This is a genomic window from Corynebacterium aquatimens, from assembly GCF_030408395.1.
GTDB lineage: Bacteria > Actinomycetota > Actinomycetes > Mycobacteriales > Mycobacteriaceae > Corynebacterium > Corynebacterium aquatimens.
This window is the reverse complement of record NZ_CP046980.1, coordinates 2,070,487-2,185,541: the sequence shown is the minus strand read 5'-3', so window position 1 is coordinate 2,185,541 and position 115,055 is coordinate 2,070,487. Positions and strand designations below refer to the sequence as shown.

The following is a 115,055-nucleotide window of genomic DNA, read 5'->3' as shown; positions in this document are numbered from 1 at the left end:
AAGTGCAGGAGCGCTTCTTAGGCAAACGCGCGATTGGCACGACCGGCCGCGGCATCGGGCCGACGTACTCAGACAAGGTCGCCCGCGTGGGCATTCGCGTGCAAGATCTTTTCGACGAATCGATCCTCCGCCAAAAGATCGAAAGTGCTCTGGACGTAAAAAACCAGATGCTGGTGAAGATGTACAACCGCAAGGCCATCGAAGTCGACGCGATCATGGACTACTTCATGGGCTACGCCGACCGCGTGAAACCCATGGTCATCGACGCTGAGCGCACGCTTAACGACGCTCTGGATCGCGGCGAACACGTCCTCATGGAAGGCGGCCAGGCGACCATGCTGGACGTGGACCATGGAACGTATCCGTTTGTGACCTCGTCGAACCCGACCGCCGGCGGCGCCTGCGTGGGATCGGGCATCGGGCCGACGCGGATTACTGCGTCGCTGGGCATTATTAAGGCCTACACCACCCGCGTCGGCGCCGGGCCTTTCCCCACGGAACTCTTTGACAAATGGGGCGACTACCTGCAAGAAGTCGGCGGCGAAGTCGGCGTGAACACCGGCCGCAAACGCCGCTGCGGGTGGTACGACTCCGTCATCGCCCGCTACGCATCCCGCGTCAACGGCTTTACGGATTACTTCCTGACCAAGCTGGATGTGCTGACTGGTATCGGGGAAATCCCCATCTGCGTCGCCTACGACGTCGACGGCACGCGTTACGACGAAATGCCACTCACCCAAACCGAATTCCACCACGCCGAGCCGATCTTCGAAACCATGCCGGCCTGGGATGAGGACATCACCGACATCACCTCCTTCGACGACCTTCCGCAGCGCGCCAAGGACTACGTCCTCCGCCTCGAAGAGCTCTCCGGCGCGCCGATCTCCTACATCGGCGTTGGCCCCGGCCGCGACCAGACCATCGTCCGCCACGACGTCATGGAGCGCTAACCCCGCTCCACCCCCGACCCGCCCGCGCGGTGGCTACGAGATGCTGCTCGTCATGAGTGTTAGAGCGGAAGCAGCAGGTGCAAAGGCTGTCCGGGGAACTCGAGAAATTCGGACTTGTTTAAGTAGAACTGCTTGGCGGTTTCGTTGTAGCGGTGGATGACAAGGCCCATGGCGCCGATTGTCGTGGAGGCGGACTCGGCGCGCACGATGGCGTCGCGAAGTAGTGCGGTGCCTAAGCCCTTTCCTTGAGCGCGCTTGTCTACGGCGAAGCGGCCAAGAATTATGACGGGCGTCATTATGGGTCGGTTGCCGCCGGGTAATCCTGTGGGAAGCTCGTCCTTGAGTACACTGCCCGCGGAGAGGCAGTAGTAACCGACGACCTCGTCGTTAACCGTGCTCACGTATGTTACTGAGTTCTTGGCTTTCTGGTTCTTCCATGCGAAGCGGCGGAGCCACAGATCGAGCTCGTCGATTCCAGAGCAGAAATTGCGCGAGTTATCTTTCTTGTCCAGCACACGGGTTGGCTGGACAATCCCCCCGGGCCCCCCTTTAATCAAGCGTGAAATCCTTCCCAAAGACGGTCTCGCCTGTCATGAGCGCTTGGTACTTGGGTCCCCGGACCGGTTTTTCCAGTGCCTCGAGAAACTCGTTATATTGTTCCGAGCTCAGAAAGAAATAACGCTTATCAGCTAGAACCGTGTCAGCCTTGGCCAGAGCGCTGGCGAGGACAAACTCGGTAACGCTTACTTCTTCGGTCTTGGCGGCCTCGCGCAGCCGGGCGTCCTGCGACGCAGTGGCGCGCAACTGGAGCCGCTTGTCCTTTGTTTCAGTGGTCATGTTTCCGTCCCGTATGTGGTCTGTACACACAGTGTACGTCAATCGGTCATGGAAGGGGTCACGTAAGACGGGCATGCGCGGTGCCGCAACCGAGTCCGCGGGCTTGGTGTAGATCCGTACGAATTTTCGGCGGAAAAACCCCAGGTCGCCCTCGGCTGATTTCCGAACGGATCTACGGGAAAAGGGTTTCCCTCCCGCGCGGTTGCGTTGCAGGGGACGCGAGGTGTGGGGAGGGAAGGGGGGTGAGCTGGCCGCTGCCAGGTCAGGGGAGGAGGGGCTAGTTGCGGGACAGCGACTTATCTCGCACATGCGAAATCGGCAATTAATTTCTGGGGACACCTTCGGTCCCTTTACAAACCCCGCGCGATGGTCTAAGGTTGATCGTTGCGCTGGAAGCCGAGACCGAGGGTTCATTTTGAAAAGCCTTGTCAGATCGTTTACGTCAAGCACGATGCTTGAGAAAACACGGTTTGACAAGGTGATTTTGTGGTCCCTGGGGTCGGTTTTCCACAGGTAACTAATCCAAATTTTAGACGACCATCTACTAGCGGGTGTTGTCGCGGTGTGTATATAGCGGCAGCCGTGGATGAACAACCCCGCGTGAGGTGCTGGAAGGACCCCCCTTGGCAGTCCAGAACGCCAATAACGCAGCTACCCCTACTACCGCCATCCCGGGCGCGCCTGAGCGCTACTCGTTTGCAAAGATCGATGAGCCGATCGCGCTTCCGGGTCTTCTTGACGTCCAGCTTGAGTCTTTCGCGTGGCTCGTTGGTGACCCGGACTGGCGTGAGCGTCAGCAAGAGGCCCGTGGCCCCGAGGCGCTGATTACGTCCGGTCTTGAAGACATCCTGGAGGAGTTCTCCCCGATCCAGGACTTCTCCGGCAACATGAGTCTGACTCTGTCTGAGCCGTACTTCGAGGATGTGAAGTACTCGGTTGATGAGTGCAAAGAGAAGGACATTAACTATTCTGCGCCGCTGTACGTCACCGCGGAGTTCACTAACGGTGAGACGGGCGAGATTAAGTCCCAGACCGTGTTCATCGGTGACTTCCCGTTGATGACGGAGAAGGGCACGTTCATCGTTAACGGTACTGAGCGCGTGATTGTTTCCCAGCTCGTACGTTCCCCGGGCGTCTACTTCGATGAGACGATTGATAAGTCCACGGAGCGCCCGCTGCACTCGGTGAAGGTTATTCCGTCCCGTGGTGCGTGGCTGGAGTTTGACGTCGATAAGCGTGACACGGTGGGTGTGCGCATCGACCGCAAGCGTCGTCAGCCGGTGACCGTGCTGTTGAAGGCTCTTGGTTGGACCACGGAGCAGATCAAGGAGCGCTTCGGCTTCTCCGAAATCATGATGGCTACGCTCGAGTCCGACGGCGTTGCTAACACGGACGAGGCCCTGCTGGAGATCTACCGCAAGCAGCGCCCAGGTGAGCAGCCGACGCGTGACCTTGCGCAATCGCTTCTCGACGGTGCGTTTTTCCAGGCGCGTCGTTATGACCTGGCTCGTGTTGGCCGCTACAAGGTGAACCGCAAGCTGGGCCTGGGCGGGGACCACGATGGTGAGAACACGCTGACTGAAGAAGATATCGCCACCACGCTGGAGTACCTGGTGCGCCTGCACGCGGGTGAGCGTGAGATGACGTCGCCGACCGGTGAGGTCATCCCGATTTCCACGGACGATATTGACCACTTTGGTAACCGCCGCCTGCGCACCGTGGGTGAGTTGGTGCAGACGCAGTTCCGCACGGGTCTGTCCCGCATGGAGCGCGTCGTGCGTGAGCGCATGACCACGCAGGATGCGGAATCGATTACGCCGACGTCGTTGATCAACACCAAGCCGGTGTCCGCAGCGATCCGCGAGTTCTTCGGTACCTCCCAGCTGTCCCAGTTCATGGACCACAACAACTCCCTGTCGGGGCTGACGCACAAGCGTCGTCTGTCCGCGCTGGGCCCGGGTGGTCTGTCCCGTGAGCGCGCCGGCATTGAGGTGCGCGACGTGCACCCGTCCCACTACGGCCGCATGTGCCCGATTGAGACTCCGGAAGGCCCGAACATTGGTCTGATCGGTGCGCTGGCGTCCTACGCGCGCGTCAACCCGTTCGGTTTCATTGAGACGCCGTACCAGAAGGTCGTCGACGGCAAGCTGACTGACCAGGTTGAGTACCTCACCGCTGATGAGGAAGACCGCTACGCCATCGCCGAGGCCGCGACTGCCCGTGACGCTGACGGCACGATCACCGCTGACCGCATTGAGGTCCGCCTCAAAGACGGTGACATCGGCGTGACGGACGCAAACGGCGTCGACTACTTAGACATTTCCCCGCGCCAGATGGTGTCCGTGGCTACGGCAATGATTCCGTTCCTCGAGCACGATGACGCGAACCGCGCGCTGATGGGTGCGAACATGCAGAAGCAGGCTGTGCCGCTGCTGCGCTCCGAGGCTGCCTACGTTGCAACCGGTACGGAGCTGCGCGCTGCGTACGACGCGGGTGACACCGTTATCGCGCGCGAAGCCGGTGTGGTCACCGACGTCACCGGTGACGTGATCACCATCATGAGCGACGAGGGCCACTACGAGTCCTACCTGCTGCGCACGTTCGAGCGCACGAACCAGGGAACCTGCTACAACCAAACTCCGATCGTCGATAATGGCCAGCGCGTGGAAGCCGGCCAGGTGATTGCGGACGGCCCGGGCACGAAGAACGGTGAGATGGCGCTGGGCACGAACCTGCTCGTTGCGTTCATGCCGTGGGAAGGCCACAACTACGAGGACGCGATCATTTTGAACCAGCGCGTCGTCGAGCAGGACACGCTGACCTCGATCCACATTGAGGAACACGAGGTTGACGCCCGCGACACGAAGCTGGGTGCGGAAGAAATCACGCGTGAGATCCCGAACGTCAGCGAGGACGTGCTCAAGGACCTCGACGAGCGCGGTATTGTTCGCCCGGGTGCGGACGTGCGCGACGGCGACATCTTGGTGGGTAAGGTCACCCCGAAGGGTGAGACCGAGCTGACGCCGGAAGAGCGCCTGCTGCGCGCGATCTTCGGCGAGAAGGCCCGTGAGGTGCGCGACACCTCCCTGAAGGTTCCGCACGGTGAGACCGGTAAGGTCATCGCGGTCCAGCGCTTCTCCCGCGACGAGGGCGACGACCTGCAGCCAGGCGTGAATGAGATGGTGCGCGTCTACGTTGCGCAGAAGCGCAAGATCCAGGACGGCGACAAGATGGCTGGCCGCCACGGCAACAAGGGTGTCGTGGGCAAGATCCTCCCGCAGGAAGACATGCCGTTCATGGCGGACGGTACCCCGGTGGACATCATCCTGAACACCCACGGTGTTCCGCGTCGTATGAACATCGGCCAGGTGCTGGAGGTTCACCTCGGCTGGCTGGCTCACGCCGGTTGGACCGTTGACCCTGAGGACCCGAACAACGCTGAGCTGCTAAAGACCCTGCCGGAGTCCCTCTACGACGTCCCGGCCGAGTCGCTCACCGCAACGCCGGTGTTCGACGGCGCCACCAACTCGGAAATCGCAGGTCTTCTGGCCAACACCAAGCCCAACCGCGACGGCGACGTCATGGTTGACGGCGACGGCAAGACAATGCTTTTCGACGGCCGGTCGGGTGAGCCATTCAAGTACCCCATCTCCGTGGGCTACATGTACATGCTCAAACTGCACCACCTTGTCGACGAGAAGATCCACGCCCGTTCCACCGGCCCGTACTCCATGATTACGCAGCAGCCGCTGGGTGGTAAGGCCCAGTTCGGTGGCCAGCGCTTCGGTGAGATGGAGGTGTGGGCAATGCAGGCATACGGCGCCGCCTACACCCTGCAGGAACTGTTGACCATCAAGTCCGACGACGTGGTGGGTCGCGTGAAGGTCTACGAGGCCATTGTCAAGGGCGACAACATCCCAGACCCGGGCATCCCGGAGTCCTTCAAGGTGTTGCTCAAGGAGCTCCAGTCCCTGTGCCTGAACGTCGAAGTGCTGTCCACCGACGGCACGCCGATGGAACTCTCCGGCGATGACGACGAGTACGACCAGGCCGGCTCCTCCCTGGGCATCAACCTGTCCCGCGACGAAGGTGCCGCAGCCGACACAGCTTAAACGCATTCGCGTTTTCGCTGTGCCAACTGCGGCACGGGGGAAGCACGGAAGCTTAAACGCATTCGCGTTTTCGCTGTGCCAACTGCGGCACGGGGGAAGCACGGAAGCATTCAACCTAAACAACGAAGAACAAATTCAACTTCAAACCCTCCGTCGATAAGCGGAGGGCGAAAGGAACACGTACGTGTTTGACGTCAACCTCTTCGACGAGCTCCGCATCGGCCTGGCCTCCGCTGATGACATCCGCCGTTGGTCCAAGGGCGAGGTGAAAAAGCCTGAGACCATTAACTACCGCACCCTGAAGCCGGAAAAGGACGGCCTGTTCTGCGAGCGCATCTTCGGCCCGACCCGCGACTGGGAGTGCTCCTGCGGTAAATACAAGCGTGTCCGCTACAAGGGCATCGTCTGTGAGCGCTGTGGTGTGGAAGTGACCAAGTCCAAGGTCCGCCGCGAGCGCATGGGCCACATTGAGCTGGCCGCGCCCGTGACCCACATCTGGTACTTCAAGGGTGTGCCGTCGCGCCTGGGTTACCTGCTGGACCTCGCGCCGAAGGATCTTGAGCGCATCATTTACTTCGCGGCCAACATCATCACTAGCGTTGATGAAGAGGCCCGCCACTCTGACATGTCCACCCTTGAGGCGGAAATGGTGCTGGAGAAGAAGGAAATCGAGCAGGACACCGAGTCCGAGATTGCCAAGCGCGCGCAGAAGCTCGAGGAGGACCTCGCTGAGCTTGAGTCCTCTGGTGCGACCGCCGCTGCCCGAAAGAAGGTGCAGAACGCGGCTGATAAGGAAATGTCGCAGATGCGCGACGCCGCTGAGCGCGAGATCGAGCGCCTCGACGAGATCTGGAACACCTTTGTCAAGCTCGCGCCGAAGCAGATGATTATTGACGAGAACCTCTACGAGGAACTCGAAGACCGCTACGAGGACTACTTCACCGGCGGCATGGGCGCAGAAGCGATCCAGACCCTGATCCGCAACTTCGACCTGGATGCCGAGGCAGAAGAGCTGCGCACGATCATCGCTGAGGGCAAGGGCCAGAAGAAGGTCCGCGCACTCAAGCGCCTCAAGGTTGTTGCTGCGTTCCAGCGCTCCGGCAACGACCCGGCCGGCATGATCTTAGATTGCATCCCGGTGATCCCACCGGAGCTGCGCCCGATGGTGCAGCTGGAAGGTGGCCGCTTTGCTACCTCCGACCTGAACGACCTGTACCGTCGCGTGATCAACCGCAACAACCGTCTCAAGCGCATGATTGAGCTCGGCGCGCCAGAGATCATTGTGAACAATGAGAAGCGCATGCTGCAGGAGTCCGTGGACGCGCTGTTCGACAACGGCCGCCGCGGCCGCCCCGTCACTGGCCCGGGTAACCGCCCGCTGAAGTCACTGTCTGACCTGCTGAAGGGTAAGCAGGGCCGCTTCCGCCAGAACCTGCTGGGTAAGCGCGTGGACTACTCCGGTCGTTCCGTGATTATCGTTGGTCCGCAGCTGAAGATGCACGAGTGCGGTCTGCCGAAGCTGATGGCTCTTGAGCTGTTCAAGCCGTTTGTTATGAAGCGTCTTGTGGACAATGACTACGCGCAGAACATCAAGTCCGCCAAGCGCATGGTGGAGCGCCAGCGTCCTGAGGTGTGGGACGTCCTCGAAGAGGCGATTTCTGAGCACCCCGTGCTGCTCAACCGCGCGCCGACGCTGCACCGCCTGGGTATCCAGGCCTTCGAGCCGGTGCTGGTTGAGGGTAAGGCAATCCAGCTGCACCCGCTGGCATGTGAAGCGTTCAACGCCGACTTTGACGGTGACCAGATGGCTGTTCACCTCCCACTGAGCGCTGAGGCGCAGGCAGAGGCACGTATCCTCATGCTGTCGTCGAACAACATTTTGTCCCCGGCATCCGGTAAGCCACTGGCTATGCCGCGCCTGGACATGGTGACCGGCCTGTACTTCCTCACCATGATCAAGGGTGAGGGCGAGATCGGCGGCGAGGGCGCGTACGCCCCCGCCGACGAGAACGGACCCGCACGCGGCTACTACTCCGACTACCGCGAGGCCATCATGGCCTACGACCGTGGTGTTCTGGGCCTGCAGGCGCCGATCAAGGTGCGCATCTCCCACCTTCGCCCGACGGTGGAGATCGAGGCAGAGCAGTTCCCCGACGGCTGGACCAAGGGCGAGCCGTGGACGATCGACACCACGCTCGGCCGCATCCTGTTCAACGAGCTGCTTCCGTTCAACTTCTCGTACCAGGAAGGCGCCATGGTGCGTAAGGGCGGCGGCTCCGGCAAGGTGCTGCTGGGTGACATCATCGCAGCGATGGTGGAGAAGTACCCGATGATCACCGTCGCGCAGACGATGGACAAGCTCAAGGACGCAGGTTTCTACTGGGCGACCCGCTCCGGCATCACCATCTCCATGTCTGACGTGCTCGTGCTCCCGAACAAGACCGAGATCTTGGAGGAGTACGAGAAGGAAGCAGAAGCCATTGAGCGCAAGTTCTGGGAGAAGGGTGCTCTGACGGCAGAGAACCGCTACGACCGCTTGGTTGAGCTCTGGCAGGACGCCACCAACAAGGTGGGTCAGGCTGTCGAGGACATCTACCCGGATGACAACCCGATCCCGATGATCGTGAAGTCCGGTGCTGCCGGTAACATGCGCCAGATCTGGACCCTGGCCGGCATGAAGGGCATGGTCGTGAACTCCCGCGGTGAGTACATCACCCGTCCGATCAAGACCTCCTTCCGCGAGGGCCTGAGCGTGATGGAGTACTTCAACAACTCCCACGGTTCCCGTAAGGGCCTGGCCGATACCGCTCTGCGTACCGCGGACTCCGGCTACCTCACCCGTCGTCTCGTCGACGTTGCGCAGGACGTCATCGTCCGCGAAGAGGACTGCGGCACCGCTCAGGGCGTCAAGGTTCCTGTTGCCGAGGCGATTGGCAACCAGGACACCGGCAACGCCAGCTTCGCGCGCCACGATCTGGTCGAGACGTCCGTCGCGGGCCGTGTTCTTGCCGCTGACGCAAAGGATGCTGACGGCAACGTCGTTCTTGAGGCTGGTTCGGAGCTCTCCGAGGACCACATCGATTCCCTCGTTGCTGCGGGTGTCCCTGAGGTCAAGGTCCGCTCCGTGCTGACCTGCCAGACCCCGACCGGTGTCTGCGCGAAGTGCTACGGCAAGTCCATGGCGTCCGGCAAGCTCGTCGACATCGGTGAGGCAGTCGGTATCGTCGCCGCCCAGTCCATTGGTGAGCCGGGTACCCAGCTGACAATGCGTACCTTCCACCAGGGTGGTGTCGGTGGTGACATTACCGGTGGTCTGCCGCGTGTCCAGGAGCTCTTCGAGGCTCGTGTTCCGAAGAACCGCGCGCCGATCGCGTCGGTCGCCGGCACGATCTCGCTGGAAGACGAAGGCAACTTCTGGACACTGACCATCCACCCGGAGGACGGCTCCGACGATGTTGTCTACGAGAAGCTCTCCAAGCGCCAGGGCCTCGCGCAAGTCCGCCGCCCGATGGAGACCAACCCGGATGCGATGATCGAGCGTTCGCTTCGCGACGGGGACACCGTTGTCGTCGGCGACCGCCTGCTGCGCGGTGCCGCTGACCCGCACGACGTGCTCGAGGTCCTCGGCCGTCGCGGCGTCGAAAAGCACCTTATCGACGAAGTGCAGGCCGTGTACCGCACCCAGGGTGTGTCGATCCACGACAAGCACATTGAGATCATCATCCGCCAGATGCTGCGCCGCGGTACGGTCATCGACTCCGGTACCACCGAGTTCCTCCCCGGTACCCTGGTCGATCTCTCCGAGGCACGCCAGATCAACTCCGCCACCGTGGCTGAAGGCGGCCAGCCCGCTGAGCTGCGCAGTGAGATCATGGGTATCACCAAGGCCTCCCTGGCCACCGAGTCCTGGCTGTCTGCGGCCTCCTTCCAGGAGACCACGCGCGTGCTTACCGACGCGGCGATCAACAAGCGCTCCGACAAGCTCATCGGCCTGAAGGAGAACGTGATCATCGGTAAGCTCATCCCGGCCGGTACCGGCATCTCCCGCTACCGCAACATCTCCGTCAAGCCGACGGAAGCCGCCCGCTCCGCCGCCTACTCCATCCCGTCCATCGGCGATGGCATCTACGGCGACGAAGTCTACGGCGAGTTCACCGGCGCCTCCGTGCCGCTGGACGAGTACGGCTTCGACAGCTACCAGTAGCGCCTAAAACCCCGACTACCCCGCAGGAATCCTCCCGCGGGGTAGTCGGGGTTTTTGTCCACCTTGCGGATCTGGCGACGATTCTTAAGCACGCAAGTGTGATTTTGTCGAGCGAATCAGTAAACTATAGGGGTCTACAAATTCTGGTCGAACTTTTTCACTGAGGAGACCCCTATGAACGCTGCTCACGGCTCTGCACGCCGCGCGCTGACGAAACCCTTGGCCTGGCTTTTCGGTGGCGCACTCGCCGTATCCACGGCGGTGATCGTGCCCGCCACGGCCCAGACCGATACCTCCGCTTCGACCCCGGCCACAACGACCACGAACACCAGCGACACCACTTCTACCTCGCTGGCAGACTCAGCTGCTCCTGTTGTTCCAAGTAAGAACCTAGGAGAACCTGTTGGGCCTGACGATAACGCTGAAACCCCCGAGGTTGATAGAGGCGCAGAAGTTCCTGCGCCCAAACCGGTAAAGGTCTCTATCGCGAATGCGGTGGGCAACGCCAAAGGTGTTGGAACACTTGGTTTGAAGCGCGTTAAGGACGCGGATTCCGGCGAAGAGTCCTACACCTTCAAACTCACCTACGTCGTCCGAGTTCAGAATGATGGTAACGGCGCCACCGCCCCTGCATCGCTTAAGCTCAACACGACACTGCCCGATGGTTTTGTGATTGAGAACGTCACATTCAGTAACCAGTCCCTCTATTCGGAGTCGCTAGCCACGAACAAACTGCAAGCTTCGAACAAGTTTGAGGGTGACGCTAAAGATCAGTTGGTTTTCACAGCACCTGGCATGACGACGCACTATGAGTACGTCGTCACAGGAAAAGTTAACAGCGCCGACGCAAAGGAGGCTGAGACCAAAGATAAACAGTGCGAACAGGATGGCACTGGCGCTTTGACAAAGATTGAGCTAGGCGACGGCGACACTCCCCAGACCGAACTATCTGCTCCCTCCGCGTGCAGCGTAGTGAAGATTCCGACCCTGCTCGTCGAGAGCAAGGTCAACGGCAAGGCTGCAGCGACCGAGGCTGAACCCGCGACCGGCAAGACTGGTGAGTACATCAACATGCTGTTGACCATCACCAATCAGGGTGAGGACAAGCTGACGGGAATTTCGCTGAAGGAGACGACTGTAAAGTCGCAATACACCGACACAATTAGCCCAGCGGTAAGCGAGCAGCTTGCTGGTCGAGTCATTGAACTCGATGGAGGGAAATCTACGGACGTTCGAATTGGCGTGCCGGTGCGCAGCGGTACCTATTCTGGTCTGATCACCGCTACAGGCACGGACTCGAAGGGCACGTCTGTGGCTTCGGCACCTGTGAGCTACAACTTCTCGGGCACGTACGTTGCCCCTCCGTCAACGCCGAAGACCACGACGTCGAGCTCTTCCTCGCCCTCGACCCCGCCGTCCGCGACGCCGTCGCCGACGACCACGACGACGTCCGAGTTGTTCCCGGGGCAGAACCAGCTGATGAGTCTGCTTGGTGGCGCAGGTGGACTTGGCGCGCTGACGGGTGCTGGAAATGGGTTGCGTGGTACGAATGTAACCAGGTCAACCACCACGTCAACCACCACGTCGTCCACCTCCACGGAACCCACCTCTGAGGAAACTGATACTGAGACCGAGGTAGTGGAATCCACCGATGGCACCGGTGGCGGCACGCAATACTCCGCGGGCGATGACTCGGATGAGACCTACGACGACACTTCGGTGGAGGACTCCGACGAGATCGATGAGGATGACACTGACGACGAGGACGAGGACACCGACGAAGACGACGAGGACCTGGCGGACACCGGTGCGAACACCATCATGGTGCTCATGCTGGGCATGGTGTTGATCGCGTTCGGTGGAATGCTGATCACGCGTCGTCGTGAAGAGCGCGTCTAAAACAATCACCCAATAGAAAAGCTCTCCTTCTGAACTGCTCCCCATTAGTTGGACTGAGAAAATCAGTTACCGACGAGTGGGGAGTAGTTTTCATTGAGAGCACGAAGTTCGCTGAGTGAGCATCAGCGCGAGCAGTTGGTTGAACTATTTGGGCAAGGCATGGGCTATAAAGCCGCTGCCAATACTCTTGGTGTTTCCAAAGACGCCGCCCGTATGCTCTATCGTCGATTTACGCTGCATGGCAGGCTATGTCTTGTGGAGAAACCGACTAAGCAGCAGTATTCGTTCGACTTCAAGAAGGAAGTTGTCCAACGCCACCTTGCCGGTGAGACAGCGATGGATCTTGCGCGTGAGTTTGGCCTGTCATCAGACCAGCTAGTTAAAGGGTGGTCGTGGAAATGGCGTAAAGGTGGCGATGAGGCACTAAAACCGAAGCCGAAGGGTAGGCCCAAAGGCTCGGTCGCACCGAAGCCGCTCTCGGAGGAAGAGAAGCTGCGCCGCCAGATCGCACGGTTGGAAGCGGAAAACGCCTACTTAAAAAAATTGCGGGACTTGAGGAACCAGGGACGCGCCTGAAAGTCCAGGCGATTGTCATCCTCAAGTCACAACATCGTCTGCAATACCTTTTGGATGCGGCGGGCATGGCGAGATCGACGTTCTTCTACCACCAGAAACGCCTGCGCGAGCCGGATAAGCACGCTGCGCTCAAAGACGCGATCCGGGAAAGTTTCGAGCGTAATAAGCATCGCTATGGCTACCGACGAGTGCTCCTTGACCTGCGCAACCAGGGGTGGGTGGTCAACCACAAGCTCGTCTACAAGCTCATGTGCGAGATGGGGCTTCGAGCCAAGGTCCGCCAGCGCAGGCCCTATGTTTCCTACGCTGGGATGATCAGCCACATTGCCGCCAACACACTTGACCGCAAGTTCACCCCAGATAAGCCAAATGCCGTCTTTGTCAGCGACGTCACCGAGTTCAGGGTCGCAGGCCGCAAGGTATATCTGTCACCGGTGATGGACCTGTTCGACCGTTCAATCGTTGCCCACACCGTGGCTACATCGCCGTCGACAGCGTTTACTGCCGATTCTTTAGCTATGACGATTCAAACGTGTGCACCTGAACCCGGGTGGATGATGCACACCGATCAAGGCTTCCAGTACCAACACGCCTCCTAGCGCAACCTGATCCACGACAACGGTGGTGTTCAGTCGATGTCGCGTAAAGCCAATTGCTACGACAACGCGGTCATAGAGAACTTCTTCGGTCACTTGAAAACCGAGATGTACCACGGCGAGATCTACGACACCATCGAGGAATTCAACCACGCGATCGATGAATACATCGAGTGGTACAACACCGAACGCATCCAACAACGACTCAAGGGCCTGACCCCGATGCAATATCGGAATCAGGCCCTTGGACCCCTAACCGCCTAGAATTAAACCAGTCCAACTATCGGGGGCTAGTTCATTCGGCGGGGTCTTTTGCTTTGATACCGGGGCCCTAAGTTCCCGGGATCCTCGCAATGCTGGCCGGAAGGCGGGAGCCTGCGGGGTCGGTATCGGAATGGACCCGATTGCGGTTTCGGGCCGTCTAACTATGCGGACGGGAGGGAGCGTTTTGGCCGCGAGTTATATTCCTCGACCGAGGAAGAGCTTTGTCAACAGTTTGGAAAAAGTGCGCGGGCGCGGGGCGCCTCGTTGGAGGGATCGGAAAGCCGGACGTATTTTTGAGTATGACCCCTTGCATGGGCACATTGAGGGCTATAACCTGCAAGGAAAGCATGTTGGAGTGTTCGACGTGATCTCAGGCGAACTAATTGGCCCGGCAGTGAAAGGGAGGAGGATCGATGTTTAAGACTTATGTGGAGGCATGTCTCGAGGGGGACGCTTACCTGGATGAAGTGGATAACTGGGTTGATGCATGGCACGACGATGCCCCCGGAAGTGAGAACCTTTCGCTCGAAGAATTCCTTGGTTTCACTGCGGAGGAATATGCCCGGTGGGCAAGGAATGGGGCTGCTTTGCAAGAGATCCTCGAAAATCGTCGATCGCAGAGGCAGGCCATATAAAGCGAAAAAGTTCTGGTGGCTTCTCGATGTCTCGTGCAATTGGACGAGACATTTTGGATTAAGTAGCAAGAGTGCATCGGCTCGGCAATTTGCCGGATGGACAAGGCTTGCGCCAGGAAGTAAATGGCTGCCGAGAAGGCTAAGACGGAAGCGCACCGCCAGTGGTAAACAACGAACAGCGCAGGTATGACTGGCTGTCATGCTGAAACGCGTAGTTCTCTCTAAAGCCCAAACCGGCGATCAGCGCTTGGCGGGTGTGCTCGTTGCGTTGGGCGCTGAAGCGGGTAAATCCGCCTACCCGCTTCACAATATTGCGGCTTTTGTCCTGGAGGACGGACAAACTCGTTTCGCCGGGCTCGGGGCTGACGAGCACACTGAGTTTGAGATCGGGTCAGTCACGAAGACATTCAATGCTGATCTCCTGGAGCAAGCGATCGAACTGGGTGAGGCTACACCCGACACGACGGTGGAGGATGTGCTTGGGGAGCGGGTGCGTGGCGCGGCAGTATCGACGGCGACGTTGGAAGAACTGGCCAACCACACTTCCGGTTTGCCGCGAACGGGAAAGCAAAGGCTTAGCAACAGGGCGATGGCGATACTGGGCCTGAACCCCGACGTGGGCATCACCCCTGATGATGTTGTCGATCAAGCGTTAGCAGCACAGTTGGAAGAGCGCGGCACCGAGACTTACTCGAACCTTGGCCACGACTTGCTGGGGTTGCTGCTAGCTGAATGCGCGGGGTCAACTTATCCCGAGTTGATCAAGCAGCGGGTTCTCGACCCGTTGGGCATGAAGGAGACCTATGTGGCACTGCCCGGAACTGTGGGGCCGGACAAACCGCGGGGAGTGTCCGTGCTCGGCTGGCGTATCCAGGCATGGGAGATGGATGGCACGGCTCCTTCCGGTGGGTTGCGGTCCACTGCCATCGACATGGCGCGATACGCCGCACACGCGCTCGAGCGGGGCAACTTCCGATTCACTTGGAACAACATCGCGGGTACCGGGCTGTACTGGCATAACGGCGGGACACTCGGGTTCTCGTCCATGCTGCTGCTCGACACGGACAAGCAGCGAGCGTCGTTTGTCGTGGCCGACTCGTATACGGACATTGAATCGTTAGCGTTCGAACTTCTCGGGCTGGAGGACCCAGCTAAGAAGAAGTGAGACCGCGATTTGGTGCGGAACGGCACCCTGCACTAAGGTTCATCATCGAAGTTTGAACGGTCCGCACAAAGGGCACGTTCGAGCAGTTTTATGTGCTTGGCATTGAGAACACCGGCCAAACAGCAGGTAGTCCCGAATCAGTCAAGTTTGACGTGAAGGACACGGGCGGCGTGCAGCTAACTTCGGCTAAATTCAACCTCAAGGACGCTGCACTCAAAGGCAACGCGTTCACGGTTTCCAAAGCCGAAGCACAGCTTAAAGATGTACCAACTCCTAGCATCACCTGGTACGAAGTGTCCGTTCAAGGAACCGTTGCAGCGGAAAATGCTGCGGGGGTCGCCAAATGCGGGCAACAACCCGGGCTGACCGTCGGAAAGCCGGCTCTTGAACTCTTCGTCAACCCAGGTGCGGCCGGCGATGGGAAAGTACTCTCCGCCACATCTGCGTTCTGTATTCCAGATTTGGTAGTCAGTTCCCGGGTTCACTCGCCTGGGGGAAGCGCCAAAGCCCTTACTATCGCCGAGCCTTCAACGCCCAATGAAGGCGATTCCATCACTGTGTTCTATGAAGTCAAGAACACGAGTGGTGAAGAGATTAAGGGAATCAAGCTGAGTGAACAGCAGGTCCAAGACGTTGCTCATTTGCGCAAGGACCAAGCTGCATATGTCAAAGCGCTGAATGAAGAATTGGCGGTGGTGCCAGCGTTTGATCTCAAACCAAATGGGTCCAAAACTGTCGAGGTCAACGTTAAGGCTCCAGCTGGTAGGTACAAGGGTGAAGCGGTAGCCACTGGCGCGACGGGGAATCTCCGAGAGACAGTTGCTTCAGTGCCAGAGCCAATCGAAATCATCGGCAAAGAGGTGAAACCCACGCAAACACCAGCTTCTACGACTGCCACCACGGTCACGGTGACGGCGACGCCAAGTGCGTCTAAGACAACGCCGACGCCGACGTCCGAGTTGTTCCCGGGGCAGAACCAGCTGATGGGTCTGCTTGGTGGCGCGGGTGGACTTGGCGCGCTGGCGGGTGCTGGAAATGGGCTGCGTGGTACGAATGTAACCAGGTCAACCACCACGTCAACCACCACGTCGTCCACCTCCACGGAACCCACCTCTGAGGAAACTGATACTGAGACCGAGGTAGTGGAATCCACCGATGGCACCGGTGGCGGCACGCAGTACTCCGCGGGCGATGACTCGGATGAGACCTACGACGACACTTCGGTGGAGGACTCCGACGAGATCGATGAGGATGACACTGACGACGAGGACGAGGACACCGAAGAAGACGACGAGGACCTGGCGGACACCGGTGCGAACACCATCATGGTGCTCATGCTGGGCATGGTGTTGATCGCGTTCGGTGGAATGCTGATCACGCGTCGTCGTGAAGAGCGCGTCTAAACCAATCAGCCAATAGAAAAGCTCTCCTTCGGGAGAGCTTCTTGTTTGCCCCAAACGGTGGCTGTTGGCTGTGCGCGGCTAGCCGTAGGCGTCGATAAGCATGAGCGAGCGGGGACTACAGGACGGCGTCGCGGTTGGCGCGGATCACTTCCACACCGCCCATCAGGGCAAAGCCGGTGATGGTGATGGTCGGGGCGTCGGCAGGAAGATCGGCTTGCGCGATGGTGACGCTGCGGTGATCGGTGACGCCGAAACCGCCCATAAACGCGGTGCCGTCGCATTTGACGTGAACATCTTCAGGGACGATGATCTCCACCCCGCCCATGAAAGCCAGCGCGCGAATTGTGGTGTTACGGCTGCTGAGGCGGGCTTTCAGCAGGTTGACTTCCGTGCCGCCCATGAACGCAAACGACGTGTGGCTCGAGTTGACCAGCCAGTCACCGGACCGCTCAACGCCACCCATGACTGCAATGGATGTGGCCACGCCGCCCGGCTCACCCGTGACGTAGTCAGGGAGCCGTTTGCTTCTGGTAGCGGGCTCATGCTTATCGACGGGAACCAAATCCCTCGTCAGACCCTCCAACTCATCGGCGAAGACGGCGTTCCATGCTGCGGAAGTGCGCTCATCAAATTCAGTGGTGTTGAGCTGACCATCAGCGTATGCGGCGGCGAGGAAATCCGTGGCGTCGGTGCGCTGGGCCTGGGACGCGCGCTTGCGGGGGAGGTTGTTTGGTTCAGGAACAGCGGGGACATCAGATTCGGTGCTCATACCTTAATTTTAGGCAGTCAGAACGTGTTTTCGTTGGGATTTAGTCTTCGGCAGCCCCGCGCCGGCGCCCGCGCCGACCCAATGCCGCCCCGCCCCAATCCTGACCCATTCCAGCCCATCCTGAATTTGCTGACACCTGAAGCTCCACGGTTCGACGTTTGCCCAGGTTGCTATCCCCAAGGGAGGGTGCAAGTGTCAGCAGATTCAGGAATGTTGCCTGGGACCCAAAAGGATTAAGACCAATTGGGGCCGCGGCGGATACGGATGGGGCCGCTGAGCTCCTCGGGATCATGGTTCGGGTCAACCGTGGCGTCCCCTTGAGTGATCTTCACGACGCCGTCCCGCGCAAGGCCAAACGCCACCGCCCTGATCGGGGCCATAAGGTCCCTCCAGCCTTCTGCGCCTTTGGATTCCTCTGGTTGCGCGGGGCGGATTCGACGCGCGACCTCCGACGGGCAGATCGAAGACTCAGCTTTTTGGTCACCGAGCAGGTCAACAATGGTGTCACCAAGGGTGTCGTCCATGGTGTCGTCGATGGCGCCGGCCACGGTGGAGGGTCGATCGTTGCTAGTCATTGGACTTGAAAATGCGCCATGCCGCAGTGACTAGCGGCACCTGGAGGGGCAGGCGAGCCAGCGACCCCAGGAAGTAGGGCAGCGGTTTGTTGCGCCACAGGTACGACATGTAGAAATTGCCCGGCCAAACAGCCAGGAGCAACAGTGCGCTGAACAGGCCGCCGGCCCTGCGGGTTCGATCATTGCTGAGCAGCGCGGCGGCCGCGAGCTCCGCGGCACCGGAGACATAGGTGTATGTCCGTCGTGAACCTGGCAGCTCAGGTGGAACGATTTGGTCGAAGGGTTTGGGGGTGAGGAAGTGCAAGGCCCCAGCAGTGCCGAAAAGCGGCAAGAGGAAGCGCTCCATTCCGCGTTGGAACCGGGAAGTGGATGCGGACTTGAGTGTGCGTTTCATTGCAGCGAGTCTACTGGGTTTCTACCGGGTCCCCGCGGGTTCCAACTGGTTTCTCCGGCTCCCGCTGGTTTCACCGGGCCCCGCGCCCGGGTTTAGGAGGGCGATCCTGACGATGTTGACACTCCTGGGGGGTGCAAAACCTCGTTATCCCAGGTCGGCCTCGCTGAAATCTGGCGGAGGTGTCAGCATCGTCAGGCGGGGGTTGTTTGGGGTGGTTATCTGAGGGTATTTGTGGGCAGCGCGGGGGCGGGGCGGGGGCGGTGCTGCGGCAGTGGGAGCGATCCATGGCAGTCGGTTTTCTGGGTTCAGGAAGACAATCCTGACGATGTTGACAGTCCTGGGGGTGCAAAACCTCGTTATGCCAGGTCGGCTTCGCTGAGATGAGGCAGAGGTGTCAGCATCGTCAGGCGGGGTCTATTTGGAGGCAGGGCGGGGGCCGGGGCGGTGCAGTGGTGGGGGTGCTTCAGCGGCGGTGGGAGCGATCCATGGCAGCTGGTTTGTCTGGGTTCAGGAGGGCGATCCTGACGATGTTGACACTTGCGGCGGGTGCAAAACCTCGTTATGCCAGGTCGGCTTCGCTGAGATGGGGCAGAGGTATCAGCATCGTCAGGCGGGGGGTTATTTGGGGTGGTTGTCTGGGGGTATTTGGTGGCAGCGCGGGGGCGGTGCTGCGGCGGTGGCGGCGTTGGCGGTGGGAGCGATCCATGGCAGCTGGTTTGTCGGGGTTCAGCGGGTGATCCTGACGATGTTGACACTCGCGGCGGGTGCAAAACCTCGTTATCCCAGGTCGGCTTCGCTGAGATGGGGCGGAGGTGTCAGCATCGTCAGGTGGGGGGTATTTGGGAGGCAGGGCGGGGGCCGGGTCGGTGCTGCGGCGGTGGGGGCGACGGGGTTGCCGCGGCGGTGGGCGGCGGAGCTGGGGGAGCTGGTGACGGGATTTGCGATCACCAGCCACGGTGCGCTAGATTTATCCACGATTTCGCGCGTGTTTTCACGCTGCGTCGCATCATGCGGCAGGGCCCCGGAAAAGAGCCCCTATTTTTGCATGTATGGGCGCATTTGCTTAGCGGCGTAATCAGGAACGAGCAGGCTCGGCCGGCAGTGGTCGGCAGTGGCTAGGATCGTTCAGGATTGCGGCCCGCGGGCGGGGCGGAAAGAAGTTGAGACTGAACTGGAAAGTCCAGGAAAGTCCAGGACAGCCCAGGAAAATCTGGGACTCTCCAGGAATCCAGAAAAGCAAAGAAAGAACAAGAAAGAGGCTGTATGCCAACTATTCAGCAGCTGGTCCGCAAGGGCCGCCACGATAAGAAGACGAAGGTCGCTACGGCTGCCCTGAAGGGCTCCCCGCAGCGTCGCGGTGTGTGCACCCGTGTGTACACGACCACCCCGAAGAAGCCGAACTCGGCTCTGCGTAAGGTCGCGCGTGTGCGTCTGACCTCCGGCATCGAGGTGTCCGCATACATTCCGGGTGAGGGCCACAACCTGCAGGAGCACTCCATGGTGCTCGTGCGTGGTGGTCGTGTGAAGGACCTCCCGGGTGTCCGTTACAAGATCATCCGCGGCGCGCTGGATACCCAGGGCGTTAAGGACCGTAAGCAGGCTCGTTCCCGCTACGGCGCGAAGAAGGGACAGTAAAGAACAATGCGTAAACAGCAAGCTCCGAAGCGTCCCGTTGTCAAGGACCCGGTGTACAACTCTGAAATCGTGACCCAGCTGGTCAACAAGGTTCTGCAGGACGGCAAGAAGTCCACCGCCGAGCGCATCGTGTACGGCGCGTTGGAGATCTGCCGTGAGAAGACCGGTACGGATCCGGTTCTCACCCTGGAGAAGGCTTTGGGCAACATCCGCCCGGACCTTGAGGTTCGTTCCCGTCGTGTCGGTGGTGCTACCTACCAGGTGCCGGTGGAGGTCCGCCCGGGCCGTTCCAACACGCTGGCTCTGCGCTGGATGGTCACGTTCACCCGCCAGCGTCGTGAGAACACCATGACGGAGCGTCTGGCTAATGAGATCCTGGACGCATCCAACGGTCTCGGCGCATCCGTCAAGCGTCGCGAAGACACGCACAAGATGGCGGAAGCCAACCGTGCGTTCGCACACTACCGCTGGTAAGAGCCTGCTTATCGACGGCTCCCGGTCGTCGATAAGCGACTTAACCTGCCGAATATGCCAGTTGATGGCAGAATCGGCTGAGCAAGACATTATTCGCTAACAACGTAAGTTGGGGTAACAAACGTGGCACAAGAAGTGCTTAAGGACCTAAACAAGGTCCGCAACATCGGCATCATGGCCCACATCGATGCCGGTAAGACCACCACCACCGAGCGCATCCTGTTCTACACGGGTATCAACCGCAGGGTCGGCGAGACCCACGACGGTGGCGCTACCACGGACTGGATGGAGCAGGAGAAAGAGCGCGGCATCACCATTACGTCCGCTGCTGTGACCTGTTTCTGGAACGGTAACCAGATCAACATCATCGACACCCCGGGCCACGTGGACTTCACCGTTGAGGTGGAGCGTTCCCTGCGCGTGCTCGATGGTGCAGTTGCTGTCTTCGACGGTAAAGAGGGTGTGGAGCCCCAGTCGGAGCAGGTGTGGCGTCAGGCCGCGAAGTACGACGTTCCGCGTATCTGCTTTGTCAACAAGATGGACAAGCTGGGCGCAGACTTCTTCTACACGGTTCAGACGATCGTCGACCGCCTGGGTGCTAAGCCGCTGGTTATGCAGATCCCGATCGGTGCTGAGGATGACTTCGACGGTGTCGTCGACCTCATCGAGATGAAGGCACTGACCTGGCGCGGCAAGACCGAGATCGGTACTGAGGCGACCGTGGAGGAGATCCCGGCTGACCTGCAGGACAAGGCTGAGGAATACCGCGAGAAGCTGCTTGAGACCGTCGCTGAGTCCGACGAAGAGCTCATGGAGAAGTACTTCGGCGGCGAAGAGCTGACCAAAGAGGAGATCAAGGCTGCCATCCGCAAGATGACGGTGAACTCCGAGATCTACCCGGTTTACTGTGGTACGGCTTACCGCAACAAGGGTGTCCAGCCGCTGCTCGACGCGATTGTGGACTACCTGCCGAACCCGCTGGACATCGGTGAGGTTCACGGCAGCGCTGTGGGCGACGAGTCCACCGAGATCACCCGCAAGCCGAGCGTCGACGAGCCGTTCTCCGCGCTGGCGTTCAAGATCGCCGTTCACCCGTTCTTCGGCAAGCTGACCTACGTCCGTGTTTACTCGGGCAAGGTTGAGCCGGGCGAGCAGATGCTCAACTCCACGAAGAACAAGAAGGAGCGCGTGGGCAAGCTCTTCCAGATGCACGCGAACAAGGAGAACCCGGTTGAGGAAGCTCTGGCCGGTAACATCTACGCGTTCATCGGCCTGAAGGACACCACCACCGGTGACACTCTCTGTGCTGCGGATTCCCCGGTCATCCTCGAGTCCATGGACTTCCCGGACCCGGTTATCCAGGTTGCTATTGAGCCGAAGACGAAGGCGGACCAGGAGAAGCTGGGTACCGCTATTCAGAAGCTGGCTGAAGAGGACCCGACATTCACCGTCCGTCTGGACGAAGAGTCTGGCCAGACCGTCATCGGCGGTATGGGCGAGCTCCACCTCGACGTTCTGGTTGACCGCATGAAGCGCGAGTTCAAGGTCGAAGCGAACATCGGTTCCCCACAGGTTGCGTACCGCGAGACCATCCGCAAGAAGGTCGAGTCCCTGGACTACACCCACAAGAAGCAGACTGGTGGTTCCGGTCAGTTCGCGAAGGTCATCGTCACCATCGAGCCGTACGAGCCGGACCCGGAGACGCTGGAAGAGGGCCAGAGCGCAACCTACGCGTTCGAGAACGCCGTCACCGGTGGTCGCGTGCCGAAGGAGTACATCCCGTCCGTCGACGCTGGTATCCAGGATGCAATGCAGTACGGCTACTTGGCCGGCTACCCGCTGGTCAACATCAAGGCCACGCTGGAAGACGGCGCGTACCACGACGTTGACTCCTCGGAAATGGCCTTCAAGCTGGCTGGTTCCCAGGTGCTCAAGGAAGCTGTTGCTAAGGCGAAGCCGGTTCTGCTCGAGCCGGTCATGGCCGTCGAGGTCGTGACTCCGGAGGAGTACATGGGTACCGTCAACGGCGACATTTCCTCTCGCCGTGGCCAGGTCTACGCAATGGAGGACCGCTCCGGTGCGAAGATCGTCCGCGCAAAGGTTCCGCTCTCCGAGATGTTCGGTTACATTGGTGACCTGCGTTCCTCGACCGCGGGCCGCGCGAACTTCTCCATGGTGTTCGACTCCTACGCAGAGGTGCCGCAGAGCATCGCTCAGGAGATCATGGAAGAGCGCAACGGGGCTTAAAAATCCCCACGACGATTAGGAGGGGGCAGTGCCTGCCCTCCGATCGTCGATAAGCGATAATGCTTTTCCGTGAAGCGCTTCTACGCTCTAGGGTTTGAAAAACTCCGGCGGCGCTTCTAGGATCATGTAACTGGCACATTTTACGAAGAAAACCAACGTGGCTGCGATTACTCGTGGCTGCACAAACGTCCAGGAGGACAAACAGTGGCAAAGGCAAAGTTCGAGCGCACAAAGCCGCACGTGAACATCGGCACCATCGGTCACGTCGACCACGGCAAGACCACCACCACGGCTGCCATCACCAAGGTTCTGGCGGACCAGTACCCGGATGAGAACCAGGCTTTCGCATTCGACGCAATCGACAAGGCTCCTGAGGAGCGCGAGCGCGGCATCACCATCAACATCTCCCACGTGGAGTACAACACCCCGAAGCGCCACTACGCTCACGTGGACGCCCCGGGCCACGCCGACTACATCAAGAACATGATCACCGGTGCGGCTCAGATGGACGGCGCTATCCTCGTTGTGGCTGCAACTGACGGCCCGATGCCGCAGACCCGTGAGCACGTTCTGCTCGCTCGCCAGGTTGGCGTTCCGTACATCCTCGTTGCTCTGAACAAGTGCGACATGGTTGACGATGAGGAAATCATCGAGCTCGTCGAGATGGAAGTTCGTGAACTCCTGGCCGAGCAGGACTACGACGAAGACGCTCCGATCGTTCACATCTCCGCTCTGAAGGCTCTTGAGGGCGAGGAGAAGTGGGTACAGTCTGTCGTTGACCTGATGCAGGCTTGCGACGACTCCATCCCGGACCCGGTCCGCGAGACCGACCGCGACTTCCTGATGCCGATCGAGGACATCTTCACCATTTCCGGCCGCGGTACCGTTGTTACCGGCCGTGTTGAGCGTGGTGTCCTGAACCTCAACGACGAGGTCGAGATCATCGGTATCCGTGAGAAGTCCCAGAAGACCACGGTTACCTCCATCGAGATGTTCAACAAGCTGCTTGACACCGCTGAGGCCGGCGACAACGCCGCTCTGCTTCTGCGTGGTACCAAGCGCGAGGACGTCGAGCGCGGCCAGGTCATCATCAAGCCGGGCGCTTACACCCCGCACACCAAGTTCGAGGGTTCCGTCTACGTCCTGTCCAAGGACGAGGGTGGCCGCCACACGCCGTTCTTCGACAACTACCGTCCGCAGTTCTACTTCCGTACCACTGACGTGACCGGTGTTGTGAAGCTGCCGGAGGGCACCGAGATGGTCATGCCTGGCGACAACGTTGAGATGTCCGTCGAGCTGATCCAGCCGGTCGCTATGGACGAGGGCCTGCGCTTCGCTATCCGCGAGGGCTCCCGCACCGTCGGCGCTGGCCGTGTTACCAAGATCGTCGAGTAATTCCCGACTGATCGCGAAGCCGCTTCCCCACGTGGGAGGCGGCTTTTGCCGTTTCAGCCCGGCCCCGACCCTCCCATCCCCGCACTTCCCATCTCCGCCGGCTGACGATGTTGACACCTCGCGGGGCAGTCACGGGGCCTATTCTGTATGGTCCCAGGTCAAAAACGTGCGGTATTGCTTATGTACGGGAGGGGTGTCAACAGATTCAGGATTCGGTCTGGGAGCGGTTCTCAGCCATCTCCAGCCATCCCGATCCTTGGTCAGAGGCGTCTCCGCCGGCTGAAGATAGTGACATCCTGACGATGGTGACACCTCTCGGGCCCATCTCGAGGCGCGTTCTGCAAAGAAGCAGGTCAAGAACGTGCGCTACTGCTTATACATGGGAAGGGTGTCAACAAATTCAGGATTCGATTCGGGTGCGGCTCTTTTTTGGAAGAGAAGAGCTACCCGGGTGGGGGAGACACGCGGTGGATCGCGGTGAGGCCCTAAAGTAGGCAGCCGTGAAGCCCGCTGATGAAGAAATCGCTCCTGGGGGATCGGGGGAGTATTTGAACTCGGATCCGACTCGGATACCTAGGGTGCTCCGCGTGCTGCAAAGCACGTGGGAAGGTCAACCCGAATTGCCGTTGACTACGGTGTTCGGGATTTTGGCCAACCGCGGAGTGGGGTGGGGGAGCAGCGATAAGGAACTTGTTGATGCGCTGGTTGAGATGGGGTCTGAGCATCCCGGTCTTCTGACCCCGGATGCAGCAACAACGGCAGTGGTGACCTCCGAAAATCCTGGCGCCACCGTGACCTTCAATGAGGGGCAGGTGGTTGTGCGCCCGCGGGGAGGACAAGGACCGCGAGGGCACGCCCATGGGAAAGGGCAAGGGCATAGGAAAGGGCGTCGGTTAGAAGAAACCATGCCCAGCGTGTGGGAGTTTGAGTCGGCCCGGCCGGTTGGGCCTGGGTGGCCGTTGGTGGTGACGGACCGCGACCACTTCGACCATCGGCTTGGTGTGGCCAAGCTGATCACGGTCTTTGAGCCGGAGGCTGTCCCGGCAGGGCTTGAGCGCCTGGACATAGGGGATGCGCAATGGTTGGTGCTGTTCCAGGACGGAACGCGCGGGCTGCTGGGAAGGACCGTGAGATTGTGGACGATGGACCGCAGGTCCGTGAATCGAAACGTGGTTGCCTGGGAGAAGATTGTTGAGTGCGTCGCTGGCAGCGACATGGTTGTAGCGCCGCGGGGAGGCGGACCCGACATGAATCTCGGAGAGGTGGAGAGAGTGATCCACCTCAACCCCTAAGCGCGCGGCTGAGAGTGGGGCTGGAAAAAGGCCGGGGCCGGGCCGATAACCTAGGGCGCGATGCGATCGAAGTGCACTTTGAACACGGTGTCGATGTCCATGGTGTCCACGGCGTCGCGGAAGTCGGCGTCGAGGTTTTCGACGGTGCTGAAGACGGTGTTCATGTCGTAGTCGGGGCGGGCGGTGATGGTGAACGTGGCGGTCGGGCGGTCGCCGATGAAGGCGACGTTCTGGGTGGCGCCGACAATGGGTTCCAGGGTTTCGGCGTAGGAGCAAGCCGCAGCCGCTAGGCGGTTGACGTTTACCAGGGTGTCGCCGCCCCCGATTTCACCGTCGGGACGTTCGGCGATGAGGGCGCGGCGGTTAAAGCCGCGGTTTTGGATGTTGGCCAGGATTAGCCAGAAGCCTAAAAACGCCAGAAGAACACACGCGATGATCAGGGCTGTGCCGTACCAACCCGCGTCGGGGATGGAGCCGATGAACTTCCGGTCCAAGGTCGCGGTGACGTCGGACCACCACGGGATGTCATACCGCAGTCCCAGCGGGATCAGCCCCAGGGCAAGAAGGCCCAGGCCAAGGATGAAGATCAAAATGCGGTCAAAAACTTCAAGACCTTTGCTCATGGTTTAGATCTCCCTGCTTGATCCGGAGCGGGCGTTGCGGGTGGCTTCGACTGGCTGCTTCACGGTGACACGCACTTGAGGCTGCGGGTGTAGGCGAACAAACTGCTGTTCCAGTGAAGAAGCAAGGCGCGCCTGTGATGCCTCACCACCCTCATCGGTGACGTGAACGTCGAGTTTTTTCTTCGAGGCACGCGAGGACACGGGGACTTTGCCTAGTTCCATCCGGCCGGTCGCGGTGGCTTTGCGGGCAATGTCCACCGGGCGCACCCACATTGAGGTGGGTGAATCAACTTTGACGTGCGTGGTTTTCCGCGGTTTCAAAGCAGCGACGATGAACCACAGGCCGATCAGCGACACAAGCACGCCTACCGCAACGGCGGCGTCGGTCACCGCGGCGCTGCCGATCCACTCAAACACCGGTGCGGCCCAGGCCTTGGAAGGCTCTTTCTGTTCGAAGACGTACCATAGATCGTGGCCGATCAGGCCAGCGAGCGTGATCATCACAAGCCCAAGCAACACGGTCAGCCAGCGCGCGATGGGGTTTGCGCGAGGGGCCGCGCCCGGTTGCGGGTGATTGACTACCCCTGCTTGCGGGCGGTACCGGGACCAGAAACGTTTGGTGCGTGCCATTAGTTGTCCTCCCTCGGCTCCCAATCGCCGTCAACCGCGATGGTGCGAAGCGCCTCCGGCGCCGGAGCGCTCGGCACCGTGAGCGGTGCCGGTTCAGGGGCGACTACGCGCCGAATTTCTATTTCAGGCCGCGTGACCGGCAGCAGCGGCGGGCGCGACACGGTGATAGCCCGCAATGGTTCCTGGTGCGGAAGTGACACCGGCTGCACGGGAGCGGATCGACGCACGGATACAGGAATCATCGGTGCGCGCGTCACTTCAACCCGACGCAGCGGCGCAGGATGCGGGCGCACAACGGGGCGCGCTGGCGCGAATTCACGGACAACGATCGGTGTTAGATGTGTCGCCGGTGCTGTCTCAACCGGTCGCAGGGCAACCGGATTGGGCTTCACCGGCGAATACGCGGTCACACGGCGCGCAGAGATGGGCTCAAGCGGCCGCGGCTTCGGCGCAGCCACAGAACGAACGGCCACAGGCGCCGGTGCAGAAACAGGGGCCAGCGGAGCGCGTGCCGGCACCTCGACGTCGATAAGCACAGGTGCTTCGGGCACCGCTATCGAGCGAACCTCCGGCGGTGCGGGCGTGAGCACGTGTGTGATGTTGTCGTACGTAGAAGAATTGACCTCCGGGGAAACAACGCGCGTCGGTGACACGTCAATCCGTGCGGGTACGAGCCCAGCGGGGTGTTGATCCAGGTCGAAGTGGGTGACGCGGTCGCTCGCGCGGACTTCTTCCACAGCAACGTTCACGCGCGTCACGGTCAGGCCGGTCAGAGTCTGAACGTGGCTCGTCACCGTCCGGCGTACTTCATCCGTTACGCGCCGCACCGGAGCAGGGTAGGTCGCAGCCATCTCCACATCGAGCATGACCGAAGCGTCACCGCGGTCAATGGTTGCGGTTACGCGCGGCAGACTGCGTCCAGCAAGACCCGCGAGCTTCGCATCAACGGGGATAGACCCAGGCACAGACGTCACGGCTACTTCCGCGACGTGCTCCACGGTTCGCTCGTTGATACGGTACGTACTCAGGTCGAGCTGGGGTGTTGGGGCGAGGGTGCTCATTTACGCCCGCCCGCGGCCAGAAGTGCGGCTGACCAGCTCTGCTAGGTCGATCTTGTGGTCCAGCTGCGCGCCAACGACTCCGCCGATCGCACCAAACACGATCGTCACAAAAAAACCTAGCCAGCCGCCGAAAATCAGCATGATCGCCAGCACAACGCCGATAGCGGCACCCATAGTGGTCTTTGACATTCTCTTAGTCCTTTACTTTCGCTACCGCGCGTCCGCGAAAATCACGTCTACCGCGCTGATTCCAGTCCCAGATTCAGAGCCCTTCGCATCGCTTATCGACGACACCTTCTCACGCACCTCGGCCGCCACCGCGTCGATAGTGCGACGCGCCGCAACGTCATATACCAAGTGCACCTCAAGAACCTCTCCGGGTTCTTGCTGGCTGGGTTCGCGCAGGTTCAAGCCTTCGACCATGCCACCTTGCGTGCGATACACGGCGTTTCCGTAGCGGCCAGGGTGCAGCTCGGCGACGCCGGGGATACTCGCCACGGCATCGGCGATTTCGCGGGCGGTTTCTAATGAAAGTGAGCTCATCGTTGGGGAATTAATCGGGTACTAGCGGTCAGTTGTATGCCCGGTACTGATTACTGGTCCAGCTGCGAAGCCGGGGCCGGGAAGTTTCCCGGAGCCTGTACTTGCTGTTGGACCTGCGGCTGGTTCGGTGCAGCGTTGTTCGGTGCCTGCTCGCCTTCGCCGGTGTTCTGGCTCGGCAGGTTCACGTCGTGGACCGTCACATCAACGCGGTCAACGATCAATCCGGTCATACGCGTAATCGCGATGGTGATGTTCTCACGGATTGCGTTAGCCAGCTCGTGGATGGCAACACCGTATTCAGCGATGATCGCAACCGCGACGTTCGCGTGGCCGTTGTCCACGACCACATTGACGCCCTGCTGAACGTTGGTGGAGGAGGTGAGGGATTCACGGATCGCGCCGAACATGCGGGCTGCACCGCCGCCCAAGTTGTGGACGCCAGAAACTTCACGCGCAGCGATACCTGCGATCTTGCCCACAACCTGATCATCGATAACGGTGGTGCCGTGGTCGGTCTCCAGCGCCTCGTTGCGCGGGCGGGAAGCTGCCTCCGGAGTGGTGGAGCCACCAGCGTTCGGCGCCACCGGCTGCGGCTGCAGTTGGTCTGCCGCCTGGTTCGCTGCTCGGTTTTCCGCCTGGCCGTTGGCGGCCTGGCCTGCCAAAAATTCGTCGTTAAGCGGGGTGTTCTGGGTCGGGTTGGAAGTGTTGTCAGCCATGGTTGGTCCTTTCGTGGCCCCGTGAGGGCGAGTTGAGCGTACGGTGAATGCCGTTCGCTACTCGACCCTACTCGTGAAACGGACAAAGGCGGTGGCTCAGCCACAGTCGGGCCTGTGGATAAAAAGTGCGGCTGTGGATAAGAGGCGCTGAGAAACGGAGATTTGCAGATCACTGACCTGCTGTGTTTTAATACTCGGGTTGCTTTAACACAGTACAAAACCCCAGCTCATACTGATGGTCACTATTGGTGGGGGTGAGGGAAGTGCTGTTGGTAAGGCGAACATGACACTTTGCACGGCGTCTTTCGAAAAAGGCAGCCGACGAAGGGTCCGTGAGCGGGATCAGGCCCCTAGAGATGGGTACTTTCGGTCACGGGCACCGGAGAAGGGCCATGGCAAATAAACAGCGGCAGTACACGAAGGGCCATGCAGGTACCCCCTCGCTTGTCCTTTGACGTCTTAAGACATGCACTCGTGCGCCTTTTATTTGCGTGGATTCGTGCATGTCATGGCAGTCAATCGAAATACTTCGCGTTTGAGCCGGGCCTAACCGGACAACGTTATAGAGAAACAAACAAGCTACAACCCCACCGTCGGCAAGAGCCTCTGAAGCGAAACGATGAAATGTGGGGATGCGAGGAAGAGGTTAGCGTGGCGGGACAGAAGATCCGCATCAGGCTGAAGGCCTACGACCACGAGGCTATCGACGCATCTGCGAAGAAGATCGTGGAGACGGTTACCCGTACGGGTGCCCGCATCGTGGGACCGGTGCCGTTGCCCACAGAGAAGAACGTGTACGCCGTTATTCGTTCTCCGCACAAGTACAAGGATTCGCGCGAGCACTTTGAGATGCGCACACACAAGCGCCTCATCGACATCCTCGATCCCACTCCGAAGACCGTTGACGCACTCATGCGCATCGACCTTCCGGCAAGCGTGGACGTGAACATCCAGTAGTAGCCGTCTTTAAAGGCACTACCGAGATGCAACTTGTGAATCGACAAACATTAATCGGAGAACACACATGACTGAACAGATCAAGGGCATTCTGGGGCGCAAGCTCGGCATGACCCAGATCTTCGACGAGGAGAACCGCGTTATCCCGGTTACCGTCGTTGAGGCTGGGCCGTGCATTGTTACCCAGATTCGCACCGAAGACACCGATGGCTACAGCGCCATCCAGATCGCCTTCGGCGACATTGACCCCCGTAAGGCTAAGAAGCCGCAGGCTGGCCACTACAAGAAGGCAGGCCAGAACCCGCGCCGCCACGTCGCTGAGATCCGTATGGATGACACCTCGGCGTACGAGCTCGGCCAGGAGTTCGCCGTTGACATCTTCGAAGGCGACACCTTCGTTGACGTTGTTGGCACCACCAAGGGCAAGGGCTACGCCGGTGCTATGAAGCGCCACGGCTTCGCTGGCCAGGGTGCCGCACACGGTAACCAGGCAGCTCACCGCCGCGTGGGCTCCATCGGCGCCTGCGCGACCCCGGGTCGCGTTTTCAAGGGCACCCGCATGGCAGGCCGCATGGGTAGCAACCGGGTGACCACTCAGAACCTGAAGATTCAGAGGATCGACAACGAGTCCAACCTGATCCTGATTAAGGGCGCTATCCCGGGCCCGAAGGGCAGCTTGGTCACCGTTAAGACCGCAGTGAAGGGCGGTGCACACGCATGAGCAATCTGACACTTGACGTCCACACCGCTGATGGCGCAACCAAGGGTTCCGTCGATCTGCCGGCTGAGATTTTCGACCGCGAGGCATCTGTTGCACTGATGCACCAGGTCGTTACCGCGCAGCTCGCAGCAGCTCGCCAGGGCACGCACTCCACCAAGACCCGCGGCGAGGTCCGCGGTGGTGGTAAGAAGCCGTTCCGCCAGAAGGGCACCGGACGCGCTCGCCAGGGTTCGATCCGCGCACCGCACTACACCGGTGGTGGCATCGTCCACGGTCCGAAGCCGCGTAGCTACGGCCAGCGCACCCCTAAGAAGATGATCAAGGCTGCCCTCGCTGGCGCTTTGACCAACCGCACCCGCAATGAGCGCATCCACGTTGTGGAGGAGCTCGTCGCAGGCCAGAAGCCGTCGACGAAGTCCGCACGCGCGTTCATCGAGCGCCTGACTGACCGCAAGTCCGTCCTGTTCGTCGTTGACAACGCTGACCAGACCTCCCTGCTGTCTGCGCGCAACCTGCCGCAGGTTCACATCCTGGAGCCGGGCCAGCTCAACGCCTACGACGTTCTCAAGGCCGACGACGTGATCTTCACCGTTGCTGCTCTTCACGAGTTCGTGGAGCGCGTAACCCGCACGGCCGCTGAGGCTGGCAGCACCAAGGTTGCCGTCGATAAGCCTGCTGAAGGCGAGGAGGAGAACTAATGGCTAAGATCGCCAACCCCCGCGACATCATCATCGCGCCCGTGGTCTCTGAGAAGACCTACGCGCTCATGGAGCAGAACACGTACACGTTCTTCGTGGACAAAGCTGCTAACAAGACCCAGATCAAGATTGCCGTAGAAGAGATCTTCGACGTCAAGGTTGCCTCTGTGAACACCGTCAACCGCGAGGGCAAGCGCAAGCGCTCCCGCTCCGGTTGGGGTAAGCGCAAGGACACCAAGCGCGCGTACGTGACGCTTCGCGACGGCAGCGACTCCATCGACATCTTCGGCGGCGCGGCTTAACCGCCGGCACCACGAAGAGCATTCGCTTAACGACGAAGATTCGATAGAAAAGGAACCATTATGGCTATTCGCAAGTACAAGCCGACAACTCCGGGTCGCCGCAACAGCTCTGTTTCCGAGTTCGAGGAAGTTACTCGCTCGACGCCGGAAAAATCTCTGCTGCGTCCGCTCCCTAAATCCGGTGGCCGTAACTCTCACGGTCACATCACCACCCGTCACCGCGGCGGCGGCCACAAGCGCCGTTACCGCGTAATTGACTTCCGCCGCAACGATAAAGACGGCGTGCCCGCAAAGGTCGCTCACATTGAGTACGACCCGAACCGTACCGCTAACATCGCTCTGCTCCACTACTTCGACGGCGAGAAGCGCTACATCATTGCGCCGAAGGGCCTGAAGCAGGGCACGGTCATCGAGTCCGGCCCGACCGCCGACATCAAGGTTGGCAACAACCTGCCGCTGCGCAACATCCCGACTGGTACGACCGTCCACGCTGTGGAGCTCAAGCCGGGCGCTGGCGCGAAGCTGGCTCGTTCCGCTGGTACGTCCATCCAGCTGCTGGGTAAGGAAGGCACCTACGCGGTTCTGCGTATGCCGTCGTCCGAAATCCGCCGCGTGGACATCCGCTGCCGCGCCACCGTGGGTGAGGTCGGTAACGCCGACCAGATCAACATCCGCTGGGGTAAGGCCGGCCGCATGCGCTGGAAGGGCTGGCGCCCGACCGTGCGTGGTGTGGTTATGAACCCGGTTGATCACCCACACGGTGGTGGTGAGGGTAAGACCTCCGGTGGTCGCCACCCGGTTTCCCCGTGGGGCCAGAAGGAAGGCCGTACCCGCAACCCGAACCGTTATTCCAACAACATGATCGTTCGCCGTCGTCGCGCGAACAAGAAGCGCTAAGAGGAGGTAACTTCATATGCCACGCAGCCTGAAGAAAGGCCCGTTCGTCGACGAGCACCTCCTCAACAAGGTGGACGCTCAGAACGAGGCTGGCACCAAGCAGGTCATCAAGACCTGGTCACGCCGTTCCACCATTCTCCCCGACTTCATCGGTCACACCTTCGCCGTCCACGACGGCCGCAAGCACGTGCCGGTGTTCGTGGATGAGTCCATGGTGGGCCACAAGCTCGGCGAGTTCGCACCGACCAAGACCTTCAAGGGTCACGTCAAAGAAGAGAAGGGACGCAGGTAATCATGGCTGAGACCATCACATCCGCCCGCGCCACGGCTAAGTACGTCCGCACTTCCTACACGAAGGCTGGCCGCGTACTTGACCTCATCCGCGGCAAGTCCGTCTCCGAGGCTCTCGCGATCCTGAAGTACGCCCCGCAGGGTGCGTCCACCCAGATCGCCAAGGTCGTCGCTTCTGCAGCGGCAAACGCTGAGAACAACTTCGGCCTGGACCCGCGCACGCTCGTCGTTTCCGAGTGCTACGCAAACGAGGGTCCGACGATGCGCCGCTACCAGCCACGCGCACAAGGTCGCGCGTTCCAGATCCGCAAGCGCACCTGCCACATCACCGTTGTTGTGGAGAGCCAAGACGCTAGCCAGAAAGAAGGGGCCAAGTAATGGGTCAGAAAATTCACCCCCACGGCCTCCGGTTGGGCATCACTTCCGATTGGAAGTCCCACTGGTACGCCGACAAGAACTACTCCGACTACGTCGCCGAGGACATCAAGATCCGCGAGTTCCTCTCCAAGGGTCTTGAGCGCGCCGGCATCGCCGACGTTGTCATCGAGCGCACCCGCGACCGTGTCCGCGTGGACATTCACACCGCCCGCCCGGGCATCGTGATCGGCCGCCGCGGTGCTGAGGCAGACCGCATCCGTCGCGAGCTGGAAAAGCTCACCGGCAAGATGGTTGCCCTGAACATCCTCGAGGTCAAGAACGTCGACGCTAACGCAGCGCTCGTCGCTCAGTCCGTCGCGGAGCAGCTGGTCAACCGTGTGGCATTCCGCCGCGCGATGCGTAAGGCTATCCAGTCCGCTATGCGTAACCCGCAGGTCAAGGGCATCAAGATTCAGTGCTCCGGCCGTCTGGGCGGCGCTGAAATGTCCCGCGTCGAGCGCTACCACGAAGGCCGTGTGCCCCTGCACACCCTGCGTGCAGAGATCGACTACGGCACGGCGGAAGCAGCAACCACCTTCGGCATCATCGGTGTCAAGGTATGGATTTACAAGGGCGACGTCGTTGGTGGCGTTCGCGAGTCCGACCTCGCACTGGCAAACGACCGCCGCGGCCGCGGCGACCGTGACCGCCGCCCCCGCCGGGGTGGCCAGCGTCGCCAGCGCTCAGAGCAGAAGAAGGAGGGCTAAGACACATGCTTATCCCTAAGCGCGTCAAGTACCGCCGCCAGCACCGCCCGACCCGTCGTGGCGTGTCCAAGGGTGGCAACCGTATCAACTTCGGTGACTACGCAATCCAGGCTCTTGAGCCGGCGTACATCACCAACCGCCAGATTGAGGCAGCACGTATTGCCATCAACCGTCACGTCAAGCGTGGCGGTAAGGTCTGGATCAACATCTACCCGGATCGCCCCCTGACCCAGAAGCCGCTCGGTGTTCGTATGGGTTCCGGTAAGGGCCCGGTGGAGAAGTGGGTGGCCAACGTCAAGCCTGGCCGCATCCTGTTCGAAATGTCGTACCCGAACGAGGCAACCGCCTACGAGGCCCTGCGCCGCGCTGGCCAGAAGCTTCCGTGCAAGGTCCGCATCATCAAGAAGGAGGACCAGTTCTAATGCCAGTTGGAACCCCCGCACACGAGTTCCGCGAGCTCAGCGACTCCGAGCTGAAGGATCGCCTCGCTGCTGCCAAGGAAGAGCTGTTCAACCTGCGCTTCCAGCACGCTACCGGCCAGCTGTCCAACAACCGCCGCATCTCCGCGGTGAAGCGTGACGTGGCCCGCATCTACACGGTTCTGCGCGAGCGCGAGCTCGGCCTCTCCGTCACCCCAGGCACCGAAGGAGCTGACAACTAATGTCTGATACCCAAGAGACCAAGGGCCCGAAGCACACGCCGAAGCAGCCCAAGGAGAAGGGCCTGCAGAAGCGTCGCCGCGGCTACGTGATTTCCGACAAGATGGACAAGACCATCGTCGTCGAGGTCGAGGACCGCAAGTCCCACGGCCTGTACGGCAAGATCGTCCGTACCACCAAGCGCGTGAAGGCTCACGACGAGACCAACACCGCCGGCATCGGCGACCTCGTCCGCATCGAGGAGACCCGCCCGCTGTCCAAGGACAAGCACTTCCGCCTCATCGAGATCATCGAGAAGGCCCGCTAGTCTCGGCAGATCCCGGCTCTTCCGGCGGCCCCCTCAGGACAGCCGCCACCCTGACCGCCCCGCCCAGCACCCCAGCTGGTGCGGGGCATTTTCTCTGCCCGAAATCTCAACCCCCTCCACCCAGCCGCCTCACTCAACCCAACTCACCCGGACTCCTCATTAGACCCGCCGATCGAGCCGTTCTATCCCCCATCGACCCGTTTCACCCCCCATCGACCCGTTGCGTTTTGATCGATCCGTTGGCCAATAAAATCCCAGGTCGCATGTATATATGTTTCATACGGGTCGATCACGAACTAAAACGGGTCGATCACGGAGCGAAACGGCTCGATCGCGGACCCGGACGGCGCGGTCCTGGCTCGGGAGCTAAGTACTGGTTGGCGGTTCCCACGGTGCAGCCGGGTGGTCCCGACGGAACTGCATCATGTGTTGGAAAATTTCGGCGGAGTTGCTGTCTCGGTGGCCCTGGGTCTTTCTCAGGCTACCTTCGCCTGTTGGCGGGAGAGCGTCGACGGGATACACCGCGGGGAGAAGCAGTTGTGCTAAGAACGACGCATCGGCGGTAGCTGCCCCGACGTAACGTGCTGCGTGTGCGTGAGAGGCATTGACCTGCGTCCAGTCCACGACCCATCCCGCTGCACGAAACATCTGGTCGAAGAAGTAGCGTTGAGTACGCGAATTGCCATCGCGGAATGGGTGCACGATTGTGAGTTCGCACCAATGATCGGCGATGGTGGCGTCCGCCATATTCAAATCTGCCGTGGACGGCGGTTGTTTCTGGATCCGTCGCATTACTCGGCCCAGCTCGTCTTCGACGAACTCGGCCCGGCACATCATCAAGCCCATGGCACCCACCTCGGTGGAACGGATTTGGCCTGCCCAAGGGTAGACGTCTTGCAACAAATGCCGGTGAACTTCAATCAGAGATTCGCGGGTGAACTCACGGAGAGGCGGACCGGATTCGAGTTCGAACAGACGTCGGCCCGAGAGCTCACCAGCAATTAGCTCCAGATCGCGAGCGTCTTCAATGCCAAAAAAGTTTTCGGGCGCAGCGTCTTGTTTGCGGGGCATTCAGCTAAACCGCCTTCAGCTATGCCGCCCCGGACGTGCGGCGCCGTAGCTCGGCAGCACGCGCGCTTTCGCGTAAGCCGTTCTCTTCCAAGTATCGGAGGACGGATTCATCAGCAGAGAGTTCGCCCCGAAGAATTTTGCGTCCTTCGCTTTCAAGCTCAGGTGACAGAGTTTGGCCGGCCATGATCATGGACGCATTGACGGCCGCGACTTTGTGGTCTTCGGTGCGGGGGTCGTCATGAGGTGCAGTCATGGAAGTGATTCTAACAGCGTAAACACCAAAAATGAAGGCCCGCAGTGGTCGGTGGAGGCGCCCGCCGGGATCAGTGCGGGCAGTGCGGGCTAGTCCGGGAGGGTGAAGTTGAAGGTGAAATCCGGCGGTGGCTCGGGCGCGTTGGCGGGGATGTCGGTTTCTGGGTAGAGCTCACGGGCATAGGGGGTGTCGGCGCCCGGGCGGGAGATCGTGATCGCGGCAGCGCGTGCGGCGAAACGAAGGATGCTTCGCCAGTCAGACTCGCTGAGTGCAAGAAGTGTGTCGCGGCTAAGGCCCTCGAAGCCAGAATCGTCTGCAGAGTCAGCGGAGTCTGGGTTCACACCACCGAGGCGGTCGAACTGGTGCGCAAGTGCCGCCATGACGGTGTCGCCGGCGCCGATGGTGTCGGAAATATCGTCGCCTTCCATGCGCTCAGAAGGTTCAAAGCACTCGCCGAACGGCGCGCGAACGTGAAGGCCGGCGGCAGACGTGGTCACCACCACGGGCACATGAGAAGTGTCGCCAAGGAATTCAACTTCGCTGTCTGATAGCTTCAGAACCGTCACCGATTCGAGGAAATCGCGCAGGAATGTCCGGTGCTTCTCCGTGGCGAAGGCGGGCCGGATATTAGGGTCAAGGCACACCACCACCCCCGCGTCCGCACATGCGCGGGCGACCGCAGCGTAGCGCGAGGCGGCCGGTTGCAGCGCAAGCGACAGTGTTCCGAACACCGCAAACCCCTTATCGACAGCGACCGGATCCGCGAACCGGTCGGCCGTTCCCTCCACGTAAAACTGGTAGCTCGCGGAACCATCCGCACCGATCGATGCCACGGCCAGGCTCGTCGGTTCCTCGCCGGTGGGGCAGTGGGAAAGGTCCACGTGGGCGTCGATAAGCGAGCTGCGAAGGGCCTGGCCGAAGTTGTCGCTGGACAACCGCGATTGAAACGCGACATCCGAGCCCATGCGGCCCAACGCGCGAGCGACGTTGAAGGGTCCACCACCAAGCGCGGGTTCAAGTGGCACGAGCGCCCGCTTGCCGACGGGCACCAGGTCAACCAGTGCCTCGCCGTAAACAGTGATCATGCGCGGGGTGAGTTAGGCGCGGCGCGAGGCTTGGTCGAAGAACGCCAGCTCGTGGTAGCAGGCGTACATGAAGGCTTCAGCGGCGCGTTTACGGGCGGCGGGGGAAGCCTCCTCGAGGGCGCGTTCGGTGGCATCAAGTGCCTGCTTGACCTCGCCGACGAAGTCATCGCCGCCGTACATGGACAGCCACGCGTTGTACGGGTGGTCGGCGTGGTTGTTCTCAGCGAGGTGGAGGCCCACCTCAGCGTAGAGCCAGAAGCACGGCAGGACCGCCGCAGCGCCGACAGCGTATTCTTCCACGGCGGTTTCAGACACCAGGAAGTCCGTGTACGCGTTGGTAACCGGGCTGGGCCGGGACGACGCGTGATCCAGGTCGTGCTGGGCAAACCAGGTGCGGTGCAGCTCAGCCTCGGCGTGGATAGCTTCGGCGGAGGAGTTAGCCCACCAGACCTGGTCATCAGGGGTGTGGGCCTTGATTCCAACCTGGGCCAAAGCGCGGGCGTACTCTTCCAGGTAGTGCGCGTCCTGCAGCAAGTAAAACTCAAAATCGTCTTCAGCCAAGTCGCCGGAGCGCAGCGCTGTGATGAACGGCAAGTTCAACGTGTCGGGCCAGACCTTGGCAGCAGCGCGGTCCCAGAGAGCCTGGGTGTGGGGGCCGGCGGCCGGGATCTTGGCAGCAAGAAGCTGGCCGGTCTCACCCGCTGGGCGGTCACCGGACAGGTCCCACGGCTGGGTGGACGCTGCAGCGGCAAGACGTCGCGCGCGGTGGGAATGGTCGACGGGGCCGTTGCCCTTGCCAACTCCAAGCGCATCGGCGTTAGCGATGGCCTCGTAGAGCCAGTCCGAAGCCCAGCGAACCGCCGCGGCCGAACCAGCCCCGGACCCAGCCTCAGAGCCGAGCGCCAGGCGAGTGGCCAGCGCCGACGACAGGGAGCAGCCGGTGCCGTGGGTGTTCTTCGTGTCCACGCGGGGCACGCGGGCAACCTCGACGGATCCGTCGGGGGAGACCAACGCGTTGGAGGCATCACCGCTGAGGTGGCCGCCCTTGACCAACACAGCAACCCCGGTTGCGGCGGCGTACGCTTTGCCCTGTTCTACCGCTTCGTCGAAGTCCGCGGCGGGCTCGTTCTCCGTGAGTACGGCCAGCTCCGGGATGTTCGGGGTGACCACGGTGGCGTGGTCGCGCACGAATTGGCGCAGCGCAGCCTCGGCATCCTCGCTAAGCAGGCGGTCGCCGGAGGTGGCCACCATCACGGGGTCAACGACGACCACCGGAACTTCGCGTCCGGCCAGGGCCTCACTGACAGTGGCGGTGGTTTCGGCATCCCCCAGCATGCCGATCTTGATGGCGTCGACCTCAACGTCGTCGAAGACCGCGTCGAGCTGCTCTTTCAGGAACTCCTGCGGTGGAGTGTGGATGGAGCGCACCCCCTGGGTGTTTTGCGCCACCAGGGAGGTGACCACGCACATTCCGTATCCGCCAGCAGCGGCGATCGATTTCAGGTCGGCCTGGATACCAGCGCCACCGGTTGGGTCAGTGCCGGCGATGGACAGGACTCGGGGGATAGCAGTAGTCATAGCGACATCCTTACGCGAATTCGAGTTCGTTCAAGTTCAACGGGTGTGATCTCAGCCCGGCCTTTGAGAGGGGGCTGGGCACCCCGTGTCTTGTTGGGCAATCATACGCGAGTTGTAACGGCCCGCCTTAACCGACGGCGGTGGCAACGGCCGCGGCGAAACGGTCGTAGTCCGCGCGGATGCCCTCTAGCGGTTCTACAACGGCCGCGTGAGAAATCGCGGCCACTTCTTTGCGCATAGCTTGCCGGGTGCGTCGCTTCACGCCGGAGCCGATCACTCCGCCGAAGACGGTGGTGATCAGGCCAATGATCAGCCCCGCAAGGAGTCCAGCCATGATCAGCAGTGTTGGTATGGGCCACCCTTCGACCGTGGGCACGAGCTCGCTGCCAAGCAGTGGCACGAGAACGCCCGGTATGAATGCAACCAGCAGGTACCAGACAACACCGGCTAGCGCCGCGATCAGCGCGAGCCATTGGATCACGGTCAAAAGGAACCATCCCCGCGAAGGTTCAGCGGGGAGGCGAGTGCGGGCGACGGCACGGTCGAGTTCGCCCGGCAGTGCTTGGGAGATCTCCTCAGTGCGGTCTGCCACCGCCGCGGACCACGCATGGGGCAGTCCATCTGCGGCAGCCGTGGAATAGTCGCGCAGTCCCTTGTTCGCCACCGCCTTGCCGGCGGCATCCAATTCCGGCAGCGACGTGCGGTGCACGCCCACGTCATCAGGCTCCTCCCGCAGACCCAAGCGGCGCAGGGGATCGGGCCGGAACTTCGTGATCCAGCTGGTCAGCAGCCACCCGGTGCGCTCATGCAGGCGTTTGCGGTAGGCCGCGGCGGTGGTCGTAGAAATCCGTTCGACCCCGGCGGCTTTCGCCAAAGTGTCGTCGAGGGCACGCTTCGCTCGCTTATCGACGCCACCCGCCGCCCGCGTCGGTACATAGTCGTCCGTCACCGCGCGTATATCGGCCTCAATGCGGGCGGTCTGGGCGGTGTGAGCGCGGGCGACTTTTGCAATCGCGCTGCGCAGCGTATCGATGCCCTCCCCAGTGCGCGTGGAGGTAGGGATGACGGACACGCGGGTGAGGCCGTCGTCGATAAGCAAGTGCTCAAAATTGCCCGCGACCGTATCCACGTCGTCGACGTGCAGCAAATCTGCTTTGTTCAGCACGGCGAGGGTGACTTCGGCGTGGCCGGCGTGGGGGCGGATGAACTGGTCGTGGATGACGCTGTCGGCGTATTTTTCGGGGTCCGTGACCCAGACCAGAACGTCGACTTGTCCAGCGAGGCGCTGCGCGATTTCGCGGTTGGACGCCTCCACCGAGTCGAAGTCCGGGAGGTCGAGCAAGATGAGCGGGCCAGCGCCGGGGGCGAACTCGCCCGGGCGGGTGCGGCGGTCCTCCACCCCTAGCCAGTCCAGCAGGGCTTCGGACCCCTCCGGGCCCCAGATTGCCGCGAGAGGGGACGACGTGGTCGGGCGGCGCGCAGCTGCCTTGCCTAAGTCTTCGCCCACGACTGCGTTGAACAGGGAGGTCTTGCCGGAACCGGTGGCTCCGAAAAACCCAACGACGGTGTGTTCAGCAGACAGGGCACGGCGTTCCGCGCCCGCGCGGGCGATGGAACGGAAGCGGTCAACCTCGCTGGCGGGCAAGTAGGGCGCGCCGATGGAGGCGGCCTCATCCAACGCGGCAAGGCGGTCGCCGAGGGGAGTCTTACGTTTGAAAAGCGCCATTAGTTCTCCCCTCCAGTCGGGCGAGGAAGCTGCAGTTGGGGGGCCGCGGTGAGGATGCCGGGGAAGCGTTCGTTGAGTGAGGCTCGCGCTTCCGCGGCGGTGGTACGGATCGATTCGGCGGAGGTGCCTTCCAGCAGCGGGTCGGTGATGGCGTAGTAGCGTTCGCGTTCCTCACGCAGCAGATCATTGAGTCGTTGGTCTAGGTCCTTGCGTGCGTCGGCGGCCATGCGGCGCACTGTTTCTTCGCCGAATACCGTCTCCAGCAATTTCTGGCCCAGCACGGCGGATCCACCGGCAATGCCAACTTCCATGCCCGTTAAGCCAGCCGTGGTGGAAAACACCACCAGCATCAGCGCGACGGTGAGCACGTTGAGCCCCAGCGACATCACGCGGGCCCGTTGGCGTTTCTCGCCCGCGGTGTCCTGGATGCGCGCAATCATCGCGCCCTGCCATTCGCGGATCAGTGCCGCGGCCTTGTCATCAAGATCATGGCTTGCGCGGGCCAAGGAAGGATCAGCCGCTTGTCGACGATCGGGAGCAACCGCTCCCACATGCGACCACGCCCGGGACGCCGCCGTGTCCGCTGCATCCACGATGACGGCGTGCAGGCCGGATTCCAACTCCGTTTCCACCTCGCGCAGGGGAGCCGGCTCACCGCTAAAGAAGCTTCCTACCTTATCCACTGCTTGGCTGAACCAGCGCTCGAATCCGCGGAACACATCCGAAGTGCCCACGACGTCCTGCCAACGGTCCATGACCTCGCTGCGGAGCATCTTCCCGTCAGAAGTAGCGTCGATGATGTGCTGGTGTGCGGCGCGGTACAGCTCTAAAATCGACTCGTCGAGTTGGTTGGCAAAATCCTCACGGCTTTGGCGAATACTCGCCAGCTCGTCCACACGCAGCAAAGCACCGTTCGCGGCGCCCGCAACTGTCCTGCCAGCGACTTCACGTCTCGCGGCTGAATCATCTGCCAAGGATCTTAAAAAGTCCCGCAGGGGCGCCACCATTTCAGCCGGGAGAAACTCCGACTGCAAGTCCTTTACGTACGGCACTTCGAAGACGGTCGCGCGTCCTAAGCCGGCCTCATTCATCATGCGGCGCAGATCGGCCGGGACGGTGTCGGCCGCCGCTTCATCAAGGCGGTTGAGTACCACCACGACTTCAATGCCGCGGCCGGCAGCGTCGTTGAGGAAGTTCCACACCAGCTGGTCGGCGTAGCGCGCCGGGGTAGTGACGAAGATCCACAGGTCTGCCGCGGCGAGGAGCTGGGAAGCCAAGGCGCGGTTGCGGTCGTCGATCGAGTCGAAATCGGGGGCGTCGAGAAGCGAAAGCCCCTCGGGGATAGAGGACGTTTCCACGACACGCAGGGTTGTTGATTGCTCGTCGCCCGCACCGTGGGAGCGGGCGAGGCCGGGAAGGACGTGCGGTGAATTGAACCACTCAGCGTCACCCGGGTTGGCTACCAGTACCGGCTGGCGCGTGGTGGGGCGGATCACGCCGGGATTGGAGACCTTCTCGCGCAGCAATGCGTTGACCAGCGTAGATTTGCCGGAGCCCGTCGACCCCCCGATCACGGCCAGCAACGGGGCGTCAAGGTTGGCCAGGCGGGGCAGGATGTAATCATCAAACTGGTTGACCACCGCGCGGGCCTGCTCAGCGGCCTCGACGGGCAACGTGGTTGCGGCGAGGTCATCGCGCAGCTGCCTCAGCGCATGTAATGGGTCGCTCGGCGGGAGCATTGTTTGGGGGCTATTCACCTGGCCCATTGTCGCAGAAAGTTAGTCCTTGTAATCAGTTTTCGTGCGGTTGAGCCACCCGTAGACCCCGCCCATGATCAAGCCGCCGCCGACCAAGTTGCCCAGCCACACCACGGTCCAGTTCCGCAAGATATTGGCGACGGTGAACCCGTCGATGGTCTCGGGGCCGTACACGAAGCCGCCGAGCTGCACCATCACGAAGTTCGCGATCGAGTGCTCGTAGCTCATCGCGGCGAACGCCGGAATCACCACGATGATGCCGAGCAGCTTCGCGGAGAAATCCTGGCCCGCCTGCGTGGCCATCATGAACGCGATGTTGACCACCATGTTCGCCAGAATCGCTTCAACGAACAGGGACTTCGAATCCTTCGCCAGCTTGGCCTCCAACACGGTGTGCAGCAGTCGCGTTTCCGGGTCAAGGTTGCTCATGAACGCCGTATTTGAGATCAGCCAGCAGATCAGCACGGCCCCGATGAGGTTGAAAAACGTCACGAACAGGATCAGCGCCAGCCCGCGCAGGATGGATACGCGCCGCTGCACCGCCCCGTAGGTCATGAACATCATGTCGCCGGTGGCGAGCTCACCCTGCAGCACGATGATGATGTAGAGCGTCGTCGCAAAGATCGAGGCGAACACATACCCGCCCCAGCCGGGAGCGTAGCTTTCCATGATTGTTCCGGTTGCCGCCGCGAACGACGTCATGATTCCAAGGTAGATTCCGGCCATCATGGCACGCACTGCGAATCGGGAGGGCTCGCTAGTGAACAGGTCCAACTTCCTCGCGATGATGGCCGGGGCCGCTTCATTAAATCTCACACCGCAGAATCTACATCCAAATACCGATACTTTTCGGCCGAGCGCGCCTCGAGCGCGCTTCAAGAACGCCTCCAGTGCGCCTCGAGCGCACAAAAACGATTTGGTGAACTGCCGAAACACGTGCTTTAATACTCGGGTTGTCTCACGCTGGTCGTGGTTGATGCGCGTTTCCGAGTTGACGCCACGAGACCCTTCGGCGGTAATGACCGTCCGTCGATAAGCGAAGGCAAGTTTACGTTGACCACGTGCGTTCAGGCCGGAAATCTGGCGCACATTGATCCAGGTCAGGAGACCATAAAGTGATTCAGCAAGAATCGCGCCTGAAGGTCGCCGACAACACTGGTGCAAGGGAAATCCTCTGCATCCGTGTTCTTGGCGGATCTGTCAAGCGCTTCGCCGGTATCGGCGACACGATTGTCGCCACCGTGAAGGAAGCCGCACCCGGCGGCAATGTTAAAGAGGGCGAAGTTGTGCGTGCGGTGATCGTGCGTGCAAAGAAGGAAACCCGTCGCCCGGATGGCTCGTACATCGCCTTTGATGAGAACGCTGCCGTTCTGATCAAGAACGACACCGAGCCCCGCGGTACCCGTATCTTTGGCCCTGTTGCGCGTGAGCTGCGCGACAAGCGCTTCATGAAGATTGTGTCGCTCGCACCGGAGGTGATCTAACCCATGAAGGTCAAGAAGGGCGATATGGTCCAGGTGATCGCTGGTAAGGACAAGGGCGCGCAGGGTCGCGTCATCGAGTCCTACCCGAAGCGTGAAAAGGTCCTCGTTGAGGGCGTTAACCGCGTGAAGAAGCACGTGGCTTCTTCCTACAATGAGCGCGGCGCCGAGTCCGGCGGCATTGTCACTCAGGAGGCTCCGATCCACGTGTCTAACGTGATGGTGCTTGACTCCGATGGCAAGCCGACCCGCGTTGGCTACCGCTTCGATGAGAACGGCAAGAAGGTCCGCGTGGCCAAGACCAACGGGAAGGACATCTAATGAGCGAGATTGCTAACTACACTCCGCGTCTGAAGACCCGCTACAAGGACGAAATCCGCGGCAAGCTCTCCCAGGAGTTCGGCTACGACAACGTTATGCAGATCCCGGGCCTGACCAAGATCGTGGTCAACATGGGTGTCGGTGACGCTGCGCGTGACTCCAAGGTCATCAACGGTGCGCTGGAGGACCTGACCGCTATTACTGGTCAGAAGCCGCAGCTGCGTCGCGCAAAGAAGTCGATTGCTAACTTCAAGCTCCGCGAGGGCATGCCGATCGGTGCGAAGGTCACTCTTCGCGGCGACCGCATGTGGGAGTTCCTCGACCGCCTGCTCACCGTGGCTCTGCCGCGTATTCGTGACTTCCGCGGTCTGAACGATACCCAGTTCGATGGCAACGGTAACTACACCTTCGGTCTCGCTGAGCAGACCATGTTCTACGAGATCGACGTGGACAAGGTTGACCGTCCGCGCGGTATGGACATCACCATCGTGACCACCGCCTCCAACGACGAGGAAGGCCGCGCCCTGCTGCGCCACTTCGGCTTCCCATTCAAGGACAAAGACGGCAAGATGCAGCGTCCGTCGGTCTAAGCAATCGCTTATCGACGATCGTTAGTACGCATTTCTCCCCACCAGCTGCACTGAGAAAATCAGTGCGTGGCTGGTGGGGAGTTTTGTTGTTTTCTAATCCGAATAGTCACATTTTGCTCGACGATCCCGGCAGGTTCATCTCGACGATCCCGGCAGGTTCACGTCGACGATTCCGGCAGGTTTATCTCGACGATCCCGGCAGGTTCGTGTATTTTCGCAGTATGGAGACTTACAGGCCAAGGATCGTCGACGAGCTTCTAAGGGCGTATTTAGAAGCCTCGCCCGCGGTCTTTCTAGCGGGAGCGAGGGCTACGGGGAAGACAACGACTGCGCTGCAGGCTTCTTCCTCGTGGGTTCAACTCGACAGGGAAGGACCCGATATAGCCGATGTGGCGGCAATTAATCCATCCGCAATTCTTGAGGGTGAAACACCGCGCTTGCTTGATGAATGGCAGCTAGCGCCGAATTTGTGGGGAGCAGTGCGGCGCGCAGTCGATGAGAACCCGCATCCTGGTCGTTTTATCCTGTCAGGGTCTGCATGGCCGGACAGCTCGACTATCAAACATCCTGGAGCGGGACGAATCCTGACTTTGGTGATGAGGCCGATGACGCTCTTTGAAACGGGCGACTCTGCAGGTAGCTTCTCTTTGAGCAGGTTGTTCGCTGGCGAGGATCCCGTAGACGGTTCGGAACTGAGTCCGCATTCCGTGGGTGACATCGCCCGCCTGATTACTCGAGGGGGTTGGCCCTCGTGGGTAGACCGTGACAGCAGCGTCGCAGAGCTAATGATGGGGGGCTACCTGGACAACCTGGCGGAGAACGAGTTCCCATTCATCGGTGGCCCCCGTCGATCACCACAGAGATTTCTTCATTTCGTGCGAGCATACGCATCCCTTACTGCGCACCCTGCGCCGTTGACTACGGTCCAGGAAAGGCTTGGGGAGGACGGGTATAAGGTCGGAGAAAAATTCGCTTCAATGTTCCACGAGTTTGCAAGCCGAATGTATCTGATAGAAGACCAGCCACCATGGGCTCCAGCCCGAAGGTCTAAGTCACGCCTAGTGGCAACCCCGAAACGCCACCTAGTGGATCCTTCCCTAGCAGCATCAGCAATGGGCGCATCTCATGACGCTGTAGTTCTGGATCCCAGGACGTTAGGGTTCCTATTCGAATCCTTGGTGCTGCGAGACGTGCGGGTCTATAGCCAGCCGTTGCGGGGTACCGCCTTCCATTACAGGAGCAAGGATGGCACTGCTGAAATCGACATCGTTATCGAATTACGTGACGGCCGTTGGGTCGGTATAGAGGTTAAACTTTCACCGAAATCAGCGATCGAGGCTGCACCCCGATTGAAACAGGTGGCAGAGAGTATTAAGCGTCCTCCTGAGGGCTTGCTTTTGGTTACACCCACCGGAGCGACAGCCCAAGTAGACGATCGGACCTGGGTCGTTCCGATAGGGCTATTGGGGCCTTAAAATTTTCCTGAACCTGCGATGTCCAGCTGTCACGCTAGGCTAGCGGGCATGTGGAATGTCAATGGCGATGAACTGGTGATCGCGGGCGTGAGAATCCCGAAGCAGGTTGTCTCCGCAGTCATGGTTGTTGTGGCGGCTGTGTTGGGTGTTGTTGGTGCCCTCGGTATCCAAGCAGCGGTGACCGCGGGATTCAGTAATGGGTCCAGTAGCGGCGACAACTCATCGCAGGCAGGTTCATCGGGATCGGACTCCGCGCCCGTCCGCACCGTTCAGCTTCTGTACGCGGGCGCGTTTGATCTAGGCGCAGTTGCGCGCCAGGATCCAGCGCTGGTGACCGAATTTGGTGGCTTGAGCGGGATCGATTCTGTTGGCGAGGGTGCAGGTCAGCGCTTCATTGCGATTTCCGACGACAAGGGTGATTTCGGTCCTGTGCGCGCTTACTATGTGCGTCAGCAGTCTGGCAACGGTGACGTTTCACAGTTCTCAGTTGACGGGAAATTGGTGTTCACCCGCGCTGATGGATCCGAATACGCTGCGGCGGGGGAGTACATTGACGCCGAAGAAATCCGGGTATTGCCAAACGGGAACTTCCTGTGGACCACAGAAGGCCGCGCGAAGGGGTCGGTTGTTCCACCCATGCTTATTGAGTCCGCGCCTAACGGGAAAGAGATTCGCCGCATTGCGGTTCCCGCTCACCATGTCCCCAGCGGAAACGGTTCCTATGGCGTTAAAGACAACGAGGGGCCTGAAGCCATGGCGGTCATACCCGGGATGGACACGGCAGTGACGATTAACGAGGATGCTCTGGCCCAAGATAGGGGCCGTCTAGCCCGCATGACGTTCTACGACCTGATCACCGGTACAGCCGTGAAAGAGTTCGCGGTGCCGGTCAGTATTGGTAGAGGAATTGCTTCCGTTGTCGCGGACGAAGAAGGGGTGCTCTACATGCTCGAGCGCGGTTTTAACCCAGTGACCAAGAAGAACACAGCGAGCATCTACCGCCTAAACACGGAAGGCGCGCAGGACGTGTTAGACACGTCGCAGTTAAGCGGGCGCGAGCCTGCGGTACGCAAGGAGCTTGTCCTTCAACTTCCCGGCCACCCGGACAACGTGGAAGGGCTCGCGTGGAGTGAGGGCGCGTTGTTGGTGGTGAGCGATAACAACTTCAACCCGCAGCAACGCACCCTCGTGCACACGCTCAGGCGTTACTAGAACTTGAATACGTCCGGCGCGATCTTCTCTAGAAGCGTGGCAATGAGCCCAAGCACAAAGATCACGAGGACAACGTAGCCAACGGCTTTGAGATCTTCCGGGGTCTTAATGCTGTCCCATGGGTTGGGCTGCGTGGGGTTATTTGGGGTGGGCTTGTTCGGCGCGGGCTTGTTCGGCGCGGGCTTGCTTGGGGATGGGTTGCTCGGCGCCGGCTTCGGTTGCTCCTTGATGATTCCCGTTGGGCGTTCATGCGGCATAGCTGCGCGATAAATGGTTTTGGATTGCAGACCGCGCGGGTACGACTTCACTCCCGTGGGCTTGTCATTCAGCGAGTTCGCTGCATAGGTGCCCGTACCGTCGACCTGTGCAACACCGAATCCCATGTAGGTATTAACCGGGTTTAGCAGCTGGAACAGGTGGCCATTTTGATCGTCTTTGCCGCCCGCGTACCAATTACCGTTGTGCCGTACAAGGGAATCGTATTCTTTCGTACCGCCCCAATTGTTCAGCACGATGTTCCTCATAGACTGGGACCCACCCCGGATACGGTAGATGTTCTGCATTGCCCCCACACCGTTGATCGTTGCGGAGTGTTCATCTGCACATTGCTTGGCTGGCAGGGTGCAAGTGTTGTTGTACGGACGCTCGTGACCCCATTTCGCAGATGCTTCGACTGAGCGTTGTACCGCAATGATGGAAAGACCGTGGTCGTACTTCACGGCGTTGACGTACTTTTCCTTAGTGTTGTAGCCGAAGGCCCGGGCGACATCCTGCAGACGGGGGCCGAAATCCTCCAATCGATTGCCGCCTGGGCGGATCCAGCGGAGCTTGAATGGCGGGTTTTTATCCCACATGCTGGCGCGCAAATCACGCATGGCTTGGAAACCCTGCTCGCCATCCGCATAGTCGAACATAGCGCGGTGTCCAATGGTCTGGGTCAGCGGGTGGTTGAGTTCCACGCCTGTGGTGGGCTCTTTGGCTGCGTGGGCTGCAGGTGCCATGGACAGTGTCATCGCTGCAGCGGTGGTTGCGGCGATAAGGGAAGTGCGGAACTTAGAACGCATGGTAGGAGCCTTTCCGGTGAAATCTGTGACTGGGTGAACACTGTGGTTGTATTAGGAAAATCGGATAAGAACCCTGGAATGTTACATCTTCAAATACGTGGGGTGCTTGGGCACGGAAAGCGTCAGAAAACACAAAGCGGGCCCTGGAAGGGAACCAGGTGCCCGCGTTGTGTGTGAAGTTCTGAACTGCTGTTAGCTCACCAGGTCGGCGCCGCGCATGACGTCACGCAGGACCTCAGCGGAGTGGTTGAACTGCTTGGTTTCCTCGTCATCGAGGGCGAGCTCAACAACGTCGCGGATGCCGTTGCGGTTAATCACGGCTGGGGTGCCGATGTAAATGTCGTCCCAGCCGTACTCGCCTTGAAGCAGTGCGCTGACAGGAAGAACAACGTCCTCGTTGTTGAATACGGCGCGGGTGATGCGGGCGAGGCCGCCGCCGATGCCGTAACTGGTGGAGCCCTTCGCCCGGATGATCTTGTAGGCAGCGTCGCGGGTGTCGGTGAAGACGGTGTCCAGATCGTCGCTGATCTGCGGGTTGTTCTTGGACTCGCGCTCAAGGCGGGTCGGGAGCGAAACACCCGCGACGGAGCCAGCGGACACGACAGGGAGCTCGGAGTCACCGTGCTCGCCAATCACGTATGCGTGGACGGAGGTCGAGCTCACACCGAAGTACTCGCCGAGGGAGTGGCGGTAACGGGCGGTGTCCAGGATCGTGCCGGAGCCGATGACCTGATTGGAGGGCAGGCCAGAGAGCTTCCACGTTGCGTAGGTCAAAACGTCAACCGGGTTGGTGGCGACGAGGAAGATGCCATTGAAACCGGTTGCCATGACGTTGCCAACGATGTCTTCGAAAATCTTGACGTTGCGCGCAACCAGGTCAAGGCGGGATTCATCAGGGCGCTGTGCAACGCCGGCGCAGTTAACAACCATCGCGGCGTCGGCGCAGTCTTCGTAGGTGCCTACGGTCACGCGGGTGTTGTGGCCAGACCACGGCACAGCGTGGTTGAGGTCTTGAACGTGGCCCCAGGTTTTCTCTTCGTTGATATCAATAATTGCGAGGTGCTCGCACAGACCCTGGTTGACCAGTGCGTATGCGTACGCGACACCGACATCGCCAGCGCCGATCAGGACTACTTTGCGCCCTGGGCGCAGTGGGAGATCGGATTTCGGTTGGTTGGTTGGGTTGGGGTGTTGAATGCTCATGCCACCCAGGGTTCCACAGGATTCCACAGGTTTCCACAGCATCATGGTCTTTTAGGGGAAGTTTGTGTCCGGCATCAAATGCAGACTGTGTTTGTCCAATTTCCACACAAACAGTAAGGATGTAAGCAAATGACAAAATCAGGGACAAACGCAGGGACAAATAGCCGGACCAACGCGGCAGGTAAAGCTGATCAGTCGAGGCAGTCGAGTGACATCGACAAAATTAAAGAGCGGGTGCAGAAACTCCTGAATCAGGCGGCTGATCAAGAGGGGACGCCGGAGGCTGAGGTCTTTTATGAAAAGGCGTTTGAGATTATGGCCACCTACGGGTTCTCCGAGGTGGATTTAGAAGCCCCTGATGAAGAGGAACCGATTCATGCGGTGTTTGAGTTCCGCGGGGCGTACACCGACATGCAGGCGCGGTTATTAGGAAATCTCGTTGCGGCGCTGCACTGCTCTGCCTTTACCAACACGGTCTACAACTCAACGAAAGTTCATTCCACGATGGTGTTTGGCGTGCGGCGCAACGTCGAACGCGTGGAGATGTTGTTCGGTTTGCTCAACTCGATGATGGCTGCCGGTGCCCGTGGGGTGACCGGCGCGCCGGATCTGCGTGTTTCTACCGTGGTGGCGCGCAGGTCCTACATGACGGGGTTTGCAAATTCCATCTATGACCGTTTGGTGACGGCGGAGACGGAAGTAGCGGGTACTGATAAGCGCTATGAGCTGATGCTCGTGGACGATGCCACGAAGGCGACGCGGGCCCGCGATGAATATGCGGAGGCGCTCAACCTGCATCTGACAGCCGGGCGGCGTTCCAAGCGTTCGTTGCACGGGGAGTCTTATGAACGCGGCGTGGATGACGGTGGTTCGGCAGATCTTGGCCAGACGCGGGTGCGTGCCCGGCCAGCCTTGCCGTGTTAGATCGTGTGCCTGCTTAGCGTGAGGAGCGGATGGTCAGAGCGAGGAGGGCGCCGATGACACAGGCGACGGCGCAGGCCTCGTACAGGCCGGGGTAGCCGCCGAGGTACTTGAGGCCGGCGGCGGCGAGGATACCCGCCATCATGTTCGCGGTACCCTGCGCCAGGGTCATGATCGACACGTCGCGGGCGCGGTTGACCTTCGAGGGGAGGGACTCGTTGATGAGAGCCTGCTCCACGGAGGAGAACATGCCCCATGCCAGGCCGAGGAGGACGGCGGCGCCAACCACGAACTGAACTGCATCCACGAAGGTCATGATGACCGTGGCGGCAGCCATGGTCAGAGCGGCCAGGATGATGAAGATCTTGCGGCGTTCCAGCTTGTCTGACAACGGGCCGGCGACGACGGCGGTGAACATGGTCACGGCAGCGAAGACCACGGTAAGGATGAGAACCCAGGTATCAGGGTCGTCGACCTTGATGTGGTCGCGCAGGTAGTAGAGGAGGTAGAACAGCGCGGTGTACTGCGTGACGTGCATGACAAAGCGGGAGAAGAAGACCGTCCAGTAGTTGCGGTAGGCACTCAACGGGAGTTTCTCTGCTTCACCGGCGTCGCTGCCGAAGACGAAAGCGCCGAGTTCAGCTTGTTCATCCAGGGTTGACTGGTTGACTGCCGGGTCGATGGAGCCGCGGCCGAAGCCGAGTTGGATGACAAGGCCGAGGGACAGGCCCGCGATCACGATGTAGGCCCAGTTCAGTGGGAACAAGCTGGCAATGGCGGTACCACCGACGAGGCCAAGGACGTACGTGACGCCGAGGATGCCGGAGATCGTTCCGAACTTCTTCTGCGGAACAACGTCAGCAGTGATGGTGAACAGGTTGTTCGTCATAAACGCGACGAACAGTTGCACCAGGCACCACAGGGCCACTAGCACCCAGTAGCCCGGGGTGAATGACATGACCAGCATGCCAAGGGAAGAAAGGGGGACTGCAAGCAAGATCCATGGGAAACGCTTACCCCAGCGCTTCGCCCACGCGGAGTAGTTGGACAGCCGTGATCGGTCGGCGATGAAGCCGACGAGGAGGCTGGTGACAACTGCGGTTGCACCACCACACATCATGAGAAGCGCCAGGGCATCTTCATAGCGGTCCGGGCGGACCGTGATCATCTGGTTTGCCAACAGCAACTGTGACGGGCCTGCCCAAACAAGGCAGGTGCCAAAGTAGGCGAGGGCGAACTTCCAGAAGAATGCTTTTGATTCGCGCTCAGCGATGGTGGTGTTGTACGTCGCGGCGACTTGAGCCACCGGGGTCGTCGTTTCGGGGGTGCTCATGGAGTCTTTCTGCTTGGACTGGCGGCAGGTAGGTACCTGCCGGGGAATTACGGCAGGTAGTTATCGCGAGCGGTGTCCTCGCGGTACTTCTTGTCGATTTCCGGGGTCAGGGCGCCGGTGCGGTTGATCTCACGGATCATCTCAGCCGCGGGCTTGATATGACGGTTGAGGTCATCGTCAAGCTTGACTACGCCGAACTTCTGGGCCATGCCCTCGGACCACTCCCAGTTGTCCACGAAGCACCAGTGATAGTAACGCTCCACCGGGACCCGCTCCTGTTCGATGCCGTCCGGGGACGGCAGGCCAGCGTTGAGACGGGCTAGCTCGTGGAGGTGATCCAGGATTAAACCGCAGCGGAAGGATTCGGTGTTATCGGCACAGCCGTTCTCCGTAATCCAGATCGGCAGGTTGAATTTCCGCGCCAACGGTGCGGCGACACGCACGATGCCGCGCGGGTAGATTTCCCATCCCAAGTCGTTGACCGGGGCGTTGTCAAAGGTGCCGTCATCAAGCCCCTTCGTTGCGGTGCGCGAGTAGTAGTTGATCGCGATGACGTCAGCGAAGACCTTCTTGGAGCCGACGCCCTCACCGAAGCTGTCCGGCAGAGCCTTCGGGCGGCTGAGGACCGGGGAGAACTTGCCGCGATAGAAGGCGTCTTCGAGTGCGCCCTGGAAGAGGTAGTCCACCACCGGTGTGATTGCGCGGTGGAACGGGTTCTTCGGGTTGGCCGGGTCGAAGACGCGCTTGTGGTGGGCGAAGGAAACCTTGATGTCGCGGCCAGGGGCGTCAAGGCGCTGGTGGATGAGGTCGTAGGCGATCAGGTGCGCGGCGGCCATGTTCTGCAGGCACTTGCGCACGGCGCGATAGCCGCCCTTGCCAGGGGGTTGGCTGCCAAACAGGTATGCCTCGGTGGCGTAGACGTTCGGCTCGTTGATGGTGATCCAGTCATCGGTGACGTTGCCCAGGTAGTCCAAGACTTTGTTGACGAAGCGGATGAACTTCGGCACGATCTCATCGTTTTGCCACCCGCCGCGGCGCTCAAGCCAGAGAGGCTGACCGAAGTGGTGGAGAGTGATGAGCGGCTTGATGCCGCGGGCGCGAAGATCATCGAATTCTTCGCGGTAGCGCTCCAGAGCGTCCTCATCGAAGCGACCGGGCTCAAGCTCAATGCGGGACCATTCCACACCAACGCGGGCGATGGGGAATTCAAGTTCCTGCATGATTTTGTTGTCTTCTTTCCAGCGGATCCAGTGATCCGTGGTGGGGTTCACGCCGGTTTCATCAGCGATGTTGCCCTCTTCCGCCCACTGTGACCAGTTGCTGGGTTTCGCGGAACCCTCGATTTGGAGTCCTGCGCTCGCCGTACCAATGCGCAGGCCGTTTAGGGGAATTTCCCGAGTAATTTTGTTTGGCATAACACTAAAATAACTTCTTGTTCACTATTTGCGTAAGCGATTGGCAAAAAGACTGCCGACGGGGGTGTTTGCGGGCGGCGGTCCACCTTTTCGGGGGCTGGGTCATCCTGCATTTATGCATCTGCGTGAAAAAAGTTTGGGAAAAGCCCACGGTTTTCACAGCGGGCTTTTAAAGTTTCTTCCAACGTTTTATCGGGCCTAACTATTTCGAAGGAGAAAAAATGTCCCGTTTGTCTCGCGCTACCCGTTCCTTGGTCAGTGTGTTCGCTGCTGCCAGCCTGGTCATGGGTGCTACCCATGCAGTTGCGGATGAGGCCGCGTACCCAAAGGCGAAGCTCGGGTCCTCAGTGCAGACCACTCCGAAGGTGGAAAAGGGTGACGTCGACGCTTTCTACAGCTTCGACGGCGTGGAGCCCACTACCCCGGGTGAGATCCTCAAGAAGAAGGATGCTCCGTACAGCAACCTCGGCGGTGAAGGCGACAAGACTTTGCCTACGCAAGCCACGAAGATCATGTACACCACCACCGACGCCAACGGGAATCTGGTGCCAGTGACCGGCTACGTCGTGGAACCGCAGGTGGCCTGGAAGGGCAAGGGCCCGCGCCCGACGCTGATCGTTGGTCGCGGCACCGTGGGCCAGGGTGACCACTGCGCGCCGTCGCGCAACTGGCCGATGGACGGTCAGCCGGACCCGATCGCGTCCGGGCGCACCGTGAGCCTCGAGGGTCTCTACGAGTTCGCGTTTGCTAAGTACGGTGTCCGCGTTGTGGTCACCGACTTCATCGGAATGGGTACCCCAGGTACGCACACCTACATGAACCGCCTGGACCAGGCACACGCGGTGTTGGATGCTGGTCGTGCGGTGAAGGAATTGGTCGGCCAGGAGAACTTCGGCAAGATCGGCTTCTACGGCCACTCCCAGGGTGGTGGCGCGGCCGCGGCTGCAGTTGAGGAAGCTGCCAACTACTACTCCGAGGCGGAGCAGGCCAACATCGCTGGTGCCTACGCCTCCGCGCCGCCGGCTAACTTGTACGAGGTTGCCCGCAACATCGACGGTTCTGACCTCTCTGGTGCTATTGGCTTCACCATCAACGGTCTGATCGAGCGCTACCCGGACAAGGATCTCCAGTCGAAGCTGGACAAGTACCTCTCCGAGGAAGGCAAGGAGACCCTCAAGCAGCTCAGCAATGAGTGCACCACGGAGATTGTTTCCAAGCCGTACGTCTACCAGACTACTCGTGACTGGACGAAGGACGGCCGCTCGCTCGAAGAGATCCTGACGGAACCAGACATGAGGGACGCGATGGAGCTGCTGGAGGCGCAGCGCATCGGTCGGGGCAAGCCGGTGGCCCCCGTTATGATCATTGGTGGCCGCTACGACCGTCAGGTGGAGCACAAGCAGGCACGCAACCTGGCTATGAAGTGGTGCACCGTCGACGGAGCGTCGGTCTACTACCGCAACGACATCGCGCCGGAAATTGAAGACGGTATGCCCAACCACTTGGTCCAGTCCATCACTGGCCCGATCTTTGGTCTGAACTTCATGCTGGATCGCTTCAACGGCAAGCCGTTGCCGGAGTCGCAGACCTGCAAGAACTTCATGGGCAATGAGATCAAGAGCGTCGAGGAGGATCCGGACGAGACCAGGCTCCCGGGCACGGACGAGTACGGTTCCGCGATCGCGGCGAGCTCGCACCTGTCCAGCGTGCCGCTGAGCTCGGACTTGGTTCCTGACAATGCTCCGGAGACCGGCCCCAGCTCCGGTGTTGAGGGTTCGGGTGTGTCTGACCCGAAGCAGATCATCGGCCTGCTCGCTGGGGCAGCGATCCTCGCGGTGCTCGCGATGGTTCCGGGGATCCTGAACCTGCTGCGTAACGCAGGTGTCAAGCTCCCGTTCTAGGAGGTAGTTGTAGCGCATGCTTATCGACGATCGGAGCTAACCGATCGTCGATAAGCAGCTGACCGATCGTCGATAAGCGAATGCTCTAAGCGCCGGGTGAGGCAGTGTCCTCCCCGGCGCTTTTGATTTCCCATCGGGATTTTGTGTTTGCGCAGGTGGCGTGTAGGCTGTCCCCTCAGGTCTGTGCCCAGCGTGGCGCGGACTTGTAAGACAATAACCGCAACTTTGTTGCAGGCCCCCCGCTAGTAAGCGGACCGTATGGCCGGTGGCAGCGAGCCCCGCACGTTACTGAGCGTGCCGCGCGTAAGTGGCCCCCGATTGAGAACACACGGACAACGTCAAGTGGGTGGGAACCGTAACGAGAAAGGCTATAGGTCTCTTATGACCATGACAGATCCCATTGCGGACATGCTGTCACGCGTGCGCAACGCTAACAACGCGCACCATGACTCCGTGTCCATGCCCTCTTCGAAGTTGAAGGTCAACATCGCAGAGATCCTCAAGCAGGAGGGCTACATTTCCGATTTCCGCGTTGAGGACGCAAAGGTTGGCAAGACCCTGTCCCTCGACCTGAAGTACGGCCCGCAGCGCGAGGCATCCATCGCTGGTCTACGCCGCGTGTCCAAGCCAGGTCTTCGCGTGTACGCAAAGTCCAACGACCTGCCGCAGGTGCTCGGCGGCCTGGGTGTGGCTATCATCTCCACCTCCCACGGCTTGCTGACGGACCGCCAGGCTCACGAGAAGGGTGTGGGCGGGGAAGTCCTCGCCTACGTCTGGTAAGGGAGGGTTTGAACGATGTCTCGTATTGGTAAGAACCCAATCACTATCCCCAACGGCGTTGACACGAAGATCGACGGCCAGCACGTTGAGGTCAAGGGCCCGAAGGGCACCCTGTCCTTGGACATTCCGGAGCCGATCACCGCAGCAGTTGAGGACAACCAGATCGTTGTTTCTCGCCCGGATGACAACCGCACTAACCGCAGCCTCCACGGTCTGTCGCGCTCGCTGATCAACAACCTGGTTGTTGGCGTCACCGAGGGTTACAAGATCAACATGGAGATCTTCGGTGTGGGTTACCGTGTCCAGCAGAAGGGCAAGGACCTTGAGTTCTCCCTGGGCTACTCCCACCCGATCCTGATCGCCGCGCCGGAGGGCGTCACCTTCGCGGTCGACGGCAACACGAAGTTCTCCATCGAGGGAATTGACAAGCAGCAGGTTGGACAGATCGCCGCGAACATTCGCCGTCTGCGTAAGGATGACCCGTACAAGGGTAAGGGCATCCGTTACGAGGGCGAGCAGGTTCGCCGCAAGGTCGGAAAGACGGGTAAGTAATCAATGAGCACTGAATCTACTACGCAGAAGCGCGTGCCGGTTGGCCGCGACATTTCCACCCGTCGTCGTGAAGCGCGCGTGCGCCGTCACGAGCGTATCCGCAAGAACCTGCGAGGCACCGCCGAGGCTCCGCGCCTGGCAGTGCACCGCAGCTCGCGCCACATCTCCGTTCAGCTTATCGACGATCTGGCGGGCCACACCCTGGCGTCCGCTTCCTCGATCGAGGATGACGTACGCGCACTCGAGGGCGACAAGAAGGCTAAGGCAGCCAAGGTCGGCGCTCTGATCGCTGAGCGTGCACAGCAGGCTGGCATCACCGCAGTCGTTTTTGACCGTGGTGGTTACAAGTACCACGGCCGCGTTGCAGCTCTTGCTGAGGCGGCTCGCGAAGGTGGTCTGAAGTTCTAATGGCTACCGCACACGCAAACATTCGCACAGCAAACTCTCACGGAAGGAAGGCATAAATGTCGGATCGTGAACAGCGCGACGGCGGAACTTCCGCTGAAGAGCGCGCAGCGGCAGATGCCACTGCACAGAACAACGGCGCAGACAACGCTGCGCAGGACAACGGCGGACGCCGCGGTAACCGCGACGAGCGTTCGGACCGTGGTGGCCGCGATGGTGGCCGCCGCGACGGAGGCCGCCGTGACGGTGGCCGTGGCCGCCGCGAAGAGGACGAGCGCGATAAGTACATCGAGCGCGTCGTTACCATCAACCGTGTTGCGAAGACCGTTAAGGGTGGCCGCAACATGTCGTTCACCGCTTTGGTAGTCGTCGGCGACGGCCAGGGAATGGTCGGTGTCGGCTACGGCAAGGCCAAGGAAGTTCCGGCCGCGATTCAAAAGGGTGCTGAGGAAGCTCGCAAGAACTTCTTCCGCGTTCCGATGATCGGTGGCACCATTCCTCACCCGGTTCAGGGCGAGGCCGCAGCGGGCATCGTGATGCTCCGCCCGGCTGCTCCTGGTACCGGTGTCATTGCCGGTGGTGCTGCTCGTCCGGTGCTCGAGTGTGCTGGTATCCAGGACATCCTGGCCAAGTCGCTCGGCTCTGACAACGCCCTCAACGTCGTTCAGGCGACCGTTGCGGGCCTGAAGCAGCTCGTGCGCCCCGAGGAGGTTGCTGCAAAGCGCGGCAAGTCCATCGAAGAGGTCGCTCCGGCTCGTATGTTGCGCATGCGCGCAGGACAGGAGGCCTAAACACCATGGCTTTGAAAATCACTCTGCACCACGGCAAGGTGGGCCAGAAGCCGATCACGCGCCGCAACCTGGAGTCCCTGGGTCTGCGCAAGATCGGTCAGTCCGTGATCAAGCGCGACAATGAGGCTACGCGTGGCATGATCCTGCGCGTGCGCCACTTGGTTGACGTTGAGGAAGTTGCTGACAGTGAACTTCCCGCACCGAAGAAGTAAGGGGAGGAGGAAAACATGTCTGATGTGATCAAGCTTCATGATCTGCGCCCGGCTGAGGGTGCGAAGAAGGCAAAGACCCGCGTGGGTCGTGGTGAGGCGTCCAAGGGTAAGACCGCTGGTCGCGGTACCAAGGGTACGAAGGCTCGCAAGCAGGTGTCGGCCGGCTTCGAGGGTGGCCAGATGCCGATCCACATGCGTCTGCCGAAGCTCAAGGGCTTCAAGAACCCGAACCACGTTGTGTACCAGGTCGTCAACGTTTCTGACCTGGAGGCTCGCTTCCCGCAGGGCGGCACCATCGGTGTCGCAGAGATCGTTGAGGCCGGACTGGCTCGCAAGAACCAGCCGGTGAAGATCCTGGGCAACGGCGACATCAGCGTCAAGCTGGACGTCACGGCTCAGAAGTTCTCTGGCTCCGCGAAGGAGAAGATCGAGGCAGCTGGCGGCTCCGTTACGGAGGATGCTTTCCGCCGCGCATAAGCGATCATTAGAAAACGAATTGCCCCTGCGACTCACACCATTGCGGTTGAGTCGCAGGGGCTTCGTGCTGTTATAGGCACTTTTGTGGTGCGCAAATCACGGTTTGTCCGACGCGTTTGCTAGGGTAGTGACGTTCTATATCAGCACTGAATACTCGGCCCTGCCCGCGTGGGGCCGTCAGGAGGCTACAGCCACCGTGTCTGCCATTGTTCAGGCGTTTAAAGATGCCGATCTGCGCAAGAAGATTCTGATCACCCTTGCGCTGATGATCCTGTACCGCATCGGCGCCCAGATCCCCACCCCGGGAGTTGACTACGCTCTGATCGCGCAACGGCTCGAACAGATGAAGGAAACTGCCGGCGGCAACATCTTCTCCGTCATCTCGCTGTTTAGCGGTGGCGCGCTGCTGCAGTTATCCATCTTCGCCATCGGCATCATGCCGTACATTACGGCGTCGATTATCGTGCAGCTGCTCACCGTGGTCATTCCGCGCTTTGAGGAGCTGAAGAAGGAAGGCCAGTCCGGGCAGACGAAGATGACGCAGTACACGCGTTACCTCACCGTGGGCTTGGCGCTTCTGCAGTCCGCGGGCATCGTCGCCTTGGCAGACCGTGAGCAGCTGCTTGGCTCTGGCGTTCCGGTGCTGGTGGAAGACCGCAACATCTTCACCCTGATCATGATGGTTGTTGTGATGACCTCCGGTGCGATCCTCATCATGTGGCTTGGTGAGATTATCACGGAAAAGGGCGTGGGCAACGGTATGTCGCTGCTCATCTTCGCTGGTATTGCTACCCGCCTGCCCTCGGACGGCATTCAGATCTACCGTCAGTCGGGCCCGCTGGTCTTCGCTGTGGTTCTCGCCGCTGTGGTCCTGCTCGTCGTGGGCATCATCTTCATTGAGCAGGGACAGCGCCGCATCCCGGTGCAGTACGCAAAGCGCATGGTTGGCCGCCGCCAGTACGGTGGCACGTCCACGTACCTCCCGCTGAAGGTCAACCAGGCCGGTGTTATCCCGGTGATCTTCGCCTCCTCGCTGATGTACGTTCCCGTGCTGATCACCCAGATCGTGAACTCCAACAAGCCCACGCCGCCGGATAACTGGTGGATGGGCAACGTGATGTCGTGGCTCCAGAACCCGAGTTCGTGGCAGTACATCCTGCTGTACTTCACACTGATCATCTTCTTCAGCTACTTCTACGTCTCCATCCAGTACGACCCGGTGGAGCAGGCTGACAACATGAAGAAGTACGGCGGCTTCATCCCTGGCATTCGCCCGGGCCGCCCGACGGCGGAGTACCTGGCATTCGTGATGAACCGCCTCCTGTTCGTCGGCGCCCTGTACCTTGGATTTATCGCGATTTTGCCGAACATCGCTCTTGATCTTGGTGTCGGTGGCTCTGGAAACGCGGGCATGACCGCGTTCGGTGGTACCGCAATCCTGATTATGGTCTCCGTGGCCTTGACCACGGTGAAGCAAATTGAATCCCAACTGTTGCAATCTAACTACGAAGGACTGTTGAAGTAATGCGACTCGTACTCCTTGGCCCTCCCGGTGCCGGCAAAGGCACCCAGGCTGCTCTTCTCTCTGAGAAGCTGAACATCCCGCACATCTCCACCGGCGACCTATTCCGCGCCAACATCGGTGAAGGTACCCCTCTGGGCAAGGAAGCCAAGGAGTACATTGACGCCGGCAAGCTGGTGCCCACCGAGGTCACGGCGCGCATGGTCGAAGACCGCCTGAGCGAAGACGACGCTGCAAACGGCTTTCTGCTCGACGGCTTCCCGCGCACGGTGGAGCAGGCCGATCTTTTGGAAGAGATGCTGAACAAGCACGGCCTGAAGCTCGACGGTGTTTTGAACTTCAAGGTCGATGAGGACGTGGTGGTGGAGCGCATGCTCGCCCGCGGCCGCGCTGATGACAATGAGGACACGATCCGTACCCGCCTTCAGGTCTACCGCGATGAGACCGCTCCGCTGATTGACCACTACGGTGACCAGCTGATCAACATTGACGCTGAAGGCGAGGTCGAGGAGATCAACGCCCGCACGCTGAACGAGATCAACGCGCGCAGCGCACAGTAGCCCCCCGTACGCCACCCGTCTATCAACCACAGGTATCCACCGAGTGTTCCGTCGCCGCAAAGCAATTCCAGCCAAGACCCCCGGTGAGCTTGACGCTATGGAAGCCGCCGGGCGAATCGTGGGCCAGGCCCTCCTCGCGGTCCGTGAAGCCGCTTCGGTGGGTACAACGACAGCGGACCTTGACGCGGTCGCGGAAGAGGTCATCCGCTCCCACGGGGCGGTGCCCACGTTTTTGGGCTACGGCGGATTCCCCGCCTCGATCTGTTCCTCGGTCAACGATGTCGTGGTGCACGGCATCCCCAGCGCCGACACAGTCCTGCGCGATGGTGATTTAGTATCCATCGATTGCGGCGCGACGCTGGACGGCTGGGTCGGGGACTCCGCTATCTCGTTCGGGGTAGGGGAGCTTGACCCGGCCGTCGATAAGCTCAATCGCGCGACCGAGCAGGTGCTTTACGACGGGTTGGGGGCGATGGTGCCCGGAAACCGCCTGACTGATGTCTCGCACGCGTTGGAGAAAGCCACGCGCAAGGCTGAGGCCGATTTTGGGATCAAGCTGGGGATCCTCGCAGGATACGGCGGCCACGGCATCGGCAGTGAGATGCATGAGGACCCGTACCTGGCTAATGAGGGCCGTCCCGGAAAAGGGCCGGTGATCCAGGAGGGTTCGGTGATGGCGATTGAGCCGATGCTGATTCTTGGCGGGGAGACGGAATCGACCGTCTTGGACGACGACTGGACCGTTGTTACCGATGATGGTTCGCCCGCAGCGCACTGGGAACACACCGTGGCTGCGACGGCGGATGGCCCACGGATTCTCACTCCGCGGTAGGGATTTCTCCCCGCAGGACTAGTTGATACGGCCAGCTTTCGATATACTGCTCGCATGCTGAAAAAGCCCCGTGAAACTCGTTCCGCTTCCTTGCTGCGCAAGGCGGCCATGTTTGTCACCAGCGCCGGTGTCGCTGCCTCCTTGGTTGTAGCCCCGGCTCCTGCTACCGCTCAACCCGCGCTTCCTGCCCTGCCTGCACTGTCCAGCGCTAGCCCTGCTGCTTTCGTTCAGTACGCAGAGACCTCCCTGCGAAACACCGCATACGCGCCCGGCAGCGGTGTTCAGGACCTGATCTGGAACGCTCGTAACTCTCTTCGTGTCCAGGTGGATCAGTTCTTTGGCCGTGACAAGGCTACCGCTGACCGCCTCAAGGCTGAGATTGACCGCATCGTGGAGATGCTGTCCCCGGGCCTCATTGCAGCGCGCACCCCGAAGCCTGCACCCAAGCCGGCGCCGAAGCCCGCACCTAAGCCGGCGCCCAAGCCGGCTCCCGCCCCAAAGCCTGCTCCGCGCAGCAACCCGTGCCCGCCGCAGGCAAAGGCCTGCGTTGACATCCGTAACCAGAAGAGCTGGCTGCAGAACAACGGTCGCATCTACTACGGCCCTGTCACCGTGGCAACCGGTAAGGCTGGGTATGAGACGCCGAAGGGCTGGCACCGCGTAAACCGTAAGGTGCGCGATGAGATTTCCTACGAATTCGGCAACGCCCCGATGCCGTTTGCAACCTACTTCACCTACAACGGCATTGCCTTCCACCAGGGTGACCCGGCGTACCGCTCCCACGGTTGCGTGCGCATGTACCGCCAGGACGCGATCAAGTACTTCAACGACCTGCAGATCGGCGACCAGGTCTACGTCTTCTAAGAACACGCCTGACTTAAGAGCCCTAACTTTCGGCCCGGCAGTTCCCTATTCGGGGGCGGCCGGGCTGTTGCTTATAAGGGGGTGAGGGACGCCGGGTGATCCAGCGGCCGAGTTTTGCATTCCTAGCAGGTAGAAGGCTATAGTGGTCACTCGGTGTCTGTCTGTGGCGGTCCACACCGCACAGTAAGCGGATAGGTGCCGATTTGCCAGTGCAAAAACGCGCTGGCAAGGGCGGTAGATCTTGATGATCAACCACGATAAAAACTTTCGGAAGTGGAGTGTATGGCAAAAGAAGGCGCAATCGAAGTCGAGGGTCGCATTATTGAGCCCTTGAAGAACGCAATGTTCCGTGTCGAGTTGGACAACGGGCATGAGGTCTTGGCACACATCAGTGGCAAGATGCGCCAGCACTACATCCGCATCCTCCCTGAAGACAGGGTCGTTGTGGAGCTGTCTCCCTACGACCTTGAGCGTGGTCGTATCGTCTACCGCTACAAGTAAGCCCTTCCGCGCGAAGGCTTACCTGTAAAGCAGTAACAACTGCATATTCATTGAAAGCCTCCTTTCCCACGGCGTCCCCCTAGGTGGGGTCGCCCTTGTACCTCCGGCTGCGGTGGCTGGAGCCGCGTCACACCACAACCCAATCGTTCCGGAATGGACCGGGCACAAGCGTTGCGCGACGTGGACGGGTAGGGAGAAAACCACCGAACCAACCTGAAAGGCACGTACCACATGGCACGTCTAGCTGGTGTGGATCTGCCGCGCAACAAGCGCATGGAGATCGCACTGACCTACATTTACGGAATTGGGCCTGCCCGTTCCAAGGAATTGCTGGAGAAGACCGGCATTTCTCCTGACCTGCGTACGGACAACCTGACCGATGAGCAGCTGTCCGCACTTCGTGATGTCATCGAGAGCACCTGGAAGGTCGAAGGTGACCTTCGCCGCGAGGTTCAGGCTGACATCCGCCGCAAGATTGAGATCGGCTCCTACCAGGGCCTGCGCCACCGTCGTGGACTTCCGGTTCGCGGCCAGCGCACGAAGACCAATGCGCGTACCCGTAAGGGTCCGAAGAAGACCATCGCAGGAAAGAAGAAGTAACCTATGCCTCCACAGACTCGTGGCCGCCGCACTGGCCGCCGCATCGTAAAGAAGAACGTGGCTGCAGGCCACGCTTACATCAAGTCCACCTTCAACAACACCATCGTGTCCATCACGGACCCGCACGGTGCTGTTATCTCTTGGGCGTCCTCCGGCCACGTTGGCTTCAAGGGCTCGCGCAAGTCCACCCCGTTCGCCGCGCAGATGGCTGCTGAGAACGCAGCCCGCAAGGCAATGGAGCACGGCATGAAGAAGGTCGACGTCTTTGTCAAGGGTCCGGGTTCGGGCCGCGAAACCGCTATCCGTTCGCTCCAGGCTGCCGGCCTGGAGGTGTCCTCGATCTCGGATGTGACGCCTCAGCCGTTCAACGGTTGCCGTCCGCCGAAGCGTCGTCGCGTCTAGGGTTCAGGGATTTTAGGAAAGAGGTAATTCATTATGGCTCGTTACACTGGCCCCGCTACACGTAAATCTCGTCGTCTCCGCGTTGACCTGGTCGGCGGTGACATGTCCTTCGAGCGCCGCCCGTACCCTCCGGGTCAGGCTGGCCGCGCTCGCGTCAAGGAGTCTGAGTACTTGCTCCAGCTGCAGGAGAAGCAGAAGGCTCGCTTCAACTACGGCGTCATGGAGAAGCAGTTCCGCCGCTACTACGATGAGGCCAACCGCCTCCCGGGTAAGACTGGTGACAACCTACTGGTTCTTCTGGAATCCCGCCTGGACAACGTCATCTACCGCGCTGGTCTGGCACGCACCCGTCGTCAAGCTCGACAGCTCGTGTCCCACGGCCACTTCCTGGTCAACGGTGTGAAGACGAACATCCCATCCTTCCAGGTTTCTCAGTACGACATCATCGATGTTCGTGAGAAGTCCCAGAAGATGATCTGGTTCGAAGAGGCTCAGGATAACCTGGTAGATGCCGTTGTTCCGGCATGGCTTCAGGTTGTTCCGGAGTCCCTGCGCATCCTCGTGCACCAGCGGCCCGAGCGTGCTCAGATCGATGTTCCGATCCAGGAGCAGCTCATCGTCGAGCTTTACTCGAAGTAATCGCTTTATTTGCTTAACGACGAATTCATATCAGTGTTTTCGTGTCGGTGGAACGCACCGGCACCTACCGGCGTCAAATAGCGGTCGCCGATAAAGGAGAACGTTCATGCTCATCTCACAGCGCCCTCAGCTCACCGAGGAATACATCGATACCAACCGCTCGAAGTTCGTAATCGAGCCACTCGAGCCCGGTTTCGGGTACACCCTGGGTAACTCCCTGCGCCGCACCCTGCTGTCGTCCATCCCTGGAGCAGCAGTGACCTCGATCAAGATCGAGGGTGTGCTGCACGAGTTCACCACCATCCCCGGTGTGAAGGAAAACGTTTCTGAGATCATCCTCAACGTCAAGGACCTAGTTCTGTCGTCCACCTCGGACGAGCCGGTCATGGTCTACCTGTCCAAGGAAGGCCCGGCTGACGTCACTGCAGCTGACCTGGACCTTCCGGCTGACATCACGGTCCACAACCCTGATCTCCACATCGCTTCGCTCAACGAGCAGGCTCGCCTGGAGATGGAGCTCGTGGTGGAGCGCGGCCGCGGCTACGTGCCTGCGATGCCGAACTCCGGTGGTGAGATCGGTCTGATCCCGGTTGATCAGATTTACTCGCCGGTGCTGAAGGTGTCCTACAAGGTCGAGGCAACGCGTGTTGAGCAGCGCACCGACTTTGACAAGCTGATCATCGATGTGGAGACCAAGAACTCCATGACTGCCCGCGACGCCCTGGCGTCCGCTGGTTCCACCCTGGTTGAACTGTTCGGCCTCGCTCGCGAGCTGAACACCGCCGCCGAGGGCATCGAGATTGGCCCGTCCCCGCAGGAGACGGAGTACATCGCGGCCTACAACATGCCGATCGAGGACCTGAACTTCTCCGTTCGCTCCTACAACTGCCTGAAGCGCCAGGAAATCCACACCGTCGGTGAGCTCGCCGAGTGCACCGAGAGCGACCTGCTGGATATCCGCAACTTCGGTCAGAAGTCCATCAACGAGGTCAAGATCAAGCTTGCCTCCTTGGGCCTGACCCTGAAGGACGCTCCTGAGGATTTCGATCCGACGCAGATTGAGGGCTACGACGCTGAGACTGGCGATTACATCGACGATTCCGCTGAGTAAAAGCGGACGATCGCGTGGCTTTTAACAAAGCCACTTAAGATTCACACACACGAGGAGAACCAACAATGCCTACCCCGAAGAAGGGTCCCCGTCTCGGCGGTTCGGCAAGCCACCAGAAGCACATTCTGTCCAACCTGGCTTCCAACCTGTTCGAGCACGGCGCAGTGAAGACCACTGACGCCAAAGCCAAGATGCTGCGCCCCTACGCTGAGAAGCTGATCACCAAGGCAAAGTCCGGCACGGTCAACGACCGCCGCGCTGTTGCCGCAGAGATCCCGAACAAGGATGTCGTTGCACACCTGTTCCACGAGCTTGCTCCGAAGTTTGAGAACCGCCCCGGTGGTTACACCCGCATCATCAAACTGGAAAACCGCAAGGGCGACAACGCTCCGATGTCCCAGATCTCCCTCGTTCTCGAGGAGACCGTGACCTCCGAGGCAACCCGCGCTACCCGCGCCGCTGCCTCCAAGGAAGCCGCCGCCGCAGCTGCCGAAGCACTGGCCCCCGCCGAGACCGAAGCCCCGGCCGACGCTGAGGCCCCCGCCAACGCCGAGACCGAAGCCCCGGCCAACGCGGAAGCTCCCGCCAACGCCGACGCCGCTGCTGAAGAAGCAGTTGAGGCCCCGGCCGAAGACGAGAAGTAAACTTTTCGCCTTCACCTCCCAACCCGCGCGCTCTCAAATGAGGGTGTCGCGGGTTTTTGCATGCCCAGCCACCCGGCATCCTGACGATGTTGACCATAAGCCCTGAACCATAACCTTCTGACCAGGTGAAACAAAAATCGGCGCCGCGGAAATCGGGGGTGGGGTGTCAACATCGTCAGGACTCCAAATTGGGCCAGTAAACACAGGCCCCGCCGCCGCGCCGGAATCGGGTGTCGTTCTGGCTGCCCGGCCCCCGCGAGCCGCCACCCTGACGATGCTGACCATAAGCCCTGACGCATAACATTCTGACCAAGTAAAACAGAAATCGGCGCCGAGGAAATCGGGGGTGGGGTGTCAACATCGTCAGGACTCCAAGTTGGGCCAGCAAACACAGGCCCCGCCACCGCTGCAGACGCAGACAAGGGCGCCCGGGAAGCTGGTAGCCTTAGCCCGATGAATGATGAACCCGCAGCCCGGATGCGCCTACGCCTGGATATTGCGTATGACGGTACGGACTTTCACGGGTGGGCGCGGCAGGCAGCGGGGGATGATGGTGTCGCGGTGCGTACGGTGCAGCAGACCATCGAGGAGGCGCTGCAGTTGGTGCTGCGGGTCCCCGTTGTGTTGACGGTCGCGGGGCGGACTGACGCGGGGGTGCATGCATCGGGGCAGGTCGCGCACGTTGATGTGCCGCGCGAAAGTTTGGATCAGCGTTCGATTGATGGTGACCCGAACAGGTTGGTTCGCCGATTGGCAAAGCTTCTTCCCGACGATGTTTCCGTCCGAGACGTCACTGAAGTTACCCCAGATTTTGATGCCCGCTTCGCGGCGTTGACACGCACGTACCGGTACCGGGTCACCACGGCCCCCGCAGGGCCGGTGCCCACGCGGGCGCGGGATACGGCGACCTGGGCAAAGCCAGTTGACATCGACCGGGTGCAGGAGGCGGCGACGTTGCTGTTGGGCCTGCATGACTTCGCCGCGTTTTGTAAGCCGAAGCCGCACGCGACGACGGTTCGGGATCTCCACGAATTTACGTGGCGTGACGTTTCCACCCCCCAGGAGCCGGAGTTGTTTGAGGCGACGCTGACTGCGGACGCGTTTTGCTGGAATCATGTTCGCGCGATGGTCGCGGCGTGCCTGGATGTGGGTGAGGGGCGCCGTGACGCAGAATGGATCGACGGGCTTTTGGCGGCAACGCAGCGCGATCCACAGGTGCGGTTGGCGCCTGCGCGTGGGCTGACGCTTATCGCGGTGGAGTACCCGCCGGCGGATCAGCTGGCCGCCCGCGCACACGTGACGCGTGATCGCAGAAGCCAGGACCTAAGCAACAGTTAGGAGGGCACATGGATTCAGCCGTGTGGACGGCGTTGGCCGTTTTTGCTCTTCCCGGCTTGGTGTTGGCGCTGGTAGCGGGTGTGCGCGCGCCGGCGTCGTTCGCTGCCGCGGTACCCACAACGTTTGGTCTCGTAGGGTTGTCCGCGTGGCTGCTGGGCGTCGTCGGGGTGCGGTTTACCTGGCTGAGTTTCTCCATCACGCTGGTCTTTTTCCTTCTGCTCGCCGCGGCGTGGCGTTACGCGTTTGCTTATCGACGACGGGCCAAAAACTCCTCATCCTGGCCCCAAGCGCTATTCCCACGGGAGCATTGGCGACACGGCGGTAGTGTCCACCCTTGGTGGGTGCTGCCCGGCGCGGGAGTGGCCACGGGTGCGTGGCTGTGTATTAGCCGCATGATGGGTTTCCAGGAGGACCAACCGTATAAGTGGGACAACATCGTGCAGGGCTGGGATGTGCAGTGGCACGCTAATGCCGTCCGGTTCGTGATGGAGACGGGGGTGGCGTCGTCCACGCGGATGGGGGAGCTTCAAAGCCCGGAGTCGCATACGGCGTTGTTTTATCCTTCGGCGTTTCACGCGGTAACGGCGTTGTTTGCTCAGGCTGCGGGGTTGGAGCCGATTCCGGCGTTGAATCTGGCGTCGATAGTTCTGCCGGGGCTGTTGGTCCCGGCGGCCGCCGCGGCGCTTGCCTGGTTGATCTTGCGGGGTAAGGGCTGGACGGCGTGGATTGCGTCGGGGCTTGCACCTATCGCGGTGTATGCGTTGCCGGTTGTGCTGTGGGTGTCGGACTACGTCGGGGTCCGACCGTACATCGTGGCGGTGGCCATGGCGTTTATGGTTGCGGCGATGTTTGCCGCCGCGCCACGGGATCCGGCGCTTGCGTTTCCCCTGACGTTCGGGTTTATCGGTGTGCTGTGCGCGCACCCTTCGGCCGTCACGGTGTTGCTCCTCATCGTGCCGTTGTACTGGCTCAATAACACGCTGATCAAACCGGATGTGTCCCGGTGGAAGGACACGGTGCTTATTGCTGGGCCCGCGGTGGTCGGCTCGTTGCTGTTCCTGCCGCAGGTGCTGGCGGGTTCAGAGCAAGCCAGTGAGGTCCAGCAGTGGGAATCGCTCGAGCGATTCGAGCCGGAGGAAGCCTGGCAGCTGGCGTTGATGATGGAGACCCGCCATACAGGCGAGTTTTTCGCGGAGTTTGATCCCACGATTCTGCTGTGCCTGGGCGCGTTCGGTCTTCTCGCGGCGCTCGTCTGGCGCGGCCAGGTCTGGGCGGGACTGTTTTATTTCATTTCGCTGTCGACTGTCGTTGGCGCGCTCGCCCCGTCGATCCTGGCGAAAGAGCAGTGGGGCGCGTGGGGCCAGTTCGTTGCCGCGATCGCTAACTTGCACTATTCGACTGCGCACCGTCTGGTGATCCCCGTGGCACTGATGGTCGTGGCATGCGCGGCGGTGGCTATCGCGGCGTTGATCCGGCTGGCTACGTTGGCGCCACTCGCCGCCCGCTACGACACCCCCGCGTGGCGCTGGACCACCGCGATCGCGGCAATCGCCGTCGCGGTGTACGTAGCCACGGGCGTCCACGATTGGGTGACAGACACCTCAGACGTCGGCGCTAAGAAAGCGTTTGCAGCATCGCGTGACGACGATCGGATGGTAGGCGATGACACCCGCGAGGCCTTCGACTGGCTGGCCTCCCGCCCGGAGGCCTATGAAGGCTGGACAGTAGGTGATCCCGCTGACGGATACTCCTGGCTTTATGCCTATGCTGGCGTACCCACGGCCGCGCGCCATTTCGGCGCTCCCGGTGGAGGGATCGGAACGGATACGTCCGTGGTGGTCAACCACGGTGATCTTCTTGGCGCGGGGCGCGTCGGGGCCAAATACACCCCGAACCCGGTGGATCAAGCCGCGAAGGACCAAAATATAAAGTTCCTCATCGGCTCCGGGCACCCGTTCTGGTTCACCCAGTATCCCAACTGGTACGTGGGCAAGGCCCTTTGGGGAGCCGAGGGCGCAACACCGGTGTATCACAACGAGTCCGTGGTGGTCTTTGCCGTAAACAGCCAGTTCAGCGAGGAAGAGTTGCGCGAAATGCAGCGGGATGCCCAAGCTCACGGTTCCGCACCGATCCCAACGCTTGAGCCCACGACACCACCTGCGGGGATGGTCCAACTGCGTTAAGCTGAAACAATCCCGCGTGCACTACCGGTACCGGTGCGCGTCAGGGGAGATTCGGGGAATGTAAAAAGGGAAAACCGGGGGGTATCCATGGCTGATTCGCAGCGCCTTTTGCCAACAACGCGCACACAGGTGTCCGGCCACAGGTTCATGCGGCGGAGGGTGGAGCATGGGCTGATCTATGGCGACATCCGCATGATTCATGATCCGCTGGCGGCGCGGCGTCGCGCGGCGATCTTTGGCCTGGTGGCCGTGGTGCTCATCGCCGGTGGCTGTGGTTTGTTCGCGTGGCTGCGGCCCAATCCGGACCCAGGTTCAGCGGGCATCTTGCGGGCTAGTGACGGCTCGCTCTACGTCCGCGTAGGAGAGGTTATTCACCCGGTGACCAACTTGACGTCGGCCCGCCTCATCGTGGGTGGGCCGGATAACCCGCAGCGGGTGGGGGATGAGCGGCTCGTGGCCATGCAGCGTGGTGCACCCCTGGGCATCGCCAGCGCCCCGAGTATGTTCGCCGCCGGCGACTCGGAGGACATGAGCTGGTCAGCCTGCGTGTACGCGGGCAGGACAACGGTCGTCGCTGGACACGCCCCACGCCAATTCGACAACGCCGAAGGTGTTCTCGTGGAGGTCGGTGAGGGGGAGACGACCACCCAGTGGGTCCTCACCAGCGCGGGGCGCGCTTCGCTCCCACCGGCATCAACGCCCGAAGGGCGCGTGATACGCCGCGGCTTGGGCATTGATTCGACCACGCCGCGGTTACCTATGCGCAAAGAATTGCTCAACACCTTCACCGAAGCACCGCCGCTCACAGTGCCGGTCCCACTGCCAGAGCTCCTCGACACGGGCGATCAAGCCTGGGCGATAGCACCCAACGGCGGGATCCAGCCGGTCACGGAGACACAAAGGGAAATCCTCACCGCCGCCGGGGCGAAGGTCACCCGCATTTTACGGGACCAGCTCGCCTCCTACCCCGACGCCCAGCCGCCGATGCAGATCGACCTTCCAGCGACGCGGCCCCAGTGGATCGATCCGAAGTCAACGGCGGTGTGCGCGTCGGAAAGCGGCGCTTCCTCGCGGCTGCGACCCGAAGCGACGACGGGCGGCGCGATGAAACTTCCGGGTGACGCGCCCGCGGATTATTTCGTGGGACTTGCCGCGGGCTCCGTCGGCGCGGATACCGGCTACGGCTACCAGGTGGTATCCGCTACCGGCGTGCGCCACAAAGTGGATGACCGTGCCGCCTTGGAAACGGTCGGCGCCGCGCACGTTGAAAAAGTCCCGTGGGCGATTTTGGCGCTGCTGCCGGCAGGCCCCGACCTCACGCGTGAGGTAGCGCTGACGGCGGTACTGTGATCAGCGGGTGAGGGGATGAGCGGTCCCCTAATCCAGCAGCCCGATGTTTTCCGCCCACGCCAGGGCGCTGTCGATGTCCTTGAAGGAGTTCGAGCCGATCGTCATTCCGTTGGTGGAATCCTGGTAGTTGAGGAAGGTCCCGTTTTCATCCTCCACCGCGAACGCCTTGCGGGTGCCGTCCTTGCTCACGCGAAGTTCGCTGAGCGCAGCAACCTGTGGGTTCGCTGACTCGTATCCCTGGTGGGAGCCGTCGATGTCATAGTCGAGTTCAAACAGGAACTGGATGTCGTCTTCAGGCTTCAGGCCGCTTTTTACCAAGCTGCGGTCGCGCCCATTGGGGTCAAAATGGCACCACGCGCCGAACACGTCGGGGCGATCCTCGACCGTGTCGAAGGCGCAGCTCTCAAGCCCTTCGAGCGCCGCCCCTGGCACGGAATCCTTGACGCGCTGCACTTCTTCATCGGTCACGGTCGCCTGCTTCTGCGGGTCGAGACGGTCCCACTGTTCCGCGGCGTCCACAGTGTTCACGGCGGTGGGGCTCGCTGTTGTTGAGGTCGAGCTCGTGGTTGTCGATCCGCCGCTCATGATTCCCCACGCGAGGCCGCCAACGACCACCAGCGCCACGATCGAGCCCGCCGCGATGATGCTCGTGCGGTTCTTTTTCGCGCTCGTGCTTATCGACGACCGTTGCTCGCGCGTCACCTGCTTGCTTTGCGGTTGCACGTGTTGCGAGTGCACCTGTTGCGAGTGCGCCTGTTGTGAGCGCACCTGTTCCGGTTGAACGGGGTGTGATTGTGTGGCCGGTGTGTGCGTGCTCGGGGCGCGCTTCGCGTGGACGACGGCGCCCTGGGAAACAACGGTCTTCGGGTCATCTAAGGTGCCTACCCGTCCCAGATCTTTGAGGCGCTCCTGCAGGATGGGGACGCGGGAGGAACCACCGGTGAGGTAGAGGTGCGTGATCTGATGGGGGCTGGTGATCTTCGCACGACGCAGGGTTTCTGCGGTCAGCGCGACTGCCCGGTCGACTGCAGGTGCGATGAGGCCTTCGAATTCCTCGCGGGTGATTAGAAGGCGCTCGCTCATGCCGCCGGCGCGGGCGGTGATGGTGGCGGTGGAGGAATCGGAGAGAGCCTCCTTCGCGCGGCGGATGCTGTAGTCGAGTTCCTGGTGTTCAGAGTGCGTGGCTGTGGAAGAAAAGTACTCGGCCAGATCAGGGTTATCGGATTCAAGCTGTTCTTCCACCCAGCGACGCAACATGGCATCGAAGGTCTTGCCACCAATGCTGTTGTCACCGTCAGCCGCCGTGACGGTGAAGGACCCGTCCGGCTGGGCGGTAAGGACCGCCACGTCCAGCGTGCCGCCGCCGATATCGAAGATCGCGAGGGTATCGCCAGGGGTGAGGTGGTTGTTCTGGGAGTAGTAGTGCGCCGCGGCTTTCGGTTCGGACAACGTCGTGACCGTGCCTTGCGCTACTCCGGCGATCCGCGCGGCATCCGTGAGCACGGCGATCTCACGGTCAGACCACGCCTCGGGGTGTGTGAGGATCACGCGCGAAGGAGCGGTGTTGTCGTGGAGTTTCGCAGCGGTGGCGATGACGGAATGCAGCACCGCCGCAACAGCATGGGATGCCGGGATGTCGTGGTTCTTGATGTGGATCGTGTGCCGGGGAACCAGACGCTTGGGAGAGGGGATGAAACCAGAAGGGTCTTCTTCGGCGAGCTCGAGCGCGCGATTGCCGGTGGCGATATTGTCCGGGCTGGTGACGTAGACGCTCGACGGCATGGTGCGGTAGTCCGCGGACAAGTTGATTGCTTCGACATGTCCGTGGAGTGGGTTCGTGTGAGCCGCCGCCGTATTCGACGTGCCAAAGTCAATGGCCAGAATCCAAAAAGATTGGGTCATGAACTTTCTACCGCTTTCTTTTTACGCTCCCTGAAACAAGCCTGATACAAGAATGTACCTGCTGAAAACACCGGAAGTTTAACACTTTTACCAGGCTAAGTTAAGGCTCAATAAAGCCGAACTCACCGTGCCCTCCCGCGGCCTGGGTAATATGTAGACCAGCTATGTCTTTTCCATGGAACAACCCTGGGCGGCGGCCCGCGCCGGGGCATCACACCGGGCCGTACCCTGCGCAGCAACCCCCACGCACGCCGGGTAATTCACCGCGCCCGCAGCAGCCGTACCCGAACACGCAACCACCGTACGGTCAACCCCCGCGACACCCCCAGCAGCCAGTTCAGCAGCCGGCCCAGCAGCAGCCCTACCCGCAGCAGCCAGCGCACCAGCCGTCCCCGAATACCCAACCGCCGTATGGCCAGCCGCCGCAGGCACCACCGCAGCCGCAGCAGCCCCCGCACCGAGAGCGCGAGCAACCGCAGCAACCGCAGCAGCCGCAGCACGAGCCGAGCATGACTCAGGTGCGCCGCGGGCGCATTATTGATGCGGTGCTGCGTGGCTTGGCGCCGTTGGCGATGCTGTCGCCGGAGCTTCGAGCGCGAGCAGACGAGCTGCGTGCGCGCCTTGATGCGCAGCCGCGCATCGTGATCGTTGGCCGTATTAAGTCTGGTAAATCCACGCTTCTGAACGCTTTCGTGGGTGCCCCCGTCGCGGAGACCGCTGCGCTTGAAGCGACGAATGTGGTCACCGTGTATCAGTACGGCGCGCCTGATCGCGCTGAAGCTGTGCTTAAAGACGGCCGCAGGATCCCGATTACCACGCGCCGGGGTGAGGTCACGAACCTGCCGGTGCCGGCAGTTGAAATCGCGTATGTGAACCGCTGGATGCCGATCGCGGCGATCAAGGATTACTCGCTCATTGATACCCCGGGTTTGGCCACGCTGACGTCGGCGAATGAGGCGGCGACGCGCTCGGCTCTGCTGGAAGGGTATGAGCAAACTCGCCAGGCCTCGGTGGACGCGGATGCGGCGCTGTTCCTATTCGATGCTGTCCCGCGCGAAGATGAAGTTCAGTTCATCAGCCAGTTGGGATTCACGTCACTGAACACCCTGGGTTTGTTGTCCCGCGCGGATTCCTTCGAGGATGGCCCGTTGGGTGAGGTAGACCCGATTGAGGCGGCGCGTGAACACGCGGGCGTGCTGCAGAAGCGCCTCCACGGCTACATCGATAAGGTCTACCCCGTGGCTGGTCTTTTGGCGCAGACTGCGCGGACCGGCACGATCACGGAGAACTTTGCCCGCCAACTGGCTATCCAAGCCGAGAAATCGGACGTAGAAATCCTCGAGGCTGTCCTCGGCCCGGATGAGGATGCGGCTATGCAAGTGGGCTACCTGGTGGACACAGTGGGTGAATACGGGCTTTTCCGGGGCCGTGAGCACGCTGCCGAGGGCGCTGCGGCGCTGACTGATTGGCTGCTGGAGCGGTCCGGGGTGATTGAGCTCCAGCGCTTCATTTCCACCGACATTGCGCGCTTCGCCGTGTTGCACCGCTCCGCATCGGTGCTGCGCGATATTGGTCGCCTCGCGTTTGAATTCCCGCAGTACCAGCAAGAAATCCGTCGCTCGTTCTCGTACCTGAACTCCGCGCCGGAACTGCTTGATGTTGCGTTGATGTCCTCGCTGAAGTCACTTGTCCACGCCGGAAGTACTGGTCCGATGAAGGATGAGATCACGCAGCTTTTGATCGGTGAGCGCCCCGCTGATCGCCTTGGGCTTCCGCCGGAGGCGTCGCCGTGGGATCTGATCAACACGATCCGCGAGAAGCGCTCCAACCTCCACGCGATGGGTCTATCGTTGCTGGACCCGGCTGAGGAAGAAGCCTTGATCGTCATTGACCGTGCGTACAACGAGCTGGAAAGCTACGCCCAGTCCTTGACCTAGGCTGGGCCTAGGGCTTGAGCTAGGGCTCGCGCTGCCGCGGGCTGGTGGTGAGCGATCGCAGGCCGTAACCCGCAAGGCAGATCAGGCCCGCTAGAACTAGTCCAAGAGCGACGGTGATGCTGCGCTGAGGTGTTGGGGATTGTTGCGAGGTCACGGGCCGGACGCGCAGTGGGGGCCGTTCGTCCACGCGTTCCGCGGCCCATGGCGGGACGTGGGTGAGCGCGGTGAAAGGATCGATTGCGCCGCCATTGGGGTCGGCGGACGCGTAGAGGATCTCACGCAGTTGGGCCGGGGTGGCTTTGGGGTAGCGCTGGCGCAGCAGTGCCGCGGTGCCGGACACGACGGGGGTGGCGAAGCTGGTGCCGGTGAACGGGGTGACGGCGCCGTGAGCACCGGCGACGCCGTGAGACCAGCCCTGGCCGGTTAAGGACAACCCCACGGGTGCAGTTCCGGGGGCAGAGACTATGCGCTGGTGGGGCAGGGAATAATCGGCCATCGTGTAGGAGTCGGCGCGGGCACCGACGGCCACGACAGTGGGGAAGAGCGCCGGGTAGACCGTGGAACCCGGTGGGCAGGTGCTCGTCGCGTTGCCAGCAGCAGCGATGACCAGGGCGCCGGATTCCTCCGCCCGTCGTAAAGCATGCGCAAGGCCGCGGGTGTCCACGCGGGCGGCAAGCGCAGGTTCCACGCAGGAGACCAAAGAAATGTTGATGACGTGGGCGCGGTGGTCAACCGCGTCATGGATCGCATCGGTGAGCGTGGCCATGGTCCCGGCGGCCAGCGGGGCATCCTCATCCTGCGGCTCGTCGCGGCGCTGGCGGAAGTGCGCGGACGACTGGCGGATAGAAATAATCTGCGCATCCGGGGCAACGCCCAGCGTGGTGGATGCGATGATGCCAGCGACGATGGTGCCGTGGCCGTCACAATCCCACAGTGGATTGGGCTCGTCGGGAGTGACAAAATCCTTGCCCGGCGCAAGTTGGTCCAGCTCTGGGTGGCGGCTCACGCCGGTGTCAATGACGGCGACGCGCATTCCTTTTCCGGTGGCGATCTGGCGCAGCGGGATAAGGCTGTCGGGTGCGCGTGGCGGTTCGACCGGAGCCGGCTGCGCGCAGGCAGTGTCCTGTGCGGCGGCCTGCGGGATCATCAGCGGGCTGCCCAAAAACGGTAGGAGAAGCAGAACCAGGGCAACGGTGAAACCCATTGCGCGCGTATGAGGCGACTGGTTTCTACAGGCTACGCACGGCATCGAATGCCCCGGTGAGGTAGACGGCCAGGGGAATCACGGCGATGATGGCGAAGGCCTCGGCGCGCTCCAGCCACACCAGTGTCGTGGGCTCTAGCGTGGGAACGCGCGGTGCCCACAGGGCTGAGCTTGCACAGGCCACGGCTACGAACATGGCGATCACCATGATCGCCGGGTGGGGTGATTCCATCCGGGCGACCGCCGTGCAGGCGGCGGCCACGGCCACGAAAGCGGTGAGTGACAGCGCAATACGGGGAAGCAGCGCATGGTGGCGGGCGGCGTGGATAATCAGTGACCCCGCCACGCAGACCCCGAATGCGAACACCCAGGCGCCCCCAACTATCCCACAGCCGATCAGCGCTGGGATGGAGCACAGTGCGACGCCCAAGCTGATGCCATCAGTAAGCAGGCGAGCGCGACGCGCGCGATCATCAACATCGTCCTGGTAGTCATCCGCGATGTTGAGGTCTTGGCCCGCGGTGGGTACCCGCGGGATTTGCAGGCCAGCGCCGCGGGTGGCCACTGCGGGTGAGAGCATGATGGCGATGAGGGCAACGAGAACCACCGCGGCAGGCAGCCCCAGCGCCGACGGCATCCATGCGCCGAGCGCCCCGATGCCCGCGATAACCGTGACGGTACCCACCGCGGCGCCCGCGCGTGGTCCAACGAGCCCCACCGTTGCGCCGCCGACCGTTAAAAAAGCGCCCAACGCGCAGGCGGTCATGGCACCGAGGGCGCCATCGGTGCTGCTAAAGAAGTTCACCGTTCCGCCAACCCACGCCCCGGTGGCGACAGCGGCGCCCAGCACACCGGCCACAAACACCACGGGTGAGCGCCCAAGTAGAGCCACGACTAGCGCCACCGCGGAGGCTAACCCCGCACCGATGAGCGGTGAGCTCAACGCCGCCACGAGAATGCCCAGCGCCACTGCCCCGCACACGGAACCGGCGGCCTCTATCCCAGTGCGGCGCCCGGCATCTTCACCGTTAGCAATGAGCGCCTCCGCCGCGTCCCGGACAACCGGCGGGGCAACGGGTTCGTGCGGGCGCAACGCCAGCACCTGCCCGTCACGAAGCCTCAGGTTTTTCAGCGGCACATGCGGGTCCAGCGGCGCGCCAGCGGCTGTAGTGAATTCCCACGGCGTGGACATCTCCGGCAAGCGAATCAGCCGTGAGATCTCCGGCAGTATCTCACTCAGCGTTGACGTCACCGGAAGCGAGACATCCACGCACCGCTGAAATTCCCCCGCGCTGATGCGAATGGTTACCCGCACGACGCTGTGCGTGGCTCTCCGAGCGATCGCATTCACGCTCGCGCGCTGCACAGACGTGGTTGACGTAGTCACGTTTCATCCCCCCCCTGTTTGGTGGCCCCCGCCACCGTTAGCGTCTTAGTATAGCGCCTGGCCGCTTAGTTGTCTTCGGGGTGAAGCCCCTTCGCTTTGAGCCACTCCATTGCCTTGTCTGGGCTGGCAAAGTCGTAGCTCTCGATGGACATGAACGTGGAGCGGTCCGCGTACTTCAACAGTGAGTTCTCACCCATCGAGGATTGGTAGGCGGCGGCGCCCTTGTTGCCGTCCTCGCTGATGAACGGCCCCGCGTATGCATTGTCCTTGGAGAAGCTCCCGTTGCGGATGGACGCCAGGTCACTGCGGGATTCGTTCTCATTCACCGTGAAGCGCAGCTGCGGAGACAGCGAGTCATATTCCGGTTCCTGGAAGAACGCGTAGTCTTCCGAGTCCTTCTTCACGTCGCATGCGATTTCGACCGCGTTAGTCATGCTCGTCCCGTCTGCACGGCATCTGTCCAGATGAGGCCTAATGTTCTCGGGAATTTTAGCTTCGATTGCGCTCACAGAATCAAGATCTTCCGGCGCCTGCGTAGTCGGCGCGGCGCTCGTCTCCGGCGTCGGTTCGTCCTTCCCGCTGTTCGTCACAGCCCACACCAGTCCGCCGAGACCACCCACGGCAACGACCGCAGCCACAACCGCCATGATGAGCTTGCGGTTCTTAGAGGAGCTTTCGCTTGTCGACGAGGCCCCGCCCGCATCCCGGTCATGTCTCTGAGGATCGGAGGATGTCGTGTTACCGGACATGGTGGCGGAAGACAGGTTACGCACCACGGGTGCCGCCGCGGAGACCGCGCCCTGGGCGACCACGGTCTTCGGGTCATCCAAGGTGGCCAGCGGCCCGAGGTCTTTCAGTGCTTCCTGGACCATCGGCACGCGGGATGTTCCACCGGTGAGGTAGAGCGCTTTGAGCTGGTCGGGGCATACGATTCCAGCTCCTTCCAGCGCGTCGCGGGTGAGTTCCACCGCGCGGTTGATGGCGGGAGTGATGATCTCTTCAAACTCTTCGCGCGTGAGCTGCAGGCGCGCTGTTTCCCCGCCCGCATCAATGCGGATTGAGGCAGACGATGCTTCAGACAGCAGTTCTTTCGCGCGGCGGATGCTGTCCTCGAGCGCGTGGCGCTCCGTCAACGGTGCCTCAGAGCGGAGGTAGTGCAGCATCTCCGGGTGGTCGTCCTCAAGCTGTTCATCCACCCACCGACGGATCATGGCATCAAAAGTGCGGCCACCAAGCGTGTTGTCGCCACGGGCGGAAAGCACGGAAAAGGACCCGTCAACCTGGGCTTCCAGCACGGCGATATCCAGCGTGCCGCCGCCGAAGTCGAAGACACCGATCACGTCACCGGGTTCAAGCGTTCCTTCCGAAGAGTAGTAGCGGGCGGCAGCCTTGGGTTCGGAAACCGTTTTCACCGTGACCGCGTTGAGCCCCAGGCTCGACGCGGCGTCGATAAGCACCTGCACCTCGCGGTCCGACCACGCCTCAGGGTGGGTGAGGATCAGCTCGGCCGGGCGCTGGTTGTTGTGCTCGCGGCTGGCGCGTTCCACAACGGAGCGCAACACCGCAGCCACCGGCACGGACGAGGGAATGTCATATCCGTTGATCTGGAAAACCTGCTGCGGGATAACGCGCTTAGGGGAGGGAAGGAAACCAGAAGGGTTAGACTCCGCGCGGTTCATCGCCACGTCACCCGTAGAGATGTCTTCTGGGGTCTCAATATAGACCGAAGAAGTCATCGTCTTGCGGTCGTGCGCGAGGTTGACTGCCTCGACGCTGCTGCGCAGCGGATGCGTGTGTGCCGCCGCGGTGTTGGACGTTCCAAAGTCAATGGCCAGCGTCCACTGGCCGCTGGATTCGTGCGTGCCGTTGGGGTGTGTGCCGTTCTGATTCGTCATGTCGAACTACTTGTTAGATGACTTGCTGGATGACTTGCTTGGAGACTCGCTTTCCTCATTTTCCTTCGCCCCCTCGGTAGAGGAGGCGGTCGAGGGGTCGGTAGAGGGGGCGGTCGAGCCCTCGGCTTCCTTCTTCAGGATGAGGTATTGCGCGGCCATGCGGTGGGAAAGGCGCTCTTTCGCGTCATCATCTTCTGGTTTGTCGTACCAGTCCTCGGTTGAGGAGATGGCGATGTAGTTGTCAAAGATCAGCATGCAGGTGTAGCTGACCCAGGACTCGTCATCGGAGGAGTAGCAGGTCGTGTTCGGCACGCCCTGCGGCTCGTCGTAGTCTTTGATCTCGCCTTCCGCCGCGGACGAACGCGCCCAGGACTGGATCACATTCGGCGCCTCGTTGTTCTTGGTCGGATACAACTGAACCACGTTCCAGCCCGCGCGCTCCACGCCGGCCTGACGCAACGTTGCCCACGCGGATTGCGCGTCCTTGAAGTACGAAGCCGCAACGCGCTGGGTGATTGCACCAACAGGGAGCAAGTATTTGTCGTTCTTATCCGGGAAGACTGTCAAGCGCAGAACGCCAGTCGGGTCAATATCAGGACGTTCGTCGGTAGCGCCAAAACCGTCCTTGGTCCGAGTGGCCTTAATTTCGTCGATAAGCGGGGTCTGCTCCTCCAAGAACTCGGCGTTGTACTCATCCTGCCAGTCGGACTCCGCGAACTCCTTCCCCGAATCCTCCGCAATGCTGATGATCACATATTCATTGTGCGGCGTGATCGCGTAGACCTTCCGCGAATGGTCATTGAGGCCGATGGAGGCCAACGTGTCCGGCATCCCAGCGATCTGCGTGGGCTGGTTGGGGTTGACTTCGTTAAGGCTTTCTAGGTAGAGGCCGGAGGTCAGCAGTGCCTGGTGAATCGCGTTGGCTACTTCGTTTGCGGTATCCGGGTTGGACAAGCGCAGAACCGTGTTGGTTCCCCGGCGGTCGGCCTTTTCGTTATTGGCTACCTGCTGGAAGCCGTACTCGTAGTTGTCCTCGAAGGGAGTAACGGCGTCGCGCACAGCATCGCCGAAGGTGCGGCTGAGGTGTTCAAGCTTGGCGTACTGCCCGCCGAGAGCCGTCTTATAGAGGTCTTGGTCGATCTCCATCGGGAGAAGCACGTTTTCTGCAAGCTCGTAGGAAGAGCTGGTCCGGCCCAGATCCTCGTTGTAGGGCTTTTTCCACGGCTCGTGAGCTTCGGCCTTGTACTCCCCGGTTTCCAACACCGGCTCGGCAGCCGCGCTCGATGGCGGAGCGGCTGAGGTAGAGGTTTCCTCGCGGTCTGAATCACTCGAACATGCGGAAAGACCCAGAATGAGTGATGCGGAAACTACGAACGAAGTCACAGCTTTCACGGCGGGGGTCGATTGAGAAAAGATGCCAAAACGGTGCATAGCCTATGAACTTTCCGTCGGTGAAGGACTTCAGCGAGGGACCTCTTCAACCGACCTCGTGCGAAGCCGGTTTAAAGCTCCTTGAAGTGGGAACCCGTGATACCGGCACTATACCTAAAGTTTGCACCGTATGATCGGGGAAGTTGTTCCCTAGCAGATGAAAGGCCAGCCCCGTGCCTGACATGCCAACGCCACAGCCCGTGCCACGTCAAGGTCAACCGATGCCGGTGCCACGAGGGCAAGCTCCCGCCCAACAGGTAGGCGCACAGCATCCGCAGCCGTCTGCCCGCCAGCGCGCAGCGCACGCGCTGAACCACTACGCGGAAAAATTGCTGCGCCCCAACGGGCTCGATGACGTTGCGGATCGTGCGCTCGAGGCATTCTCCACGGAGAAGCAGCGCAACGTAGTAGTGCTCATCGGTGAGGTCAAGCGCGGCAAGTCAACGCTGGCGAATGCGCTCGTGGGCAGCCCTGGCCTTACCCCGACGGGGGCGGGCACAACCACGAATATCCCTATTGCGCTTGGGCCGGCAAACGAGTCGGTGCCGGAGGGCAAGGTTGCGTTGTACACGGGTTCCGGGTCGACGCTCGTGGACGCGCATGAGCTGGACCAGTGGGTGAACTCTAAAACAGGCACGATCCCCGTGGGTGACCAAGAGGAAGCAGTGCTTCGCGCCTACTGCGCGGTGCCGAATTCAAAGATGGGCCCAGCCGTAGTCATCGACGCGCCGGGTATCGGTGGGATTGATGACGTTGACCCTCAGGTGGCTAATGACACGGCTGCTCAGGCCAGCGTGATTGTGATCGTGGCGGATTCCACGGCGCCGTTGACAAAGCCCGAGATGAACTACATCAAGGCTGCGAGCGAATCCACCGAATCCATCGTGGTTGCGGTGACCAAGACGGATAAGAACCTCACGCGCTGGCGCAGCATCGTGGACAATGACAAGGCTTTGATCAAGCAGCACATCGGTCGTGACATCCCAGTAATCGGCGTCTCGTCCCTGCTGCCGGACCTCAATGTTGGCCGTCATTCAGGCGTGGATACGGAGCGAATGGAAGAGCTTTCCGGCATTAAAGAACTGCGCGGGTTCATCCAACAACAGTTCCGCGGTGCGGAGAACATCCCAGCGTCCAACGCGCTGCGCATACTGGTGGAGGGAGTCCGTGAGCTGGATACTCGGTGGGAGAATCGGCTCAAGGTCGTCCGTGAAGGCGCCAGCGTTGTTCCGGAGCTAAAGAAGGATCTGGAAAAGCTGGAGACCATCAGAACCAACGCGGAGCAGTGGGACATCTTCCTCCAGCGCGACATCACTCGTGCCCGCCAGGCGGCGACAGCCAGGCTTGATGACGAGTTGGGTGAGATCCGCAAGAAGTGGACCGACATCATTGACAAAGCTGGGATGAAGACCCTGCGCTCGAACCCGAGTCACTTCACCGCAAAAATTGAGCAGGACTTCCAAGAAGCCGCGATGAAGGCGATCGCGGAATTCGTTGCCCAAATTGAGCAGCAAGTGATCCTTCCGCGTTTCCCCAACGCCAACGACCGCAGCAAAGTCATCGGCGAAATCCAGAAACAGATCGAGCTGGGCGAGATCAAGACCTCCGAGGTTAAAAGCGGAAGCAAGGACGCGTTCGATCCGATGATGCTGATGATGGGCTTTTCCGGCGGCAGCATTACCGCTACCGCGCTGAGCTCATGGGGCCTCGCCGCTGCGTTGCTCGGACCAGCTGGGGTCATCGCCGTCGGAATCGGTGTCGGTGCCAGCTGGATCGGAATTAACTTCGGCTTCCGCGCAATGCGCCAAGGAAAGCAAAAGCTCACCCAGTGGTTGCGCGAAACGATGGGCGTGACGCGCAGCCACGCTGAGCGATCCATGTCCACAATCACGAGCTACGCGCAGCCCGTGATCAAAATCCGGTTCAAAGAGAACAACAAGGCAGCTATCGCGGATCTTCAAAAGCGCATCAAAGAGGCGCAGGAAGCGGATGCTCAAGACCGGGAGGCTCGCAAGCAGGAGATCGCGAAACTGGAAAGAAACCGCGAAGTAACCGCGTCCGTTATCCAAAACGTTGAGAAATTGCGCGCTGAGCTCTCACGCATCGACACGATCCCTGACCAGCGACGCGCGCAGATCGAGGCCCAGCCACAATTAGCCCAATCCGTGAACGCGGAACTCACTCCGCCCGCGCCGGGTGCGTCTTTGTAGTAACGTAGCCGTAACAGCCGGGGGGCTGTGAGGCGGGGAACAAGATCCACGCCACGGGTTTTATACGGGGTTTTTCATAGGGGGGACAATGCTCGGCGTTGATAACGATCCGGTACGGCCTTTTGCGCGCGGTGAGAGCGATCCGCCACCGTTGCCGCACGGCTCTTTGGATACCGAGCCGGTTCCGCAGGCGGTGCGCAAGGCGCCGGAGCCACTCATTCGCTTAATCCTGCCCGTGGTGATGGTGGCCGCGATCGGTGCGATGGTGGCTGCGATGGCCCTGTCCGGCCGTGGGATGAGCCCCATGATGATGCTTTTCCCGTTGATGATGCTGATGGGGTTAGCCACGGCATTAAACCCGCAAGAGAAGGCGGGTGATATTGATGAAACGCGCCGGGTGTACCTGCGCCACCTGGATGCGTTGACGGTGCGAGCGCGAGCAAACGCTGACAAGCAACGGGCGCATTCGACCTTTATCCACCCGCACCCCTCCTGGTTGGCCACGGCTGTTGATGCGGCCCGGGTATGGGAGCGTGATGCCGGGGATGAGCACGCTATGCAGGTTCGTATCGGGCTTGGCTTGGAATCCTTGTGCACCCCGGTCGAGGTCCCCGATCCAGGATCACCGGAGGACTTAGACCCAGTGTGTGCTGTGAGTCTGCGGCGCACTGTTGCTTCGGTGAGCACGGTGCCTGACATGCCGGTCGTAGTCCAGCTCGACGCCTTCGGGTTGGTCACTTTGGCCGGGCCGAATGCGGCCGATGTTGCGCGGTCGATTATCTGCCAGCTGGCATTCTTTCACGGTCCGGAGCTCGTGGGCATCGACGATTTCACGCCGATGAGTACGTACACCAAGTGGTTACCCCATACCCGTGCGACGAATGAGGCCACGTTCCGGATCGCCGTGGTCGGCGCCGATGCCGTCGCGCAAGTTCCCGCGAGTGACTATGACTGCATCATCGCGGTGAGTGTGGATGCCGAAGCACTTGTTCACGACGGCGCGTTTCACTTGGTCTGCGGCGGACGCGACAGCGGGGACGGCGGTCCCGGGTTGGACGTGGTCACGGCCACAGGCGTGGAAGAACTTGGGAAGTGCGACCTGTTTAGTGACGGGGAGGCGGAATTTGTCTGCCGCAGCCTTGCGTACTACCGCCGCCCGACGAGCGACACGAAGGTGTCTGGGGGCGATCTTCTTGGGCTGCTGGGAATACCCAGCATTAGTGATCTGACCGCAGACACCATGTGGCCGGGCAGGGAGGGTACCAAGCAGCGGCTCATGGTCCCCATCGGCGTCGATCCGATTGGTGCGCCGGTCTATCTGGACCTGAAAGAATCCGCTCACGGCGGGATGGGCCCGCACGGTTTATGCATCGGTGCCACGGGTAGCGGTAAGAGTGAACTGCTCCGGACGCTGGTGGTGGCCTTGGCGGCGACGCACAGCCCCGAAGAGCTCAACTTTGTCCTCGTCGATTTCAAGGGTGGTGCCACGTTCCTTGGGGCAGAGGCATTACCCCATACGTCCGCGGTCATTACCAACCTGGAAAACGAATCCATCCTTGTGGAGCGTATGCACGACGCGATTTCGGGGGAGATGAATCGCAGACAGGAGTTGCTCCGTGCGGCTGGCAATTTTGCCAACATCACGGATTACACAGCGGCGCGGCTCGCCTCACGCCCTGATCTAGCGCCGCTTCCTGCGCTGGTCATCGTGCTGGATGAGTTCTCGGAACTGCTGGGCCAGCACCCGGATTTCGCGGACCTGTTCGTCGCGGTCGGGCGATTGGGGCGCTCATTGGGTGTGCATCTTCTTCTCGCTTCGCAGCGGCTTGAAGAAGGCAAGCTACGCGGCCTTGATTCACACCTGTCCTACCGCATTGGATTAAAGACGTTCTCTGCGGCGGAATCGCGCCAAGTTTTGGGTGTTCCCGATGCCTATGAGCTGCCCGCGGATCCCGGTAGCGGCTTCATCACATCGGCAGGGACGGAGCTGATTCGCTTCAAAGCCAGCTACGTCTCCGGGCCGATTCCCCACGCCGCGGCTGCGGACACGCCTGAGTACGGCGCCCAGGTGAGCCTGTTCATCGGGTGGGACGATCCCATTGAGCAGCTCTCAACAGCGCAGTTCAACCGCATGGAGTCGCCTGACGTAAACACCGGCATCACCGTGATGGACGCGATCGTCGATGCCGCCTCACGCGCGGCGGCACAGCGCCGTCTCCGCGCTCACCAGGTCTGGCTACCGCCGCTGCCCGTAAGTGTTGAAATCTCCGCCGTGTGCGAGTCTGTCGGGTTCATGCGCGTCGCCATCGGACTTATCGACGAGCCGTATCACCAACGCCAAGACGTACTTATTGCTGACCTGATGTCCTCCGGCGGCCACCTTGCGCTTGCCGGCGGCCCGCAGACAGGAAAATCCATGTTCGTGCGCACTTTGATTACGTCACTGGCCGCGACGCATTCGGCTAACGACGTGGGCGTGTACATCATTAACGCTGGCCACGGCGAATTCGCTGCGTTGGATTCCCTTCCCCACGTAGCGGCGGTCGCATCGGTGGCGGATGCGGAGCGCACCCGCAGGGTCGTCGACGAAGTTCTAGAGTTCATCGAAGTCCACTCCGACGCGGACAGCAGCAACTCCGAATCCGGCTCGCGGCATATAGTTCTGGTGGTTGACGGTTGGCACGCGGTCATGGCGCAGGACTCGCCACTGGAGGACCTACGCGAACCACTCGCGCGTATTGCGTCCGAGGGCCCGGCCGCGGGAGTCCACCTGGTGCTCACGACTCAGCGATGGAACGCGGTGCGCCCCAATGTTCGTGACCTCATCGGTTCGCGCATGGAACTTTCGCTCACCGAACCCATGGATTCGCTGGTGAACCGCAAAGTACAGGAAAAACTCCCAGCGCTCCCCGGGCGGGGGCTCACCCCGCAGGGCAAGTACATGCTCGTCGCCACAACGGCGGACGAAGACATCGCCCATGTCGCCCGCCACGCCGCAGACCGCGGTGACACGCCGGTCCCACGGCTCAAGGAAGTGCCCGCCCACGTGGACCTTATAGATCTCGTACCCACCACCGACGACCGTCCGCTGCAGCTGTTCCTCGGTATCGGCGGCCGTGCGATTGAGCCTGTTGCTCTTCGCGGCCAGCACCTCATCGTCACCGGCATGCAGGGAAGCGGCAAGTCCACGGCGCTGCAAGTTCTCATTCATCAACTCCGCGAAGCGCCGCGGGAACTCGCCCGCATGGTCATTCTGGATCCGCGCCGGGCGCACTTGCTCCACGCGGATCACCCGATGGTCGCGGCCTACGCAGGGTCCACGGATGCGGCCCGCGCGGCGATCGCGGATACCGTTGCCACGCTGCGCTCACGCCTCCCGGGCCCCGAGGTCACCGCGGAGCAGCTCGCTGCCCGTTCCTGGTGGGAGGGCCCAGAGCTCTTCGTGCTTATCGACGACCTGGATCTCGTCCCTGCCGAACACTTACGCCCCCTCATCGACCTGCTCCCGCACTCAGTAGACATTGGCCTGCACGTGGTGGTTGCCCGCAAGTTCGGCGGGATCTCCCGCGCCGTTCTTTCGCCGTTCCTATCCACGTTGCGCGATCAACTGCCGGACGCGGTAGTGCTCAGCGGCAACCGGGAGGAAGGTGCTGTCTTTGGTATCCGGCCAACCACACAGCCGCCGGGGCGCGGCACGTACATCACCGCCGGTGACACCGGGGGTTTGATCCAACTCGCGGACGTGGGGAGGGAGTAAACCATGGCCGATCTGACCGTGACCATTAAAGAAGGTCTGACCATCTTTGAAGGCGTCAGCACTGTCTACCGCTACGACAAGCTCAGCGTCGCAGAGCTCGCCGACCACATCCGCGGTCTCGCGTACGACGCTGGCCACGCCGGATTCGCACTGCATCTCACGGCAACGCGCCAATGGGTCGAAGACCTCACGACCGCCCTCGCCGACGCGGACCTCATCATCACCGCCACCATCACCGATGAGGACCGCACCCGCACCGAAGAGCAGCACCGTGCAGCCACTGTAACTACCGCAACCACTGCAACCACCGCAACCGCGCCACCCTTCCTGGAAGTCCCCGGCAGGCACGCCGCTGTTGAGGAATCCTCGCACGACGACGATCCACCAACCGGCGAATTCGCCCCCGTAGACCCCGAGCCATACATCGCGGAGCCATACACCGCGGAGCCATACACCGCGGACCCATACAGCTCGGCTATTGATTCTCTCGACCTTGAACGCCCCGACGCTAGTTCGCGCCGGTCCCGCCACAGTGACTCGCATTCGTGGCGCAGCCACGGGGACTCGCTTTCGTGGCGCCGCTGGGCAGTGGCCGGTGCGGCGGTGGGCGTCCTGGCGGGCAGTGCTTGGGCAATCGCCAGCGTGAGCAGTGCTTCCAGCCCACCGGGTACCGCACCAGATTCCTCGCACAGTGCGGTGACCAGTACGTCGATTCCCACCACCAGCGCTGGGGGATCGACGGGGGCGGCTGGGGGATCGTCGATAAGCGAAAGCTCTTCGAGTACCACGAGCGCACCGCGGACCGTGCGGGTGGAGCAAGAGGGGCTCAGCGTGGAGCTTCCCGTGGGGTTCACCCTGGCCGCGGATGAAGACATGTGGCGGGCCACGGGGCCGGATCCGAATTTCCGGCTCCAACTCGCTGTCGACGCGTTGTACGGCGTTCCGGCGAACGCGATGCTCGACCAAGTGCAGCGGGAAATCGACGCCGATGCGGCTTTAACGCCGCTGTTCCGCAACGACCGCAGCATGCGCTACCAGCAAAAGCTTGACGACGGCTCGGAGGTCTACTGGTACACCTGGATCGATCCGAAGAACCCCGACTACCAGCTGTCGTTGGGGTGTCACACGCGGCGAGCGCCTACGCGCGCTCAGCTGGCGACCTGCCAAATGGCCACCGAAACAGCCCGGTTTACCCCTCCTTAGGGGTAGCCGGAAAAAAGTTTCGCAACGGATGGAACCTGAAGGCCGCTGCGTGAGTCTAATGAATGTCCACTCAAAACAAACACAATGGGGGTAACTCAATGAGTAACAGCAATTTCAGAACCGAAGCCGACGTGATGCGCGCGACGGCAAACAATGTCGACAGCACCAACGATTCCGTGATCGCGGAGCTCAACCGCGTTCAAGACGTTGCGCAATCCACGCGCAGCTTCTGGCAGGGCACCGCGCAGGCGCGCTTTGACCAACTCATGGTGCGTTTTGACGACGCGGAGCGACGCCTGTCCGAAGCTCTGCGCGACATCGCCACCAACATCCGCGACAACGCAGTCAACTTCGAAGACGTGGATGCAACCAACGCCGATTCCTTCTCCGGGATCGAACCGGCTGGGCTGAGCCTGTAAAACCAGCCGGAATCAACCGAAACTAACCGATTGCAACCGAAAGCAAGAAAAGTAAAGGAACCACGATGTCAGTAATCAAGTACGGATTCGGATCCCTGGCCACGGCGGCCACGGACATTGAAACCTCCTCCCTCGCCATCGGCGCTCAGCTGGAGGACCTGAAGGGACAGATCAAGCCGATGGTGTCCGCCTGGGAAGGTGACGCAGCGGACAGCTACCTGGCCCACCAAGCCAAGTGGGATCAGGCAGCCGCGGAACTGAATGAGATCCTCACCGCTATCAGCCGCGCTGTTGCAGACGGCAACGACAGAATGCGGGCAGTCAACACCGCGGCAGCGAACAGCTGGGGGTGATGACGCACGAGAAAAAGTAAGTGGGTTTTTTGAAAAGGGTTTCTCCTGAATCTGCCTAGATTCAGTAACACTCTTCCCCTTTCAGCCGGGCACGCACCTTATTAGTAACTAGTAAGACGCGACTGGGCCGCCTGGTTGGATGGGGAAGAGTGTTTTTGTTTTTGCTGGTCTGTGCTCTAGGGTTGTAGCTCTGTGCATCACGCGTGCGCCGCAGCTGTGGCGCGCACCCCGCCGGGTCTCCACCGGCCGCCGGAACTGGGGGAGCGGTTGCTCGTTTATGGCTGGCAGTTTTTCAGATCAGACTTTGAGGAGTCTTTCATGTCTACTTATCACCCGAAGAGCGGTGACATTACCCGTAAGTGGTACGTCGTCGACGCTACCGACGTGGTGCTGGGCAAGCTTGCTTCCACCGTGGCAGACCTGCTGCGCGGCAAGCACAAGCCGCAGTTCGCGCCGAACGTTGACACCGGTGACCACGTCATTGTTATCAACGCTGAGAAGATCGCAGTGTCTTCCAACAAGCGCGACCGCGAAATGCGCTACCGTCACTCCGGCTACCCGGGTGGTCTGAAGTCCATGACCCTGGGTCGTGCGCTGGACACCCGCCCGGACCGCGTCATCGAAGAGTCCGTCAAGGGCATGATGCCGCACAACCGACTGTCCCGTCAGTCCATCAAGAAACTGCACGTTTTCGTGGGTGAAGAGCACCCCTACGCATCCCAGAAGCCAGAGCCCTTCGAGTTTAAGCAGGTGGCACAGTAATGACCGAGCCGATTAACAACGAGAACAACGAGCTGGCCGCTGCTGAGGCCGCTGACGCTGCTGTTGAGTACGCTGCACCGGAAGACATCGCTGCTGCGACCGCTGCAACCGAGGAGTTCAACTACACCATCGGTGACGCTGTTTCCTCCGAGGCTGACACCGCAGATGAGGCCGAAGGCTACGCCGAGCCGGTGTACCACGAGGGCCCGATTCAGACCGTTGGTCGTCGTAAGCGCGCTATCGCTCGCGTCACCGTCGTCGAGGGTGAAGGCAAGATCACGGTCAACGGCCGCGAGTTCGAGGAATACTTCCCGAACAAGCTGCACCAGCAGGACATCCTGCAGCCGCTGACCCTGCTCGAGCGCGAGAACCAGTTTGACATCAAGGCCAACATCGGCGGCGGCGGCCCCACCGGCCAGGCAGGTGCCCTGCGCCTTGCTATCGCCCGCGCGCTGAACGTCTACAACCCGGCTGAGCGCCCGACCCTGAAGAAGGCCGGCCTGCTCACCCGTGACGCCCGTGCCGTGGAGCGCAAGAAGGCTGGTCTTCACAAGGCCCGTCGCGCACCGCAGTACTCCAAGCGTTAATTGCCAGGGCGGCGCCCCCGCCCGTGCCACTGCGGCACTCAAAACCCCCGCGTTTTGCCTCCATATCCCAGGCCCCCTGGGCGGAGCGCGAAAAGCGGGGGTTTCGTATGTCATCCCCCTCGCGCGGCACCGTGGGCTGCCGTGCCATGCACGCGAAGTTGGCCGGGAGCAAGAAAAATGGCCTGAAATCTGCAATTTTGGACGCTCCGGGCCAACTTTCCTTTGGGGGAGCGCCGGGTGGGGGCGGGAGCTGACTTGGCCCGGCGTGAGCGAAGTTGGCCGGGAACCAGAAATTTGGCTTGAAATCTGCAATTTTGGACGCTCCGGGCCAACTTTCCTTTGGGGGAGCGCCGGGTGGGGGCGGGAGCTGACTTGGCCCGGCGTGAGCGAAGTTGGCCGGGAGCAAGAAAAATGGCCTGAAATCTGCAGTTTTGAGCGTTCCCGGCCAACTTTCCTTGGGGGGTGGTGCACTGAACCTAGGGGAGCGCTGAGGAGGGGGAAAGGGGGAGAGCGGCGGAGAAGAAGGCGCGGGAGAGGGGGAGGGGCGGGCCTAAGCGGAGCAGCGGGGCCGTGCATAATTGACGGCATGACTCGACTGTTTGGAACTGACGGTGTCCGCGGCTTGGCCAATGAGAAGCTCACGGCGCCGATGGCGCTGAAGTTGGGGCAGGCGGCGGCTGTGGTGCTCACGGAAACCAAGCGGTCTGACCAGCGGCGGCCGACGGCGATTATCGGCAGGGATCCGCGCGTGTCGGGGGAGATGCTGGCCGCGGCCATGGCGGCTGGGATGGCGTCGAAGGGCGTTGACGTTTTGCGCGTCGGTGTGATTCCCACCCCGGGTCTGGCGTTTCTTACGGATGACTACGGTGCGGACATTGGGGTGATGATCTCCGCGTCCCACAACCCGATGCCAGACAACGGCATCAAGTTCTTCTCCGCGGGCGGGCGCAAGCTCGACGATGATCTGGAAAACGACATCGAGATGACCATGGCCGAGATCAGTGAAGGCGGACCCACGGGCACCGGTGTTGGCCGGATCCTCGAGGAATCCCGCGATGCACATGACCGCTACCTGGATCACTTAGCGGAGTCGATCACAACACGGCTGGACGGAATCACGGTGGTGGTGGACTGCGCGAACGGCGCCGCGTCGCGGATTGCGCCGGAGGCGTATGCGGAGGCTGGGGCAAAGGTCATCCCGATTTTCAACACGCCCAACGCCTACAACATCAACGACAATTCTGGGTCGACTCATATTGAGCAGATTCAAAAGGCCGTCGTTAAGCATGGTGCGGACCTTGGGCTTGCGCACGATGGTGACGCGGACCGCTGCCTGGCGGTAGACGCTGAGGGTAACATTATCGACGGCGACCAGATCATGGCGATTCTTGCGCTGAGCATGAAGGAGAAGTCCGCTCTACGGAAGAACACGCTGGTAGCGACGGTGATGAGTAACCTGGGTCTCAAGCTCGCGATGCAGCGCGAGGGCATCACCGTTAAAGAAACGAAGGTCGGTGACCGCTACGTCCTCGAGGAACTAGCCCGCGGTGATTATTCACTGGGCGGGGAGCAATCCGGACACATCGTCATCCCGTCGCGTGCGACGACGGGTGACGGAACCCTGTCGGGCCTGAGCATCATGGCGCGGATGGCGGAAACCGGCAAGTCGCTGAAAGAACTCGCCAGCGTGATGACGGTTTTGCCGCAGGTGCTCATTAACGTGCCCGTGTCCGACAAGTCCCTGATCCTTGACAGTCAGGCCGTCAAGGCCGCAATGGCGGCGGCGGAGGAGGAGCTGGGTGAATCCGGCCGCGTTCTGCTGCGCCCATCAGGCACCGAGGAGCTCTTCCGCGTCATGGTGGAGGCCGCCGAGTCGGAGCAGGCGCGCCGTGTTGCGGGCCAGCTGGCCGCTGTTGTCGCCGCGGTATAAGGAAAAATTTCTAAAGAGGTTGTCGCAGGTCACCGTAGAATTCCTGCGGTGGCGACAAACTTTTTCTATGCTTGAGGGAACCGCTGGGGGTTTAGCGGAGTCTAACTAGGGACAACCTTTTTAATTTTTCTTTTCAAGGGGGCGGAACAATGAGCGTGCCTATGCACGTAGATCCTGATGAAATGCGGTCGCTTCTCCGGTCGGAGATAGATCGCTACACCACGGCCATAGAAACGATGAATGCGCAGCGTCCCGCGCTGCGTCCGGGAGATTGCGGCGAGGGTTTCGTGTCCCACGGCGAGCAACTCGCGGCGGCTGTGGACATGGTCCACGACCAGACGATTAAGCGTTTGCAGCAGCGCATCAGGCAGTGCGAGGAGATAGCCAAGCTTATCGACGACGTGTCGCTTGCTGACGACGTGAATGCGGATCAAGTCAGCCAGGTGAGTCGCCATGGGTAATTGCCAGACGAAAGAGGCGCTTAGTGAGATCGCCACACGCGCCCCGGCCATTCCCGGCGCGAGCGTTCTCCAAGTGATGAGCATTGTCAACGCCACAGCATCTATTTCCGCGAAAGTGGACTGGACCAGCGGTTTCAATCCGTCGTCCATCCCAAGTGGTGTGAACAAACTGTGTCAGCTGTCCGACGCCGGGGCCACGCTGGGTGCTGGTTTTGGGGATTCGCACAGCCGCCTGAGCGATCGTCTGAGTGATAGCGGCGAGTGGCTCCAATCCGTTGGCGTCCTGCCGCAGGAGCAAAAGCTCGACCGTGACCAGGCACAGCACTTAAGCGACGTCGACCAGCTGTGCCAGAAGACCATCCAGTGCATCGACAGCATTTCCACCATCGACGAGTCTGCAAACTGCAGTGCCCAAGCGATGCTGGAAATCGTCTGCAACCTGCTTACCGTTGCTACCCAGTTCCCGGAACTCAACATCGGCACCATGATCGCGTCCAGCGTCATTGAATGCTTGAAGTTCGTCGAAGAAATCTTCACCGATCGCAACGACACCATCGGCTGTTGCTACGACACCTTGAAGGGTTTGTGCGAGGAAGTCAGTGCGAAAGAACCTCCGCCCTGCAAGGAGTACAACCCCGGCGGGGCCTCCAACAGCCCAGGCGGAGCCTCCAAGAGCGTCACACCAGCTGGCGGTACACAGCCAGCGTCCGCCAGCGAGGGGTTCAAGTCCGTGGAGAAATCCTTCGGGACCAGCACGAGCACAGCAAGCAGCGGATCATCCACCACTTCAGCTGGCTCAGTAGCCACGTCTGCCGCCTGTGTAGCACCGCAGCTTCCACAGATGAACCTGCCTCATATGAACTTGCCCCTACCTCAGGTGCCACTGCCACAGGTCTCCATTGACGTTGATGTCTCAGTCGAGGTGTGTGCGCAGGGGCACGCGGACATCGAGTTGGGTGCTGGTGGTTGCGATTGCCAGTGCGAGCCGAAGTGTGAAGAACCACCAGCTCCGCAGCCGGCTCCGGAACCACCGCCGGTGGAAAAGAAGCCGCCGGCGCCCACTACGGACGGGACGTTTACGCCACCGCCGGAATTGGCGGATGTGAAGGAACCACCGCCACCAGCCAAGAAGGTTCAGATGACCGGCGGGGTACCCGACAGCGTTCCTGCCCAGGCGCCAGCGGAACCTGCGAACAATACGGCGCCAGCGGAACCTGCGAAGAACACCGCGCCAGCGGAGCCAGTGAAAGACGTGACGCCGCAGGGCGGATCTTCCGCTGATGTGGGGAGCAGCAGTGCTGGCAGTTCAGCAGGCAGTAGCTCAGAGACGACGCGGGCACGGAAGGCACGGAACTGGTGATGGATTTCAACGAATTCGCTCATGCTTTCCGGGAGCGCACGGCGCGTCGAATGCTGGAGTTCGAGGCTGCGTTAAAGGAATCGCAACGGCAAATGGAACAGACGGCGCGGTCCCAGGCGGCGGCTAGGACGATGAATGTGCCGAAGCCGCCGCAGCACACCCCGCGTGGTGTCTACAGGGGGCTCAACCGCGGGCAAGTGCAATCGATTTTGCGGAAGGAGGGGCCGACGGCAACCGGGGCAGGTTAGTGAGAACCGCTTAGAACAGGCCGGACTTCTGCTCGCGGTGGAGGCCGGCGGCTTCAGCCAGGTCGGTGCCGGTGATGGACTGCACGCCGTTGCCGGAGGCATCCATTTCAGAGAAGGAGGAGTACTTGCCGGTGCCTTCGAGTTGGTGAAGGAAGAAGCCGGTGAGTAGGCCGCGGGTGGTTTCTTGGACGGCGCGCTTGGAGCGGCCAACGCCGACGAGGAGTTTCTTCAAGTTGTCCTCGCTCAACGCCTGCTGGTTGCCCTTCTTGATGGAGCGGTAGACCACCGGGCCAGCCCAGTTGTACGCCAGTTTGGCCGGGTTGCCTGGGTCGAAAATTGCGTTCGCATCCTTGTCCGGGCCGATGATCATGCCGGGGATGTAGAGGGAACGGGCCGCAGTGACGGCGGACGGTGCCACGTCAGCGGGGTAGACCGCAGCGATTGCGTTGACCTTGTCGTTGTCCACTGAGGCCAAGACCGCGGCGCCGCCGCCCATGCCGTGGCCGGCGATCCCCAGCTTGCCCGGGGAAACGGTGACGTTGCCGTTGCCCAGTTTCACGCCCGCCAGGATCTGCAGCGCGGACTCAAGGTCAGCTGCGAACCCGGCGTGATTTGGGCGAAAGCCCTTTTCCGTATCGGGGGCAGCAACGGCGATACCCCAGCTAGCCAGGTGGCGCAGTGTCGCGTGGTAGTCGCCGACGTTTTTCATCCAGTCGTGGCCGAAAGCCACGCCGGGAATCCCGTTGCCTTTTTCGGGAACGTAGATCTTCCCAGGCAGACCGGTGTACCCCAGGTCGCCTTCCATCACGCGGTGCGGGCCCCGCTTGGACAGTTCGGCAAGGTTTTTCAAGTTCGCAGACACGCCCAACAGAATACTTCATCGGGCCTATCGGTGTCTTTTAGATGTCTTTGAGCCCGCGGGCATTATTGTGGGAAGGCATGTGTGGAATCGTGGGTTACGTCGGTGATAAGCAAGCCCGTCCCATCGCAGTGGAAGCACTGCGCCGGATGGAGTACCGCGGCTATGACTCGTCAGGCATTGCGGTTGTCGGTGGGGGCAGTGTGGCCGTCGCTAAGCGTGCGGGAAAGCTGCAGAACCTCGTCGATAAGATCGAAGAGCTTGGACCAGAGACCTTGAGTGGTACGACGGGCATTGGTCACACGCGGTGGGCGACGCATGGGCGTCCGACGGATGAAAATGCGCACCCGCACGTGTCCTTTGATGCTAAAGCCGCCATTGTTCACAACGGCATCATTGAGAACTTTGCCGCGCTTCGCGACGAATTGGAGCGCGACGGGGTGCAGATGAGCTCGGATACGGACTCTGAGGTCGCCGCGCACCTGCTGGCTAAGGCATACAACGACGGTCCGACCAAGGGCGATTTTAAAGAGTCCGCGTTGGCGGTGCTCAACCGCCTTGAGGGCGCGTTCACTATTTTGTTCGTCCACGCTGATCACCCGGACCGCATCATTGCGGCACGCCGGTCCACGCCGCTGATCGTCGGTGTGGGTGAGGGCGAAATGTTCTTGGGCTCAGACGTGGCTGCGTTCATTGAGCACACGAAGAATGCCGTGGAGCTGGAAACGGACTCCGTCGTGGTGATTGATAAGGACGGATATGAGATCCTCCACTTCGACGGCACGCCTGCGGAGGGTAAGCCTTTCACCATCGATTGGGACCTTGAGGCCGCGGAGAAGGGTGGCTATGACTCCTTCATGATGAAGGAGATCTTTGAGCAGCCCGCTGCCGTGCGCGATACTCTGGCGGGCCACTGGGACGGTGACCGCGTCACGCTGGATGAGAACTCCATTACCCAAGCGGAGCTCAAGGCCTTTGACCAGGTGTTCGTTGTCGCTTGTGGTTCGGCGTACCACTCCGGTCTGGCTGCGAAGTACGCGATTGAGCACTGGGTCCGCATCCCGGTGCAGATTGAGGTGGCGAGCGAGTTCCGTTACCGCGACCCGGTGTTGGATGAGCGCACGCTGGTGCTGGCTATCTCCCAGTCAGGTGAAACTGCGGACACGCTCGAGGCCGTGCGCCACGCCAAGACCCAGGGCGCGAAGGTGCTGGCGGTGTGTAACACCAACGGTTCGCAGATCCCGCGTGAGTCTGATGCGGTGCTCTACACCCACGCCGGTCCGGAGATCGGCGTTGCATCCACGAAGGCGTTTCTCGCCCAGGTCGCTGCCAACTACATCGTCGGCTTGGCGTTGGCGCAGGCTAAGGGGACGAAGTACCCGGATGAGATCCGTGACATCTGGAATGAGCTCGAGGCCATTCCGGCCAAGATCGAAACGGCCCTCAACGTGCATGATCAAGTCCAGCACGTCGCGGAGACCCTCGGCGCGGTGAAGACCATGCTCTTCCTGGGCCGTGGCGTGGGATTCCCGATCGCGCTAGAGGGCGCGCTGAAGCTCAAAGAGCTGGCCTACATCCATGCGGAGGGCTTCGCTGCGGGTGAGCTCAAGCACGGGCCGATCGCGTTGATTGAGGATGACCTGCCGGTCGTGGTCATCGTTCCGAGCCCACGCGGCGTGAGCCAGCTGCATTCCAAGATCGTCTCCAACATCCAGGAGATTCGCGCCCGCGGCGCCAAGACCATTGTGATCGCGGAAGAAGGCGACACCGCGGTGGAGCCCTACGCCAACTGGCTGATCCGCATCCCGCAAACCCCGACGATCATGCAGCCGCTCCTGGCTACCGTGCCGCTGCAATTCCTCGCTGCGTACATCGCGGTCGAGTGCGGCAATGAGGACATCGACAAACCGCGCAACCTCGCAAAGTCCGTGACGGTCGAGTAGGAGACGCTGATACGTAGTGCTCGACGCTCTAAAGTTCGCCTTCGTCGATTCTATAAACCTCCTGCTCATGGGGGTTGTCGTGACCGTCGGTATCATCGCCCCGCGCGGGAACTACACAAAAACCACCGCGCGGCTGATCGCGGGCGACTGGCTGGGTGTGGCGGCGTTAGCGCTGCTCATGCTCATCATTTTCGATGGCTTGGGCGCGCTTGTCCAGCGTTTCGTCGAGGGCCCGATCTTCGGGATCCTGCTCATCGCCACCGGCATCCTCACCGCGGTGCTGGCCTTGCGCGGCGACGACAACTCGAAGCTCATTGAGCGCATCGTCGCTCCTCTTCGCACGCCGTCAGCATCAACCATCGGCGTGGGCTTCGCCCTAGGGCTCATCCAGTCGGCGACCTCGGTGCCGTTTTTCGGGGGGCTCGCGCTCTTATCGACGGCCGGAGTCAGCCTAACCACCCGCTACGCGTTTTTGATCCTCTACGCCACCGTTGCACTGAGCTTGCCGACGGTCGTTGCCCTTCTGGTTGGGCTCGTCCGCGCCAAACCTGACAGCGCTGCGGCACGGGTCTTTGAGCGCGCCCGGGACAATTCCGCTGCCGTGACCTCTGGTGCCACCTGGGCTGTTGCGGTCCTGCTCACCCTGCTGGGCGTCACCCACCTCCTCTGACCGCCTTCTGATTACCCTCGGCCCATCCTCTGATCAGCGCGCACCGGCCGACCCTGACAACAGCGAGCAAGTGTGAGGCGGTGATCCAGGTGGGTCCGCGGGTCTAGTGCGGGGGTGTAGATCCGTGTGAATCTGCGCGGGTAAAACCGCAGGTCGTGTTCGGCTTATTTTCATACGGATCTACAGTGGGGTGGTCACACGCGGCGGTTCGTTGCTCGGGGTCCAAATGCTCGCTTTTACATGCTCGTTTTACGGGATGTTGATATCGGCAGATGCTCGTTTTACGAGTAATTCGGGTGTTCTGGGGTGGAGTAAGGCGAGCATTTGCGCGAGGGGCTGGCTAAAGCGAGCAAGTGTGAGGCGGTGATCCAGGTGGGTCCGCGGGTCTAGTGTGGGGGTGTAGATCCGTGTGAATCTGCGCGGGTAAAACCGCAGGTCGTGTTCGGCTGATTTTCATACGGATCTACAGTGCGACGAATAGATGGGCCGTGGGTGGCGCGGGAGCGGCGGGCGAGGTGTTGGTGGCACAATTGTTGTTCATGACCCAGCGGACTGAACTCGGCCCGGACTTGCTCACAGCGCGCGTGAATGTGCAGGCAATCACGAGTAATACTGCTGCGCTGAAGCAAGCGGTAGGTGACACGCAGTTGATGTGCGTGGTCAAAGCAGATGCCTATAACCACGGTGTGGAGCGCTGCATCGGTGCCATGGAAGCTGGTGGTGCCGACGCTTTTGGCGTTGCCACGTTCGAGGAAGCTACCCAGCTCAAAAGTCTGACTAACAAACCGGTCTTGGCGTGGATTTGGGTTCCTGGTCAGACGATCCCTCAGGGCATTGAGCTTGGCGTGCCGACGATGCAACACTTGCGCTATCTCCTCGAGGACCGGGTAGAAGGGGACCGGGTAGAAGGGGAGTCGCGCGTTGAGGAAGAAAATGCTGCTGACCAGCTGGTGGGCAGCCCGCTGCGCGTGCACCTCATGCTGGATACAGGAATGAACCGGTCGGGGATCGATGAGGAGGATTGGGCAGAAGCCTTTGAACTCGCCAGGTCAGGTGAACGGAACGGGACCTTCAAAGTAGTTGGTCTGATGTCGCACCTGGCCTGCGCGGATGATGTGGAGGGTGGACCGACCAGCGAATTCAATCAGGTGCAGTCACAGGCCTTTGCGCGCGGGGTTGAGCTGGCACAACAGATGGGGCTAGAACTAGAGCGCAACCACTTCTCTAATTCACCGGCAACGGTGTCACATGAGAACTTGCGCTATGAGATGGTTCGGCCAGGGATCGCTCTGTACGGCCTTGACCCGCACCCGGGTTTTCCGGTGGCTGTTGAGTTGGAACCGGCGATGAGTTGGGTGGCCCGCGTTACTGCCGTGAAACACATCACGCAAGGCGAAGGCGTGAGCTACGGCCTGACCTGGACCGCCCCGGAGGATGGGTGGACCGCCGTGATCCCTGCCGGGTACGCGGATGGCGTGCAACGCAACTGGCAAGACCACCTGGAAGTCACCATCAATGGCAAGCGGTACCCGCAGGTAGGGCGGGTGTGTATGGATCAGTTCGTGGTGTGGCTGGGGCCTTCTGAAGGCCATGGGGTGCGGGTCGGGGATGAAGCCGTGATCTTCGGCGCGGGCGGAATGAGCGCAACCGAACTCGCCCAGCGCACCGGTACGATCAACTATGAAGTCGTCTGCAGCCCGACCGGGCGAACGGTACGGGAGTTCTTCTGTGCTCCCGCAAGTGGGAGCACAGAAGAGATAACTGAAGAGACAGCTGGAGGGATCACTGAAGAGACCACTGAAAGAGCAGGGGATGTGCTGGTGCGGTGCGAAACCGCGGAGGACACCAGGCAACTGGGGGAGCAGCTCGGCAAGACGCTCACAGCCGGCGACGTGGTGATCCTGGATGGTCCGCTGGGGGCGGGCAAAACCACGTTCACGCAAGGCATCGCCACAGGCCTTGGCGTGAAGGGCCGGGTCACTAGCCCGACGTTCATAGTGGCTAGGGAACATTCGTCGATAAGCGATGGGCCCAGCTTGATCCACGTCGACGCGTACCGGCTTGAGGGCGACATCACGCAGCTCGACGCCCTTGATTTGGACACGGCGTTGGAGGACGCGGTGGTGGTCGCGGAGTGGGGCGCGGGGCTCATGGAGGAGCTCGCGGAGGACTACATCGTGGTCACGCTCGACCGGGAGACGGCGGTGCGGGAAGACCCGTCGAGTGAAGCGCGAATTATTCATTGGGCCATGCCGCGGTAGGGTGAAGGGCATGCAAAAGCTCTCTAGCACCGAGAAGGGCTGGACCGCCATCGTTGCGGCGTTCTGGCTGGTTGCGCTCTTCGCCCTGATTTTCATTCTGCCCACCCGCTACTCCGCCGACGGTGCCCAGCCGTACGGAAACGTCAAACCCGCAGGCTCCTTGCAGGCGATGCTCAAGCAGATCACGCCGCCGAGCAACGACGCGGTCGCGGCCCAGATCGTGGATTTGCGCTACGTCTACGATGAGGAAACCTTGATGATTCTGCCGGTGTGCAAGAACGATCCGAAGCCTCTGCTTGAGCAGAAGAAGGAGATTTCCGGCGAGTACGGCGACAAAATCAACTTTGACAACGGTGAGAACTTCATCGTCCAGTTCGGCCAGAAGGGCCCGTCCGGAATCGAAGCAATCCCAGAATCCAAGATGAACCTGTGCCCGGAGCCGTTCGTCGATGGCATTGACACGGCCCAGATGATCCCGGTGTTCTGGGACGGCGGCAAGTGGAACTTTGGCATCCGCCAGCAGCCGTAGGAGCACGCCACAGTGATCTGCCTGGCCATTGACACGGCCACCACGGACCTGGTCGTGGGCCTCGTTGAGGTCGCAGGAGATGTGCGTGAGCCATGCGTGACGACGATTGCGGCGCGCGAAACCCCGACCCGCTCCCACAATGAGCTGCTGGTGCCCACCGTCAACGAGCTGCTCGCGCACGCCGGGGCCAGCTACGGGGATCTTTCTGCCGTAGTAGCCGGCTGTGGGCCGGGCCCGTTCACGGGATTGCGCGTGGGGATGGCCACGGCGTCAGCGTACGGTCAGGCGCTGCGAATCCCGGTCCACGGCATATGCACCCATGACGCGGTGGCGTATCAGCTGCAGGCTCTGACTGGCGCCGACGGGGACATCCTCGTAGTCACCGATGCTCGGCGCCGCGAGGTCTACTGGGCGCACTACCGCGCCGGGAACGGCTGCCCCACCCGCGTTGCTGGGCCTGCCGTGAACGCGCCCGGGGATCTGCGGGGCGTCATCGAGGCGGGCACCGCGGACAGTACAGCGGACAGTACCGGGAACATTGACGTCATGTCGGTTCCAGAGCCGCTTCGTCCAGGCATCACGCTAGAAGCCCAAACAGTGACCTACCAGGCCCCAACCCCAGAAGCAATGGTCGCAGTCGTCGCCGCCAGTACAGGGCTGGATGCGGAACCTGAGCCGTTAATTCCGCTGTACCTGCGCAGGCCAGACGCCAAAGAACCCGCCTTGAAACCACCGTCGCCTGCGCTACGGGGACTGTAGACCATGCTGCTGCGTGAATTGAAGAAAGCGGATGCGACCGCGGCCGCTGCAATAGAAGCTGAGCTCTTCGCTGGTGACAGCCCGTGGTCCCGCGACGTGTTCCTGGTTGAGTTTGCAAGCCCGCACACGTTCTACGCCGGAGCGTTCACCAATGACGGCGCGATGATGGGCTACGCCGGCGTGGCCAAGCTTGGACCACGTGATGACCCCGAGTTTGAGGTGCACACGATCGCCGTGGCGAAGCAGCACCAGCGCAAAGGCATAGGGCGGGTACTCATGGAACAGCTGGTTTACGCCGCAGACATGTACGACGCGCAGATGTTCTTGGAAGTGCGGACCGACAATGCCGCCGCAATCGCCTTGTACGAAGACTTCGGCTTTACCCGCATCGGGACCCGCAAAGCCTACTACCAACCGTCCGGGGCGGATGCCTACACGATGATGCGGCACAGTGTGAGCGAACTTCGTTCGCTCACACAGGGGGAAGAGAAATGACACGAGCGAACTTCGTCCGGAACAGGAGGGCAAATGATCATTCTGGGAATTGAATCATCGTGTGATGAGACCGGAGTAGGCATCGTGGAGCTGCGCGAGGACGGCACGATGGAGATCCTCGCAGACCAGGTGGCCTCATCCATGGACGAGCACGCTCGATTCGGGGGTGTCGTGCCGGAGATCGCGTCGCGGGCGCATCTGGAATCGATGCCGCAGGTGATGGATGCCGCGTTGGAGGAAGCCGGGATCTCCGCACCCGATGCCGTTGCCGCCACGATCGGCCCAGGCCTAGCGGGGGCGCTGCTCGTGGGCGCATCGGCGGCGAAAGCCTACGCCGCGGCGTGGGGTGTTCCCTTCTACGCCGTCAATCACTTGGGCGGTCACGTTGCAGTGGCGAACCTGGATGGCGAAGAGGAGCTACCGCACTCGATCGCGCTTTTAGTTTCTGGCGGCCACACGCAGATCCTCGAGGTCACGGCCGTAGGAAAACCAATGAAGGAGCTGGGCAGCACGCTTGACGACGCGGCGGGTGAGGCGTACGACAAAGTCGCCCGTTTGCTGGGGTTGGGCTATCCGGGTGGACCTGTCGTCGATAAGCACGCGCGCGAAGGGGATCCGAACGAGATCGCTTTCCCACGGGGGTTGAGCCGAGCGGAAGACCTGCGCGGCGAGCACCGCTACGACTTCTCCTTCTCTGGGTTGAAGACCGCCGTGGCACGCTACGTTGAGGCAGCTGAACGGGAAGGGCGCATCGTAGAGATCGCTGATGTGTGCGCGTCCTTCCAGGAGGCCGTGGTGGATGTGTTGACGGCCAAGGCCATCATGGCGTGCGAGGACACCGGTGCACAGACGCTGCTCCTTGGAGGCGGTGTTGCGGCGAACTCCCGCCTGCGGGCGGTTGCGGAGCAGCGGTGCGCTGAGAAGGGGATTGAGCTGCGCGTGCCCAGGCTGAAACTGTGCACCGACAATGGCGTGATGATCGCGGCGCTTGCCGCGCAACTCATCCATGAGGGCGCGGGTGCATCAGACTTTGGAGTGGGGACGGTGACCTCCCTAGAAGTGGAGCTTCCGCAGCTAGTGAGCTAGGCCGGAGTGGGTTTGGACTCCGGTCTGTCTCGAGAGGGGCCCGTGACTTCCGGACTTTCAGCTAGTATCGGCCATGCTCGAAAGAACGCTCTCTGCAAGATTTAAAGGACCCAGCCATGCCTACTCGTGACCATGAAAAGTTCGGCCTTCTTGTCAACCCTGATCTGACCTTCCACCGCATCGTTTTTGATCTGGACGATGCAAACCAGTTCCTTGGCCCCGTTGTGAACGAGCCGGTTCACGTTGCGTTTGAGCGCCAAGGTGCCATCTACGATGCATTCTTCTCCCCGGATGCGAAAGAAAACCGCGCTGAGCCAAACCCGGTTGCGTCGATGGCGAAGGCGACCGCGGCGACGGACAACCCACGCTTTTTGCAGGATCCCACAGCGGCCATCTCCGGCCCGGTGATTTTCCTTGGCCGTGACGGTCACAGCATCGACGATGAGATCGTCGAGGCAATTAAAAACACGATTCGCGCTGTCCGCCACTACAAGGACGACAACGCAGAAGAATTTGAGCTGTGGCGCAACGCCGTGCTGAATTTGGGTTCGCCGCAGGAGTAGTCTGCACTGCCCAACCATGCCGGGTCCCCGCGTTTGCGCGGAGGGGCCCGGCATGTTGTTCATTAGCACTCCTAAGGGTAGAGTGCTAAAACTGTAAGCGAGTGCAGGGCCTCACATTTATGGGTCCCTGCCCGCTGAACAATTCACCAATCAATTAGCGAAAGGTACGACGATGGCAAACGTCAACATTAAGCCGCTGGAAGACAAGATCCTGGTTCAGATCGTGGAGGCGGAGACCACTACCGCTTCTGGCCTGGTTATCCCGGACTCCGCTCAGGAGAAGCCACAGGAAGCAACCGTCATCGCCGTCGGCCCGGGCCGCTGGGACGATGAAGGTGAGCACCGCATTCCGGTGGACGTCAAGGAAGGCGACACCGTGATTTTCTCGAAGTACGGCGGCACCGAGCTGAAGTACGGCGGCGAGGAGTACCTGCTCCTGTCCGCACGCGACCTGCTCGCTGTGATTGAGAAGTAAAAGGCGGATAGTACTTACGCTATGGCAAAACTGATTGCATACGACCAGGAAGCGCGCGAAGGCATTCAACGCGGCGTTGACATCCTGGCAAACACCGTGAAGGTAACGCTGGGCCCAAAGGGCCGCAACGTTGTTTTGGACAAGGCCTTCGGTGGCCCGTTGGTGACTAACGACGGTGTCACGATTGCGCGTGAGATCGAGCTCGACGAGCCGTTCGAGGATCTTGGCGCGCAGCTGGTGAAGTCCGTGGCGGTGAAGACCAACGACATTGCTGGTGACGGCACCACGACCGCGAGCCTTCTCGCTCAGGCGCTCGTGAGCGAGGGCCTGCGCAACGTCGCAGCCGGTGCAAACCCGATCGAACTCAACAAGGGAATTGCAGCGGCAGCGGACAAGGTCGTGGAAGAGCTCAAGGCTCGGGCGACTGAAGTGTCGTCGTCAAGCGATATTGCCAACGTTGCCACCGTGTCCTCCCGTGACTCGGAGATCGGCGACATGGTCGCTGGCGCGATGGACAAGGTGGGCAAGGACGGCGTCCTGACCGTTGAGGAATCCCAGTCCTTCGACTCTTACGTGGAGCTGACCGAGGGTATTTCCTTTGAGAAGGGCTACCTCTCCCCGTACTTCGTGACCGACCCTGAAGCTGGTCAGGCTGTTCTGGATGATCCGGCTGTGCTGCTGGTCCGCAACAAGATTTCCTCGCTGCCGGACTTCCTGCCGCTTCTGGAAAAGATCGCGCAGTCCGGCAAGCCGGTGTTGATTATCGCTGAGGACATCGAAGGCGAACCGCTGCAGACGCTCGTGGTTAACTCCATCCGCAAGGCGCTGAAGGTGATCGCGGTGAAGTCCCCGTACTTCGGCGAGCGCCGTAAGGCCTTCATGGACGACCTGGCAGTGGTGACCACCGCGACCGTGATCGACCCTGAGGTCGGCGTGAACTTGAAGGACGCCGGGCTTGAGGTGCTTGGTTCCGCTCGCCGCGTGACGGTGACCAAGGATGACACCGTGATCGTGGATGGTGCGGGCTCAGCGGAAGACGTCGAAGCACGCCGCGAGCAGATCCGCCGCGAGATTGCTAACACCGACTCCACGTGGGACAAGGAGAAGGCCGAGGAGCGGTTGGCCAAGCTCTCCGGTGGTGTGGCTGTGATCCGCGTCGGTGCTCCGACCGAGACCGAGCTCAACGAGCGCAAACTGCGCGTCGAAGATGCCATCAACGCTGCCCGCGCGGCTGCTCAGGAAGGCATCATCGCCGGCGGTGGCTCCGTTCTGGTGCAGATTGCGAAGGAGCTGGAGACCTACGCAGAGGGCTTTGAGGGCGAGCAGAAGACCGGTGTGCAGGCCGTGGCCCGCGCCCTGGTGAAGCCCGCCTACTGGATCGCGGACAACGCTGGCCTGGATGGCTCCGTGGTCGTTGCCAAGATCGCTGAGATGGGCAACGGTGAGGGCTTCAACGCCGCTACCGGTGAATACGGCAACCTTATTGAGCAAGGTGTGATTGACCCGGTGAAGGTCACGCACTCCGCCGTGATCAACGCATCATCGGTGGCACGCATGATCCTGACCACCGAGGTATCTGTTGTGAACAAACCGGCCGAAGATGAAGAGGCTGGCCACAGCCACTAATCGCACCCTAGGGTGCAACCAGAAGTAGCCCTACCGTAGCCACGTGCTTCGGTAGGGCTTTTTCGCGTCGGGGGCGACGCTTAAGGTGATAGAGGTTAGCTGGCTGCGACTTTTGCCGGGGCGCGCTTGGCGGCCTTGCGGCTGCGCAGAGCTGCCTGGCGCTCAGACTCGCTCATGCCGCCCCAGATGCCGTATGGCTCGGCCACTGCGAGTGCGTGCTCGCGGCATTGGGCCACGACCGGGCAGGAGTAGCAGATTGCCTTCGCGCGGTTCTCGCGCTGAGCACGTGCCCGGCCGCGCTCCCCGTCTGGGTGGTAGAAGACCTCGGACGCTTCGCCGCGGCATGCCCCGCGTAGTTGCCAATCCCAGAAATCAGCGTTCGGGCCCGGCAGAAGCTGGGGCATGGTGATGGGTGCCATCGATGAAAACTCCTTGAAAAGAACCTGCACATTTCCGTGGAGGACGCTCGCTTTTTACCGAGGATGCAGTTTGGTTGGTGTTGGTAAACAACACATGGCGCGGAAGTGACACTTAGCTGGAATAAAGTTTGCGATAGTAGAATTGTCGCGACAACAATGCGCTTGAACTGCTGTTTTGGCCCTAGATTAAAGGTAAATGAACTATTGGCTAACCTCTGTTCACCAGCGCCCCAAGATTTGATTCATTTAGGCCTAAGCGGCAAGGGCGCGTAAGATATCCTGGGACGTTTCGAGAGAGATGCGCCGTTAGGTGGCGGTGGCGAAAGACACCGTAAGTAATCGCCAGAAACCGTAAGAAACCGCAAGACGCCCAAGAAGAAACGAGCAAAGGAGACCAGTGTCTACGTCTGACACAGATGCCGTGCTCGCTGAGCTTGTACCGGCTGCTCAACGGGGTGACCGCAGGGCTTTGCAGGACATTATCAAGCTCATCCACCCGCAGATCCTGCGCTACACGCGTGCACGGATTAGCGGGGGCCGGATGCCTACCGCTGAGGATGTTGCCCAGGAGATCTGCTTGGCTGTGGCAACGTCATTGCCAAAGTACGAAGACGTTGGTCGTCCCTTCATGGCGTTCGTGTACGGAATCGCGTTTAATAAGGTCGCCGATGCCCACAGATCGCTTGGGAGAGACAAGTCGCACGCGACGGATGAGGTCCCTGACCAGGAATTTACCGGTGGAACCCCGGAAGACTGGGCGCTAGTCTCAGCTGGAAGTAACAGAGTGAGAGCTTTGCTCGATGAACTAAGTGAAAAGGCACGAGAGATCATCATTCTTCGGGTGTTTGTTGGACTCTCTGCTGAAGAAACAGCCCAGGTCGTTGGCAGCAGTGCTGGTGCGGTCCGGGTTGCGCAGCACAGGGCGCTTGCAACGCTGCGCAAGGCAATCGAGAACGAAGAGTTAGAGGAGGGCCATCGTGGAGCGTAAGTGGGACACACGGTCGATCGCTGACGATGATGCATTCCTGACCGCCTTGTCGGAAGGGTCTGACCCGAGCGGCGGCAGCGATGAGCTCGCGGCGATGCTGCTGGAGCTGCGCGAAGATGTGGAGGCCCCGATGCCCGCGGCACCGATGCTCCCTGAGCACAATGACGGTCCGGCAGACTTGGACGCGTACCGGCGCCGCCGTAGGGGAGCGAACCCCTGGGTCGCTGGTCTGGTTGGCGCCGCCGCAGCCACCGTGGTCGTTGCCGGTGCTGGAACTGCGTTGTTCGGCCCGCCCACGACGAACTCGTCTACGACGGTGGAGTTGGCCAGCGCACTCGAGGAGATTGAGAACGCTACGAACAACGGCGACATCGCTGCAGCGCGTGAGATGATTGCGAAGCTGCGCTCCGACGTGGAAAGGGAAAAGAATTCCCGCCGCGGTGGGGAGCGCCATGCCCCGGCCCCGGGATCCTCCTCGCCGGCCGCTCCGGCACCGCGTGAAGATAAGCGGGTAGAGACCGTGACGGTTACTCCGCCCCCGGTGACGCATACCGTGACTGTGACGGAAGGCGCTCCTGCGCCGCAATCGCCTAAGCAGAACGAGCCAGCGCAGCAAGCTCCAGAGAAGACTCCAGCGCCGAAACCAGCCCCGAAACCGGCGGCGTCGTCTCAGGCCCCGCAGCCAACTGAGAAGCCCGCACCGCAACCGGAAAAGCCTGCCCCGGCTGCGCAGGAGCAGGATGCTGACAAGTAGTGGGTCGGGCCCGGGTTAGCGGGCATCCAACCCGTCGAGGTAGCCCAGGGCGTAGTCCCATGGAACGTAGGCGTCCGGGTTTGGCTGGACGCTCGGCTCGTGCACCGGTGGGAGTTCGCCTTGGAGGCTGGCCACCATGTTGGTGATCATGATGTCCCAGTCGTAGTAATGCATTTCCTCGCAGTCCTCACACTGGAAGAAAATTCCAGAAATTCCGCGTGGACCGAGGACGGCTTTGAATTCCCTAGTCTGCGCGAGATCGTGCATCACTGCGCTGCGCTCTTCGTTAGATAGCGGCTCCACGACCTCATCGTCCTCAATGAACGACGCCGGATCGTTGGGGTCATCTGCGAAGGGATCGCGTGGCATCAGGGAATCAAAATTCACGCCTTCAAGGATAGTGGTCACCGCGCAGCGACTGAAATGATGCGTGGGATAGTCCCGCCAATAGTTCTGTGTCGCGGGCCGCACTATGCTGGCTTTCAAGAACGAGCTATGAGAACAAGAGCGAACAAGAGCTCTTCAACGAGATGTGAAGGGGACTGGCGAATGGATCGCACGGACCAGACAAATCGGGTGTACACCGGTGGCGATGACCCTAACAAGGTCGTACTGAAGGGCTTGACGTTCGATGACGTCTTGTTGCTCCCGGCGGAATCCCACATCGTTCCGGGTGAGGTGGACACGTCGGCGCAGCTGACGCGCAACATTCGTCTGGGCATCCCGGTCGTGTCCGCGGCGATGGACACGGTGACAGAATCCCGGATGGCTGTGGCCATGGCTCGTCAGGGCGGTATGGGTGTGCTGCACCGCAACCTCTCAGCTGAAGACCAGGCGGAGCACGTAGACATCGTGAAACGCTCTGAGTCCGGAATGGTGACGGACCCCGTTACGGCATCGCCAGATATGACTTTGGCTGACGTTGATGCGCTGTGCGCTCGCTTCCGTATCTCAGGCTTGCCGGTCGTGGACGAGGCTGGTGTTCTGGTGGGCATCATCACCAACCGCGATATGCGATTTGAACCGGACTTTGACCGAAAGGTCGCAGAGGTCATGACCCCGATGCCGCTGGTCGTCGCGCAAGATGGCGTCGATAAACACGAAGCCCTGAAGCTACTTAGTGCGAACAAGGTGGAAAAGCTGCCGATCGTGGATGCGGCCGGCAAGCTCACCGGCCTGATTACGGTGAAGGACTTTGTCAAGACCGAGCAGTTCCCCAATGCCTCGAAGGACTCCGAGGGGCGCTTGCTGGTGGGTGCCGGCGTGGGCACGGGCGAGGATTCCTACAACCGCGCTGGCCTGTTGGTTGAGGCCGGGGTTGACGCCCTGGTCGTGGACTCGGCGCACGCGCACAACAACCGCGTGCTGGAGATGGTTGCGCGGGTGAAGAAGGACTTCGGTGACCGCGTGGACGTGATCGGCGGAAACCTGGCTACGCGCGAGGCAGCAAAGGCGATGGCTGAGGCTGGCGCGGACGCGATCAAGGTGGGCATCGGCCCGGGCTCGATCTGCACCACGCGCGTGGTTGCCGGTGTTGGCGCGCCGCAGATCACTGCGATCCTGGAGGCGTCGGTGGCCGCACGCGAAGCGGGCGTGCCCATCATCGCGGACGGCGGCATGCAGCACTCCGGTGACGTGGCCAAGGCACTGGCTGCGGGTGCCTCCACGGTCATGCTCGGCTCCATGCTCGCCGGTACGCGCGAGGCGCCGGGCGACATCGTCGTCGTGGGCGGCAAGCAGTACAAGCGCTACCGCGGCATGGGTTCCATGGGCGCGATGCAGGGCCGGGGACTCACGGGAGAGAAGCGCAGCTTCTCCAAGGACCGCTACTTCCAGGCGGACGTGACCAGTGAGGACAAGCTGGTGCCGGAGGGTATCGAAGGTCGCGTGCCCTACCGCGGTGAGCTGGATTCCATCACCCACCAAATCGTCGGTGGCCTGCGCGCAGCAATGGGTTACACGGGCTCATCCACGATCGAAGAGCTGCAGACCAAGCAGTTTGTGCAGATCACCTCAGCTGGCCTGCGCGAATCGCACCCGCATGACATCACCCAGACCGTCGAGGCCCCGAACTACCGCGGGTAATGGTGGCACAGCCACCCTCACGGAATAGAAAAGAGAACTACCCATGCGTGACTACGTAGAAATTGGTATCGGGCGCGAAGCGCGTCGCACCTACGACTTGGAAGATATCGCGATTGTCCCGTCGCGGCGCACCCGTTCCTCCCAAGATGTGGACGTGAGCTGGCACATCGATGCCTACAGCTTTGACATCCCGATCTGCTCGCACCCTACTGACGCTCTAGCTGGCCCTGAGTTCGCTATTGAGATGGGCAAGCAAGGTGGACTCGGCGTGATCAACGCTGAAGGTCTTCTTGGGCGCCATGAAGACCTTGACGGCGCGGTGGAGAAGATCATAGAAGCCCGCAATGGGGACGGCAACGCCACAAAGGTGCTGCAAGAACTGCACGCTGCGCCGCTGAATACTGATCTGCTGGCCGATAGGATCGCGCAGGTGCGCGACTCCGGCGTCACCGTCGCCCTGCGCGTAAGCCCGCAGCGGGCACGCGAGCTTGCTGACGTGGTGGTCAAGGCCGGTGCGGAACTGCTGTTCATCCAAGGAACCCTGATTTCTGCTGAGCACGTGCAAAAGGGTGGGGAACCACTGAACCTCAAAGAGTTCATCGGCTCGCTGGATGTTCCGGTTATCGCCGGTGGTGTGAACGGCTACACCACTGCGCTGCACCTCATGCGCGCCGGTGCCGCTGGCGTTATCGTCGGCTCCGGTGAGGTTGATGCCGTCAACCCGCTGGGGATCGGAAATGGGTTTGCAACCCAGATCGCGGATGCTGCTGCAGCTCGCCGAGACTACCTGGATGAGACCGAAGGCCGTTACGTTCACGTTCTGGCAGACTGCCCGATGTACACCGGCGGTGACATTGCCTGCGCGATCGCGTGCGGTGCGGATGCAGTTGTTCTGGGGTACACGCTGGCGTCTGCCGCTGAAGCAGCAGGTAAGGGCTATTACTGGCAGTCGGCGGCAGCGCACCCCCGCTTCCCGCGGGGTTTCGTGTCTGCCACTGATGAGTGGGTGGGCCAGGAAAACCAACGCAGCCTGGAATCCATCCTCAAAGGCCCGTCCACCAGCGCCTTCGGTGACATGAACCTAGTAGGCGGTCTCCGTCGCGCGATGGCGAAGTGTGGGTACACCGACATCAAGAGCTTCCAGAAGGTGGACATCGCTGTCGCCAACTAGCTGCGCACTTTCGTAGCCGACAACGCCCGGTGGATCTTCAATGATCCCCCGGGCGTTTTTTATGTCTACGGGTTGAGGCGTAGGTCACGGCAGAGACATCTTGACTCCCATCAAACTGAGACTAAAGTATGACCTAAATCAAAAAGTACGTCTATACGTAACTTTAAGAAAAGATGTGGCGGAATACATTTTCAGGAAAGGAAAACTCGATGGTTCGGTCGGAAAATCAGGCGTCACGATCAGCGCTGTTTGTGGCGGCAGCCGCGATGATGGCGATGATTCTCGCGGGGGCGCTCGCAGCGTGTGCCCCGGAGGAGGATCGCGGGGACGGTGGAAAGCCGAAAGTGCTGACCACCTTCACCGTGATCCAGGACATCGCCCAGAATGTCGCGGGGGAGCACTTGACCGTGGAGTCTTTGACGAAGCCGGGGGCGGAGATCCACGGCTACGAGCCCACGCCGGCTGATATCCGCCGCGCGTCCGATGCCGACCTCATTCTGGATAACGGGCTGAACTTGGAGAACTGGTTCGCGCAATTCGTCGAGGGAGTCGACGCGCCCCACGTCACCGTCAGCGACGGCGTGGACCCGATCGACATCACCGAGGACGAGGGCGCAGGCAAACCGAACCCGCACGTGTGGATGAGTCCGGTTGAGGTGGAGAAGTACGTGGACAATATGGTCACCGCGTTCAGCGAACTCGATCCGGACCATGCTGAGGATTTCATGCAGAACGGCGAGCAGTACAAAAAGCAGCTGCAAGAGGTCCAGGACGGCATGGTCAACGAGTTGGCGAACTTGCCTGAGCAACATCGCGCACTGGTGACGTGTGAAGGCGCATTCTCCTACATGGCACGCGACGCTGGTTTAGAGGAACGGTTCCTTTGGGCCGTGAACTCCGAGAATCAGGCAACCCCGCAGCAGATCACCCGCGCCATCGAATTCGTCAAGGAAAACGACGTGCCGGCCGTGTTCTGCGAATCCACGGTCTCGGACGCACCGATGCAGCAGGTGGTTGACGCAACCGATGCCATCTACGGCGGCACCCTGTACGTTGACTCCCTTTCGGAGAAAGACGGTCCGGTTCCGACCTACCTCGATATGATCAAGCACGACGCCGATGTGATCACGCAGGCGTTGACGGGTAAGAAGTAGGCGTCGCGGTGCAACAGGAAACGTCAATACCCGCGGTTGCCGTTCCGTCGAACGCGACTCCCGCGATATCCGTGCGCGATGTCACCGTCCACTATGGGAGCGTGCTCGCGCTCGACGGCGCGTCCCTCGAGATCGCGCCGGGACGCGTGTGCGGACTCGTCGGAATGAATGGATCCGGGAAATCTACGCTATTCAAAACGATTATGGGGCAGACTCGGCCGGATTCCGGGACTGTCGCCGTGAACGGAGATGACCCCGCTGTCGCCCGCCGCACCGGTGTGCTCGGGTACGTGCCTCAGCGCGAGGCAGTGGACTGGGATTTCCCGGTCAGCGTGCGGGAGGTGGTCATGATGGGCCGCTACGGACAACTCGGTTTCACCCGCCGGCCTCGCCGGGCTGACATCGAAGCCGTCGACCATGCACTCGAGCGTGTGGAGCTCACAGATTTCGCCTCCCGTCAGATCGGTCAGCTTTCGGGCGGCCAGCGGAAACGCGCCTTTGTTGCCCGGTGCATTGCCCAGGGGGCGAGGATCATGCTGCTGGACGAGCCTTTTGCGGGCGTCGATAAGCGCAGCGAAGCGACAATGACCCGGTTGTTTCGCGAGCTTGCTGACGGCGGTGCCACCGTCTTTGTGTCGACGCACGACCTCCCCACGTTGCCCGATTTGGCTGATGAAGCGATACTGCTCAACCGGCATGTGCTCATGCACGGCTCGCCCAAGGATGTCCTGCAACCCGATAATCTCGCCGCTGCCTTCGGACTGGATGTGATGAAACGATGATCTCTTTTCTCTTCGACCCGTTTGCCTACGACTTCATGGTCCGCGCGTTCGCCACGAGCCTGATTTCCTCCATCGTGTGCGCGGTGCTGTCGTGCTGGCTGGTCCTCGTCGGCTGGTCGCTGATGGGCGATGCCGTGTCCCACGCAGTGTTCCCCGGCGTGGTGCTGGCGTATATCGCGGGCGTTCCCTTCGCTCTCGGGGCAGTGGTCTTCGGCTTCCTCGCCGTGGGATTGATCGGTGTCGTGCGTGATACGAGCCGGGTCAAAGAAGACGCTGCGATCGGAATCGTGTTCACGACGCTCTTCGCTTTCGGGCTCGTGCTCATATCCGTCACGCCCTCGCAAACCGACCTCAATCACATTATCTTCGGTAACCTGCTCGGCGTCTCCAAAGCTGATCTTGTGCAGATCTTCGTTTTGGGCGTGGCCACGCTGGCTGTGCTCATGCTCAAGCGCCGCGATTTCACGCTTTTCGCCTTTGATCCCGTGCACGCTCACGCCATTGGTTTGCGGCCGAAGCTGATTGGGGCAGTGTTGCTCGCCCTGCTCGCGCTCACCTGCGTGGTGGGGTTGCAGGCCGTCGGGGTGATCCTCGTGGTGGCGATGCTGATCATTCCGGGCGCGACCGCATCCCTGCTGACCGACAGTTTCGGCCGCATGCTGCTGATCGCCCCTGCGGTGGCCACCGTATGCTCTGTCGTGGGGCTGTACGTGAGCTACTACCTCGACGCTTCGCCTGGCGGACTCGTGGTCATGGCGCAGGGGATCGCATTCCTGCTGGTGTACCTGTTCAGCCCGAGCCAGGGGCTCGTCACTGCGCGCCGGGGCGGAACGGCGCGTCTAACTGGAGACGAACAGCGCGCCGGAAGCGGTGCGGCCGAGCGCAACTGAGTTCTTTGCCCCGTCCACCTTCACATCTAGCGACTCGGAAAACGGCGCACCTTCTGAGACCGTGAGGACGGCACCGACAACGATGCCGTTCTCCTCGAAAAACTTCAGCAGGGTCGGGTCCGAATCGGAGATCCGCTCGACAGTGACCGTCGTCCCCGCTGCGCCCGCACCCGCCCCAGCATCCGTGAGGCGGCGCGCGTCCAAAGCGGGCACCGTACCGTCGGCGGCCGGGATCGGATCCCCGTGCGGGTCGCGGGTGGGGTGGCCGAGCAGCTTGTCCAGCCTGTCCACCAGGTAGTCAGAGACTGCGTGCTCCAAGTGCTCCGCTTCGTCGTGCACTTCGTCCCACGAGTACCCGAGAGTTTCTACCAAGAACGTCTCGATGAGCCGGTGGCGCCGAATCATGTCCACTGCGTATTTGCGGCCCTTCTCGGTCAATTCCACCGAGCCGTACGGGGCGTGCACGATCAACTCCTGCGCGGCGAGCTTGCGCACAGCATCCGAGACCGACGACGTCCGCAGCCCCGTCTGCTTCGAAATCAGGGTCGCGGTCACGGGTTCCGTCGACCATTCCGTGAGACTCCAGATGACCTTCAAATAGTTCTGGGTCGAGGTGGATAATTCGCTCACCGACATGCGTTCAACTCTACTTATCTTCCGGGAGCACGCTTATCGACGCCGCCCTGAACCCGCAATTCACCCTGCACAGTTGCGACTGTTCAGTCTATTCAGGCCATGAGTTAAACTCTGAAACCGTGACTACCTCCACGAACGCACCAGAGCAGACCCCGTCTGCGAACGCCCACCCGCGTCCCGTCATCGTTGTAGACTTCGGCGCGCAATACGCCCAGCTGATCGCGCGCAGAGTGCGTGAGGCCCGCATCTACTCGGAGGTCGTGCCGCACACGATCACGGCTAAAGAGCTGAAAGCTAAAGACCCGGTCGCGCTCGTTCTTTCCGGCGGCCCGTCCTCGGTGTACGAGGACGGTGCGCCGCAGCTCGACCCGGCCATCTTTGAGCTTGGACTGCCCACGTTCGGCATCTGCTACGGCTTCCAGGTGATGACTCAGGCGCTGGGTGGCACCGTGGCTAAGACTGGCTCGCGCGAGTACGGCCGCACCAACATGGATGTCCGCGGTGGCGTTCTTCACGCCGGTCTGAGTGAGACCCACCCGGTGTGGATGAGCCACGGCGATTCCGTGACCAAGGCCCCCGATGGGTTTGAGGTCACCGCAACCAGCGCCGGTGCACCGGTTGCAGCCTTTGAGAACACGCAGCTGTGCATGGCCGGCGTGCAGTACCACCCGGAGGTCATGCACTCCCCGCACGGCCAAGAGGTGCTGACCCGCTTCCTCACCGAGGTCGCAGGCCTTGAGCAGACATGGACGGCGTCCAACATT

General features: G+C 61.1%; 110 protein-coding genes, 1 pseudogene and 1 riboswitch (2 of these 112 only partly in view). Of the genes and pseudogenes, 80 read left to right on the top strand and 31 right to left on the bottom strand.

All coding sequences use genetic code 11. From position 1 onward, the window contains the following. Positions 1-950, top strand: partial view of an adenylosuccinate synthase gene (locus CAQUA_RS09925; RefSeq protein WP_196825268.1) — the 3' portion only. 340 nt of this gene lie to the left of the window's left edge; the window shows 950 of its 1,290 coding nt (coding positions 341-1,290); its start codon lies beyond the left edge, outside the window; it ends in the stop codon at positions 948-950. Between the two features lie 59 nt (positions 951-1,009). On the opposite strand, the gene CAQUA_RS09920 is transcribed toward CAQUA_RS09925, so the two are convergent. Further along, positions 1,010-1,465: a GNAT family N-acetyltransferase gene (locus tag CAQUA_RS09920; RefSeq protein WP_196825269.1), complete on the bottom strand. Its 456-nt coding sequence runs from the start codon at positions 1,463-1,465 to the stop codon at positions 1,010-1,012. Between the two features lie 34 nt (positions 1,466-1,499). Continuing rightward, positions 1,500-1,787, bottom strand: coding sequence for a type II toxin-antitoxin system TacA family antitoxin (locus CAQUA_RS09915; RefSeq protein ID WP_196825270.1), 288 nt, complete (start codon positions 1,785-1,787; stop codon positions 1,500-1,502). Between the two features lie 605 nt (positions 1,788-2,392). Between CAQUA_RS09915 and rpoB the strand changes: the two genes are divergently transcribed. The 8 genes and pseudogenes from rpoB (at position 2,393) to CAQUA_RS09880 (ending at position 16,641) form a co-directional block, all read left to right on the top strand. Continuing rightward, the gene (rpoB, locus tag CAQUA_RS09910) at positions 2,393-5,899 is read left to right on the top strand and encodes a DNA-directed RNA polymerase subunit beta (protein WP_376993140.1); all 3,507 of its coding nucleotides are present in this window, start codon (positions 2,393-2,395) and stop codon (positions 5,897-5,899) included. 184 nt (positions 5,900-6,083) lie between these two features. Further along, positions 6,084-10,103, top strand: a complete 4,020-nt coding sequence (locus CAQUA_RS09905) for a DNA-directed RNA polymerase subunit beta' (RefSeq protein WP_196825272.1) — start codon at positions 6,084-6,086, stop codon at positions 10,101-10,103. 174 nt (positions 10,104-10,277) lie between these two features. Next, on the top strand, positions 10,278-12,002 hold the full coding sequence (locus CAQUA_RS09900) for an LPXTG cell wall anchor domain-containing protein (RefSeq protein WP_196825273.1): 1,725 nt from the start codon (positions 10,278-10,280) through the stop codon (positions 12,000-12,002). A 139-nt stretch (positions 12,003-12,141) separates the two neighbouring features. Then, positions 12,142-13,438, top strand: a pseudogene (locus CAQUA_RS09895) (IS3 family transposase). 130 nt (positions 13,439-13,568) lie between these two features. Further along, complete coding sequence (locus CAQUA_RS11245) at positions 13,569-13,859, top strand: colicin E3/pyocin S6 family cytotoxin (protein WP_353959136.1); 291 nt, start codon at positions 13,569-13,571, stop codon at positions 13,857-13,859. Then, the gene (locus tag CAQUA_RS09890) at positions 13,852-14,073 is read left to right on the top strand and encodes a hypothetical protein (protein WP_196825275.1); all 222 of its coding nucleotides are present in this window, start codon (positions 13,852-13,854) and stop codon (positions 14,071-14,073) included. The genes CAQUA_RS11245 and CAQUA_RS09890 overlap by 8 nt, the downstream gene beginning before the upstream one ends. 199 nt (positions 14,074-14,272) lie before the next feature. After that, positions 14,273-15,238, top strand: coding sequence for a serine hydrolase domain-containing protein (locus CAQUA_RS09885; RefSeq protein WP_196825276.1), 966 nt, complete (start codon positions 14,273-14,275; stop codon positions 15,236-15,238). Between the two features lie 170 nt (positions 15,239-15,408). Further along, on the top strand, positions 15,409-16,641 hold the full coding sequence (locus CAQUA_RS09880) for an LPXTG cell wall anchor domain-containing protein (RefSeq protein WP_196825277.1): 1,233 nt from the start codon (positions 15,409-15,411) through the stop codon (positions 16,639-16,641). A gap of 115 nt (positions 16,642-16,756) precedes the next feature. On the opposite strand, the gene CAQUA_RS09875 is transcribed toward CAQUA_RS09880, so the two are convergent. The 3 genes from CAQUA_RS09875 to CAQUA_RS09865 all read right to left on the bottom strand — a co-directional run bounded on the left by CAQUA_RS09875 (position 16,757) and on the right by CAQUA_RS09865 (position 18,379). Continuing rightward, positions 16,757-17,410 (bottom strand): DUF1707 SHOCT-like domain-containing protein, encoded by a 654-nt coding sequence (locus CAQUA_RS09875; protein ID WP_196825278.1) that lies wholly within the window; start codon positions 17,408-17,410, stop codon positions 16,757-16,759. A 233-nt stretch (positions 17,411-17,643) separates the two neighbouring features. Then, a complete protein-coding gene (locus CAQUA_RS09870; RefSeq protein WP_331273462.1) occupies positions 17,644-17,985 on the bottom strand; it encodes a DUF3253 domain-containing protein in 342 nt (113 codons plus the stop codon). Next, on the bottom strand, positions 17,978-18,379 hold the full coding sequence (locus tag CAQUA_RS09865) for a DoxX family protein (RefSeq protein ID WP_196825279.1): 402 nt from the start codon (positions 18,377-18,379) through the stop codon (positions 17,978-17,980). Before CAQUA_RS09865 ends, CAQUA_RS09870 begins: the two co-directional genes overlap by 8 nt. A gap of 1,263 nt (positions 18,380-19,642) precedes the next feature. On the opposite strand from CAQUA_RS09865, the gene rpsL reads away from it, so the two are divergent. From rpsL to CAQUA_RS09840, 5 genes are all read left to right on the top strand, one after another. Continuing rightward, positions 19,643-20,014 (top strand): 30S ribosomal protein S12, encoded by a 372-nt coding sequence (gene rpsL / locus CAQUA_RS09860; protein WP_095659207.1) that lies wholly within the window; start codon positions 19,643-19,645, stop codon positions 20,012-20,014. A 6-nt stretch (positions 20,015-20,020) separates the two neighbouring features. Then, positions 20,021-20,488, top strand: coding sequence for a 30S ribosomal protein S7 (gene rpsG / locus CAQUA_RS09855; protein WP_196825280.1), 468 nt, complete (start codon positions 20,021-20,023; stop codon positions 20,486-20,488). Between the two features lie 123 nt (positions 20,489-20,611). Continuing rightward, positions 20,612-22,735, top strand: coding sequence for an elongation factor G (gene fusA, locus CAQUA_RS09850; protein ID WP_196825281.1), 2,124 nt, complete (start codon positions 20,612-20,614; stop codon positions 22,733-22,735). A 204-nt stretch (positions 22,736-22,939) separates the two neighbouring features. After that, positions 22,940-24,130: an elongation factor Tu gene (gene tuf, locus CAQUA_RS09845; protein WP_196825282.1), complete on the top strand. Its 1,191-nt coding sequence runs from the start codon at positions 22,940-22,942 to the stop codon at positions 24,128-24,130. A gap of 587 nt (positions 24,131-24,717) precedes the next feature. Then, the gene (locus CAQUA_RS09840; protein ID WP_196825283.1) at positions 24,718-25,422 is read left to right on the top strand and encodes a hypothetical protein; all 705 of its coding nucleotides are present in this window, start codon (positions 24,718-24,720) and stop codon (positions 25,420-25,422) included. 50 nt (positions 25,423-25,472) lie between these two features. On the opposite strand, the gene CAQUA_RS09835 is transcribed toward CAQUA_RS09840, so the two are convergent. The 6 genes from CAQUA_RS09835 to CAQUA_RS09810 are packed head-to-tail and all read right to left on the bottom strand — an operon-like array spanning position 25,473 to position 28,878. Further along, positions 25,473-26,045: a hypothetical protein gene (locus CAQUA_RS09835; protein ID WP_196825284.1), complete on the bottom strand. Its 573-nt coding sequence runs from the start codon at positions 26,043-26,045 to the stop codon at positions 25,473-25,475. A gap of 3 nt (positions 26,046-26,048) precedes the next feature. Then, positions 26,049-26,675: an Asp23/Gls24 family envelope stress response protein gene (locus tag CAQUA_RS09830; RefSeq protein WP_196825285.1), complete on the bottom strand. Its 627-nt coding sequence runs from the start codon at positions 26,673-26,675 to the stop codon at positions 26,049-26,051. Then, positions 26,675-27,736 carry an Asp23/Gls24 family envelope stress response protein gene (locus tag CAQUA_RS09825; RefSeq protein WP_196825286.1) on the bottom strand — a complete coding sequence of 354 codons (1,062 nt, stop codon included), beginning with the start codon at positions 27,734-27,736 and terminating at the stop codon, positions 26,675-26,677. Before CAQUA_RS09825 ends, CAQUA_RS09830 begins: the two co-directional genes overlap by 1 nt. Beyond that, positions 27,737-27,925, bottom strand: a complete 189-nt coding sequence (locus CAQUA_RS09820) for a hypothetical protein (protein ID WP_196825287.1) — start codon at positions 27,923-27,925, stop codon at positions 27,737-27,739. Positions 27,926-27,946: 21 nt separating this feature from the next. Then, entirely contained in the window at positions 27,947-28,279 is a 333-nt protein-coding gene (locus CAQUA_RS09815; RefSeq protein ID WP_196825288.1) for a hypothetical protein, read from the bottom strand. Between the two features lie 50 nt (positions 28,280-28,329). Continuing rightward, a complete protein-coding gene (locus CAQUA_RS09810) occupies positions 28,330-28,878 on the bottom strand; it encodes an Asp23/Gls24 family envelope stress response protein (RefSeq protein ID WP_231375966.1) in 549 nt (182 codons plus the stop codon). Positions 28,879-29,646: 768 nt separating this feature from the next. On the opposite strand from CAQUA_RS09810, the gene rpsJ reads away from it, so the two are divergent. The 11 genes from rpsJ to rpsQ all read left to right on the top strand — a co-directional run bounded on the left by rpsJ (position 29,647) and on the right by rpsQ (position 34,951). Next, on the top strand, positions 29,647-29,952 hold the full coding sequence (gene rpsJ / locus CAQUA_RS09805; protein WP_196825289.1) for a 30S ribosomal protein S10: 306 nt from the start codon (positions 29,647-29,649) through the stop codon (positions 29,950-29,952). Positions 29,953-30,019: 67 nt separating this feature from the next. Further along, positions 30,020-30,673: a 50S ribosomal protein L3 gene (gene rplC / locus CAQUA_RS09800; protein WP_196825290.1), complete on the top strand. Its 654-nt coding sequence runs from the start codon at positions 30,020-30,022 to the stop codon at positions 30,671-30,673. After that, entirely contained in the window at positions 30,670-31,371 is a 702-nt protein-coding gene (gene rplD / locus CAQUA_RS09795) for a 50S ribosomal protein L4 (RefSeq protein WP_196825291.1), read from the top strand. The genes rplC and rplD overlap by 4 nt, the downstream gene beginning before the upstream one ends. Continuing rightward, complete coding sequence (rplW, locus tag CAQUA_RS09790) at positions 31,371-31,673, top strand: 50S ribosomal protein L23 (protein ID WP_196825292.1); 303 nt, start codon at positions 31,371-31,373, stop codon at positions 31,671-31,673. Before rplD ends, rplW begins: the two co-directional genes overlap by 1 nt. 60 nt (positions 31,674-31,733) lie before the next feature. Beyond that, positions 31,734-32,570 carry a 50S ribosomal protein L2 gene (gene rplB, locus CAQUA_RS09785; protein WP_196825293.1) on the top strand — a complete coding sequence of 279 codons (837 nt, stop codon included), beginning with the start codon at positions 31,734-31,736 and terminating at the stop codon, positions 32,568-32,570. Between the two features lie 16 nt (positions 32,571-32,586). Further along, on the top strand, positions 32,587-32,862 hold the full coding sequence (rpsS, locus tag CAQUA_RS09780; protein ID WP_034664270.1) for a 30S ribosomal protein S19: 276 nt from the start codon (positions 32,587-32,589) through the stop codon (positions 32,860-32,862). Between the two features lie 2 nt (positions 32,863-32,864). Continuing rightward, complete coding sequence (gene rplV / locus CAQUA_RS09775) at positions 32,865-33,239, top strand: 50S ribosomal protein L22 (protein ID WP_196825294.1); 375 nt, start codon at positions 32,865-32,867, stop codon at positions 33,237-33,239. Beyond that, on the top strand, positions 33,239-33,985 hold the full coding sequence (rpsC, locus tag CAQUA_RS09770) for a 30S ribosomal protein S3 (protein WP_196825295.1): 747 nt from the start codon (positions 33,239-33,241) through the stop codon (positions 33,983-33,985). The genes rplV and rpsC overlap by 1 nt, the downstream gene beginning before the upstream one ends. A gap of 5 nt (positions 33,986-33,990) precedes the next feature. Further along, positions 33,991-34,407 carry a 50S ribosomal protein L16 gene (gene rplP, locus CAQUA_RS09765; RefSeq protein WP_196825296.1) on the top strand — a complete coding sequence of 139 codons (417 nt, stop codon included), beginning with the start codon at positions 33,991-33,993 and terminating at the stop codon, positions 34,405-34,407. Continuing rightward, positions 34,407-34,646 (top strand): 50S ribosomal protein L29, encoded by a 240-nt coding sequence (gene rpmC, locus CAQUA_RS09760; protein ID WP_196825297.1) that lies wholly within the window; start codon positions 34,407-34,409, stop codon positions 34,644-34,646. The genes rplP and rpmC overlap by 1 nt, the downstream gene beginning before the upstream one ends. Further along, positions 34,646-34,951 carry a 30S ribosomal protein S17 gene (gene rpsQ, locus CAQUA_RS09755; RefSeq protein ID WP_196825298.1) on the top strand — a complete coding sequence of 102 codons (306 nt, stop codon included), beginning with the start codon at positions 34,646-34,648 and terminating at the stop codon, positions 34,949-34,951. The genes rpmC and rpsQ overlap by 1 nt, the downstream gene beginning before the upstream one ends. Before the next feature lie 366 nt (positions 34,952-35,317). On the opposite strand, the gene CAQUA_RS09750 is transcribed toward rpsQ, so the two are convergent. The 7 genes from CAQUA_RS09750 to CAQUA_RS09720 all read right to left on the bottom strand — a co-directional run bounded on the left by CAQUA_RS09750 (position 35,318) and on the right by CAQUA_RS09720 (position 43,237). Continuing rightward, positions 35,318-36,022, bottom strand: coding sequence for a Fic/DOC family protein (locus CAQUA_RS09750; protein ID WP_196825299.1), 705 nt, complete (start codon positions 36,020-36,022; stop codon positions 35,318-35,320). 19 nt (positions 36,023-36,041) lie between these two features. After that, positions 36,042-36,275: an antitoxin VbhA family protein gene (locus CAQUA_RS09745; protein WP_196825300.1), complete on the bottom strand. Its 234-nt coding sequence runs from the start codon at positions 36,273-36,275 to the stop codon at positions 36,042-36,044. 89 nt (positions 36,276-36,364) lie between these two features. Continuing rightward, on the bottom strand, positions 36,365-37,360 hold the full coding sequence (locus tag CAQUA_RS09740; RefSeq protein ID WP_196825301.1) for a carbohydrate kinase family protein: 996 nt from the start codon (positions 37,358-37,360) through the stop codon (positions 36,365-36,367). Positions 37,361-37,372: 12 nt separating this feature from the next. Continuing rightward, positions 37,373-38,938 (bottom strand): bifunctional hydroxymethylpyrimidine kinase/phosphomethylpyrimidine kinase, encoded by a 1,566-nt coding sequence (locus tag CAQUA_RS09735; protein WP_196825302.1) that lies wholly within the window; start codon positions 38,936-38,938, stop codon positions 37,373-37,375. Continuing rightward, positions 38,929-39,034, bottom strand: a riboswitch (TPP riboswitch). (Overlaps the previous gene by 10 nt.) A gap of 31 nt (positions 39,035-39,065) precedes the next feature. After that, positions 39,066-40,664 carry a GTPase gene (locus CAQUA_RS09730; protein ID WP_196825303.1) on the bottom strand — a complete coding sequence of 533 codons (1,599 nt, stop codon included), beginning with the start codon at positions 40,662-40,664 and terminating at the stop codon, positions 39,066-39,068. After that, positions 40,664-42,403 carry a GTPase family protein gene (locus CAQUA_RS09725; RefSeq protein ID WP_231375556.1) on the bottom strand — a complete coding sequence of 580 codons (1,740 nt, stop codon included), beginning with the start codon at positions 42,401-42,403 and terminating at the stop codon, positions 40,664-40,666. The genes CAQUA_RS09730 and CAQUA_RS09725 overlap by 1 nt, the downstream gene beginning before the upstream one ends. 39 nt (positions 42,404-42,442) lie before the next feature. After that, positions 42,443-43,237, bottom strand: a complete 795-nt coding sequence (locus CAQUA_RS09720) for a formate/nitrite transporter family protein (RefSeq protein ID WP_196825304.1) — start codon at positions 43,235-43,237, stop codon at positions 42,443-42,445. 299 nt (positions 43,238-43,536) lie between these two features. Here CAQUA_RS09720 and rplN point away from each other — a divergent pair, with 299 nt between their 5' ends. The 5 genes from rplN to CAQUA_RS09700 all read left to right on the top strand — a co-directional run bounded on the left by rplN (position 43,537) and on the right by CAQUA_RS09700 (position 47,500). After that, on the top strand, positions 43,537-43,905 hold the full coding sequence (gene rplN, locus CAQUA_RS09715; protein WP_196825305.1) for a 50S ribosomal protein L14: 369 nt from the start codon (positions 43,537-43,539) through the stop codon (positions 43,903-43,905). A 3-nt stretch (positions 43,906-43,908) separates the two neighbouring features. Next, positions 43,909-44,223: a 50S ribosomal protein L24 gene (gene rplX, locus CAQUA_RS09710; RefSeq protein ID WP_196825306.1), complete on the top strand. Its 315-nt coding sequence runs from the start codon at positions 43,909-43,911 to the stop codon at positions 44,221-44,223. Beyond that, the gene (gene rplE, locus CAQUA_RS09705; RefSeq protein WP_196825307.1) at positions 44,223-44,813 is read left to right on the top strand and encodes a 50S ribosomal protein L5; all 591 of its coding nucleotides are present in this window, start codon (positions 44,223-44,225) and stop codon (positions 44,811-44,813) included. Before rplX ends, rplE begins: the two co-directional genes overlap by 1 nt. Positions 44,814-45,034: 221 nt before the next feature. After that, a complete protein-coding gene (locus tag CAQUA_RS11240; protein WP_353959145.1) occupies positions 45,035-46,288 on the top strand; it encodes an ATP-binding protein in 1,254 nt (417 codons plus the stop codon). A gap of 48 nt (positions 46,289-46,336) precedes the next feature. Beyond that, the gene (locus CAQUA_RS09700; protein ID WP_196825309.1) at positions 46,337-47,500 is read left to right on the top strand and encodes an esterase-like activity of phytase family protein; all 1,164 of its coding nucleotides are present in this window, start codon (positions 46,337-46,339) and stop codon (positions 47,498-47,500) included. Here the strand turns inward: CAQUA_RS09700 and CAQUA_RS09695 are convergent. Both CAQUA_RS09695 and CAQUA_RS09690 read right to left on the bottom strand, forming a co-directional pair. Beyond that, positions 47,497-48,564, bottom strand: coding sequence for a CAP domain-containing protein (locus CAQUA_RS09695; protein ID WP_196825310.1), 1,068 nt, complete (start codon positions 48,562-48,564; stop codon positions 47,497-47,499). The genes CAQUA_RS09700 and CAQUA_RS09695 overlap by 4 nt on opposite strands. Before the next feature lie 192 nt (positions 48,565-48,756). Then, positions 48,757-49,767, bottom strand: coding sequence for an L-lactate dehydrogenase (locus CAQUA_RS09690; RefSeq protein WP_196825311.1), 1,011 nt, complete (start codon positions 49,765-49,767; stop codon positions 48,757-48,759). A gap of 234 nt (positions 49,768-50,001) precedes the next feature. Between CAQUA_RS09690 and CAQUA_RS09685 the strand changes: the two genes are divergently transcribed. Further along, entirely contained in the window at positions 50,002-50,691 is a 690-nt protein-coding gene (locus CAQUA_RS09685; protein ID WP_435383914.1) for a DUF2786 domain-containing protein, read from the top strand. Positions 50,692-50,704: 13 nt separating this feature from the next. On the opposite strand, the gene CAQUA_RS09680 is transcribed toward CAQUA_RS09685, so the two are convergent. Together CAQUA_RS09680 and CAQUA_RS09675 are read right to left on the bottom strand one after the other, a co-directional pair. Next, on the bottom strand, positions 50,705-52,021 hold the full coding sequence (locus tag CAQUA_RS09680; RefSeq protein WP_196825313.1) for an MFS transporter: 1,317 nt from the start codon (positions 52,019-52,021) through the stop codon (positions 50,705-50,707). A 47-nt stretch (positions 52,022-52,068) separates the two neighbouring features. Continuing rightward, positions 52,069-53,436: a family 1 glycosylhydrolase gene (locus CAQUA_RS09675; RefSeq protein ID WP_231375567.1), complete on the bottom strand. Its 1,368-nt coding sequence runs from the start codon at positions 53,434-53,436 to the stop codon at positions 52,069-52,071. 221 nt (positions 53,437-53,657) lie between these two features. Here CAQUA_RS09675 and CAQUA_RS09670 point away from each other — a divergent pair, with 221 nt between their 5' ends. The 20 genes from CAQUA_RS09670 to eccB all read left to right on the top strand — a co-directional run bounded on the left by CAQUA_RS09670 (position 53,658) and on the right by eccB (position 71,100). Then, on the top strand, positions 53,658-55,337 hold the full coding sequence (locus tag CAQUA_RS09670) for an alpha/beta fold hydrolase (RefSeq protein WP_231375570.1): 1,680 nt from the start codon (positions 53,658-53,660) through the stop codon (positions 55,335-55,337). A gap of 381 nt (positions 55,338-55,718) precedes the next feature. Further along, on the top strand, positions 55,719-56,117 hold the full coding sequence (gene rpsH / locus CAQUA_RS09665; protein ID WP_196825314.1) for a 30S ribosomal protein S8: 399 nt from the start codon (positions 55,719-55,721) through the stop codon (positions 56,115-56,117). 15 nt (positions 56,118-56,132) lie between these two features. Further along, positions 56,133-56,669 carry a 50S ribosomal protein L6 gene (rplF, locus tag CAQUA_RS09660; protein WP_196825315.1) on the top strand — a complete coding sequence of 179 codons (537 nt, stop codon included), beginning with the start codon at positions 56,133-56,135 and terminating at the stop codon, positions 56,667-56,669. 3 nt (positions 56,670-56,672) lie between these two features. After that, a complete protein-coding gene (gene rplR, locus CAQUA_RS09655) occupies positions 56,673-57,077 on the top strand; it encodes a 50S ribosomal protein L18 (RefSeq protein ID WP_196825316.1) in 405 nt (134 codons plus the stop codon). Positions 57,078-57,133: 56 nt separating this feature from the next. Beyond that, entirely contained in the window at positions 57,134-57,865 is a 732-nt protein-coding gene (gene rpsE, locus CAQUA_RS09650; protein WP_196825317.1) for a 30S ribosomal protein S5, read from the top strand. 5 nt (positions 57,866-57,870) lie between these two features. Beyond that, positions 57,871-58,077: a 50S ribosomal protein L30 gene (gene rpmD, locus CAQUA_RS09645; RefSeq protein WP_196825318.1), complete on the top strand. Its 207-nt coding sequence runs from the start codon at positions 57,871-57,873 to the stop codon at positions 58,075-58,077. A gap of 15 nt (positions 58,078-58,092) precedes the next feature. Then, positions 58,093-58,554 carry a 50S ribosomal protein L15 gene (gene rplO / locus CAQUA_RS09640; protein ID WP_196825319.1) on the top strand — a complete coding sequence of 154 codons (462 nt, stop codon included), beginning with the start codon at positions 58,093-58,095 and terminating at the stop codon, positions 58,552-58,554. 196 nt (positions 58,555-58,750) lie between these two features. Beyond that, positions 58,751-60,079, top strand: a complete 1,329-nt coding sequence (gene secY / locus CAQUA_RS09635) for a preprotein translocase subunit SecY (RefSeq protein ID WP_196825714.1) — start codon at positions 58,751-58,753, stop codon at positions 60,077-60,079. Then, on the top strand, positions 60,079-60,636 hold the full coding sequence (locus CAQUA_RS09630) for an adenylate kinase (RefSeq protein WP_196825320.1): 558 nt from the start codon (positions 60,079-60,081) through the stop codon (positions 60,634-60,636). The genes secY and CAQUA_RS09630 overlap by 1 nt, the downstream gene beginning before the upstream one ends. 97 nt (positions 60,637-60,733) lie before the next feature. Further along, complete coding sequence (gene map / locus CAQUA_RS09625) at positions 60,734-61,468, top strand: type I methionyl aminopeptidase (protein ID WP_196825715.1); 735 nt, start codon at positions 60,734-60,736, stop codon at positions 61,466-61,468. 54 nt (positions 61,469-61,522) lie between these two features. Beyond that, positions 61,523-62,332, top strand: a complete 810-nt coding sequence (locus tag CAQUA_RS09620; RefSeq protein ID WP_231375573.1) for a L,D-transpeptidase — start codon at positions 61,523-61,525, stop codon at positions 62,330-62,332. Between the two features lie 282 nt (positions 62,333-62,614). After that, the gene (gene infA, locus CAQUA_RS09615; protein ID WP_076599143.1) at positions 62,615-62,833 is read left to right on the top strand and encodes a translation initiation factor IF-1; all 219 of its coding nucleotides are present in this window, start codon (positions 62,615-62,617) and stop codon (positions 62,831-62,833) included. A gap of 231 nt (positions 62,834-63,064) precedes the next feature. After that, positions 63,065-63,433, top strand: a complete 369-nt coding sequence (gene rpsM, locus CAQUA_RS09610) for a 30S ribosomal protein S13 (protein ID WP_196825321.1) — start codon at positions 63,065-63,067, stop codon at positions 63,431-63,433. A 3-nt stretch (positions 63,434-63,436) separates the two neighbouring features. Then, positions 63,437-63,835, top strand: a complete 399-nt coding sequence (gene rpsK / locus CAQUA_RS09605; protein ID WP_196825322.1) for a 30S ribosomal protein S11 — start codon at positions 63,437-63,439, stop codon at positions 63,833-63,835. Between the two features lie 33 nt (positions 63,836-63,868). Further along, entirely contained in the window at positions 63,869-64,474 is a 606-nt protein-coding gene (gene rpsD, locus CAQUA_RS09600) for a 30S ribosomal protein S4 (protein WP_196825323.1), read from the top strand. Between the two features lie 106 nt (positions 64,475-64,580). After that, positions 64,581-65,585 carry a DNA-directed RNA polymerase subunit alpha gene (locus tag CAQUA_RS09595; protein WP_196825324.1) on the top strand — a complete coding sequence of 335 codons (1,005 nt, stop codon included), beginning with the start codon at positions 64,581-64,583 and terminating at the stop codon, positions 65,583-65,585. 65 nt (positions 65,586-65,650) lie between these two features. Next, complete coding sequence (gene rplQ / locus CAQUA_RS09590) at positions 65,651-66,229, top strand: 50S ribosomal protein L17 (protein ID WP_196825325.1); 579 nt, start codon at positions 65,651-65,653, stop codon at positions 66,227-66,229. A gap of 453 nt (positions 66,230-66,682) precedes the next feature. Further along, a complete protein-coding gene (gene truA / locus CAQUA_RS09585) occupies positions 66,683-67,567 on the top strand; it encodes a tRNA pseudouridine(38-40) synthase TruA (RefSeq protein ID WP_196825326.1) in 885 nt (294 codons plus the stop codon). Positions 67,568-67,575: 8 nt separating this feature from the next. After that, positions 67,576-69,750 (top strand): DUF6541 family protein, encoded by a 2,175-nt coding sequence (locus CAQUA_RS09580; RefSeq protein ID WP_196825327.1) that lies wholly within the window; start codon positions 67,576-67,578, stop codon positions 69,748-69,750. Between the two features lie 87 nt (positions 69,751-69,837). Then, positions 69,838-71,100 carry a type VII secretion protein EccB gene (gene eccB, locus CAQUA_RS09575; RefSeq protein ID WP_196825328.1) on the top strand — a complete coding sequence of 421 codons (1,263 nt, stop codon included), beginning with the start codon at positions 69,838-69,840 and terminating at the stop codon, positions 71,098-71,100. Positions 71,101-71,127: 27 nt separating this feature from the next. Here the strand turns inward: eccB and CAQUA_RS09570 are convergent, their stop codons facing one another. Beyond that, positions 71,128-73,002, bottom strand: coding sequence for an Hsp70 family protein (locus CAQUA_RS09570; protein ID WP_196825329.1), 1,875 nt, complete (start codon positions 73,000-73,002; stop codon positions 71,128-71,130). A gap of 164 nt (positions 73,003-73,166) precedes the next feature. Here CAQUA_RS09570 and CAQUA_RS09565 point away from each other — a divergent pair, with 164 nt between their 5' ends. Further along, positions 73,167-74,939 carry a dynamin family protein gene (locus CAQUA_RS09565; protein WP_196825330.1) on the top strand — a complete coding sequence of 591 codons (1,773 nt, stop codon included), beginning with the start codon at positions 73,167-73,169 and terminating at the stop codon, positions 74,937-74,939. A gap of 19 nt (positions 74,940-74,958) precedes the next feature. Here CAQUA_RS09565 and mycP read toward each other — a convergent pair whose 3' ends face one another. From mycP to CAQUA_RS09545, 4 genes are all read right to left on the bottom strand, one after another. After that, entirely contained in the window at positions 74,959-76,143 is a 1,185-nt protein-coding gene (gene mycP, locus CAQUA_RS09560; protein WP_231375574.1) for a type VII secretion-associated serine protease mycosin, read from the bottom strand. A 25-nt stretch (positions 76,144-76,168) separates the two neighbouring features. Further along, positions 76,169-77,530 carry a type VII secretion integral membrane protein EccD gene (gene eccD / locus CAQUA_RS09555; protein WP_196825331.1) on the bottom strand — a complete coding sequence of 454 codons (1,362 nt, stop codon included), beginning with the start codon at positions 77,528-77,530 and terminating at the stop codon, positions 76,169-76,171. Positions 77,531-77,595: 65 nt separating this feature from the next. Further along, positions 77,596-79,425, bottom strand: coding sequence for an Hsp70 family protein (locus CAQUA_RS09550; protein WP_196825332.1), 1,830 nt, complete (start codon positions 79,423-79,425; stop codon positions 77,596-77,598). Between the two features lie 6 nt (positions 79,426-79,431). Next, complete coding sequence (locus tag CAQUA_RS09545; protein ID WP_196825333.1) at positions 79,432-80,808, bottom strand: DUF7373 family lipoprotein; 1,377 nt, start codon at positions 80,806-80,808, stop codon at positions 79,432-79,434. 269 nt (positions 80,809-81,077) lie between these two features. Here CAQUA_RS09545 and CAQUA_RS09540 point away from each other — a divergent pair, with 269 nt between their 5' ends. The 10 genes from CAQUA_RS09540 (at position 81,078) to CAQUA_RS09495 (ending at position 93,898) form a co-directional block, all read left to right on the top strand. Next, positions 81,078-83,066 carry a dynamin family protein gene (locus CAQUA_RS09540; RefSeq protein WP_196825334.1) on the top strand — a complete coding sequence of 663 codons (1,989 nt, stop codon included), beginning with the start codon at positions 81,078-81,080 and terminating at the stop codon, positions 83,064-83,066. A gap of 88 nt (positions 83,067-83,154) precedes the next feature. Next, the gene (gene eccCa, locus CAQUA_RS09535; protein ID WP_196825335.1) at positions 83,155-86,823 is read left to right on the top strand and encodes a type VII secretion protein EccCa; all 3,669 of its coding nucleotides are present in this window, start codon (positions 83,155-83,157) and stop codon (positions 86,821-86,823) included. 3 nt (positions 86,824-86,826) lie between these two features. Continuing rightward, positions 86,827-88,026: a type VII secretion-associated protein gene (locus tag CAQUA_RS09530; protein WP_196825336.1), complete on the top strand. Its 1,200-nt coding sequence runs from the start codon at positions 86,827-86,829 to the stop codon at positions 88,024-88,026. A gap of 98 nt (positions 88,027-88,124) precedes the next feature. Further along, entirely contained in the window at positions 88,125-88,445 is a 321-nt protein-coding gene (locus CAQUA_RS09525; RefSeq protein ID WP_196825337.1) for a WXG100 family type VII secretion target, read from the top strand. A 65-nt stretch (positions 88,446-88,510) separates the two neighbouring features. Further along, a complete protein-coding gene (locus CAQUA_RS09520) occupies positions 88,511-88,798 on the top strand; it encodes a WXG100 family type VII secretion target (RefSeq protein WP_196825338.1) in 288 nt (95 codons plus the stop codon). A gap of 318 nt (positions 88,799-89,116) precedes the next feature. Continuing rightward, the gene (gene rplM, locus CAQUA_RS09515) at positions 89,117-89,560 is read left to right on the top strand and encodes a 50S ribosomal protein L13 (RefSeq protein ID WP_196825339.1); all 444 of its coding nucleotides are present in this window, start codon (positions 89,117-89,119) and stop codon (positions 89,558-89,560) included. Beyond that, a complete protein-coding gene (gene rpsI, locus CAQUA_RS09510) occupies positions 89,560-90,147 on the top strand; it encodes a 30S ribosomal protein S9 (RefSeq protein ID WP_231375577.1) in 588 nt (195 codons plus the stop codon). The genes rplM and rpsI overlap by 1 nt, the downstream gene beginning before the upstream one ends. Positions 90,148-90,733: 586 nt before the next feature. Next, positions 90,734-92,077 carry a phosphoglucosamine mutase gene (glmM, locus tag CAQUA_RS09505; protein ID WP_196825340.1) on the top strand — a complete coding sequence of 448 codons (1,344 nt, stop codon included), beginning with the start codon at positions 90,734-90,736 and terminating at the stop codon, positions 92,075-92,077. A gap of 155 nt (positions 92,078-92,232) precedes the next feature. Further along, a complete protein-coding gene (locus CAQUA_RS09500; RefSeq protein ID WP_196825341.1) occupies positions 92,233-92,538 on the top strand; it encodes a hypothetical protein in 306 nt (101 codons plus the stop codon). Next, on the top strand, positions 92,531-93,898 hold the full coding sequence (locus CAQUA_RS09495; protein ID WP_196825342.1) for a hypothetical protein: 1,368 nt from the start codon (positions 92,531-92,533) through the stop codon (positions 93,896-93,898). The genes CAQUA_RS09500 and CAQUA_RS09495 overlap by 8 nt, the downstream gene beginning before the upstream one ends. Positions 93,899-94,156: 258 nt before the next feature. On the opposite strand, the gene CAQUA_RS09490 is transcribed toward CAQUA_RS09495, so the two are convergent. Continuing rightward, a complete protein-coding gene (locus tag CAQUA_RS09490; protein WP_196825343.1) occupies positions 94,157-95,008 on the bottom strand; it encodes a poly(ethylene terephthalate) hydrolase family protein in 852 nt (283 codons plus the stop codon). Between the two features lie 77 nt (positions 95,009-95,085). Between CAQUA_RS09490 and glmS the strand changes: the two genes are divergently transcribed. The 10 genes from glmS to groL all read left to right on the top strand — a co-directional run bounded on the left by glmS (position 95,086) and on the right by groL (position 105,412). Then, positions 95,086-96,948: a glutamine--fructose-6-phosphate transaminase (isomerizing) gene (glmS, locus tag CAQUA_RS09485; protein WP_196825344.1), complete on the top strand. Its 1,863-nt coding sequence runs from the start codon at positions 95,086-95,088 to the stop codon at positions 96,946-96,948. 16 nt (positions 96,949-96,964) lie between these two features. Beyond that, on the top strand, positions 96,965-97,618 hold the full coding sequence (locus tag CAQUA_RS09480; protein ID WP_196825345.1) for a hypothetical protein: 654 nt from the start codon (positions 96,965-96,967) through the stop codon (positions 97,616-97,618). 539 nt (positions 97,619-98,157) lie between these two features. Then, complete coding sequence (gene alr / locus CAQUA_RS09475; RefSeq protein ID WP_196825346.1) at positions 98,158-99,879, top strand: alanine racemase; 1,722 nt, start codon at positions 98,158-98,160, stop codon at positions 99,877-99,879. Positions 99,880-99,889: 10 nt separating this feature from the next. Continuing rightward, on the top strand, positions 99,890-100,408 hold the full coding sequence (locus tag CAQUA_RS09470) for a hypothetical protein (RefSeq protein WP_196825347.1): 519 nt from the start codon (positions 99,890-99,892) through the stop codon (positions 100,406-100,408). Positions 100,409-100,420: 12 nt separating this feature from the next. Then, positions 100,421-101,167: a tRNA (adenosine(37)-N6)-threonylcarbamoyltransferase complex dimerization subunit type 1 TsaB gene (gene tsaB, locus CAQUA_RS09465; RefSeq protein WP_196825348.1), complete on the top strand. Its 747-nt coding sequence runs from the start codon at positions 100,421-100,423 to the stop codon at positions 101,165-101,167. 3 nt (positions 101,168-101,170) lie between these two features. Beyond that, entirely contained in the window at positions 101,171-101,662 is a 492-nt protein-coding gene (gene rimI, locus CAQUA_RS09460) for a ribosomal protein S18-alanine N-acetyltransferase (RefSeq protein WP_196825349.1), read from the top strand. Positions 101,663-101,695: 33 nt separating this feature from the next. Then, entirely contained in the window at positions 101,696-102,748 is a 1,053-nt protein-coding gene (tsaD, locus tag CAQUA_RS09455) for a tRNA (adenosine(37)-N6)-threonylcarbamoyltransferase complex transferase subunit TsaD (RefSeq protein WP_196825350.1), read from the top strand. 116 nt (positions 102,749-102,864) lie between these two features. Next, the gene (locus CAQUA_RS09450) at positions 102,865-103,311 is read left to right on the top strand and encodes a hypothetical protein (protein ID WP_196825351.1); all 447 of its coding nucleotides are present in this window, start codon (positions 102,865-102,867) and stop codon (positions 103,309-103,311) included. Positions 103,312-103,483: 172 nt separating this feature from the next. Continuing rightward, the gene (gene groES, locus CAQUA_RS09445) at positions 103,484-103,786 is read left to right on the top strand and encodes a co-chaperone GroES (protein ID WP_196825352.1); all 303 of its coding nucleotides are present in this window, start codon (positions 103,484-103,486) and stop codon (positions 103,784-103,786) included. A gap of 21 nt (positions 103,787-103,807) precedes the next feature. Beyond that, a complete protein-coding gene (gene groL / locus CAQUA_RS09440) occupies positions 103,808-105,412 on the top strand; it encodes a chaperonin GroEL (protein ID WP_196825353.1) in 1,605 nt (534 codons plus the stop codon). Positions 105,413-105,507: 95 nt separating this feature from the next. On the opposite strand, the gene CAQUA_RS09435 is transcribed toward groL, so the two are convergent. Then, positions 105,508-105,822, bottom strand: coding sequence for a WhiB family transcriptional regulator (locus CAQUA_RS09435; protein ID WP_196825719.1), 315 nt, complete (start codon positions 105,820-105,822; stop codon positions 105,508-105,510). A 406-nt stretch (positions 105,823-106,228) separates the two neighbouring features. Between CAQUA_RS09435 and CAQUA_RS09430 the strand changes: the two genes are divergently transcribed. Together CAQUA_RS09430 and CAQUA_RS09425 are read left to right on the top strand one after the other, a co-directional pair. Then, positions 106,229-106,819: a sigma-70 family RNA polymerase sigma factor gene (locus CAQUA_RS09430; protein WP_196825354.1), complete on the top strand. Its 591-nt coding sequence runs from the start codon at positions 106,229-106,231 to the stop codon at positions 106,817-106,819. Then, entirely contained in the window at positions 106,809-107,573 is a 765-nt protein-coding gene (locus CAQUA_RS09425; protein WP_196825355.1) for a hypothetical protein, read from the top strand. The genes CAQUA_RS09430 and CAQUA_RS09425 overlap by 11 nt, the downstream gene beginning before the upstream one ends. 15 nt (positions 107,574-107,588) lie before the next feature. Here the strand turns inward: CAQUA_RS09425 and CAQUA_RS09420 are convergent, their stop codons facing one another. Beyond that, complete coding sequence (locus CAQUA_RS09420; RefSeq protein WP_196825720.1) at positions 107,589-107,942, bottom strand: DUF5319 domain-containing protein; 354 nt, start codon at positions 107,940-107,942, stop codon at positions 107,589-107,591. A gap of 180 nt (positions 107,943-108,122) precedes the next feature. On the opposite strand from CAQUA_RS09420, the gene guaB reads away from it, so the two are divergent. The 5 genes from guaB (at position 108,123) to CAQUA_RS09395 (ending at position 113,655) form a co-directional block, all read left to right on the top strand. Further along, the gene (guaB, locus tag CAQUA_RS09415) at positions 108,123-109,658 is read left to right on the top strand and encodes an IMP dehydrogenase (RefSeq protein WP_196825356.1); all 1,536 of its coding nucleotides are present in this window, start codon (positions 108,123-108,125) and stop codon (positions 109,656-109,658) included. A 43-nt stretch (positions 109,659-109,701) separates the two neighbouring features. Next, the gene (locus CAQUA_RS09410; protein ID WP_196825357.1) at positions 109,702-110,829 is read left to right on the top strand and encodes a GuaB3 family IMP dehydrogenase-related protein; all 1,128 of its coding nucleotides are present in this window, start codon (positions 109,702-109,704) and stop codon (positions 110,827-110,829) included. A 209-nt stretch (positions 110,830-111,038) separates the two neighbouring features. Continuing rightward, positions 111,039-111,983 (top strand): metal ABC transporter substrate-binding protein, encoded by a 945-nt coding sequence (locus CAQUA_RS09405; protein WP_376993182.1) that lies wholly within the window; start codon positions 111,039-111,041, stop codon positions 111,981-111,983. Between the two features lie 8 nt (positions 111,984-111,991). Further along, positions 111,992-112,765 (top strand): metal ABC transporter ATP-binding protein, encoded by a 774-nt coding sequence (locus tag CAQUA_RS09400; RefSeq protein ID WP_290178284.1) that lies wholly within the window; start codon positions 111,992-111,994, stop codon positions 112,763-112,765. After that, positions 112,762-113,655 (top strand): metal ABC transporter permease, encoded by an 894-nt coding sequence (locus CAQUA_RS09395; protein WP_196825358.1) that lies wholly within the window; start codon positions 112,762-112,764, stop codon positions 113,653-113,655. Before CAQUA_RS09400 ends, CAQUA_RS09395 begins: the two co-directional genes overlap by 4 nt. Here CAQUA_RS09395 and CAQUA_RS09390 read toward each other — a convergent pair. Continuing rightward, a complete protein-coding gene (locus tag CAQUA_RS09390) occupies positions 113,605-114,291 on the bottom strand; it encodes a metal-dependent transcriptional regulator (RefSeq protein WP_196825359.1) in 687 nt (228 codons plus the stop codon). The genes CAQUA_RS09395 and CAQUA_RS09390 overlap by 51 nt on opposite strands. Before the next feature lie 119 nt (positions 114,292-114,410). On the opposite strand from CAQUA_RS09390, the gene guaA reads away from it, so the two are divergent. Then, positions 114,411-115,055, top strand: the 5' end (the start) of a protein-coding gene (gene guaA / locus CAQUA_RS09385; protein WP_196825360.1) for a glutamine-hydrolyzing GMP synthase. The gene runs 963 nt beyond the window's last position; the window shows 645 of its 1,608 coding nt (coding positions 1-645); the start codon lies at positions 114,411-114,413; its stop codon lies beyond the right edge, outside the window.

Coding starts and splice junctions, on each gene's coding strand:
- CAQUA_RS09915 (WP_196825270.1), bottom strand. CDS start 1,787: ATGACCACTGAAACAAAGGACAAGCGGCTCCAGTTGCGCGCCACTGCG.
- CAQUA_RS09900 (WP_196825273.1), top strand. CDS start 10,278: ATGAACGCTGCTCACGGCTCTGCACGCCGCGCGCTGACGAAACCCTTG.
- CAQUA_RS11245 (WP_353959136.1), top strand. CDS start 13,569: ATGGACCCGATTGCGGTTTCGGGCCGTCTAACTATGCGGACGGGAGGG.
- CAQUA_RS09890 (WP_196825275.1), top strand. CDS start 13,852: ATGTTTAAGACTTATGTGGAGGCATGTCTCGAGGGGGACGCTTACCTG.
- CAQUA_RS09885 (WP_196825276.1), top strand. CDS start 14,273: ATGCTGAAACGCGTAGTTCTCTCTAAAGCCCAAACCGGCGATCAGCGC.
- CAQUA_RS09875 (WP_196825278.1), bottom strand. CDS start 17,410: ATGAGCACCGAATCTGATGTCCCCGCTGTTCCTGAACCAAACAACCTC.
- CAQUA_RS09870 (WP_331273462.1), bottom strand. CDS start 17,985: ATGACTAGCAACGATCGACCCTCCACCGTGGCCGGCGCCATCGACGAC.
- CAQUA_RS09865 (WP_196825279.1), bottom strand. CDS start 18,379: ATGAAACGCACACTCAAGTCCGCATCCACTTCCCGGTTCCAACGCGGA.
- rpsL (WP_095659207.1), top strand. CDS start 19,643: ATGCCAACTATTCAGCAGCTGGTCCGCAAGGGCCGCCACGATAAGAAG.
- rpsG (WP_196825280.1), top strand. CDS start 20,021: ATGCGTAAACAGCAAGCTCCGAAGCGTCCCGTTGTCAAGGACCCGGTG.
- CAQUA_RS09835 (WP_196825284.1), bottom strand. CDS start 26,045: ATGAGCAAAGGTCTTGAAGTTTTTGACCGCATTTTGATCTTCATCCTT.
- CAQUA_RS09830 (WP_196825285.1), bottom strand. CDS start 26,675: ATGGCACGCACCAAACGTTTCTGGTCCCGGTACCGCCCGCAAGCAGGG.
- CAQUA_RS09825 (WP_196825286.1), bottom strand. CDS start 27,736: ATGAGCACCCTCGCCCCAACACCCCAGCTCGACCTGAGTACGTACCGT.
- CAQUA_RS09820 (WP_196825287.1), bottom strand. CDS start 27,925: ATGTCAAAGACCACTATGGGTGCCGCTATCGGCGTTGTGCTGGCGATC.
- CAQUA_RS09815 (WP_196825288.1), bottom strand. CDS start 28,279: ATGAGCTCACTTTCATTAGAAACCGCCCGCGAAATCGCCGATGCCGTG.
- rplC (WP_196825290.1), top strand. CDS start 30,020: ATGACTGAACAGATCAAGGGCATTCTGGGGCGCAAGCTCGGCATGACC.
- rplD (WP_196825291.1), top strand. CDS start 30,670: ATGAGCAATCTGACACTTGACGTCCACACCGCTGATGGCGCAACCAAG.
- rplW (WP_196825292.1), top strand. CDS start 31,371: ATGGCTAAGATCGCCAACCCCCGCGACATCATCATCGCGCCCGTGGTC.
- rplB (WP_196825293.1), top strand. CDS start 31,734: ATGGCTATTCGCAAGTACAAGCCGACAACTCCGGGTCGCCGCAACAGC.
- rpsS (WP_034664270.1), top strand. CDS start 32,587: ATGCCACGCAGCCTGAAGAAAGGCCCGTTCGTCGACGAGCACCTCCTC.
- rplV (WP_196825294.1), top strand. CDS start 32,865: ATGGCTGAGACCATCACATCCGCCCGCGCCACGGCTAAGTACGTCCGC.
- rpsC (WP_196825295.1), top strand. CDS start 33,239: ATGGGTCAGAAAATTCACCCCCACGGCCTCCGGTTGGGCATCACTTCC.
- rplP (WP_196825296.1), top strand. CDS start 33,991: ATGCTTATCCCTAAGCGCGTCAAGTACCGCCGCCAGCACCGCCCGACC.
- rpmC (WP_196825297.1), top strand. CDS start 34,407: ATGCCAGTTGGAACCCCCGCACACGAGTTCCGCGAGCTCAGCGACTCC.
- rpsQ (WP_196825298.1), top strand. CDS start 34,646: ATGTCTGATACCCAAGAGACCAAGGGCCCGAAGCACACGCCGAAGCAG.
- CAQUA_RS09750 (WP_196825299.1), bottom strand. CDS start 36,022: ATGCCCCGCAAACAAGACGCTGCGCCCGAAAACTTTTTTGGCATTGAA.
- CAQUA_RS09745 (WP_196825300.1), bottom strand. CDS start 36,275: ATGACTGCACCTCATGACGACCCCCGCACCGAAGACCACAAAGTCGCG.
- CAQUA_RS09740 (WP_196825301.1), bottom strand. CDS start 37,360: ATGATCACTGTTTACGGCGAGGCACTGGTTGACCTGGTGCCCGTCGGC.
- CAQUA_RS09735 (WP_196825302.1), bottom strand. CDS start 38,938: ATGACTACTGCTATCCCCCGAGTCCTGTCCATCGCCGGCACTGACCCA.
- CAQUA_RS09730 (WP_196825303.1), bottom strand. CDS start 40,664: ATGGCGCTTTTCAAACGTAAGACTCCCCTCGGCGACCGCCTTGCCGCG.
- CAQUA_RS09725 (WP_231375556.1), bottom strand. CDS start 42,403: ATGCTCCCGCCGAGCGACCCATTACATGCGCTGAGGCAGCTGCGCGAT.
- rplX (WP_196825306.1), top strand. CDS start 43,909: ATGAAGGTCAAGAAGGGCGATATGGTCCAGGTGATCGCTGGTAAGGAC.
- rplE (WP_196825307.1), top strand. CDS start 44,223: ATGAGCGAGATTGCTAACTACACTCCGCGTCTGAAGACCCGCTACAAG.
- CAQUA_RS11240 (WP_353959145.1), top strand. CDS start 45,035: ATGGAGACTTACAGGCCAAGGATCGTCGACGAGCTTCTAAGGGCGTAT.
- CAQUA_RS09700 (WP_196825309.1), top strand. CDS start 46,337: ATGTGGAATGTCAATGGCGATGAACTGGTGATCGCGGGCGTGAGAATC.
- CAQUA_RS09695 (WP_196825310.1), bottom strand. CDS start 48,564: ATGCGTTCTAAGTTCCGCACTTCCCTTATCGCCGCAACCACCGCTGCA.
- CAQUA_RS09690 (WP_196825311.1), bottom strand. CDS start 49,767: ATGAGCATTCAACACCCCAACCCAACCAACCAACCGAAATCCGATCTC.
- CAQUA_RS09680 (WP_196825313.1), bottom strand. CDS start 52,021: ATGAGCACCCCCGAAACGACGACCCCGGTGGCTCAAGTCGCCGCGACG.
- CAQUA_RS09675 (WP_231375567.1), bottom strand. CDS start 53,436: ATGCCAAACAAAATTACTCGGGAAATTCCCCTAAACGGCCTGCGCATT.
- CAQUA_RS09670 (WP_231375570.1), top strand. CDS start 53,658: ATGTCCCGTTTGTCTCGCGCTACCCGTTCCTTGGTCAGTGTGTTCGCT.
- rpsH (WP_196825314.1), top strand. CDS start 55,719: ATGACCATGACAGATCCCATTGCGGACATGCTGTCACGCGTGCGCAAC.
- rplF (WP_196825315.1), top strand. CDS start 56,133: ATGTCTCGTATTGGTAAGAACCCAATCACTATCCCCAACGGCGTTGAC.
- rplR (WP_196825316.1), top strand. CDS start 56,673: ATGAGCACTGAATCTACTACGCAGAAGCGCGTGCCGGTTGGCCGCGAC.
- rpsE (WP_196825317.1), top strand. CDS start 57,134: ATGTCGGATCGTGAACAGCGCGACGGCGGAACTTCCGCTGAAGAGCGC.
- rpmD (WP_196825318.1), top strand. CDS start 57,871: ATGGCTTTGAAAATCACTCTGCACCACGGCAAGGTGGGCCAGAAGCCG.
- rplO (WP_196825319.1), top strand. CDS start 58,093: ATGTCTGATGTGATCAAGCTTCATGATCTGCGCCCGGCTGAGGGTGCG.
- CAQUA_RS09630 (WP_196825320.1), top strand. CDS start 60,079: ATGCGACTCGTACTCCTTGGCCCTCCCGGTGCCGGCAAAGGCACCCAG.
- map (WP_196825715.1), top strand. CDS start 60,734: ATGGAAGCCGCCGGGCGAATCGTGGGCCAGGCCCTCCTCGCGGTCCGT.
- CAQUA_RS09620 (WP_231375573.1), top strand. CDS start 61,523: ATGCTGAAAAAGCCCCGTGAAACTCGTTCCGCTTCCTTGCTGCGCAAG.
- infA (WP_076599143.1), top strand. CDS start 62,615: ATGGCAAAAGAAGGCGCAATCGAAGTCGAGGGTCGCATTATTGAGCCC.
- rpsM (WP_196825321.1), top strand. CDS start 63,065: ATGGCACGTCTAGCTGGTGTGGATCTGCCGCGCAACAAGCGCATGGAG.
- rpsK (WP_196825322.1), top strand. CDS start 63,437: ATGCCTCCACAGACTCGTGGCCGCCGCACTGGCCGCCGCATCGTAAAG.
- rpsD (WP_196825323.1), top strand. CDS start 63,869: ATGGCTCGTTACACTGGCCCCGCTACACGTAAATCTCGTCGTCTCCGC.
- CAQUA_RS09595 (WP_196825324.1), top strand. CDS start 64,581: ATGCTCATCTCACAGCGCCCTCAGCTCACCGAGGAATACATCGATACC.
- rplQ (WP_196825325.1), top strand. CDS start 65,651: ATGCCTACCCCGAAGAAGGGTCCCCGTCTCGGCGGTTCGGCAAGCCAC.
- truA (WP_196825326.1), top strand. CDS start 66,683: ATGAATGATGAACCCGCAGCCCGGATGCGCCTACGCCTGGATATTGCG.
- CAQUA_RS09580 (WP_196825327.1), top strand. CDS start 67,576: ATGGATTCAGCCGTGTGGACGGCGTTGGCCGTTTTTGCTCTTCCCGGC.
- eccB (WP_196825328.1), top strand. CDS start 69,838: ATGGCTGATTCGCAGCGCCTTTTGCCAACAACGCGCACACAGGTGTCC.
- CAQUA_RS09570 (WP_196825329.1), bottom strand. CDS start 73,002: ATGACCCAATCTTTTTGGATTCTGGCCATTGACTTTGGCACGTCGAAT.
- CAQUA_RS09565 (WP_196825330.1), top strand. CDS start 73,167: ATGTCTTTTCCATGGAACAACCCTGGGCGGCGGCCCGCGCCGGGGCAT.
- mycP (WP_231375574.1), bottom strand. CDS start 76,143: ATGGGTTTCACCGTTGCCCTGGTTCTGCTTCTCCTACCGTTTTTGGGC.
- CAQUA_RS09550 (WP_196825332.1), bottom strand. CDS start 79,425: ATGACGAATCAGAACGGCACACACCCCAACGGCACGCACGAATCCAGC.
- CAQUA_RS09540 (WP_196825334.1), top strand. CDS start 81,078: ATGCCGGTGCCACGAGGGCAAGCTCCCGCCCAACAGGTAGGCGCACAG.
- eccCa (WP_196825335.1), top strand. CDS start 83,155: ATGCTCGGCGTTGATAACGATCCGGTACGGCCTTTTGCGCGCGGTGAG.
- CAQUA_RS09530 (WP_196825336.1), top strand. CDS start 86,827: ATGGCCGATCTGACCGTGACCATTAAAGAAGGTCTGACCATCTTTGAA.
- CAQUA_RS09525 (WP_196825337.1), top strand. CDS start 88,125: ATGAGTAACAGCAATTTCAGAACCGAAGCCGACGTGATGCGCGCGACG.
- CAQUA_RS09520 (WP_196825338.1), top strand. CDS start 88,511: ATGTCAGTAATCAAGTACGGATTCGGATCCCTGGCCACGGCGGCCACG.
- rplM (WP_196825339.1), top strand. CDS start 89,117: ATGTCTACTTATCACCCGAAGAGCGGTGACATTACCCGTAAGTGGTAC.
- rpsI (WP_231375577.1), top strand. CDS start 89,560: ATGACCGAGCCGATTAACAACGAGAACAACGAGCTGGCCGCTGCTGAG.
- glmM (WP_196825340.1), top strand. CDS start 90,734: ATGACTCGACTGTTTGGAACTGACGGTGTCCGCGGCTTGGCCAATGAG.
- CAQUA_RS09495 (WP_196825342.1), top strand. CDS start 92,531: ATGGGTAATTGCCAGACGAAAGAGGCGCTTAGTGAGATCGCCACACGC.
- glmS (WP_196825344.1), top strand. CDS start 95,086: ATGTGTGGAATCGTGGGTTACGTCGGTGATAAGCAAGCCCGTCCCATC.
- alr (WP_196825346.1), top strand. CDS start 98,158: ATGACCCAGCGGACTGAACTCGGCCCGGACTTGCTCACAGCGCGCGTG.
- CAQUA_RS09470 (WP_196825347.1), top strand. CDS start 99,890: ATGCAAAAGCTCTCTAGCACCGAGAAGGGCTGGACCGCCATCGTTGCG.
- rimI (WP_196825349.1), top strand. CDS start 101,171: ATGCTGCTGCGTGAATTGAAGAAAGCGGATGCGACCGCGGCCGCTGCA.
- tsaD (WP_196825350.1), top strand. CDS start 101,696: ATGATCATTCTGGGAATTGAATCATCGTGTGATGAGACCGGAGTAGGC.
- CAQUA_RS09450 (WP_196825351.1), top strand. CDS start 102,865: ATGCCTACTCGTGACCATGAAAAGTTCGGCCTTCTTGTCAACCCTGAT.
- groES (WP_196825352.1), top strand. CDS start 103,484: ATGGCAAACGTCAACATTAAGCCGCTGGAAGACAAGATCCTGGTTCAG.
- groL (WP_196825353.1), top strand. CDS start 103,808: ATGGCAAAACTGATTGCATACGACCAGGAAGCGCGCGAAGGCATTCAA.
- CAQUA_RS09420 (WP_196825720.1), bottom strand. CDS start 107,942: ATGCCACGCGATCCCTTCGCAGATGACCCCAACGATCCGGCGTCGTTC.
- guaB (WP_196825356.1), top strand. CDS start 108,123: ATGGATCGCACGGACCAGACAAATCGGGTGTACACCGGTGGCGATGAC.
- CAQUA_RS09410 (WP_196825357.1), top strand. CDS start 109,702: ATGCGTGACTACGTAGAAATTGGTATCGGGCGCGAAGCGCGTCGCACC.
- CAQUA_RS09405 (WP_376993182.1), top strand. CDS start 111,039: ATGGTTCGGTCGGAAAATCAGGCGTCACGATCAGCGCTGTTTGTGGCG.
- CAQUA_RS09395 (WP_196825358.1), top strand. CDS start 112,762: ATGATCTCTTTTCTCTTCGACCCGTTTGCCTACGACTTCATGGTCCGC.
- CAQUA_RS09390 (WP_196825359.1), bottom strand. CDS start 114,291: ATGTCGGTGAGCGAATTATCCACCTCGACCCAGAACTATTTGAAGGTC.